At 63.2% G+C, this 110,512-nt stretch carries 118 protein-coding genes and 3 pseudogenes (1 of these 121 running past the window's edge); 83 read left to right on the plus strand and 38 right to left on the minus strand.

The window, feature by feature from the left end; translation table 11 throughout:
- The first annotated feature begins 106 nt into the window (after window positions 1–106).
- From HH800_RS26035 to HH800_RS26055, 5 genes are all read left to right on the plus strand, one after another.
- Complete coding sequence (locus tag HH800_RS26035; protein ID WP_169863474.1) at window positions 107–640, plus strand: hypothetical protein; 534 nt, start codon at window positions 107–109, stop codon at window positions 638–640.
- Complete coding sequence (locus tag HH800_RS26040) at window positions 637–1,002, plus strand: hypothetical protein (protein WP_169861967.1); 366 nt, start codon at window positions 637–639, stop codon at window positions 1,000–1,002. The genes HH800_RS26035 and HH800_RS26040 overlap by 4 nt, the downstream gene beginning before the upstream one ends.
- Window positions 1,003–1,209: 207 nt before the next feature.
- Complete coding sequence (locus HH800_RS26045) at window positions 1,210–1,653, plus strand: hypothetical protein (RefSeq protein ID WP_235682154.1); 444 nt, start codon at window positions 1,210–1,212, stop codon at window positions 1,651–1,653.
- Complete coding sequence (locus HH800_RS26050; protein WP_169863476.1) at window positions 1,650–2,246, plus strand: hypothetical protein; 597 nt, start codon at window positions 1,650–1,652, stop codon at window positions 2,244–2,246. Before HH800_RS26045 ends, HH800_RS26050 begins: the two co-directional genes overlap by 4 nt.
- A complete protein-coding gene (locus HH800_RS26055) occupies window positions 2,234–2,794 on the plus strand; it encodes a hypothetical protein (protein WP_169863477.1) in 561 nt (186 codons plus the stop codon). The genes HH800_RS26050 and HH800_RS26055 overlap by 13 nt, the downstream gene beginning before the upstream one ends.
- A gap of 353 nt (window positions 2,795–3,147) precedes the next feature.
- Here the strand turns inward: HH800_RS26055 and HH800_RS26060 are convergent, their stop codons facing one another.
- Window positions 3,148–4,314 carry an ATP-binding protein gene (locus HH800_RS26060; RefSeq protein WP_029547353.1) on the minus strand — a complete coding sequence of 389 codons (1,167 nt, stop codon included), beginning with the start codon at window positions 4,312–4,314 and terminating at the stop codon, window positions 3,148–3,150.
- A gap of 884 nt (window positions 4,315–5,198) precedes the next feature.
- The gene (locus HH800_RS26065; protein ID WP_020818605.1) at window positions 5,199–6,230 is read right to left on the minus strand and encodes an IS110 family transposase; all 1,032 of its coding nucleotides are present in this window, start codon (window positions 6,228–6,230) and stop codon (window positions 5,199–5,201) included.
- Between the two features lie 77 nt (window positions 6,231–6,307).
- On the opposite strand from HH800_RS26065, the gene HH800_RS26070 reads away from it, so the two are divergent.
- Window positions 6,308–6,850 (plus strand): hypothetical protein, encoded by a 543-nt coding sequence (locus tag HH800_RS26070; RefSeq protein WP_169863478.1) that lies wholly within the window; start codon window positions 6,308–6,310, stop codon window positions 6,848–6,850.
- 42 nt (window positions 6,851–6,892) lie between these two features.
- On the opposite strand, the gene HH800_RS26075 is transcribed toward HH800_RS26070, so the two are convergent.
- Together HH800_RS26075 and HH800_RS26080 are read right to left on the minus strand one after the other, a co-directional pair.
- Window positions 6,893–8,251: a hypothetical protein gene (locus HH800_RS26075; protein ID WP_007015766.1), complete on the minus strand. Its 1,359-nt coding sequence runs from the start codon at window positions 8,249–8,251 to the stop codon at window positions 6,893–6,895.
- Window positions 8,248–8,853: a recombinase family protein gene (locus HH800_RS26080; protein ID WP_026109404.1), complete on the minus strand. Its 606-nt coding sequence runs from the start codon at window positions 8,851–8,853 to the stop codon at window positions 8,248–8,250. The genes HH800_RS26075 and HH800_RS26080 overlap by 4 nt, the downstream gene beginning before the upstream one ends.
- A gap of 147 nt (window positions 8,854–9,000) precedes the next feature.
- Between HH800_RS26080 and HH800_RS26085 the strand changes: the two genes are divergently transcribed.
- Window positions 9,001–11,934, plus strand: a complete 2,934-nt coding sequence (locus tag HH800_RS26085; RefSeq protein WP_007015768.1) for a Tn3 family transposase — start codon at window positions 9,001–9,003, stop codon at window positions 11,932–11,934.
- Window positions 11,935–12,076: 142 nt separating this feature from the next.
- Window positions 12,077–12,415, plus strand: a complete 339-nt coding sequence (locus tag HH800_RS26090; RefSeq protein WP_125988681.1) for a hypothetical protein — start codon at window positions 12,077–12,079, stop codon at window positions 12,413–12,415.
- Between the two features lie 313 nt (window positions 12,416–12,728).
- Here HH800_RS26090 and HH800_RS26095 read toward each other — a convergent pair whose 3' ends face one another.
- The 3 genes from HH800_RS26095 to HH800_RS26105 form a co-directional block, all read right to left on the minus strand.
- Window positions 12,729–13,115 (minus strand): MerR family transcriptional regulator, encoded by a 387-nt coding sequence (locus HH800_RS26095; protein ID WP_026109405.1) that lies wholly within the window; start codon window positions 13,113–13,115, stop codon window positions 12,729–12,731.
- The gene (locus HH800_RS26100) at window positions 13,112–15,481 is read right to left on the minus strand and encodes a heavy metal translocating P-type ATPase (protein WP_026109406.1); all 2,370 of its coding nucleotides are present in this window, start codon (window positions 15,479–15,481) and stop codon (window positions 13,112–13,114) included. Before HH800_RS26100 ends, HH800_RS26095 begins: the two co-directional genes overlap by 4 nt.
- A 104-nt stretch (window positions 15,482–15,585) precedes the next feature.
- Complete coding sequence (locus HH800_RS26105; protein WP_026109407.1) at window positions 15,586–16,473, minus strand: NAD(P)/FAD-dependent oxidoreductase; 888 nt, start codon at window positions 16,471–16,473, stop codon at window positions 15,586–15,588.
- A gap of 241 nt (window positions 16,474–16,714) precedes the next feature.
- Between HH800_RS26105 and HH800_RS26110 the strand changes: the two genes are divergently transcribed.
- Entirely contained in the window at window positions 16,715–17,059 is a 345-nt protein-coding gene (locus HH800_RS26110) for a flagellar biosynthetic protein FliQ (RefSeq protein WP_017502270.1), read from the plus strand.
- A gap of 85 nt (window positions 17,060–17,144) precedes the next feature.
- Window positions 17,145–18,443 (plus strand): hypothetical protein, encoded by a 1,299-nt coding sequence (locus tag HH800_RS26115; RefSeq protein WP_037522285.1) that lies wholly within the window; start codon window positions 17,145–17,147, stop codon window positions 18,441–18,443.
- 7 nt (window positions 18,444–18,450) lie between these two features.
- Here the strand turns inward: HH800_RS26115 and copD (HH800_RS26120) are convergent, their stop codons facing one another.
- Both copD (HH800_RS26120) and copC (HH800_RS26125) read right to left on the minus strand, forming a co-directional pair.
- Window positions 18,451–19,386 carry a copper homeostasis membrane protein CopD gene (gene copD, locus HH800_RS26120; protein ID WP_017502271.1) on the minus strand — a complete coding sequence of 312 codons (936 nt, stop codon included), beginning with the start codon at window positions 19,384–19,386 and terminating at the stop codon, window positions 18,451–18,453.
- A gap of 4 nt (window positions 19,387–19,390) precedes the next feature.
- Window positions 19,391–19,783: a copper homeostasis periplasmic binding protein CopC gene (gene copC / locus HH800_RS26125; RefSeq protein ID WP_051035789.1), complete on the minus strand. Its 393-nt coding sequence runs from the start codon at window positions 19,781–19,783 to the stop codon at window positions 19,391–19,393.
- A gap of 211 nt (window positions 19,784–19,994) precedes the next feature.
- Between copC (HH800_RS26125) and HH800_RS26130 the strand changes: the two genes are divergently transcribed.
- The 26 genes from HH800_RS26130 (at window position 19,995) to HH800_RS26260 (ending at window position 41,962) form a co-directional block, all read left to right on the plus strand.
- Window positions 19,995–20,591, plus strand: a complete 597-nt coding sequence (locus tag HH800_RS26130) for a c-type cytochrome (protein WP_017502273.1) — start codon at window positions 19,995–19,997, stop codon at window positions 20,589–20,591.
- A 135-nt stretch (window positions 20,592–20,726) separates the two neighbouring features.
- Entirely contained in the window at window positions 20,727–21,008 is a 282-nt protein-coding gene (locus tag HH800_RS26135) for a hypothetical protein (protein WP_017502274.1), read from the plus strand.
- Window positions 21,005–21,442 carry a periplasmic heavy metal sensor gene (locus HH800_RS26140; protein WP_017502275.1) on the plus strand — a complete coding sequence of 146 codons (438 nt, stop codon included), beginning with the start codon at window positions 21,005–21,007 and terminating at the stop codon, window positions 21,440–21,442. The genes HH800_RS26135 and HH800_RS26140 overlap by 4 nt, the downstream gene beginning before the upstream one ends.
- Window positions 21,439–22,011: an RNA polymerase sigma factor gene (locus tag HH800_RS26145; RefSeq protein WP_021243451.1), complete on the plus strand. Its 573-nt coding sequence runs from the start codon at window positions 21,439–21,441 to the stop codon at window positions 22,009–22,011. The genes HH800_RS26140 and HH800_RS26145 overlap by 4 nt, the downstream gene beginning before the upstream one ends.
- A gap of 93 nt (window positions 22,012–22,104) precedes the next feature.
- Window positions 22,105–24,000 (plus strand): copper resistance system multicopper oxidase, encoded by a 1,896-nt coding sequence (locus tag HH800_RS26150; protein WP_021243450.1) that lies wholly within the window; start codon window positions 22,105–22,107, stop codon window positions 23,998–24,000.
- Window positions 23,997–25,262 carry a copper resistance protein B gene (locus HH800_RS26155; protein WP_017502279.1) on the plus strand — a complete coding sequence of 422 codons (1,266 nt, stop codon included), beginning with the start codon at window positions 23,997–23,999 and terminating at the stop codon, window positions 25,260–25,262. Before HH800_RS26150 ends, HH800_RS26155 begins: the two co-directional genes overlap by 4 nt.
- Before the next feature lie 77 nt (window positions 25,263–25,339).
- Window positions 25,340–25,978 carry a hypothetical protein gene (locus tag HH800_RS26160; RefSeq protein WP_231635648.1) on the plus strand — a complete coding sequence of 213 codons (639 nt, stop codon included), beginning with the start codon at window positions 25,340–25,342 and terminating at the stop codon, window positions 25,976–25,978.
- Between the two features lie 42 nt (window positions 25,979–26,020).
- Window positions 26,021–26,467, plus strand: coding sequence for a DUF305 domain-containing protein (locus HH800_RS26165; protein WP_017502281.1), 447 nt, complete (start codon window positions 26,021–26,023; stop codon window positions 26,465–26,467).
- A 71-nt stretch (window positions 26,468–26,538) separates the two neighbouring features.
- The gene (locus HH800_RS26170; RefSeq protein ID WP_017502282.1) at window positions 26,539–26,934 is read left to right on the plus strand and encodes a DUF305 domain-containing protein; all 396 of its coding nucleotides are present in this window, start codon (window positions 26,539–26,541) and stop codon (window positions 26,932–26,934) included.
- Window positions 26,935–26,979: 45 nt separating this feature from the next.
- Window positions 26,980–27,423 (plus strand): DUF411 domain-containing protein, encoded by a 444-nt coding sequence (locus tag HH800_RS26175; protein WP_017502283.1) that lies wholly within the window; start codon window positions 26,980–26,982, stop codon window positions 27,421–27,423.
- Window positions 27,424–27,616: 193 nt separating this feature from the next.
- Window positions 27,617–27,844, plus strand: a complete 228-nt coding sequence (locus tag HH800_RS29215; protein WP_234781450.1) for a hypothetical protein — start codon at window positions 27,617–27,619, stop codon at window positions 27,842–27,844.
- Window positions 27,845–28,367: 523 nt separating this feature from the next.
- A complete protein-coding gene (locus HH800_RS26190) occupies window positions 28,368–29,597 on the plus strand; it encodes a TolC family protein (RefSeq protein ID WP_017502287.1) in 1,230 nt (409 codons plus the stop codon).
- A complete protein-coding gene (locus tag HH800_RS26195; protein WP_017502288.1) occupies window positions 29,594–31,087 on the plus strand; it encodes an efflux RND transporter periplasmic adaptor subunit in 1,494 nt (497 codons plus the stop codon). The genes HH800_RS26190 and HH800_RS26195 overlap by 4 nt, the downstream gene beginning before the upstream one ends.
- Window positions 31,084–34,224, plus strand: a complete 3,141-nt coding sequence (locus HH800_RS26200) for an efflux RND transporter permease subunit (RefSeq protein ID WP_017502289.1) — start codon at window positions 31,084–31,086, stop codon at window positions 34,222–34,224. Before HH800_RS26195 ends, HH800_RS26200 begins: the two co-directional genes overlap by 4 nt.
- Before the next feature lie 11 nt (window positions 34,225–34,235).
- Entirely contained in the window at window positions 34,236–34,628 is a 393-nt protein-coding gene (locus tag HH800_RS26205; RefSeq protein WP_169863479.1) for a copper-binding protein, read from the plus strand.
- A gap of 113 nt (window positions 34,629–34,741) precedes the next feature.
- Window positions 34,742–34,969: a YgjV family protein gene (locus HH800_RS29410; protein WP_063976084.1), complete on the plus strand. Its 228-nt coding sequence runs from the start codon at window positions 34,742–34,744 to the stop codon at window positions 34,967–34,969.
- Window positions 34,921–35,328 (plus strand): YgjV family protein, encoded by a 408-nt coding sequence (locus HH800_RS29650; protein WP_009824019.1) that lies wholly within the window; start codon window positions 34,921–34,923, stop codon window positions 35,326–35,328. The genes HH800_RS29410 and HH800_RS29650 overlap by 49 nt, the downstream gene beginning before the upstream one ends.
- Window positions 35,329–36,122: 794 nt before the next feature.
- Entirely contained in the window at window positions 36,123–36,479 is a 357-nt protein-coding gene (locus HH800_RS26220) for a hypothetical protein (RefSeq protein ID WP_004213015.1), read from the plus strand.
- A 138-nt stretch (window positions 36,480–36,617) separates the two neighbouring features.
- Window positions 36,618–37,097 (plus strand): heavy metal-responsive transcriptional regulator, encoded by a 480-nt coding sequence (locus tag HH800_RS26225; protein ID WP_004213016.1) that lies wholly within the window; start codon window positions 36,618–36,620, stop codon window positions 37,095–37,097.
- On the plus strand, window positions 37,094–37,315 hold the full coding sequence (locus tag HH800_RS26230) for a hypothetical protein (RefSeq protein ID WP_004212658.1): 222 nt from the start codon (window positions 37,094–37,096) through the stop codon (window positions 37,313–37,315). The genes HH800_RS26225 and HH800_RS26230 overlap by 4 nt, the downstream gene beginning before the upstream one ends.
- A 60-nt stretch (window positions 37,316–37,375) precedes the next feature.
- Window positions 37,376–37,696, plus strand: coding sequence for a hypothetical protein (locus HH800_RS26235; protein WP_009824017.1), 321 nt, complete (start codon window positions 37,376–37,378; stop codon window positions 37,694–37,696).
- Between the two features lie 23 nt (window positions 37,697–37,719).
- Window positions 37,720–39,630 carry a 2Fe-2S iron-sulfur cluster-binding protein gene (locus HH800_RS26240; RefSeq protein ID WP_004213019.1) on the plus strand — a complete coding sequence of 637 codons (1,911 nt, stop codon included), beginning with the start codon at window positions 37,720–37,722 and terminating at the stop codon, window positions 39,628–39,630.
- Entirely contained in the window at window positions 39,630–40,358 is a 729-nt protein-coding gene (locus HH800_RS26245; RefSeq protein ID WP_017503491.1) for a hypothetical protein, read from the plus strand. Before HH800_RS26240 ends, HH800_RS26245 begins: the two co-directional genes overlap by 1 nt.
- Window positions 40,355–41,077, plus strand: a complete 723-nt coding sequence (locus tag HH800_RS26250; RefSeq protein ID WP_169863480.1) for a cytochrome c3 family protein — start codon at window positions 40,355–40,357, stop codon at window positions 41,075–41,077. The genes HH800_RS26245 and HH800_RS26250 overlap by 4 nt, the downstream gene beginning before the upstream one ends.
- On the plus strand, window positions 41,064–41,507 hold the full coding sequence (locus HH800_RS26255; RefSeq protein WP_004212663.1) for a DUF1622 domain-containing protein: 444 nt from the start codon (window positions 41,064–41,066) through the stop codon (window positions 41,505–41,507). Before HH800_RS26250 ends, HH800_RS26255 begins: the two co-directional genes overlap by 14 nt.
- A 14-nt stretch (window positions 41,508–41,521) precedes the next feature.
- Window positions 41,522–41,962: a four-helix bundle copper-binding protein gene (locus HH800_RS26260; protein ID WP_026109687.1), complete on the plus strand. Its 441-nt coding sequence runs from the start codon at window positions 41,522–41,524 to the stop codon at window positions 41,960–41,962.
- 146 nt (window positions 41,963–42,108) lie between these two features.
- Here the strand turns inward: HH800_RS26260 and HH800_RS26265 are convergent, their stop codons facing one another.
- The 4 genes from HH800_RS26265 to HH800_RS26280 form a co-directional block, all read right to left on the minus strand.
- Window positions 42,109–42,855 (minus strand): HAD-IIB family hydrolase, encoded by a 747-nt coding sequence (locus tag HH800_RS26265; RefSeq protein WP_004213020.1) that lies wholly within the window; start codon window positions 42,853–42,855, stop codon window positions 42,109–42,111.
- The gene (locus tag HH800_RS26270) at window positions 42,852–42,998 is read right to left on the minus strand and encodes an HAD hydrolase family protein (RefSeq protein ID WP_231729621.1); all 147 of its coding nucleotides are present in this window, start codon (window positions 42,996–42,998) and stop codon (window positions 42,852–42,854) included. Before HH800_RS26270 ends, HH800_RS26265 begins: the two co-directional genes overlap by 4 nt.
- 940 nt (window positions 42,999–43,938) lie before the next feature.
- Window positions 43,939–45,405 carry a multicopper oxidase family protein gene (locus HH800_RS26275; protein WP_037522288.1) on the minus strand — a complete coding sequence of 489 codons (1,467 nt, stop codon included), beginning with the start codon at window positions 45,403–45,405 and terminating at the stop codon, window positions 43,939–43,941.
- Window positions 45,406–46,027: 622 nt separating this feature from the next.
- The gene (locus HH800_RS26280) at window positions 46,028–46,249 is read right to left on the minus strand and encodes a hypothetical protein (RefSeq protein ID WP_169863481.1); all 222 of its coding nucleotides are present in this window, start codon (window positions 46,247–46,249) and stop codon (window positions 46,028–46,030) included.
- A gap of 398 nt (window positions 46,250–46,647) precedes the next feature.
- Here HH800_RS26280 and HH800_RS26285 point away from each other — a divergent pair, with 398 nt between their 5' ends.
- The 9 genes from HH800_RS26285 (at window position 46,648) to hutC (ending at window position 55,688) form a co-directional block, all read left to right on the plus strand.
- On the plus strand, window positions 46,648–47,049 hold the full coding sequence (locus HH800_RS26285; RefSeq protein WP_017501289.1) for a hypothetical protein: 402 nt from the start codon (window positions 46,648–46,650) through the stop codon (window positions 47,047–47,049).
- A 148-nt stretch (window positions 47,050–47,197) separates the two neighbouring features.
- Complete coding sequence (locus tag HH800_RS26290; RefSeq protein ID WP_017501290.1) at window positions 47,198–47,527, plus strand: hypothetical protein; 330 nt, start codon at window positions 47,198–47,200, stop codon at window positions 47,525–47,527.
- A 251-nt stretch (window positions 47,528–47,778) separates the two neighbouring features.
- On the plus strand, window positions 47,779–49,299 hold the full coding sequence (locus HH800_RS26295) for an aldehyde dehydrogenase family protein (protein WP_017501291.1): 1,521 nt from the start codon (window positions 47,779–47,781) through the stop codon (window positions 49,297–49,299).
- Between the two features lie 26 nt (window positions 49,300–49,325).
- Window positions 49,326–50,351: an alcohol dehydrogenase AdhP gene (gene adhP / locus HH800_RS26300; protein WP_017501292.1), complete on the plus strand. Its 1,026-nt coding sequence runs from the start codon at window positions 49,326–49,328 to the stop codon at window positions 50,349–50,351.
- Between the two features lie 25 nt (window positions 50,352–50,376).
- Window positions 50,377–52,083: a copper resistance system multicopper oxidase gene (locus HH800_RS26305; protein ID WP_017501293.1), complete on the plus strand. Its 1,707-nt coding sequence runs from the start codon at window positions 50,377–50,379 to the stop codon at window positions 52,081–52,083.
- Window positions 52,080–53,066: a copper resistance protein B gene (locus tag HH800_RS26310; RefSeq protein ID WP_026109204.1), complete on the plus strand. Its 987-nt coding sequence runs from the start codon at window positions 52,080–52,082 to the stop codon at window positions 53,064–53,066. Before HH800_RS26305 ends, HH800_RS26310 begins: the two co-directional genes overlap by 4 nt.
- Window positions 53,060–54,301 (plus strand): MFS transporter, encoded by a 1,242-nt coding sequence (locus HH800_RS26315; RefSeq protein WP_017501295.1) that lies wholly within the window; start codon window positions 53,060–53,062, stop codon window positions 54,299–54,301. The genes HH800_RS26310 and HH800_RS26315 overlap by 7 nt, the downstream gene beginning before the upstream one ends.
- 68 nt (window positions 54,302–54,369) lie before the next feature.
- Window positions 54,370–54,807, plus strand: a complete 438-nt coding sequence (locus HH800_RS26320) for a DUF411 domain-containing protein (RefSeq protein ID WP_017501296.1) — start codon at window positions 54,370–54,372, stop codon at window positions 54,805–54,807.
- A gap of 191 nt (window positions 54,808–54,998) precedes the next feature.
- Complete coding sequence (gene hutC, locus HH800_RS26325) at window positions 54,999–55,688, plus strand: histidine utilization repressor (RefSeq protein ID WP_230588639.1); 690 nt, start codon at window positions 54,999–55,001, stop codon at window positions 55,686–55,688.
- Window positions 55,689–55,691: 3 nt separating this feature from the next.
- Here the strand turns inward: hutC and HH800_RS26330 are convergent, their stop codons facing one another.
- The 4 genes from HH800_RS26330 to HH800_RS26345 all read right to left on the minus strand — a co-directional run bounded on the left by HH800_RS26330 (window position 55,692) and on the right by HH800_RS26345 (window position 61,145).
- Window positions 55,692–56,426, minus strand: coding sequence for a PepSY domain-containing protein (locus HH800_RS26330; protein WP_004213137.1), 735 nt, complete (start codon window positions 56,424–56,426; stop codon window positions 55,692–55,694).
- Window positions 56,423–57,127: a PepSY domain-containing protein gene (locus HH800_RS26335; RefSeq protein ID WP_004213138.1), complete on the minus strand. Its 705-nt coding sequence runs from the start codon at window positions 57,125–57,127 to the stop codon at window positions 56,423–56,425. The genes HH800_RS26330 and HH800_RS26335 overlap by 4 nt, the downstream gene beginning before the upstream one ends.
- Before the next feature lie 10 nt (window positions 57,128–57,137).
- Complete coding sequence (locus HH800_RS26340) at window positions 57,138–59,840, minus strand: TonB-dependent receptor domain-containing protein (RefSeq protein WP_169863482.1); 2,703 nt, start codon at window positions 59,838–59,840, stop codon at window positions 57,138–57,140.
- A 738-nt stretch (window positions 59,841–60,578) separates the two neighbouring features.
- Window positions 60,579–61,145, minus strand: a complete 567-nt coding sequence (locus HH800_RS26345; protein ID WP_015449258.1) for a TetR family transcriptional regulator — start codon at window positions 61,143–61,145, stop codon at window positions 60,579–60,581.
- A gap of 69 nt (window positions 61,146–61,214) precedes the next feature.
- On the opposite strand from HH800_RS26345, the gene HH800_RS26350 reads away from it, so the two are divergent.
- The 3 genes from HH800_RS26350 to HH800_RS29225 all read left to right on the plus strand — a co-directional run bounded on the left by HH800_RS26350 (window position 61,215) and on the right by HH800_RS29225 (window position 62,959).
- A complete protein-coding gene (locus HH800_RS26350) occupies window positions 61,215–62,045 on the plus strand; it encodes an SDR family oxidoreductase (RefSeq protein WP_017501299.1) in 831 nt (276 codons plus the stop codon).
- A 251-nt stretch (window positions 62,046–62,296) separates the two neighbouring features.
- Window positions 62,297–62,782: a hypothetical protein gene (locus HH800_RS29220; protein ID WP_016743853.1), complete on the plus strand. Its 486-nt coding sequence runs from the start codon at window positions 62,297–62,299 to the stop codon at window positions 62,780–62,782.
- Between the two features lie 57 nt (window positions 62,783–62,839).
- Entirely contained in the window at window positions 62,840–62,959 is a 120-nt protein-coding gene (locus HH800_RS29225; RefSeq protein ID WP_016743852.1) for a CorA family divalent cation transporter, read from the plus strand.
- A 62-nt stretch (window positions 62,960–63,021) separates the two neighbouring features.
- Here the strand turns inward: HH800_RS29225 and HH800_RS26360 are convergent, their stop codons facing one another.
- From HH800_RS26360 to HH800_RS26400, 9 genes are all read right to left on the minus strand, one after another.
- Window positions 63,022–63,429: a response regulator gene (locus HH800_RS26360; protein WP_007683354.1), complete on the minus strand. Its 408-nt coding sequence runs from the start codon at window positions 63,427–63,429 to the stop codon at window positions 63,022–63,024.
- Between the two features lie 81 nt (window positions 63,430–63,510).
- The gene (locus tag HH800_RS26365; protein WP_017501300.1) at window positions 63,511–64,134 is read right to left on the minus strand and encodes a response regulator transcription factor; all 624 of its coding nucleotides are present in this window, start codon (window positions 64,132–64,134) and stop codon (window positions 63,511–63,513) included.
- On the minus strand, window positions 64,124–65,659 hold the full coding sequence (locus HH800_RS26370) for a PAS domain-containing sensor histidine kinase (RefSeq protein ID WP_026109205.1): 1,536 nt from the start codon (window positions 65,657–65,659) through the stop codon (window positions 64,124–64,126). The genes HH800_RS26365 and HH800_RS26370 overlap by 11 nt, the downstream gene beginning before the upstream one ends.
- A 59-nt stretch (window positions 65,660–65,718) precedes the next feature.
- Window positions 65,719–66,192 carry a DUF305 domain-containing protein gene (locus tag HH800_RS26375; RefSeq protein ID WP_026109206.1) on the minus strand — a complete coding sequence of 158 codons (474 nt, stop codon included), beginning with the start codon at window positions 66,190–66,192 and terminating at the stop codon, window positions 65,719–65,721.
- A 90-nt stretch (window positions 66,193–66,282) separates the two neighbouring features.
- Complete coding sequence (locus HH800_RS26380; RefSeq protein ID WP_017501303.1) at window positions 66,283–67,431, minus strand: copper resistance protein B; 1,149 nt, start codon at window positions 67,429–67,431, stop codon at window positions 66,283–66,285.
- Window positions 67,431–69,356, minus strand: a complete 1,926-nt coding sequence (locus HH800_RS26385) for a copper resistance system multicopper oxidase (protein ID WP_017501304.1) — start codon at window positions 69,354–69,356, stop codon at window positions 67,431–67,433. Before HH800_RS26385 ends, HH800_RS26380 begins: the two co-directional genes overlap by 1 nt.
- A gap of 67 nt (window positions 69,357–69,423) precedes the next feature.
- Window positions 69,424–69,990, minus strand: a complete 567-nt coding sequence (locus tag HH800_RS26390) for an RNA polymerase sigma factor (protein WP_017501305.1) — start codon at window positions 69,988–69,990, stop codon at window positions 69,424–69,426.
- A complete protein-coding gene (locus HH800_RS26395) occupies window positions 69,987–70,427 on the minus strand; it encodes a periplasmic heavy metal sensor (protein ID WP_026109207.1) in 441 nt (146 codons plus the stop codon). Before HH800_RS26395 ends, HH800_RS26390 begins: the two co-directional genes overlap by 4 nt.
- Window positions 70,427–70,696 carry a hypothetical protein gene (locus HH800_RS26400; protein WP_017501307.1) on the minus strand — a complete coding sequence of 90 codons (270 nt, stop codon included), beginning with the start codon at window positions 70,694–70,696 and terminating at the stop codon, window positions 70,427–70,429. The genes HH800_RS26395 and HH800_RS26400 overlap by 1 nt, the downstream gene beginning before the upstream one ends.
- 132 nt (window positions 70,697–70,828) lie before the next feature.
- Here HH800_RS26400 and copC (HH800_RS26405) point away from each other — a divergent pair, with 132 nt between their 5' ends.
- From copC (HH800_RS26405) to fabI, 9 genes and pseudogenes are all read left to right on the plus strand, one after another.
- Window positions 70,829–71,206 (plus strand): copper homeostasis periplasmic binding protein CopC, encoded by a 378-nt coding sequence (gene copC / locus HH800_RS26405; protein WP_169863483.1) that lies wholly within the window; start codon window positions 70,829–70,831, stop codon window positions 71,204–71,206.
- Window positions 71,207–71,210: 4 nt separating this feature from the next.
- Entirely contained in the window at window positions 71,211–72,155 is a 945-nt protein-coding gene (copD, locus tag HH800_RS26410) for a copper homeostasis membrane protein CopD (RefSeq protein WP_007406374.1), read from the plus strand.
- Between the two features lie 36 nt (window positions 72,156–72,191).
- Window positions 72,192–72,866, plus strand: a complete 675-nt coding sequence (locus tag HH800_RS26415; RefSeq protein WP_017501308.1) for a class I SAM-dependent methyltransferase — start codon at window positions 72,192–72,194, stop codon at window positions 72,864–72,866.
- A gap of 107 nt (window positions 72,867–72,973) precedes the next feature.
- The gene (locus tag HH800_RS26420) at window positions 72,974–75,331 is read left to right on the plus strand and encodes a heavy metal translocating P-type ATPase (RefSeq protein ID WP_004206948.1); all 2,358 of its coding nucleotides are present in this window, start codon (window positions 72,974–72,976) and stop codon (window positions 75,329–75,331) included.
- Complete coding sequence (gene cueR, locus HH800_RS26425; RefSeq protein ID WP_007406402.1) at window positions 75,328–75,726, plus strand: Cu(I)-responsive transcriptional regulator; 399 nt, start codon at window positions 75,328–75,330, stop codon at window positions 75,724–75,726. Before HH800_RS26420 ends, cueR begins: the two co-directional genes overlap by 4 nt.
- Window positions 75,727–76,129: 403 nt before the next feature.
- Window positions 76,130–77,851 (plus strand): annotated as a pseudogene (locus HH800_RS26430) (PHA/PHB synthase family protein).
- Between the two features lie 3 nt (window positions 77,852–77,854).
- The gene (locus HH800_RS26435) at window positions 77,855–79,282 is read left to right on the plus strand and encodes a bifunctional enoyl-CoA hydratase/phosphate acetyltransferase (protein WP_017501312.1); all 1,428 of its coding nucleotides are present in this window, start codon (window positions 77,855–77,857) and stop codon (window positions 79,280–79,282) included.
- The gene (locus HH800_RS26440) at window positions 79,275–80,465 is read left to right on the plus strand and encodes an acetate/propionate family kinase (protein ID WP_026109209.1); all 1,191 of its coding nucleotides are present in this window, start codon (window positions 79,275–79,277) and stop codon (window positions 80,463–80,465) included. The genes HH800_RS26435 and HH800_RS26440 overlap by 8 nt, the downstream gene beginning before the upstream one ends.
- Window positions 80,462–81,235 (plus strand): enoyl-ACP reductase FabI, encoded by a 774-nt coding sequence (fabI, locus tag HH800_RS26445; protein WP_021245226.1) that lies wholly within the window; start codon window positions 80,462–80,464, stop codon window positions 81,233–81,235. Before HH800_RS26440 ends, fabI begins: the two co-directional genes overlap by 4 nt.
- 27 nt (window positions 81,236–81,262) lie before the next feature.
- Here the strand turns inward: fabI and HH800_RS26450 are convergent, their stop codons facing one another.
- Entirely contained in the window at window positions 81,263–81,682 is a 420-nt protein-coding gene (locus HH800_RS26450; RefSeq protein ID WP_169863484.1) for a hypothetical protein, read from the minus strand.
- Window positions 81,683–81,957: 275 nt separating this feature from the next.
- Between HH800_RS26450 and atpD the strand changes: the two genes are divergently transcribed.
- The 10 genes from atpD (at window position 81,958) to HH800_RS26500 (ending at window position 90,195) form a co-directional block, all read left to right on the plus strand.
- Complete coding sequence (atpD, locus tag HH800_RS26455) at window positions 81,958–83,370, plus strand: F0F1 ATP synthase subunit beta (RefSeq protein WP_017501316.1); 1,413 nt, start codon at window positions 81,958–81,960, stop codon at window positions 83,368–83,370.
- Entirely contained in the window at window positions 83,367–83,777 is a 411-nt protein-coding gene (locus tag HH800_RS26460; RefSeq protein WP_017501317.1) for a F0F1 ATP synthase subunit epsilon, read from the plus strand. Before atpD ends, HH800_RS26460 begins: the two co-directional genes overlap by 4 nt.
- Window positions 83,774–84,049: an AtpZ/AtpI family protein gene (locus HH800_RS26465; protein WP_017501318.1), complete on the plus strand. Its 276-nt coding sequence runs from the start codon at window positions 83,774–83,776 to the stop codon at window positions 84,047–84,049. Before HH800_RS26460 ends, HH800_RS26465 begins: the two co-directional genes overlap by 4 nt.
- On the plus strand, window positions 84,046–84,312 hold the full coding sequence (locus HH800_RS26470) for an ATP synthase subunit I (RefSeq protein ID WP_017501319.1): 267 nt from the start codon (window positions 84,046–84,048) through the stop codon (window positions 84,310–84,312). Before HH800_RS26465 ends, HH800_RS26470 begins: the two co-directional genes overlap by 4 nt.
- Window positions 84,309–85,010 carry a F0F1 ATP synthase subunit A gene (locus tag HH800_RS26475; RefSeq protein WP_017501320.1) on the plus strand — a complete coding sequence of 234 codons (702 nt, stop codon included), beginning with the start codon at window positions 84,309–84,311 and terminating at the stop codon, window positions 85,008–85,010. The genes HH800_RS26470 and HH800_RS26475 overlap by 4 nt, the downstream gene beginning before the upstream one ends.
- The gene (locus HH800_RS26480) at window positions 85,007–85,249 is read left to right on the plus strand and encodes a F0F1 ATP synthase subunit C (RefSeq protein WP_017501321.1); all 243 of its coding nucleotides are present in this window, start codon (window positions 85,007–85,009) and stop codon (window positions 85,247–85,249) included. The genes HH800_RS26475 and HH800_RS26480 overlap by 4 nt, the downstream gene beginning before the upstream one ends.
- A gap of 1 nt (window position 85,250) precedes the next feature.
- Complete coding sequence (locus HH800_RS26485) at window positions 85,251–86,000, plus strand: hypothetical protein (RefSeq protein WP_017501322.1); 750 nt, start codon at window positions 85,251–85,253, stop codon at window positions 85,998–86,000.
- Complete coding sequence (locus HH800_RS26490; protein ID WP_017501323.1) at window positions 85,984–87,504, plus strand: F0F1 ATP synthase subunit alpha; 1,521 nt, start codon at window positions 85,984–85,986, stop codon at window positions 87,502–87,504. Before HH800_RS26485 ends, HH800_RS26490 begins: the two co-directional genes overlap by 17 nt.
- A complete protein-coding gene (locus HH800_RS26495; protein ID WP_017501324.1) occupies window positions 87,501–88,349 on the plus strand; it encodes a F0F1 ATP synthase subunit gamma in 849 nt (282 codons plus the stop codon). The genes HH800_RS26490 and HH800_RS26495 overlap by 4 nt, the downstream gene beginning before the upstream one ends.
- Before the next feature lie 79 nt (window positions 88,350–88,428).
- The gene (locus tag HH800_RS26500) at window positions 88,429–90,195 is read left to right on the plus strand and encodes an oleate hydratase (protein WP_169863485.1); all 1,767 of its coding nucleotides are present in this window, start codon (window positions 88,429–88,431) and stop codon (window positions 90,193–90,195) included.
- A 143-nt stretch (window positions 90,196–90,338) separates the two neighbouring features.
- Here the strand turns inward: HH800_RS26500 and HH800_RS26505 are convergent, their stop codons facing one another.
- The 6 genes and pseudogenes from HH800_RS26505 to HH800_RS26525 all read right to left on the minus strand — a co-directional run bounded on the left by HH800_RS26505 (window position 90,339) and on the right by HH800_RS26525 (window position 95,782).
- Window positions 90,339–90,959 (minus strand): response regulator transcription factor, encoded by a 621-nt coding sequence (locus tag HH800_RS26505; RefSeq protein ID WP_021245235.1) that lies wholly within the window; start codon window positions 90,957–90,959, stop codon window positions 90,339–90,341.
- 344 nt (window positions 90,960–91,303) lie between these two features.
- Window positions 91,304–91,579, minus strand: coding sequence for a hypothetical protein (locus HH800_RS26510; protein WP_140159542.1), 276 nt, complete (start codon window positions 91,577–91,579; stop codon window positions 91,304–91,306).
- A pseudogene (locus HH800_RS29655) lies at window positions 91,553–91,748 on the minus strand (hypothetical protein); the annotation flags it as partial. The pseudogene HH800_RS29655 and the gene HH800_RS26510, both read right to left, overlap by 27 nt.
- A gap of 169 nt (window positions 91,749–91,917) precedes the next feature.
- Window positions 91,918–92,802, minus strand: coding sequence for a ribose-phosphate pyrophosphokinase (locus HH800_RS26515; protein ID WP_017503370.1), 885 nt, complete (start codon window positions 92,800–92,802; stop codon window positions 91,918–91,920).
- Window positions 92,799–94,337 carry a thymidine phosphorylase family protein gene (locus tag HH800_RS26520; protein WP_004212749.1) on the minus strand — a complete coding sequence of 513 codons (1,539 nt, stop codon included), beginning with the start codon at window positions 94,335–94,337 and terminating at the stop codon, window positions 92,799–92,801. Before HH800_RS26520 ends, HH800_RS26515 begins: the two co-directional genes overlap by 4 nt.
- Window positions 94,334–95,782 carry an MBL fold metallo-hydrolase RNA specificity domain-containing protein gene (locus HH800_RS26525; RefSeq protein ID WP_169863486.1) on the minus strand — a complete coding sequence of 483 codons (1,449 nt, stop codon included), beginning with the start codon at window positions 95,780–95,782 and terminating at the stop codon, window positions 94,334–94,336. The genes HH800_RS26520 and HH800_RS26525 overlap by 4 nt, the downstream gene beginning before the upstream one ends.
- A 252-nt stretch (window positions 95,783–96,034) precedes the next feature.
- On the opposite strand from HH800_RS26525, the gene HH800_RS26530 reads away from it, so the two are divergent.
- Entirely contained in the window at window positions 96,035–96,298 is a 264-nt protein-coding gene (locus HH800_RS26530; protein WP_004212752.1) for a DUF2933 domain-containing protein, read from the plus strand.
- The gene (locus tag HH800_RS26535) at window positions 96,295–96,975 is read left to right on the plus strand and encodes a methyltransferase family protein (protein ID WP_004212753.1); all 681 of its coding nucleotides are present in this window, start codon (window positions 96,295–96,297) and stop codon (window positions 96,973–96,975) included. The genes HH800_RS26530 and HH800_RS26535 overlap by 4 nt, the downstream gene beginning before the upstream one ends.
- A gap of 109 nt (window positions 96,976–97,084) precedes the next feature.
- Here HH800_RS26535 and HH800_RS26540 read toward each other — a convergent pair whose 3' ends face one another.
- Window positions 97,085–97,654 carry a hypothetical protein gene (locus HH800_RS26540; protein WP_004212754.1) on the minus strand — a complete coding sequence of 190 codons (570 nt, stop codon included), beginning with the start codon at window positions 97,652–97,654 and terminating at the stop codon, window positions 97,085–97,087.
- A 498-nt stretch (window positions 97,655–98,152) separates the two neighbouring features.
- Window positions 98,153–99,516 (minus strand): IS3 family transposase gene (locus tag HH800_RS26545; protein WP_169863487.1). Its coding sequence is split into 2 segments (ribosomal slippage): window positions 98,153–99,168 and window positions 99,168–99,516, totalling 1,365 coding nucleotides; the frame shifts between segments, so codons are not numbered across the junction.
- 85 nt (window positions 99,517–99,601) lie between these two features.
- Here HH800_RS26545 and HH800_RS26550 point away from each other — a divergent pair.
- Window positions 99,602–100,174 (plus strand): annotated as a pseudogene (locus HH800_RS26550) (helix-turn-helix transcriptional regulator); the annotation flags it as partial.
- Window positions 100,175–100,187: 13 nt separating this feature from the next.
- Window positions 100,188–100,547, plus strand: coding sequence for an autoinducer binding domain-containing protein (locus tag HH800_RS26555; protein ID WP_037521889.1), 360 nt, complete (start codon window positions 100,188–100,190; stop codon window positions 100,545–100,547).
- A 35-nt stretch (window positions 100,548–100,582) separates the two neighbouring features.
- Here HH800_RS26555 and HH800_RS26560 read toward each other — a convergent pair whose 3' ends face one another.
- Entirely contained in the window at window positions 100,583–101,191 is a 609-nt protein-coding gene (locus tag HH800_RS26560; RefSeq protein WP_026109720.1) for a DUF4142 domain-containing protein, read from the minus strand.
- A gap of 35 nt (window positions 101,192–101,226) precedes the next feature.
- On the opposite strand from HH800_RS26560, the gene HH800_RS26565 reads away from it, so the two are divergent.
- The 4 genes from HH800_RS26565 to HH800_RS26580 all read left to right on the plus strand — a co-directional run bounded on the left by HH800_RS26565 (window position 101,227) and on the right by HH800_RS26580 (window position 102,864).
- Entirely contained in the window at window positions 101,227–101,373 is a 147-nt protein-coding gene (locus HH800_RS26565) for a hypothetical protein (protein ID WP_169863488.1), read from the plus strand.
- Window positions 101,374–101,621: 248 nt separating this feature from the next.
- A complete protein-coding gene (locus tag HH800_RS26570) occupies window positions 101,622–102,056 on the plus strand; it encodes a DUF488 family protein (RefSeq protein ID WP_017503659.1) in 435 nt (144 codons plus the stop codon).
- Window positions 102,057–102,296: 240 nt separating this feature from the next.
- Window positions 102,297–102,512 carry a hypothetical protein gene (locus HH800_RS26575; RefSeq protein ID WP_037521888.1) on the plus strand — a complete coding sequence of 72 codons (216 nt, stop codon included), beginning with the start codon at window positions 102,297–102,299 and terminating at the stop codon, window positions 102,510–102,512.
- Window positions 102,513–102,612: 100 nt separating this feature from the next.
- Window positions 102,613–102,864: an HU family DNA-binding protein gene (locus tag HH800_RS26580; protein WP_017503657.1), complete on the plus strand. Its 252-nt coding sequence runs from the start codon at window positions 102,613–102,615 to the stop codon at window positions 102,862–102,864.
- Window positions 102,865–103,197: 333 nt separating this feature from the next.
- Here the strand turns inward: HH800_RS26580 and HH800_RS26585 are convergent, their stop codons facing one another.
- Complete coding sequence (locus HH800_RS26585) at window positions 103,198–103,521, minus strand: hypothetical protein (RefSeq protein WP_162181980.1); 324 nt, start codon at window positions 103,519–103,521, stop codon at window positions 103,198–103,200.
- A 455-nt stretch (window positions 103,522–103,976) separates the two neighbouring features.
- Here HH800_RS26585 and HH800_RS26590 point away from each other — a divergent pair, with 455 nt between their 5' ends.
- The 7 genes from HH800_RS26590 to HH800_RS26620 all read left to right on the plus strand — a co-directional run bounded on the left by HH800_RS26590 (window position 103,977) and on the right by HH800_RS26620 (window position 109,338).
- Complete coding sequence (locus HH800_RS26590) at window positions 103,977–104,129, plus strand: hypothetical protein (protein ID WP_169863489.1); 153 nt, start codon at window positions 103,977–103,979, stop codon at window positions 104,127–104,129.
- A 722-nt stretch (window positions 104,130–104,851) separates the two neighbouring features.
- Window positions 104,852–105,364, plus strand: coding sequence for a hemerythrin domain-containing protein (locus tag HH800_RS26595; protein ID WP_037521887.1), 513 nt, complete (start codon window positions 104,852–104,854; stop codon window positions 105,362–105,364).
- A gap of 106 nt (window positions 105,365–105,470) precedes the next feature.
- Entirely contained in the window at window positions 105,471–106,451 is a 981-nt protein-coding gene (locus tag HH800_RS26600; protein ID WP_017503799.1) for a TIGR03557 family F420-dependent LLM class oxidoreductase, read from the plus strand.
- Window positions 106,452–106,722: 271 nt separating this feature from the next.
- On the plus strand, window positions 106,723–107,841 hold the full coding sequence (locus tag HH800_RS26605) for a DUF3182 family protein (RefSeq protein WP_017503587.1): 1,119 nt from the start codon (window positions 106,723–106,725) through the stop codon (window positions 107,839–107,841).
- Window positions 107,838–108,635: an alpha/beta hydrolase family protein gene (locus tag HH800_RS26610; RefSeq protein WP_017503586.1), complete on the plus strand. Its 798-nt coding sequence runs from the start codon at window positions 107,838–107,840 to the stop codon at window positions 108,633–108,635. Before HH800_RS26605 ends, HH800_RS26610 begins: the two co-directional genes overlap by 4 nt.
- A gap of 62 nt (window positions 108,636–108,697) precedes the next feature.
- Entirely contained in the window at window positions 108,698–109,141 is a 444-nt protein-coding gene (locus tag HH800_RS26615) for a pyridoxamine 5'-phosphate oxidase family protein (RefSeq protein ID WP_026109711.1), read from the plus strand.
- Entirely contained in the window at window positions 109,141–109,338 is a 198-nt protein-coding gene (locus tag HH800_RS26620; protein WP_017503584.1) for a hypothetical protein, read from the plus strand. The genes HH800_RS26615 and HH800_RS26620 overlap by 1 nt, the downstream gene beginning before the upstream one ends.
- Window positions 109,339–109,372: 34 nt before the next feature.
- On the opposite strand, the gene HH800_RS26625 is transcribed toward HH800_RS26620, so the two are convergent.
- Window positions 109,373–110,014, minus strand: coding sequence for a class I SAM-dependent methyltransferase (locus HH800_RS26625; protein ID WP_026109710.1), 642 nt, complete (start codon window positions 110,012–110,014; stop codon window positions 109,373–109,375).
- 100 nt (window positions 110,015–110,114) lie between these two features.
- Between HH800_RS26625 and HH800_RS26630 the strand changes: the two genes are divergently transcribed.
- Window positions 110,115–110,512, plus strand: partial view of a hypothetical protein gene (locus HH800_RS26630; protein ID WP_235682141.1) — the beginning only. Its footprint extends 442 nt past the window's final position; only the first 398 of its 840 coding nucleotides appear in the window; the start codon lies at window positions 110,115–110,117; its stop codon lies beyond the right edge, outside the window.

Here is a 110,512-nt window from a genome sequence, read left to right on the forward strand (position 1 = left end):
AGCGCAGCTGAATGGGGCAGATTGGCTGCAATTATTGAAATGAAAATCTCATCCTCACCCTGACGGCCGCAGCCGCCGCAGGACGGAGAGAAAGAACCCACCTCAAATGATCTATGTCAGTGAAGAAGACCGCAAGCGCACCGCGCTTGCGAAGGAGGCCGCTCGCGCATTCGCCGGGATGGTCGGTTGGACGCCTGTGCCTTGCACATCGATCATGCCGTCCGTGCTGACGGACTTCGAATATACCGACCGCGCCAACATCGTGATGGCGCACTGGCAAAAGAAGCTCTCGCTCACCGCCCTCATCAAGGCCGTTGTAGAATTTCGGCGCGATCTTCTCTTGGTCGAACCGAGCCACGTCTCAGGGAAGCAGGCGGGCAACTATATCACTCTCTTGCTGTGCCGCGATGGTGAGGTCCAGATCGTCACGGGCCTCTGGCCGTGGCTTCAGGAACCTGGTGCACCGATCCACCTGGTCACAAATCCGGAGAGCCGCGACGAGATGCGGGCATTCATGGTCGATCGCGGCGGCATTTGTCCGCTGCCAACTCTGCCCTGGTCAACCGCAGAAGCAGAACGGCTCGGTTTCTCGACCGCCCGACGCCACTGGGAGCTGACCGTGGAAGGGCGTTGCGCATGAGCGGGAACGACAATCTCCGATGGCTGGACAACCTGCCGGTTGGCTGGGCGCAGCTCTACCGCGACCTCCTGTCTGATCTCGCGGCGAACGGCATCACGGCCTGCGTGGACGAGGCGAAGGAAAAATTCGGTTCGCTCCGGATTTATCTCGAGCCCAGGGTTCCCGAAGCACGACCCTACATCGCCGCAGCCGAAGAGCGGTCCAAGGTTACCTGCCAACGATGCGGCGATCCGGGAGAAATGCTCATGCGTAATCGCATCGTTGCCACTCTCTGTCCGGTCCACGGCGACGGCTTTTCCAAGCCAGCCAGGCCGCCGGTGGTCACGGTTTACATAAAGACGGTGGACATCTCGGACGAGTAGGCGCCGCCGCCGCGGCGAAGGCCAAGTTTGAAGTGGCTCAGGCAGCTGAGCAAAATGGAATGAAAAAAGGGGCAAGGCGCGGCACCGCTCGGCTGCCGCGCGCCCTCAACGCGAAAGTCTCTCAATATGCAGGATAATGTTACACCGTGTTCCTTCGGGAGCGCGAACGGCTTGCCGTGGATCAAAGCTGCAACCCATCGCGCCATCATGATGCTGGCGGCAGATATTGGCGGGCCGATCGACTTCAGCCCGGAGCGGCGCTTCCCGGGCGCGCGGCATGGCGTGCTACTGGAAGGCGCCAATCTCCTGATCGTCGGGACCCGGACCGGGCCGAACATCGGGCTAAATGACGTCAGCGCGGTCGCGAGGCCGTATGGTATGGACCTGCTGCTCGCGCGCTTCTCTGGTCCAGTCGTGAAATACGACATTTACCGCTGCAGGGACGACCAGTGGTTCACCGGCTATCAGCGCGCATGGTTTGAGGACCGCTACTGGTTCTGCCCGCCCGATGAAGTCGATCAGCCATTCATCCTGGCACACCGGCGCGGCCTGCAATTCTCCTCCCATGCGCCTTGCCCCGATGCCCGGCGCTTTGAAGCCGGTCTCTCGCTGGCGGCGCAGACCAGCACGCAGTGGCAGGAGGCGGCATGAGCAAAGCCAAATCGAAGCCTGCCACGGCCGATCAGCCAGAGATGCTGTCCTGCTTCACGCTGGATCCTGCCGATGACGGCAGCTTCAAATATATCCGCTATTTCTACAAGCAGGATGTCCATCGTGCCGGAATAGCCGACATGGTCCTGGCGAAGCTGACGCCTGCCGGGCACAAGGCATCGCGTCATGATTTGCTGCTGCCTGACGCAGCCAGCGGTGAATATATGGACCTCAGCTATCTGCTGCAGCGCTATGATGCGATGCTGCCCGCGGCTGAGCGGACCGGATACGCCCAATTCACCCTGGCACTGCCATCAGATCAGCCACCGAATGTGGGATGGGAGCAGGTGCGAGCGTGGGTTCGGAGCTATTTTGTGCGTCAGGAGCAGCTCGCCGCACTGATGGTTCTCCATCTGCCCTATCTGGCGGGGTCATCAAATGCCGCTCACATCCATATCCTGCTCCCGGCACGCCGGCTGTCGATGAATGGGTTTACCGGCCAGGCACGCGACGTCTGTTCGGATAGTGGCTGCCATGATGCATGGAACGCCTGGATCAGCTTTCAGAAGGAGGGCGGCTCATGCGTAAAGTGACGATGATCGATCCGCCCCATGGCTGGCGCTATGGCTTTCCCAAGCCCCTCACTCTTGGTGAGGGGCAGAGCCTGCAGGATTGGTTGATCGAAAATGGATACCCCCAGGCCGAGATCAACGTCTTCGGGATCGTCCATCTGCCTTGCCGGTACTGGACGCGGGAAATCGAGGAGCCGCCGCCCCATGAACTGAACGCGCATGACATAGGCGAGAGGAGGAAGCTCATCCTTGCCCGCCGTCTTATCGCCGCGCTTCGGGCCAATCTGGACCTCATCATTCAGGCGCAGGCGGAGAATGACCGGCAGCTGGCAAGCCATCGTGCGACCATTGGAAACAGGGCATGGCGCTTTCTACTGAGGCGATCCATCGATGAGATCATCGCCTATATGCTTCAGAAGTCCCCGACCGGGAGAACTCTACGTTCAACCAGTCCATTCTCCATGATCCTGCCGCCCGAGCCCGAAGCAGAACGGCGGAGGATGTGGCGGGCGGCCAAGGCGGAACTCATCTCAGAAATGATTGTGTTCCGGATTGAGTGCTTCCCCTGACCGCTAGCGGTCGAAAGGGCTCGCTTGTCAAAGACCGCCCTTGGAAAATTCGAGCCTGTTCGGTCTTCGGCATTCGATCGAGGAGGGCGGATACGAGCCCCTTTAACAGTCGAGGCTCTGCTTCATTCCGTCCGCCTCCTTTGCGTCGGACTCTATTCAAAATCGGTCACATTTCAGGTGAGCACGCCCCCCTCGGTCCTGATCTGTCTCAGGAGCGAGGAGAGGATTGGCACGATCTCGCCCGCGGACGCCAAAGATCGCTACCGGACAAATCGCCTTGCATATTTGCCCTCCCGGTAAACAATCAGCAGTGCAGCGCGAGATTGCTCAAGGCCGGAAGAATTTAACTCTCCTCATCGCAACTGCCGCAACATTCGGGCGGCTTCGATGAGAGGGATGACCTCAATGTCATGGCCGATCGGATATCTCTCATGGCCGGGATAGATGAGGATGCGCCGGGCTGGTTTCAGATCGTTGCATGCGAGATGAAAACCCTTTTCCACCTTGGGGGCGGAACTTCGCTTCACTTCAATGGCCCATAGACCTTGCCCAGGAATGGTGAGCAGAAGATCGATTTCGGCACCCGCAGCAGTTCGGTAGAAGTTGGCCTGCGTGCTATAGGGAGCCGAAGCAATCAAGGTTTCGATCGCAAAGCCTTCCCAGCTTGCTCCTGCCACAGGATGCCCCAGCACGTCGTCCAGGCTGGTCAGGCCCAGCAGCCCATGCACTAGCCCGCTATCGCGCACATAGATACGCGGCGATTTAACAAGACGCTTGCCCTCATTGCTGTGCCAAGGCTCCAGACGGCGCACCAACAACAGGTCGACCATCAGATCGAGATAGCTGGCCACCGTCTTGGAATCGACGCCAAGGCTGCGAGCGAAGTCGGATGCGTTCAACAGGGCGGACTGATGATGCGTCAGCATCGTCCAGAAGCGCCGGAGCGTTTCGGCCGGAATGCGAGGACCCAGCATCGGCACATCCCGCTCGAGATAGGTCCGAATGAAATCCTGCCGCCAGCGTCGGCTCGCTTCGTCATTGCGCGCAAGAAAACTGTCAGGAAAGCCGCCGCGAACCCACAAGCGCGGGATATCCTCCGACTCGACCTCAGAGCCATTGATGGGCCCCATTTCAAGATAGCTGATCCGTCCTGCCAAACTTTCGCCTGACTGCTTCAGCAGGTCGATGGACGCCGATCCCAGAAGCAGGAAGCGGCCTGCCTTGAGCCCCTTGCGGCGGCCTCGGTCTATAAGACCCCGCAGGATTTGGAAAAGCCCCGGCATTCTATGGACTTCATCAAGGATGATAAGTTCGGTTTCATGGGCTTCAAGATAGGCCTCGGGATCCATCAACCTTGCCTGATCGCGATCAGACTCCAGATCGAGATAAAGTGAAGGGCGCTTCGCGGCGAGATCCTGGGCAAGGGTGGTTTTTCCAACCTGCCTTGGCCCGAGCAAGGCTACAGCCGGTGTTTCAGCGAGGCGATCGATCAGGATCGGTGCTATTTGACGCTCAATCATCCTTGCATATTCGGATAATTACTCCAAATATGCAAGGATGAAACTGAAATGGTGGAACCACCAAGTTGCGCGAAGGGCCTCAACGCGTTGAGTGCCAGACGGGGAGGCTCCCGCATCAGGATCAAATATGTTCCAATATCCGACCGGCGAAGAGCCCACGCACTCCACACGGAAATCGGAAATCCCTGAATATGTAAGTCACTATAAACCTTACATAAACAATCTCACTTTAGCCGGATGCCCCACTGGGGGGTAATCTTGACTGACACAGCGCAACTGACAGGGCGTAAGCGGCCTCACGTTTCTGGTTTTCGGCATCGGCGCATCCGCGACTTTCAGGCTCTGCCTTATGGCTGGGGCGAACTGACCGGTGTGGACGTCTCACATCTCAAACAGGCCGTACGCGCCATCCTGGACGAAAATCCTTGCTTGCCCGAACTGGAAGCCTGCCTGCTGCTTTGGTCCTCGCTCACAACAGGGCGGAGCTATGAGGATTTGCTGCCTTTACGTCTGCATGTGACGCGTAGCCTACCCGACTGGGCTGCGGTTCCGCCTGCCTTGGTCAGGGATGGAGGGCAATGGGCATGGTGGCTGGATGCAAAAGACCGAGCTGTTCAGAAACCGGCAAAAAACGTATGGCCCGCCCCGTTTGCAAGTAGGATTTTACGGTGTTCTGATCAGTCTGCGTCAACGTATGCGGTCTCACGGGAGCATCCCGTGGCCAAGATGGACATCCGCACGTCTGGAGCCACAATAAGGGAACCGGCAACAGGTGCCATTTTTTTGCCCGGGCTTTCCAGACGCCGATCGACTGTCAGGCCATCTTCACGATCCTTCCTGCAAACATCGTTGGGCTACGCGCGCAGAAGCACGCAGCCGATCCGTTATGCCGCTGCTGGATAGCCGCGTTCGAAGCTCACTTCTTTGCGAAGGGCTGCCCAAGCGATCCGCGCCAGTTTATTAGCCAATGCGACGACGATTGCGTTGCGATGAACTCCTCGCTCGATCATTCCTGTCAACCAACGTCCCAGCGGGGTTTCGCTGCGCGCCAGTGACGGTAATGCTGCCCGGGCGCCATGGATGAGCAAAGTGCGCAAATAGGTGTTGCCACGCTTGGAGATGCCGAGCAGCCGGGGCTTGCCGCCGGTAGTATGTTGCCTGGGTACCAAGCCGAGCCAAGCACCCAAGTCTCGCGCTTTGGCAAAGCTGCTGGCATCGCCCACGGCTGCAATCAAAGCGGTTGCGTTCAACGTGCCGATGCCGGGGATGGACGTGAGCCGCCGGGCAGCTGCATCATTGCGAGCCAGTTCGACAAACTCGCCGTTCAGTGCCTCGACCTTGGTATCAAGTTCGTGCCATTCGGCGCGCAGTTCACCCACCAGTTGCTTCAAGCGTGGTGATAGGGCCGTATCTTCGGCGGCCAGCATGGCATCAATGCCCAACTCCAGCTTGCGCCGGCCGGCCGGAAAAATGGTCCCCCGCTCCAGGAGGATCGCCCGCAGTTGGTTGATAAGGTTTGTGCGCTCGGCTACCAGGCGGGACCTGACGCGGTGGAGGGTCTGGATGTCCAACTGCTCCTGAGTCTTGAGTTCGACGAAGCGCATAGTCGGGCGCGAGGCGGCCTCGGCAATCCCCTCCGCATCACGATCATCATTCTTCTGCGCTTTGACATACGGGCGTACGTACTCCGGCGACATCAATCTGATTTCGTGCCCCTGCGCGGCGAAAAGGCGACCAAGGTTGTGGGCACCACAGCACGCCTCCATTGCAATCACGCAAGCCGGAAGCTTGGTCACGTAATCGATAAGTGTCTGTCGGCGCATCGACTTACGCACGATGACAGCGCCTGCTGCATCAACGCCTACGACACTGCAGGCATTCTTGCCCAAATCAACGCCAAGGATAACAATAGACATCGGTCCGCTCCTTTCCTTTTCAAGCACCGGCATCATACCTGATGCCGGGGAAAAGGGGCGGGCCATCCCATAAGGGAATGCGTCCGGTATCCGGACGAATCTATCTTCCGGCAACCAACCTGACGGCGGATATCATCGAACGTTGCCTGACGAAGAGGAATGTCACTCCGCAGAAACTGAGCCGTAGTTTGTTTACGATTGGGGGCAGTGCCCCAGTGGACAAGAGCCATCCACTGGTCGTGCGCATGGGAGAGTTACTCGAACGCCGAGATCAATCAGCTGTACGCCCGTCCCGCAAGGCGGCTGCGACCGTGGAATCTATCACTCGGTGGCTGCCTGCCACCTTGAATGAAGCGGCAGGAGGAGACATGGCGCTGACGGCGGCGATTACCGGTGAAATTCCCAGCATTGCGCGTACATCTAGCGCTTACGGCGCCGCGTCGCAGGATAATCTGGCCCGGCATTATCGCGCCGCTATCGCTCAGGCTGACACTGTTACTCCGGTTGCCCTGCCACGAGAGCTGGCCGACACGCATATTGGCGGGCGGTTCACGCCTTCGGATGAAACAGTGCGCGCTCTGACGTCCGCGCTGGCACAGGACGGCCTCTGTGCATTGTAGGGACACGGATTCACGGTAGGCATCGACGTCAGGGGTAGCGAACTATTTGCGCAGGTTCTCGATGCCAAGTTCGCGCCATATCCAAGTGAAGTCGTAGGTGGCCATCGGGTCGTTCGCGTCGAGTTGGCTGCTGCTGCGGTTTTCGAGATGCTTGAGCCACCCGGCTACTCGGTGCCGGCCTGCGGCAGTTTGAACGGCTGCGCGCGGGGTGATGTCGCCGAGCATGCCGACGGGTTCATCGAGCGTCGCGCGGTACTGACGGTCGAGCATGGCATGGATGAGCGGGGTTGCAACCTCTGGCGCAATGGCGGGTGCCGGTTCGGATGATGTCAGCCCCTCGGCCCGCGCCGCCATGGCCTGTTCGACCGTCTCAATCGTGGTCAGCGGCGAGCCGACCAACCCGGCGAGCGCATCGTTGATAAGCGCGGTGCCGCGTTTCGCTCGCTCGGCCGAGGTGACGGCGAGCATCAGGGCGCGGCCTTTCAATTCGACATTGCCGAGCACCGGGGTGCCGTCCGCCATCGTCACACCCCACGCCATGCGCCCGGTGCTTTTCGCTTTTCCGTTCGGTTTCTCGCCCAGCCAGTTCCAAAAGTGCGTGGTTTCCCGCTGAAGCGCAGGGACAGTATCAAGCCGCTCGCCGACCAGCGCCTGGGTCACGCCGCGTGCGAAGGGAAAGCGCACGCGGTGGAACATCACCTCCTCGCCATCAATGTTGTGCAGCGTGGGGATGGGCGCCGGTCCCATGGTCTTGGGAACGACATCGAACAGCCATGCCGTGCTGATGAGGGCCGGAAGTGCAGCCAGATCGTCGGCGTCTAGGTTCAACGCGGTGCGCGGGCTGCGCTTGCCCTTCGAGCGCCGTAGATCGGCGACGAGCGCCTCGGCCGCCTCCATCGTGAACGACAGCACGCCGCCCGACAGGAGGTGCTTGCCTCCGACCTGCACGACGCGGGCACCGATCCTGTCCCATTGCTTCAGCGTCTGCGAGGCGCTGCGCTCGGATACTCGAAGCGGCTCGCCGCCCCGGATCAGGTCGCGCACGAGGAAGCCGCTGCCGGGCTCGACCTCGCTGACCTCGTGGAGGCTCATCACTGACGATCGAAGGGCACGCAGGTAGATTTTGGTCGGGCCGCTCTCATTCCAGCCCCGGCGCCGAATATAGTCATCGACGATGTTCCGGTCGGGTTGGATGGTGCGCGTCAGCAGATCCTCGAACGCGCATCCCCACAACACGCCGGCCCAATGATCGCCGACGATGTCCGCCAGCTCGTCCGCTTCGAAGTCGAACTCCTCCATCGCCAGCCCGAGATGATCGCCGAGCGCCTCGCCCAGATGCTCGCCCCAGGCCGGCGAGGTGGCGAACTTCATGACGCCGGACAGATCGTGACCACGCTTCATGCCTGTTCCCTCTGCTGCTGACTGAATTGCTGGCGGTGCGCGGCGACGATGCGCGAGACGGTGGGTTCACTGACACCGTAGAGCCGCGCCATCTCGGCACCGGACTTGCGGCCGGACGTGACGGACTCGGCGATTTCGCGGCGCTGCTTGTCGCCGAGCTTGGGCCGACGCCCGCCGATCCGTCCTTCTGCGCGAGCCTGGGCAAGGCCGGCGCTGGTACGCTCGCGGATCATGGCCCGCTCGAACTCGGCGAAGCTTCCCACCATCTGCATCATCATCCGCCCTGCCGCGGTGGTGGTGTCGATCGCCTCGGTCAGTGAGCGGAAGCCCGCGCCTGCCAGCTCGATCCGCTCCATGATGTGCAGCATATCCTTTAGGCTGCGCGACAGCCGGTCAAGCTTCCAGACGACGACGACGTCTCCGTCGCGCAACTGGCCGATCATCTCCAGAAGCTTGGGTCGGTCCCACCGCCCACCGCTGGCGGTCTCCTCGAACACCCGCTTGCAGCCGGCCGCATCGAGCGCGCGCCGCTGCGCGGCGTTCGACTGGTCGTCGCCCTTCGACACGCGGGCATAACCGATCAGATAGGGTTCGCGCGTCATCTGCGTCTCTTTCACAAACGGCCGTATCTGGAGGCGGAAACAGCATGCACCAATTTCCGCAGCCTTGGGTCTTTCACAATCCTCTTTCACTAAGCCAACAAAAGGCAAGAGGTTTTTGGAGGATGAAACATGCCCGCACGTATTCCGATGACCCAGCGGCAGCGCGCCGCGTTGCTTGCTTTGCCCGACAGCGAGGCGGCGGTGGTGCGACATCATGGCCTCGATGCCGAGGACCTTGCTGCGATCGGCTTCGCACGCACTCCGGCGACCCGCTTGAGCTATGCCCTGCAACTCTGCTGCCTGCGCTATCCGGGGCGACATCTGCGCACAGGCGAGCTGTTGCCTGCAATCATGCTCGACCACATCGCCGAACAGGTCGGAGTGGATGCAGGCGTCGTCGCCGACTTCGCGCGGCGAGCGCCGACCCGCTACGATCAGCTTGCCGCCATCAAGGCGCGCTTCGGATTCACCGATCTGAGCCGGCCAGCGCGCGGCATCATGATGACTTGGCTGGAAACCGAAGCCATGGCTATCGTGGACGGGCGCATTTTGCTTGATCGATTGCTGGACGAGCTGCGCACGCGACGCATCGTCATCCCTGGCATCAGCGTCGTTGAGCGGATGGCGGCCGAGGCGATGCTTCGGACGGAAACCGATCTGGTCGCCGCGGTCGATGCTAAACTCGATGCGGATATGCGTCAGCGTCTCGATATGCTGATCGATGAGAAGGTACATGACCGGCAGAGCCGCTTGTCCTGGCTGCGCGAACCAGAGCCCCGCGTCGCGTCAGCCTCGCTTGCCGAAATCCTCGAGAAGGTCGCGATAATCCATAGGACCGGTATTTCCAGCATTCCGGTCGATCCCCTGCACGAGCCCCGCCTGACGCAGTTCGCCCGCGAAGGCGTGCGATATACAGCCCAGGCTTTCCAACAGATGCGCGTCTCCCGCAGGCGGGTCATCCTGCTTGCAACGCTGCGCGAGATGGAGGCCACGCTTACCGACGCGGCGATCGCCATGTTCAGCGCCTTGATGGGACGCGCTCACCTTCGTGCTCGCAAACGCCTGGAGCAGAGGGTCGCGATTTCGGGACGCGAAGGCCGCGATCGGCTGATGCGGATCGCCACTGTGCTGGAAACAGTTAGCCAGGCAGCACGCGCCGGCGGAGATATCGGTGCGGCCCTCAGGGATATCGTGCCTCTCGACATGCTCGATGCTGATGCCGCAATCATCCGTCGTACCGCGGCACCTCACAGGGACGATGTGCTGAGCGAGATCGCAGCCGAATACCGGACCTTCAAGCGAACAGGGCCTCTATTCCTGCAAGCGCTCGATTTCCACGGTCGGGCCGGCACCGCGGCATTGCGCGACGCGATGGCGATCCTGTCGAATCTTGATGGCGACTGGCGCAAGCCCCTCCCTGCCGACGTTCCGCTCGGTCATGTCGAGCGGCGCTGGCACCGCCATGTCGTGGTCGCCGGCAAGATCGACCGGACGCACTGGGAGATGGCGACTTACGGCGCGCTCACCAATGCACTGGCCTCGGGTGATATCTGGGTGCCGAGGTCAAGGCTGCACAGGTCGCTGGACGTGCTGCTCGCGCCGTTATCCGGCGCAGCGCTGCAACCGCCGTTCTCGCTCGGTAATCCACACGCATGGCTCGATCAGCGCGCCGCGCAGCTCGACAGCGCCTTGCGCGACGTCGCCCACAATCTGGCCGGACGCGATGCTGCCCTGTTCGCTGGCGAGCGATTGCGATTTCCCAAGGAACTGAAGGACGATGATGCCAGGCACGACGAAGGACGGCGCCTGACGCTTGCCTGCTACGACATGCTGCCTGCCACGCGTATCACCGACGTGTTGTCGCAAGTCGAACGCTGGACCGGCTTCACCCGGCACTTCGGGCACGTCTCGACCGGGTTGCCGCCTGGCGATGAGCAGGCCTTCCTCGCCACTCTGATTGCCGAAGCGACCAATCTTGGGCTGTCGCGCATGGCCGAGGTATGCGGCGCAGGGTCACGCCGCGCGCTGCTGCGCATGCAGACATGGCACATGCGCGAGGAAACCTTTCGGGCGGCGCTCGCCTGTCTGACCGACGCCATCCACGCCGAGCCGATCGCCGCCTGGTTTGGGCAAGGACACCGGGCTTCCGCGGATGGCCAGGCCTTCTACCTGGGCGGGCCGGGCGAAGCCGGCGGAGCGGTCAACGCCCATTATGGTCGCGACCCAGTGGTCAAGATCTACACCACCATCACCGACCGCTACGCGCCGCTGCACCAGACGGTGATCGCCGGCACGGCAGGAGAAGCCATCCATGCGCTCGATGGGCTCCTCGGCCATGACAGCAACGCCGATCTGACCGCGCTGCACGTCGATGGAGGCGGCGTTTCCGACATCGTATTCGCGACGATGCATCTCCTCGGGCTCGATTTCGAGCCGCGCATTCCTCGCCTGTCCGACCGGCGCCTCTACGCTTTCGAACCCTCGAAGCGCTATGGCAGGCTTGCGCCACTGTTCGGTCACAGGCTCAACCGGGACCTGATCGTCAGCCACTGGCCCGATATTGAACGTGTCATTGGCGCGATCCGTCACCGCACCGTCACGCCATCGTTGATCCTGAAGAAGCTGTCCGCCTACCGCCAGCAGAACAGCCTCGCTGCGGCGCTGCGGGAGATCGGGCGGATCGAGCGCACGCTGTTCACGCTCCGCTGGTTCGAGGATCCGGCTCTGCGCCGTACCGTCACTGCCGAGTTGAACAAGGGCGAGGCCCGCAACAGCCTTGCCCGGGCGGTCGCCTTCCATCGGCTCGGCCGTTTTCGCGACCGTGGCCTGGAGAACCAGCAGACCCGAGCGGCCGCGCTCAACCTCGTCACCGCAGCGATTATCCTGTTCAACTGTCGCTATCTGGGGCGCGCCGTCGACGAAATGCGTCGTCGAGGAAGCCCCATCGATCCAGCTATGCTGTCCCGGCTCTCGCCGTTGGGTTGGGATCGCATCAATCTCACCGGCGATTATGTCTGGTCCGATCACCTCGATCTCGACGCCAACGGCCTCATGCCGCTGCTCATCAAACCGCTACCGTGAATCCGTGTCCTGATAATGCACAGGGGCCACCTTGGCCTGACAACTCGCCAGGCGAACCCTCCCAAGCGCTGGACGGCGCCGTGCGCTGCCCGCCCCTCCGGGGCCGTTTGCCCAGAGCACTTTCAGTCCAAGGAGAGGAATCATGAAGACCTTGATATTCAGCGCTACGGTGGCCGCATTCACGATGCTCGCCGCCGCCCCAGTTCCGGCATTGGCACAGGCAGATGTCGAGAAACCGGCTACCATCAAGTGTGAGTGGCAACCCCAGGCTCCTGGTCCGCGTGCACCGCTAAGTGCACGGGTCTGCAGGAAGGTCGCCGACCAACGCGAGCAGTGGACAGGCAAAGGTGGACCGGAATGCGATCCGGCCTATACCGGCAAAACCGGCCGTTATGTGTGGCGGCAGCGGCCGCAATATGGTCCGCGTGCGCCGTTGCAGGGACCGGTCCGCGTTTGGGTCGATGGGAGCGATGTCTGCTGATAGCGTGAAGTGACGGCGAGGCGCTAACTTCCCCTCGCCGTCGATCATGGATTGGCGAACATTGCCTGTTCCAAACTTGTCGGAGCTCTTCGGGAGGCTCTTTCATGGCTCCTCCCGAAGAGCTCAGCGACTGTCTATAGTATCCGGGTGGCCGTCACGTCGAACGCGACCTTGCCGCGACGGCAATGCCATCGAGCAGTGAAGGCTTGCCGTCGAACGCCATGTTCATCGCCGCCGACCGTCCGCGCCGGCTCGTGAAGCTGACGGGACGCGAATTGCAAAACTGAGAGTGCAGGCGTGTCGTTGAACATGTTCAAGATGCCAGGTGCGTCAGGATCGGACATTCCGGTCGGTTGTTGCCGTCACAGCTCTTCGCCAACCCCATCAGCGCTTCTCGCATCGCATTTAGCGCATCCGCCTTGCGGCCAAGGTCGGCCGCTCGGGCCTCTGCCAGCGCCTTGACCTCTGAACTGGCGCGTGCACGATCGGACCATAGATCAAGCAGCTTTTGGATTTCTTCGATCGGAAAGCCGAGATCGTGGGCATTGGCTATGAAGCGCAGGCGATGGACGTCGGCGTCGCTGTAATCGCGATAGCCACTATCCCGCCGCACAGCCGATGGGACCAGGCCGATCTTTTCGTAGTGGCGGATCATCCGCTGTGAGACCCCGCTCGCGCCCGACGCACCGCCTATGTTCATAGCGCCGCCCGATTAAGGCGCAGCGCGTTGGTGACCACGCTGACTGAGGACAATGCCATCGCTGCTGCAGCGATGATCGGCGAAAGCAGGATGCCGAAGATCGGATAGAGCAGCCCTGCCGCGATCGGGATCCCGGCGGCGTTGTAGATGAAGGCGAAGAACAGGTTCTGGCGGATGTTGGACATCGTCGCCTCGCTAAGCCGGCGCGCACGCACGATGCCGTTAAGGTCGCCCTTCAGCAGGGTCACGCCAGCGCTTTCGATCGCGACATCGGTGCCCGAACCCATCGCGATGCCGACATCGGCGGCGGCGAGCGCGGGCGCGTCGTTGACCCCGTCGCCAGCCATGGCGACGATGCGCCCTTCACTCTTCAATCGCGCGACCACCGCGCTTTTCCGATCCGGTAGCACTTCGGCTTCGACGTCGTCGATCCCGAGCTTTCGCCCGACCGCTTCGGCCGTGGTGCGATTGTCGCCGGTCAGCATCACGACCCGTATGCCCTCCTTGCGAAGCGCCGCGATGGCCTCGGCCGTCGTCGCCTTGATTGCATCGGCGATGGCCAGAATGCCGGCCGCCTGCTTGTCGATGCCGATGAAGATGGCGGTCGCGCCATCCTGGCGCAGTTCGTCCGCCTGGGGCTCGAGTGCGCTGACGTCGATCCCGTTTTCTGACAGGAAACGGGCGTTGCCCAGGGTGATGCGCTTGCCATCCACCGTGCCGATCGCGCCCTTGCCGGTCGGTGAATCAAAGTCCGCGACCTCGGGAAGCACGATTCCCCTGTCCTTGGCGGCGGCGATCACGGCGAGCGCCAGCGGATGTTCGGACGCCCGCTCCACGCCGGCGGCGAGCCGCAGCAGTTCGGTCTCTTCATAGCCTGTCGCCGGAATGATGCGGGTGACCGATGGTCGCCCCTCGGTCAGCGTACCTGTCTTGTCGACGACGAGCGTGTCGATCTTCTCCATCCGCTCCAGCGCTTCGGCATTCTTGATGAGCACGCCGAGCCCCGCGCCCCGGCCGATGCCGACCATGATCGACATTGGCGTCGCAAGCCCCAAGGCGCAGGGGCACGCGATGATAAGCACGGCGACGGCGGCGATCAGGCCATGGGCCAGACGGGGTTCTGGCCCCCAGATACCCCATACACCAAAGGCAATGAGCGCGATCAACAGGACGGCGGGCACGAACCATCCCGCGACCTGGTCGGCCAGGCGTTGGATAGGTGCTCGCGAACGCTGCGCGTCAGCGACCATCTGGACAATGCGCGCCAGCATCGTGTCGCGGCCCACCTTCTCGGCGCGCATGACGAGGGCACCGCTCTGATTGATCGTTCCGCCGATGACAGTGTCGCCGAGCGCCTTCGTGACGGGCATCGACTCACCCGTCACCATCGACTCGTCGAGCGAGGATCGGCCGTCTTCGACCTTGCCATCGACCGGTACTTTTTCGCCCGGCCTGACACGGAGGAGATCGCCGACGGCTACCTGGTCGAGCGATACCTCCTCGTCATTCCCGTCGGCGCCAATGCGGCGCGCGGTCTTGGGGGCGAGGTTGAGCAGCGCCTTGATGGCGCCTGAGGTCCGCTCGCGGGCGCGCAGTTCGAGCACCTGTCCCAGCAGCACCAGCACGGTGATGACGGCGGCGGCCTCGAAATAGATAGCGACTGTGCCGTCCATCATTCGAAACGCTGCGGGGAACACCCTCGGGGCGATGGTCGCGACCACGCTATAGGCCCAGGCCACGCCCGTCCCCATCGCGATCAGCGTGAACATGTTGAGGTTGCGCGTCCGGATGGACACCCATCCCCGTTCGAAAAATGGCCAGCCCGCCCAGAGTACGACCGGGGTTGCCAGTGCAAGCTGCAACCATCCGGACATGCGGGCCGGTACAAGATTGTGCAGTGCTGGGAACAGGTGGCTGCCCATTTCCAGGACAAAGACCGGGATGGTGAGCAGCACCGCGATCCAGAAACGCCGCGACATATCCAGGAGTTCGCCGCTTGGTCCGGTGTCTGCCGTCACAAGTTCCGGCTCGAGCGCCATGCCACAGATCGGGCATGGCCCGGGATGGTCTTGACGGACCTCCGGGTGCATGGGGCAGGTCCAGATCGCGCCTGGTTGAGCGACCATCGCCTCTTTGTCACCCGCGGACAAGTAGCGCACCGGCTCGGCGACAAACTTCGTGCGGCATCCGGCGCTGCAGAAATGATATTGCTCGCCATGATGCGAGGCATGATGAGGCGTTGCGGCCGGATCGACCATCATCCCGCAAACCGGATCCTTGGCCGTCTTCGCGTCCGTGCCGCCGCCGTGCTTGGCCGCGCAGCAGCTGTGCGCACCCGAATTGCTTGCAGGAACAGGGTCAGTCACAGGCTCGTCTCCTTATCGACGAAAAGCAATCTGGGGCCTGACATCGTGTCAGGGTCAAGCCCGACGAAAATATATTTTCGCGTGGCTGACTCTGCGCTGCCGCGTCAGCCGGACAACAGATTGTGGATGGCCGTCGCGGCCTTAGCCGCCTGACCTGCCGCAACGGCAATTTGATCCAGTCCTTCAACCATGTCGCCGGCCGCGAACAGGCCGCCGACTGTCGTTTGCTGGTGCGCATCGACGACGATGCCACCTCCCCGGCTCAGGCCAGCGCCAGCCATTCGCGCCAATTCCGAGCGAGGGGCGGTTCCGAGGGCAACATAAAGGGTGTCGAATTGGAGCAATTGGCCATCGGCCAAATGGGCGTGCAGGAATTCTCCATCGATCGACAAATCTCGAACCGGCGCGCGTTCGACGGCAATACCGCCTCGAGCCAGATCTGCCGTCTCGGCTACCGACAATTGCGAACTGTCTTGCGCGAGCAAGGTCACGGTGTCGCTATAGTGGCGAACGAACAAAGCCTCGGCCGCGCCATGGTCGGAGCAGCCCAGCACGGCCACTCGCTTGCCGCGGACCTCATAGCCGTCGCAGATCGGGCAATAACGTATCAATCCCTGGGCGACGCCTCGATCATGCGTTTCCTGCCTCATTCGGGGTCGATGATTTGTGACGCCTTGGGCAAGCAATATTGACCGGGCACTGAAAGTCTTGGCATCTGTATCGACGACGAAACCTGTCCTGACCCGGTCGATGCGATCGACGAGCCCAGGGACCAATTCGGCACCGTATTGGGCGGCATGTCGATGCATACGGACAAGCAGATTTTCGCCAGAGATACCGTCTGGAAAACCGAGGAGGTTATGTGTCGTCGGGATGCGGGTCGCGCGGCCATCGCCAGCATCGATGACCAGCGTAGAACGCAGAAACCGGGCTAGATAGGTGGCTGCTGTCAGCCCTGCGGGGCCGCCGCCGATGATGACGCAGTCGTACATGCGTGCCTTTCACTGAGCGCGGTCTTCACTGGTATTACGCGGAATGAGGCTTCTTCCCTCAAACGAGTGCGCGTTCTTCGAAAAAAAGGTCGGGTCGTGAGGGGTAAACCCCGTCGCTGCGTAAAATCAGATGAAGCCCATCGCCTAGCAGGATGGACAGCCGAGGTGCCCACGGGTCGCAGCGTGGCGCGGGGGCGAGCGGATGTGGGGAAGACGGATTGGAATAAACCGATCGCGCTCCATGTCGCTCGCCCCGCAACAACCACAGGCCGCAACGTCAGGGGGCGACGAAACCATCATCGTCGGGGGAGAGATGGAGACCTACAGCCCTTTTTCGGTTTCGATGGGCCAGGCGCTTTGGGTGATAATGGTTGTCGCTGGACCCCCGCTGATAATCATGCTGGTGGTCGGGCTCATTATCTCCATGATCCAGGCTGCGACTTCGATCAACGAACAGACTGTGAGCTTCGTCCCCAAGCTCCTGGCGTTCATTTTGTTCCTCGCGCTTTACGGGGCAACCGTTGGCGATCTCCTGATCGGCTACACCCGTGACCTGCTGACGCATATTCCGGACGATATCAGATGACGCGGGTCGCTTTTCGTCCTGGGCGGCCGCGCAAAAACTGTTCGTATACGGGGCGGAGTGTTAGCGTTGGAGAAGATCGACGCGAATGGGGGAACGGGGTTTGGCGGAATTTGAATTGCTGGCGCGGCAACTGATCCAACGATGGAGGGAAGATCCGAACGCGACGTATCAGAGCTGGTTTCTATGGGACGAGCGCATCAAGAATTTTCGTTCGATACGGCGTGGTCTCGCCCAGGTGGTCGCTGAAATCGAAGCCGGAAGGTTCGGCGTCGCCTATCGCGGATCTTCGCTGGAAACGGTCGTTCATTCAGTCGCAGAACAGAGGCAGATCTTCAAAGGCGCGGACCATGCGTTTCTCTGGAAGCCCAAATTGCGGATCCCCGACATCTATGAAAACCCGGCGAACCAGCGCGCCTTTGGCCGATTGCTCGATCACTGCGCCTGTTGCGACACCGCGGAAGAGATTATCGCAGGTATCCACACGATTGATCGCCTGAACATCAAGGGGCTGGGGCCTGCGGTCGCCAATCTCCTCTATTTCCTGCATCCGACCCTCGTGCCGCCGTTCAACACCGCGATCGTCAACGGCTATAACAAGCTGACCGGCGGCAAGGTGAAGCTCGGAAGCTGGCACCATTTTCTCGCCATGCGCTCGGGTGTGCTCGACCTGAACGAGCGGTTTCGCGATCTTCTGTCAAACGATCTGGGCGCTATTGGCGGCCTCCTGTTCGATATCGGCTCTGGCCGTTATCCGGCGCCGCCCCGCGACGAGGAAGACCAGACCCTGGGATCCTGGACCGCACGCCTCGAACAAGCTCGGGCGGAAGCACAAACGCTCAACAAAGCGCTGCAGAAGCAGGGCGAGAGTGATCGAACCCATTCGGAAATCCAGGCATGGCTGCGCGATATCGGTCTGGCCCTGGGGTATGACGTCTGGATCGCATCCAATGATCGGGGGCGACTGCATGACGGTGTGCGTTTGGGGGAGGGGTGCCTCGAGAGCTTGCCGGCTTCAATTTCGACGTCGACCGGAGCGGATGCTATCCGCCTCATTGATGTTTTGTGGCTGGAGCGGGGTGGTGACCGGGTCGCGGCAGCCTTCGAAGTCGAACATTCGACTTCCATCTATTCGGGGATCGTCCGGATGCTCGATCTTGCCCTGAGCGGCAGCGACCTGCATGCCACAGCCGGATTGTTCCTTGTCGCTCCAGATGCTCGCGAAAGCGAAGTGCGCGCGCAAATCGCAAGGCCGGCGTTCAGCCGGATCGCGGACCTGGAGATCGCCTATCTCCCTTATGGTGAGCTAGAACGGAACAAGGACGCGATTTCCCGGTTTGGCTCGGGCCTTAAAGCGATCAAAGCTATTTCGCGCGCGCTTCCATGAAGGCGGATTACATCCCCGATGCAGGTGGGGCCAGCAGTCCTAACCATGCAACGAGGGCTAGAATGACAAGAGCGCATCCGGTTTCAATGGCGAGGCTGCGACGAAGTGTTCCTATCGCCGAGGATGTATTGCCCGTTTCAATGGCTGCAGCGAGGGAGGGGGTCAGGAAGAAGCGATTGGCGGCGGCCAGCGTCAGCATGACGCCGAACAGTATCAGCTTTGCCCCCAGCAGAAGGCCGTAGAGACTGGCAAAAAGGGAACCGAGCCGGGATGGTCCGATCAGGATCCAACTGTTGATGAATCCCGACAGGATAAGCAGCCCTACGACTACCGATCCGACCTTTGCAAAGCCATCCAGCGCGCGGTGAGAAAGGTGGATATGATCGATCGCCATGCGAGCTGCAGGGCGGAAAATGAGAAGGCAAAGGGCGAATAATGCGCCTACCCAAATCCCCGCCGCCCAAAGATGGGTGATGTCGGCCCCAAGATGGACCCATCCCCGCAAGCCTTCGTCGGCAGCGCCATGCCCCGTCCAGGCCAAGGTCGCCAGAGCGACAGCGGCGGTCGCTGACAGCGACCACAGGGCGAAAGCGGGACGCCGCCAACCGACGATGGAAAAATAGAGCACGAGCAGGAGGGCCGCGACCCGTACCTGCCAGACCGTCCCGATCGCAGTGCCCGATATGAGAAGATTGACCGTGGCGCGGTCTACCTGATCGAGTGGCACGCCCCCCATCGAGGCCGCCAGGACCATCATGCCCAGGATAGATAATACGATACCGGCCAGCGCGATTGTCGCCAACACCGACCGGAAACGCAGGACCGAGCCGGATGCCCGCTCAGTCCCGCGCAACGTGTAGAGGCCGAACATCGGCAACCCGAAGAGGAGCATGAGATCGAGGAAAAGTCCCAGCCTCACTGCGATCGCTATGATGTCCGGCACGGTCTTACTGGACCTTGAAGGTGTAGCTGCCCTGGATGCGATGGGTGTCAGCAGAGACGACGTGATAGTCGACCTTGTAGGTTCCAACCGGCAACGGCTTGGCAAGCGTCGCGACGAGCGTCTTGCCATCGGCGCCCACGGTGGCCTTGACGCCGTTCATCTTCATCGGCGCCATCTTCATGCCTGGCATTTCGGTCATCGTCAGGTCGAGCCCGGAAAATTGTGCGACGAGCGCTTCAGAAAAGACGAGCTGAATTCTGGTCGGGGCGGCGACCACGGCATTTGCGGCAGGGGTGGCGGCATTGAGCTTAGGGTGAGCCTGCGCAGCGGTAGCGGTGAGGACAGACGCCGCCATGGCGACGGCAAAGATTGTTTTACGAAACATCGATTTCTCCATGGGCGGCGAGACTGCCGACACATCGAATTACCCACCACGCGGCGCCACCCCTCATCAGGCGCGCAAGAATTCTGCAAATCAGAACCCCGGCGGGATTTGCGAATGAGATCTGCGCGACAGATGAGGGATCGAAGCTTGCAGTGCGTATGGACAATTGGATGGGTGTGAGAACCACCCGGATCCAAGGGACGCTGCCGCTCGGGAGGAAGCTATGGAGAATGCTAGGACGACTTGGCTGCGCAGGCACTTTCCAAGTGTAGGTTTTATCGCTGCGACAGCGCTGGTCGGCGGCGCGCTAGCGGGGATCGTCGTCTATGTGGGTGCCTATGACATCGGGGCGGATTCGCCGCACACCAAACCGGTCTATTGGCTGATCGAGCAGCTCCGAGATCGTTCCATCGCCGTGCGATCTCGTGATGTGAATGTCCCGGCCAACCTTGGGGACGTGAAGCGGCTGCAGAGCGGGGCGGGGCTCTACACCGAGATGTGCAGCGGCTGCCATCTCGGGCCAGGACTGGAAAAGTCCGAAATCAGCCAGGGACTCTATCCGAGGGCGCCGGAGCTTTCCCGCGAGGAGCAAAGATCGCCAAAGGAGCAATTCTGGATCATCAAGCATGGGGTCAAGCTGACCGCGATGCCAGCTTGGGGTAAGACCCATAGCGACGAACTGATCTGGGATATGGTGGCTTTCGTAAGGCAACTTCCGCGTATGTCACCCGCCCAATATCAGGCGGCAATAGCCAGTGCGCCCGAAGACCATGACGCGATGATGAAGGATATGCCCGGCATGACGAAGACGGCGCCATAGCGTTGCGGCTGCTCCGTCGCTGTTGCTCAGATCTGCCCGCTATGTGCGATGCTTTGACGGACAGGCTGATAGAGGGGAAAGTAAAGAACACGTCCTGGGCCGTTGCCCCGGATTGATTGAGGATTGGACTTTTCGATGGATACCGACCTGGACCGGCTGCTGAGCCGCTTACGCAACGAACCGACGCATCCGGGGCTGATTGGTCTGGAGGATGCTGTGTTCCGACGCATAGCGGCATTGCCGCAGGTTTCGACCGCGTCTCAATTCCGCCTCGGTGCGGTCGCGGCTTTCGGAGCGGTACTGCTGGGTATCGCCAGCAATGGCTTTACGCCGCGTGCCGAGGCGTCGGTCACGCTATCGCCTTTCGGGCCATCAAATCCGCTTGCCCCTTCGACGCTGCTGGTAGGTTCTCAATGAAGCCCAAATTGCTCCTCCTCGTCGCCATCGTCGCCTTTGCATCGGCGGTTGCGGGCGTGTTCCTGGGCCGCTACTTTTTCCCGCGGCCCAAGGCAGCCGGCGTCGAGCTCCACGATGTCTTGCACAGCAAGCTCGATCTGGATGATCGTCAGAAGGCCAAGATCGAGCTGCTAGAGCAGGGTTTCGCCGTGCGTCGGCGCGCGCTGGAGCTTGAACTGCGATCGGACAATGCGCGTCTCGCAGCCGCGATCGAGGTCGAACATGGCGAAGGGCCGCGTGTGACCGCGGCCGTCGATCAGTCGCATCAGGCAATGGGCGAACTGCAAAAGGAAACGCTCGGGCACATCTTCGCCATGCGGCAAATCCTTCGCCCCGATCAGGCCAAGACCTTCGATCAGGCGGTGGTTCATGCGCTCACCGACGATGCACGGTGAGTCTGGATCTCCAGGCGTGTTCGGACGGTGAACTAGCGGCACTGACGCTTGCCGGTCGGCAGTCGGCTTTCGCCGAGATTATGCGTCGGCACCAGACAGCGATATTTCGACTGGTGCGCGGCCTGGTCGGGAATGCCGAGGAAGCACTTGATCTCACGCAGGACTGCTTTGTATCCGCGTTCAGCCATCTGCGGAAATATGATGGTGCGCGTCCGTTGCGCGCCTGGCTATCCCGGATCGCGATTAACAAATGTCGCGATTGGCGCCGCCGCCAGAGGGTGCGGCAGCTCTTCACATTTGGCTCCGCGCCGTCGGATGATGAGATTGAGCAAGTGCCGGATGACGCACCCTCCGCACATGCCAGTGCTGAATCGAAAATAGAGGTGGAGCGACTGTCGGCGGCGATCAGCGCATTGCCTGCCACGTTGCGTGAAGTCCTGATGCTCAGGACCGTCGAAGGGCTCAGTCAATCAGAGGCCGCCAAAGCGCTTTCCGTCAGTAGCAAGGCTGTGGAGACGCGCCTGTATCGCGCGCGCGCGCGCCTCGCAGAAATACTCGCTGAGGAATGAGGGGTGCGCGCTGCTCGCGCGTAAGGATAAAGAGATACCGCGCTTAAGCGTCTTTTCAGACCCAAAGTGCTGCACGTTGAACAAGGAGATATTATGTCCCCCGGATTGAACCGCCGCGACCTTTTCCGCGGCGCTGCGCTGGCCGGCGGTGGCCTCGCATTGTCGGCATGGCTGCCGGCATGGGCTCAACCCATTTCGTCCGGGATTGCCAAGCCACTGCCAACGGTCAGCGGGAACGATATCACGCTCAAGATCGCGCATCAGATGATGATGATCGACGGCCGACAAAGCCATGCCATCGGCATCAATGGCACTGTGCCTGCGCCCCTCATCCGTCTGCGTCAGGGCCAAAACGTCCGCCTGTCGGTGATCAACGATCTCGAGGAAGACAGCTCGATCCACTGGCACGGCCTGCTTTTGCCGTTCCAGTTCGACGGCGTGCCCGGCATCAGCTTCCCCGGCATCAAGCCCAAGTCGACCTTTGTCTATGAGTTCCCCATCGTCCAGGCTGGCACCTATTGGTATCATAGCCATTCGGGGCTGCAGGAGCAGTTAGGTCATTACGGACCGATTGTCATCGACCCGGAAGGCGAGGATCCGATTCAGTCGGATCGAGAGCATGTCATCGTGCTCTCCGACCATAGCCAGATGCATCCGCACGCAATTTTCCGGAAGCTCAAGCAGGTCGGCGGTGGCTATTTCAATTATCAGCGGCAAACGCTGGCCGGTTTGCTGGCCAAGGAAGACCAACCCCTCAAGGACCGACTTGACTGGGGCAATATGCGGATGGATCCGACCGACGTGTCCGATGTCACGGGCTCGACCTATACCTATCTCGTGAATGGGCATGGCCCACGGGACAACTGGACCGCGCTTTTCAAGCCAGGTGAGCGCGTTCGCCTGCGTTTCGTCAATGCCTCCGCGATGACGACGTTCAATGTCCGGATTCCCGGTCTCAAACTTACGGTTGTTCAGGCCGACGGGCTCAATGTCAGGCCGGTCGAGGTCGACGAGTTTCAGATCGCGGTTGCCGAGACCTATGATGTCATCGTTACTCCGACCGATGATCGCGCCTACACGCTGGTCGGTGAATCCGTTGATCGTTCGGGCATGGCACGCGCCACACTGGCTCCGCGTGAAGGCATGACGGCCGAAGTTCCGCCGCTCCGCAAGCGGCCCCTTGCCGATATGAAGGACATGGGCATGGGGGACATGGATATGAGCGGCATGTCCGGCATGGACCACGCAGCAATGGGGCATGACATGTCTGCCGGCGGAGCTGCCGCGGGCGGGATGGCAGGCATGGATATGGGGGCCGGCGCGTCGATGCCAAGCATGCAAAAACCGGCGGATAGTTCCATGGCCAACATGCCCGGAATGGGCAGCGGGTCCGGTGATACAATGGGCGGCATGGCGATGGGCGGAATGGGCGGCATGAACATGCGCGACGCCAGCAAAGCGCCGCAGGTTAAGATGGGACCGGGTGTCCAGACGATCTCGCCCATGCCGATGGATCGCACGGGAGAACCGGGACAGGGTCTCGAAGACGTTGGCCACCGGGTTCTTGTCTATCGCGATCTCATGGCGGTGGAGCGCAACCCCGATGTTCGCGCGCCAGACCGCGCGATGGAAATCCACCTGACCGGGAATATGGAACGCTATATGTGGTCGTTCGATGGGGTGAAGCTCAGTGACAAGCGCGAGCCCATTCCCTTTATCGAAAACGAAAGGGTCCGCGTCACGCTCGTCAATGACACGATGATGTCGCACCCGATCCATCTTCATGGGCATTTCTTCGAGCTGGTGACCGGGCATGGCGAGTATTCGCCGCGCAAACACACCGTCAATGTCGCACCAGGAGGCAAGGTAAGTTTCGACGTCACCGCAGACGCAGTCGGCGACTGGGCGTTTCACTGCCATATGCTCTATCACATGCATGCCGGGATGATGCGCGTCGTCTCCGTCCGTCCCCGGGGAGATGCCGCATGAAGTCGCTTCTCCTTCTGATCGGCGCGGCCCCGCTCGCCTTGGCGACCCCAGTCAGCGCGCAGTCGATGCAGAATATGCCGGGCATGAACATGCCTGCTGCTCAGCCAGCGGCGAAGAAAAAGCCGGTGGCCAAGCCAGCAAGCCAGCCCAGGCGCGCCGCTGCGCCCACGGCTAAGGGCAAGCCTGCCACCCCGAAGCGCCGGGCACCGGCAGCAAAACCCAAGTCGGCGCCGCACGACATGTCGGGCATGGGGGCTATGTCCGGCATGGAGATGCCCGGTGACAAGACGCCTCCAACGGCTGACCCGCATGCCGGCCACGACATGTCCGGCATGCCTGGCATGACCATGCCCGATGGGGCGGGCGGTACGATGAAACACGACATGCCCGGCATGGACATGCAGGCGGCACCCGGCGGTCAGCCGATGCAGCACGATATGTCGTCGATGCCCGGCATGGCGATGGATGGGCCGATGGCAGCCCATGGCGCTGGTGGCACCAGTCTCATGCCCGGCAACGCCCCTGCACCCCAACCTCCTACCGACAACTATGCCGACCGCGTCTACAAAAACGGCGAGATGGCGGCTTCGCGTACCATGCTGCATAAGGAACATGGCGGCTCATCCAGCTCGATGATCCTGTTCAATCTGGCGGAATATCAGGTCCGTAACGGCCGCGACGGCTATCGGTGGGACGGGGAGGCGTGGTTCGGCAAGGATCTCGATCGGCTGGTGGTCAAGACAGAGGGTGAGGGCGTTCTTGCTGGCAGAAGCGGCACCTACATGGAGACCGCAGAAGTTCAGGCGCTCTACAGTCGTGCACTCGACCCTTATTGGAACCTCCAGGCGGGTGTCCGTTACGATTTCAAACCCAACCCATCCCGTACTTATGCGACGATCGGTATTGAGGGGGTGGCGCCTTACTGGTTTGAGACCGAGGCTGCCCTGTTTCTGTCGAACAAAGGCGAGGTGTTGGGGCGGATCGAGGGCTATTATGATCAGCGTATCACGCAACGCCTCATTCTCCAGCCGCGCCTGGAAGTGAACCTTTCAGCACAAAATGTCCCGGAGACGCGGATTGGAGCGGGCATCACGAACGCCGAATTGGGACTGCGTTTGCGTTACGAACTGCGCCGCGAATTTGCCCCCTACATCGGCGTTTCTTACGACCGAAAGTTCGGGCGGACGGCGGACTATGCACGCTCAGACGGAGGGGACGTGAAGGCGGCCAGCTTTGTAATCGGTGTTCGGACCTGGTTCTGAGAAGCGCCAAACTCCGCTTCCACATCGGGGCTAGCCGCGTTCATCGCTGGTTAGCCCTGGTTATCGGCGTCCAGCTGCTGCTTTGGTTTGCGAGCGGTCTTGTCATGAGCCTGTTGCCGATCGAGCGAGTCCGCGGTGAACATCTCGTCGAGCGATCGTCGCCGGCGATATTGGAACAGTCGAGATCGCGCGCGCCGTTGGACCTAGTGTTGCGCGCGGCGACCAGACCCGTGCGTGAAGTCCGATATCGCGCGCTGCTCGGCCGCGAGATTGCGGAGGTCGAGTCTATCGATGGGACGATCTCACTCCACGATGCAGAAACAGGTCGTCGACTTGGTCCCGTGAACGCTGCGATGGCTCGCGCGGTGGCGATACAGGCCTACCGTGGTACGTCGGAGCCGCCGAGCGTGCGCCTGGTTGTGGCGTCGACCCCAGAATTCAAGGGCGTCCTGCCGGCCTGGCGGGTGGACTTCCCTGACCGCGAAGCGACCCGCGTCTATGTTGCCCAGAATAGTGGTCGGATCGTCGCTGTGAGAAATGGAACGTGGCGCCTGTACGATTTCTTCTGGGCGCTCCACATCATGGATTGGAAAAACCACGAAAATTTCAACACGCCGTGGTTGATGGCGTTTGCCGCAGGTGGTCTCGCATTGGCGATCGCGGGTTCGGCACTTTTGTATCTTCGGTGGCCGCGAAAGCGACGCCGCACGGGTTGAATAGTCAAGCAGGATCGGGGCGGGGGCCAAAGGAGACGACCAATGATGAAAAATGCCTATGCGAGCCTCGCCCTGCAGACCTTGGTTGGCGGCGTCATCATGTATCTGGTGATGTTCGTCATGATCGACAGCTTGGGGAGCTTCTACAACAACCTGAATATGCTCTACATGACGCTAATGATGGTGGCGCCCATGGTGGTGCTGATGGTCCTCGCGATGGGCCATATGTTCCCGTCGAAAAAGGCAAACGCGGCCCTTATATTAGGGTCAGTTGCGATATTCGCCGGATCATTTGCCCTCATCCGCACGCAAACAACGATCGGCGATACAGCATTCCTCCGATCGATGATCCCGCATCATTCGGGCGCGATCCTGATGTGCCGCGAGGCCTCCTTGAAGGATCCGGAAATCGTTCGTCTGTGCAGCGGCATCGAGGAATCTCAGCGCCGCGAAATCGATGAAATGAAGGCTATTCTAGCCCGCAAGTAGGCTTCGCGCTCCCGTTCCCGTAAATTTTGTGCCGCCTCACGAGGGAAATGGCGCGCCCATGCGTATTATCAATGCGGGGCGCTGAGGAGAGAATTGTGAAGAAAATAGTCCCCATCATCATCGCTGGACTGGTGGCCGCGCCGGCGATCGCCCAAATGCAGGGCATGGACCATAGCAAGATGGACATGCGCCAGACCATGAACCCCACGCCAGCCAATCCTTACCCGCCTGCAGAAATGGAGATGCATCAGAAGATGATGTCCGCCACGGGCAGCGATGCAACGGAGACCTGGGTGCGCAAGATGATCGAGCATCATCGCGGTGCGATTGCGATGTCACGCATCGTTTTGCGCGACACCAAGGACGCGCAGGTCCGAATGATGGCGAACAAGTCAATCACCGAGCAAACGCGAGAAGTGGGCGAGCTTCAAGGCTGGCTGAGAGCCCACAACAAGCGCGCCCAATAGACCTTTCCTCCCCGCCCAGGGGCGGGGGAACCAATAAGGGATCGTATGACACTCAAATTTGCCCTCGCTGCGTTCATAGCAGCCTTCTCCGTCGCCAGCGCCGAAGCTGCCCCGATCATCATGCATCGTGACCCTGGTTGCGGTTGCTGCGAACAGTGGGCGGCCCAGGTGCGCAGACAATTTGGACAAAGCGTCAATATCGTCGACGACCAGCAACGCGGCCGCTTTCAACGCGCTCAAGGCGTGCCCGCTGCGCTGGCATCATGCCATACTGCAATTGTCGATGGCATGGTTTTCGAGGGCCACGTTCCCATTGCCGACATGAAGCGCGCGATCGCGAAGCGCCCGAAGGGCGTAAAGGGATTGGCCGTAGCGGGCATGCCGCTGGGTTCTCCGGGGATGGAAGTCCCCGGCCAAAAACCACAACCCTACTCTGTCATCGCCTTCGGATCGGCGGGTCAGACGGTATTTGCCCGACACGGCGGGTGACCATCTCGTTGATCTTTGATGCTACGAGGCGTAATAAATAACGGCTGTGAAACGCGTTTTGCAACTTCTTCTCCTTCTGGGAGCCATGGTTGGCTTGATTGGCCAAGCGGCGGCCTTTGCGTCCGCTCCGCCTGCGATGTCCGCCCCAATGGCCACGTCTGTGCAGGCCGTGGCTGGGATGTCGGAAGACTGCATGAAGATAATGGCACAGCAGCAACAACCTGCTCAGAAGCCTTGCAAGGGCATGACCCTGGAATGCATCGCGGCCATGGGCTGCGTCGTTCCGCTGGCCGTTCGTAATGACGCGCCTATGCTGGAAGCACGCGAAGCCAGTCCAGCTCTGCCCTTCTGGGCAACCATCACTGTCCTGCACGGCAGTGACCTCACTCCCGAACCGGAACCACCGACTCTCCTTGGCTGATCGACACCGGCTGCCAGGCAGACAGGATTCTTGCGTCTATCGCGCATCTGAAAATCCTGTCTGACCCGCGGCTACCACGATATTTTGCCCAAGGATTACAGTCATGAAGAACCGTGTTTTCGATGCCCTGCTGGGCATTGCGCTTGCCGCTCCCGTTGCCGCTTTCGCCGGCGAACCCAACACAAACTCGCAGTCTGGCCATTATGAATGGCGTTAATCGCCAAACTATGGCCCGCGTGCGCCATCTATGAGCCCCCGTCGCGTCTGGGTGCCCGATGCTCCGCAGATGGCGAACTGCAACTGCGACATGATGAAGATGAGCGCGGCGGACTGCATGAAGGAGATGCATAGCATGGCATCGCCTTCGTCGGCTCCCTCGGCCGGCTAGGCACAGCCTCTGGCCGTGTAAGGTCGCATAGACGGCCAGGCCAGCAGTGGCGGCGGGATTGCCCCCATCCCGCCGCCACTGACATGCCTGCCAGAGTGCGCGACGCCGGCCTGATCCTCCGATCAGGAGTTTTCCATGCGATTGTTTGTTTGTCTGCCGCTGCTCGCGGCGATCCCCGGCGTTGCATTCGCTGGTCCCCTCACTTTCGACGCTGCGCTCCAGCGCGCGCGGCAGGAAGCGCCGTCGATCAAGGCCAAGGCGCTCGCCGCCGAGGCCGCTCGTTCCGCTCGTGGCGGCGCCGGATCGCTACCTGATCCGACTCTGGCCGTTGGGCTCGACAGTTTCCCGATCTCGGGGCCATTGGCGTTTGCTCCCGGGCAGGACAATTTCACGATGGCGCGGGTGGGCGTGTCCCAGGATATTCCCAACCTCGCCAAGCGCCGTGCGCAACGCGCCCGCGCTGACAGCGATATCAAGGCTGCAGATGCCGACACCGCATTTGAGGCGCGTTCGGTTGAGGTCGGCACTGCGCTTGCCTGGATCAACCTTGCCTATGCCGAGCGCCGGCTGACCGCGCTTGATGATCTTCTAGCCCGTCTGGAGCGCGTGGTGCGGACAACGCCCAGTGCCGTCGCGTCGGGCAATGCCCGGCCTGCGCAGACTCTTGCCGGCCGACAGGCTATCGCCTCATTAGAAGATCGTCGCAGCGAACTGGTCTCAAACATAGCGCGGGCACGGGCTGCTCTGACGCGATGGACGGGTGACCCGGCGCCTGAAATTGCCGGATCTATTCCCGACTTCCCTGTCGATGGGGCCGAACTGCGCGCTGGCCTGGATCGCCTTCCCACCATGGCAATGATCGACGCCCAGTCCGGTCAGGCAATGGCCGATGTGCGTATGGCCGATGCCAACCGCCGTTCCGACTTCGGGGTGAACCTTGCCTATCAACGCCGCGACCCTCGTTTTGGAGATTATGTGTCAGCCGGTGTGACGGTCAGTCTGCCCTTCTTTACCCGCAGTCGACAGAATGCGGGCATTGCGGCGGCCCAGGAGAATGCCGGACGCATCCTGGCCGAACGCGACGCGGCCCTGCGGGCGCTGGCCGCTGATCTCGAAACCGATCTTGCGGACCATATCATGCATCATGAACAGTGGCTGCGCGCGCGGGACACATTGCTGCCACTCGCCGAGCAGCGGGTGACGTTGGAGACGGCAAGCTACGGGGCAGGTCGCGCCAATCTTGTCGATATCGCGGATGCCTATGCGGCCCTTGCCGACGTCACCCTCAACACTCTCGACCGTGAAGCCCTTGTCGCTGCTGACGGTGTTCGACTGAACCTTACGTATCGGAGCGAATCGCAATGAGCCATTTCACAATCCCTCGGGGCGGCCTTTTCGGTGCCGCGGCGCTGCTCGCGGTCGCCGCTGGCGGGGTCGGTTTCACCATCTCTGAATGGAGAGGAGGATCACCCGACGCTACGGCCGCCAAACCGCCGGCACGCAAGATCCTCTATTGGTATGACCCGATGATCCCCGCTGAGCATCATGACGGTCCAGGCCTGTCGTCGATGGGAATGCAAACAATCCCGCGCTATGCGGATGAGGTGGGGGCAAGCGCGGCACAGCCGGGAATATCGATCGACCCGTCCGCCTCCCAGGCGCTCGGGATGCGAACGGTGGCTGTGCGGCGCGGCGAATTGGCGAGCAGTCTCACCGCCACCGGCACGATCGACTTCAACCAGCGCGACGTTGCGATCGTTCAGGCGCGTGCAGGCGGCTTCGTTTCCCGTGTCTATGGCCGCGCACCTGGTGATGTGATCGGTGCAGGCGCGCCGCTTGCCGATGTTCTGGTGCCGGAATGGGGCGGCGCACAGACCGAGTTTCTGGCGGTCCGCCGCACCGGCAACGCCGCTCTGATCCAGGCCGCGCGTCAACGGCTCATGCTGCTCGGCATGCCCTCCGGCACGATCGCATCGGTCGAGCAAACCGGACGACCGCATAATGTGATCACCATCTCCACGCCCACGGGCGGCGTGATCAAGACGTTGAACGTGCGGGGCGGCATGACCTTGATGGCAGGCCAGACGCTTGCCGAGGTCAACGGGCTCGGCACGGTCTGGTTGAATGCCGCCGTGCCGGAAGCGGTCGCCGGTCCCTTGAAGCCTGGACAAGCGGTGCGAGCCGCGCTTGCAGCCTTCCCCGGCGAAACCATCTCCGGGCGCGTTTCGGCGATCCTCCCCGAGACACAGGCCGACAGCCGCACACTCACCGTTCGGATCGAGCTGCCCAATCGCGGCGGGCGACTGCGTCCCGGCATGTTTGCGACCGTCTCGTTTGGCGGGAGCGCGCAGCCGGCGTTGCTGGTGCCGTCCGAAGCCCTGATCCGCACTGGCAAGCGCACGTTGGTCATGCTCGCGCTCGACAAGGGGCGCTACCGCCCTGCCGAGGTGCAAACTGGGAGGGAAGCTGGCGATGATACGGAGATTCTGGCGGGCCTGAGCGAAGGCGAAAAGATCGTCGCTTCGGGTCAGTTCCTGATCGATTCCGAAGCAAGCCTCTCGGGCGTGGAAGCACGGCCGATCGGTGCTGACATGCCAAAGAGTCCTGCCAAACCTATGCCGACCGGCGCAGTCTATGAGACCGTCGGTACGATCGAAAAGATCACCGCCCAGTCGGTGACGCTGAGCCATCAAGCCGTGCCAGCCATTGGCTGGCCAGCGATGACGATGACGTTTCAGCTCACAGACCCGAAAGTCGCGCGCGGCTTAAAGACGGGCGACCGGGTCCGGTTCGGGTTCGATCAACCACCGAGTGGACCAACCGTGCGACGCATGGCGAAGGTAATGGGCCAGTGATCGCCCATCTCATCCGCTGGTCAGTCAGAAACCGCTTCTTCGTCATGATCGGGGTGCTGACGCTGATCGGCGTGGGCGTCTGGGCGGTGCGATCGACCGCGATCGATGCGTTGCCCGATCTCTCGGACACGCAGGTGATCATCCGCACCTCCTATCCCGGGCAGGCGCCGCAGATCGTCGAGAACCAAGTCACTTATCCGCTCACCACCACAATGCTCTCTGTGCCCGGCGCAAAGACCGTCCGCGGCTATTCCTTCTTCGGCGACAGCTTTGTCTATGTGATCTTCGAGGACGGCACCGATCTCTATTGGGCGCGCAGCCGCGTGCTCGAATATCTCAACCAGGTACAAGGCCGGCTGCCGGCCAGCGCCCGCAGCGCGCTGGGGCCGGATGCGACCGGGGTGGGCTGGGTCTATGAATATGCGCTGGTCGATCGCACTGGCCGCCACGATCTCTCGCAGCTTCGCGGGCTTCAGGACTGGTTCCTGCGCTACGAGCTGAAAACGGTAACGGGGGTCGCAGAGGTCGCCAGCATTGGCGGCATGGTGAAGCAATATCAGGTGCTGCTCGATCCGGTGAAGCTCGCCGCCTACGGCGTGACCCACGCCCAGACGGTCGATGCCATTCAGAAGGCCAATCAGGAGAGCGGCGGCTCGGTACTGGAGATGGCCGAGGCCGAATATATGGTCCGTGTCTCCGGCTATCTGAAGACGCTCGACGATTTCCGCGCCATTCCCTTAAGGACCGCAGCCGGCGGTGTGCCGGTGCGACTGGGCGACGTTGCCACGATCCAGGCCGGCCCCGAGATGCGGCGCGGGATTGCCGAACTGAACGGTGAGGGCGAGGTCGCGGGCGGCGTTGTGATCCTGCGCTCGGGCAAGAATGCGCGCGAGACAATCGCGGCGGTCAAGGACAAGCTCGCAGAGCTCAAGAAGGGCCTGCCACCCGGCGTCGATGTGGTTACGGTCTATGATCGCTCGCAGCTCATCGACCGCGCCGTTGAGAATCTGACCCACAAGCTGGTCGAGGAATTCATAGTCGTTGCGATCGTCTGCGGGCTCTTCCTTTGGCATGTCCGTTCGGCGCTCGTTGCAATTCTCACGCTTCCGCTTGGTGTGCTGGCAGCCTTCGTCGTCATGCGTTTCCAGGGGGTCAATGCCAACATCATGTCGTTGGGCGGCATCGCGATCGCCATCGGCGCGATGGTCGATGCCGCGGTCGTCATGATCGAGAATGCCCATAAGAAAATCGAGCGATGGGAGGAGGATCACCCGGACGAACATCTCGAGGGGGATACCCGATGGACCGTCATCACCGAAGCGGCAGCCGAAGTTGGGCCAGCGCTGTTCTTCAGCCTTCTGATCATCACCCTGTCGTTCATTCCGGTGTTCACGCTGGAAGGACAGGAAGGACGGCTGTTCGCACCGCTCGCTTTCACCAAGACCTATGCGATGGCGTCGGCGGCGATCCTGTCGGTGACCCTGGTGCCGGTGCTCATGGGTTTGCTGATCCGGGGCAAGATTCCGCCCGAGCAGTCCAACCCGGTCAATCGCTGGCTGACGAACATCTACCGGCCCGCGCTCGACTGGACGATGCGGCGGCCAAGGACCGTACTGCTGATCGCGGCGCTCGCTTTTGCAACAACCGCCTGGCCGCTCACCCAGCTTGGCGGCGAGTTCATGCCGAAGATGGAGGAGGGTGATCTGCTCTACATGCCCTCGGCGCTGCCGGGTCTCTCGGCGGCGAAGGCGTCGGACCTGCTCCAGCAGACCGACCGCCTGATCAAGACCGTGCCCGAGGTCGAGAGCGTGTTCGGCAAGGCCGGCCGCGCCGAGACTGCCACCGATCCTGCGCCGCTTGAGATGTTCGAGACGACGATCCAGTTCAAACCTCGCGACCAATGGCGACCGGGCATGACTCCGGACAAGCTGGTCGAGGAGCTTGATCGAACGGTAAAACTGCCCGGCCTCGCCAATGTGTGGGTGCCGCCCATTCGCAACCGGATCGACATGCTGGCGACCGGCATCAAGAGCCCGATCGGGGTCAAGGTGTCGGGTGCTGACCTCGCTGAGCTCGACCGCATCGCGCACGATGTCGAGACAGTTGCGAAAACCGTGCCTGGGGTCAGTTCGGCGCTCGCAGAGCGCTTGACGGGCGGGCGCTATGTCGATGTCGATGTCGATCGGGCCGCTGCCGCCCGATTTGGGCTCAATATTACGGACGTGCAGCGGATCGTCTCTGGCGCGATCGGCGGCGAGACGATCGGCGAGACGGTCGAGGGGCTGGCACGGTATCCGATCAGCGTCCGCTATCCGCGGGAGCTACGCGACAGTCTTGACGGAATACGGATGCTGCCGGTCCTGACCCCGTCCGGACAGCAGATCACGCTCGGCACCATTGCGCGCGTCTCGATCGCTGAGGGGCCCCCGATGCTCAAGACCGAAAACGCCCGCCCATCGACCTGGGTCTATGTCGACGTGCGCGGACGCGACCTTGCGTCGGTCGTGAGTGACCTGCAGCATGCGATCGCAAGACAGGTGACGCTCTCGCCAGGGGTTAGCGTCGCCTATTCGGGACAGTTCGAATATCTCCAGCGTGCCGTTGCCAAATTGAAGCTCGTCGTGCCGGCGACGCTGCTGATCATCTTCGTGCTGCTCTACATGATCTTCGGGCGGTTCGATGAAGCAGCTTTGATCATGGGGACGTTGCCGTTCGCGCTCACCGGCGGCATCTGGATCCTCTATCTGCTCGGCTTCAACCAGTCGGTCGCCACCGGGGTAGGTTTCATCGCGCTCGCTGGCGTCTCCGCCGAATTCGGCGTCGTGATGCTGATCTACCTGAAGAACGCCTTGGAAGAGCGCACCGATCCGGATGTCGCCGAGGTCGAGACGGCAGTGCGCGAAGGCGCACTGCTCCGCGTTCGGCCCAAGGCGATGACGGTCGCCGTGATCCTCGCTGCCCTCTTGCCGATCCTGCTGGGATCGGGCGCCGGATCCGAAGTCATGAGCCGGATCGCCGCGCCGATGATAGGCGGCATGCTGACCGCGCCGCTGTTGTCGATGTTCGTCCTGCCTGCCGCCTATCTGCTGCTTCGGCGGCCGAAGATGAAGCCCAATGACCAACACGTTTCATTATAAAGGAGAAGACCATGAACTACGGACGACTGACCTTTGCCCTCGGCCTCGCGGCACTGACCGTCGCTTGCGGGAAAAAAGCCGAACCGCCCGTTGCGGTCGAGACCAACAAGACAGAACCCGCCGCCGCTATGAGCGGCAACATGGCAAATATGGCGATGGAGCCGTCGGCTGCCACTGCAATCAAGGTGAAGGGACACGGCACGGTCACCGCGATCGACAAGTCTGCGGGCACGATCACACTCGATCATGGCGCCATCCCCGAAGCCAAATGGCCGGCAATGACAATGGCGTTCAAGGCTGCCCCGGCGATCACAGATGCAGTGAAGGTTGGCGATAAGGTCGATTTTGACCTTATGTTGACGGGCAACGCCGGCGAGGTAACGGCGATCCAAAAGCAGCCGTAAATCCGCGCTACTACGGGCGTTCTTAAATCGTAATTAACCTTGTTCGTTCACGCTTGCACTATGAAGAAAGATAGAGCTGGGCGCGAAACGCAGGTCTTGAGCGAAACAACCGGGTGGCGGCAATCATGATTGCCACCGCGTTCGGCTGCGTCGCGCTTTTGTGCGTCATTAGCTGGCCGTTTTTCGACGACTATCGAACCGCGGTGAAAATCCAGAGCGCGGGTGCTGCCGCCTTCGCGCTCTATTTTTTGATGCTCGGCTCACCCACTGCGGCGATAGCGTGCCTCATTTCATGTTCGCAGCTCGCATTTCCGCGTCAGTGCGTGATCGCTATGTGGTGACGAGGCTTTACGGCGCTAGTCTGATTTTGATGGCTTTTCTGTCGGTTGTGACCTGGCACGGTCTCCCCTCAGCTCTGGCGTTCACGGGCAGTTCGTTGGGCAGCTTCGCACGGCTCCAAACCTCGACTACGCGGATGAAAGGCCTTTTTCTCGTAGGGGCCCCATTCTGGCTCGTCCACAATATGATGGTCGGAGCTTTGTTCGCCTTGGGCACTGATTTGGTATCCTTGGTCTCGAACCTCGCGAACCTGATGAAGTTCGTTGTCCGGAATCGAAATCCTTTGTTGTCGATCTCTGTTTGGAATACGCTGATCAGCACATTCATCCCGGCACCAACGCGTTTGAAGCGGACCGGATGACAGAGTTTCGCGCGACGATGGAATGAGGGTGGCTCCTTCCGGAAGTGAGCAAAACAGCGGATGGCGCCGCGCCGCAATTCGCGATTTCAACGAGGACGCCGAAGGCGTTCCGGATGTTGTTGATCGGGATCGATCCCGGGACCGGTCGCGCTACGCGTAGCCCCTGGCCGCCGCCTGACTTGGCTGGGGCCATGCCTAGATGCCATCAGTTCCGGTCGAGGTCGAAATGAAATTGTCAGCAGAGTGGGGCCTTTGCCAGGTCTGGTGGATTCCGGAAAGGCCGCCACAGTCTTTCGCTCCCGTTGATGATGGCGGGGCTTAGGGGTGCGGCAGGGAGCACTGGAGTAGGCTGGAAAGGCGCTTTCTCCGGAGCTGCAGGCACCGCCTGCTCCGCCTGCCCGGGTGGCATCTGTTGCGACCGAAATGGCAGCCCGCAAGGAATTGCTCGTGAGATACGAGGGAGATAGCGAAGCGTAAATTCGTCGGACGAACCTTCGACGACCTTCTTCTATCGCCAACGTAGCCGTTTTGCGCGGCCAGCTGGACGTAAAGCGCTTGTCCTCAGGGGTTAAGGCCTGGTTCCAGACTACGTTTCATAAACACGAAAGTCGTGCCCTGGATCGTTACGTACGAGTAAGCCCGGCCTTCAGACACCTTGCCCGAAAAACTTCGGCTGCGAACACTACGTATACCGAGCTTGGGCCCGGGACCATAGTCCTGTGGGCGAAGAAACAAAATCTTCCCCTCGAGAAATCGAGCAGCAGTTCTCAACGCTCACTCAAGGAGTCAAGATGATGATGAAGAAGTCCATCATGGTGGCGCTGGCCGGAATCTCGATGCTCGGCGCCTCTCCGCTATTCGCGCAAGGTATCGGCCACACCTGGTTCATGCGCGGTTCGATCGTCGACACGGGCAGCAACGGCACGGTCGTCTGCATCGGAAAGGCCGATGGCGCCGAGGTCGGCCAGAAGCTCGAGGTCTATCGCGTCGTGACCCATCCGGGTCCGTCCAAAGGCGTGGCGCCGACTTATCACCGCCAGCTCATCGGCCATGTGACGATCGATCATATCTTCGATGATCACTTCGCGCACGTGTCCGTCGCCGACGGTACGCCTGCCAAGCACGACATCGTCGAGCTTCGCAAGAACTGACGAGCCGGTGGCCCGCCGGCACAAGCTGCCCGGATGCGAGACGTCGGGGCAGCGGGCTGCCGGCGGCAACGGACCGTTCGGGGTCAAAGCGAACCGCTTGACCCTGGACACAACCGGCATGATGATCGAGCGGATGACATGGGCAATTTCAAGATCGGCGAACTGGCCGCCGCTGCGGGCGTGGGCCGCGACACGATCCGCTATTATGAGCGGATGGGTTTGCTGCGCGAACCCGCGCGCACGGCAGCGGGCTACAGGCTCTACGACGCGACCGACCTCGAGCGCGTCAATTTCATCCGCTCGGCGCAGGAGCTTGGTTTCACACTCGAACAGGCCCGGCAGCTGCTGGCGCTCAGGGCGTCGGACACCGCGCATGCCCAGGCCGTGCTCGATATCACGCTTGCCAAGATCGCGGACGCCGAAGCCCGGCTCGAGCGCCTGTCGGATATCCGCGACATGCTGCGGATGCTCGCCGACGAATGCCCGGGCGAAGTGCCCGTCTCCGATTGCCCGATCCTCGCCTTCCTGACGGCGCGGCGGAAAGACCAACAGCATAACAAGAAACATCAGGCAGCGCAGGACGAACGATCATCACTAGCGAAAGGGCTTTTGTCATGAAGAAAATGCGTTTGATCGCCGTCCTCACGCCGGCGCTGCTTCTAGGCGCCTGTGTAACCACGCGGCCGACCTCGGCGCAGGTCGAGAGTTGCCGGGCGATGGAGGGCAATATGGGTCTCCAGACGCCGCATGATCATGGCGAGATGAAGGGGCAGGGGCGCAACCCGATGAACCTCTCGCACGACCGGTGCCTTCAGATCCTGCGCAGCGCGCAATGAGCCGGTCCGGGCGCCATCCCCGGCGCCCGGGACCACAGTTTTCAAGCCAAGGAGCAAGCTATGATCGACCATGCGAAAAAAGCCCTTCCGCTTGTCGGCGGAAGCCTGTTGCTGGCGCTCGCGCTTTCGGGCTGCGACCGCCAGGCCGACCAGACGGTGCCGCCCGCGGCGAACAGCGTCGCCGCCACCCCGGTCCTGACCGACAGCGGCAACGCTGCAGACGCGGCGTCGATGGACGCGATGAGCAACCAGGCCGAGATGGAGCGGCATCACCGTCAGGCGATGGACCATGACGCGATGCGCGCCGGGGCCGGCAACCAGACCGCGCCGGCACCCGATCCCGCGCCGGGCAATTCGGCGATGCCGATGAAGGATATGTAAGCGCGCTGAAAAAGGGGATGAGGATGTCCAGGCGGATCAGCCTTCGACGCTTGAGCCTCGGCTGCGCAATCGCTCTCAGCCTGTCCGCGGGCGCGGGCGCGCAGGAGGGCGAGGATCATGCCGCGCATCATGGCGCAGGCATGCCGGCCGGCGGGGGCATGTCCGCACCGGCATCGTCGGGGTCGTCGGACATGGCGAAGATGATGAACCCCATGATGGATCGCATGATCAATGGGGAAGGGGAGAATGAGCACGGCCACGAATCGCGCCGGACCGGCTTCATCTCGCAACTGCTCGCCTTTCCCGCGCTCGACGAAGCGGCAAGGCAGCGGGTCGCTGCGCAGGCTGGCGAACGGGTAAGCACGGGCCTAGCGATGATCAACGCCGCCTCGGCCGACGGCGCGCGTGCAACCACGGTCTCGGCCCGGCTCGATGCGGCGCGCCGCCTGCGCGAGGGAACCGACCTGTTCCGGTCCGGCACCGCCGCGCAGGGCGCGATCGGCGGCTTGCAGCCGCCCCGGGAGGTCGGGCTTGCCTGGCTGCGCGATCAGCTCGACATCGACCAGGCCGCGCCCGGCCATGCCGACCACTGGTTCGGCATCTCGCCCTCACACCTCCTTCTCATGCTCTTCCTGGGGCTGGTGAGCGCCACGCTGATCGCGCTGCAGATCTTCCGCCTCCGGCGGATCGGGGCGATCGCCGGCGGTGTCGCCACCGCCAAGACCTCGGAAAAGCCGGAGCCGAAGGCTGTCCCGCCCGCTGCGAAGTTCGCGCCCGCACCTGCCCCCGTTGCCGGCAGCGCCGGGCTCGCCTCGAGCAATGCGGCCGCGCCCGCGGGAGCTTCGCTGCGCAAGCCCAAAAGCTGGGCGGGGCAGCTGCGCGTGGTCCAGATCGTGCGAGAGACGCCGAGCGTGCTGACCTTCCGGCTCGCGGACCCGGCCGCCGACCGGCTGCCGTTCGACTTCCTGCCGGGCCAGTTCCTGCAGGTCGAGGTAGAGCCCGAAGCGGGCAAGACCGCGCGCCGTTCCTACACGATCGCCTCTTCGCCGACCCAGCGGGCCTATGTCGAACTGACGGTCAAGCGCGAGGAGCAGGGCGTGGTCTCGCGATACCTGCACGACAAGGTCGTCGCCGACGATCTGCTGAAGGTCAGCGGACCGTTCGGCGCCTTCACCTTCACGGGAACGGATGCCCAGAGCATCGTGCTGATCGCGGGCGGGGTCGGCATCACCCCGATGATGTCGGTGCTGCGCTATCTCACCGACACCGCGTGGAAGGGTGATATCTTCTTCTTCTACGGCGCACGGTCGACCGAGGAATTCGTGTTCCGCGACGAGCTCGAACGGCTCGAACGCCGTTTTCCCAACCTCCATGTCGTCGCCGCGATGCAGCGCGCGCCCGGCACCGTCTGGATGGGCCCCGAAGGGCCGATCACCCGCGAGATGATCCTGGCCGCGGTGCCGGAGATCGCGAGCCGGCGGATCCATATGTGCGGCCCGCCGGCGATGATGGGCGCGATGCGCGGCGTGCTGGCGGAACTCGGCGTCCCCGAAGCGCAGCTGCACACCGAGGCGTTCGGTCCGGCCTCGCTGCCGGCCGACCACGAGGATCTCGAGGTCAAGCCCGCGCCCGCGCCAGCAGCTAAGCCGGCCCCGAGCGCCGAGGTGGCACCGAGCACGGTGACCTTCTCCGTGTCGGGGGTGTCGGCGGCTTTGCCCGCGGACGAGACCGTGCTCGAGGCGGCCGAGGGCGCGGGCGTCGAGATCCCCTATGCCTGCCGTGCGGGCACATGCGGCGCCTGCGTCGTCAAGCTGCTGCAAGGCGAGGTGACGATGGAGGTCGAGTCCGGCCTCGCGCCCGCCGACAAGGCGCAGGGCTATGTGCTCGCGTGCCAGGCGAAGGGCACGGGCACGCCGCTCGTGGTCGAAGCCTGATGCGCGAACGCAGCGACATCGCCGTCGGCCTGCTGGTCGCGTTCCTGCTGCTGTTCCCGTTCGGCTACCTCGTGCATGTGTCACCGCGCTTTCCGGGCAGCCTGGCCGGCGGGATCATCGGGATCGCAGCGCTCGTGCTGATGCTGCTGACGCTTCCCTATGTCGCGGCCAAGCATATCGCCTGGGTCGACAAGGCGCTCTCCCGGCTCGTCAGCAAGCCGACCCTGCTCGCCATCCACATCTATGCCGGCGTGCTGGCGCCGATCCTGGGTCTGGTCCACGCCGCGCACAAGCTCGAAAGCCCGGTCGGACTGCTTCTGACCATCCTTCTGCTGATGACGGTCATCACCGGCTTCATCGGCCGCTACCTGCTTGCCCAGCTTGGTCGGGCGCTGCGCGGACGCAGGTCGGAACTGGCTTCGCTTCGCGCCGCCTTCCTCGAGGAGCCGGCCGCGCCGACGCAGGCCGATACCGCAGCCGCGCCGCTGTCGGGCTGGAGGCGCTATCTGTTCGTCGCCGGGGATGCGCCCGCGGGCCAGCACCCCCAGGACAAGGCGGGGATCGCCGCGGCGCTGGCCGATACCGAATTCGCGATCCGCGCCGAAGAGGCGACCAACACCCTGTTCGCGCGATGGCGGTTCCTGCACATCCTGCTGGGCTGTCTCATCTTCGCGCTGCTCGCGCTCCACGTCGGCGCGGCGATCTATTACGGGCTGCGCTGGCTATGAGCTGGCAGCGTCTTTCCTACGCCGTCTTCATCGCGGCCCTGCTGGTGATGGTCGCCGCGGTCGCGATCCGGATGCGATCGGACGCGCCGAGGGATGCCGGCCTGGTGGCGCAGCTCGTAGCGCCCGGCCCGCTCTCGAGCGCCCACCAGTCCTTCGCCGGCCAATGCACGGCCTGCCACACGCCGGGCAAGGGCGTCGAAACCCGGACCTGTCTCACCTGCCATGCGGGCACGGATTTCGGGACGAAGCAGTCGACGCAGTTCCACGCGAAAGCGACGCAGTGCACCTCCTGCCACGTCGAACATGAGGGAGAGCGCGGCATCATCCGCATGGATCACGCCGCCTTGCTCGACATGGCAAAGTGGCGGCAGCCTTTGGCGGGCATGTCGACAAACACTCGAAGCCTGACCCCCGAGACCGCGCTCAATTGCGCGAGCTGCCATGCGTTCCGCGATCCGCACCAGGGCCTGTTCGGCACCGACTGCGCGAGCTGTCACAAGACCGACAGCTGGAAGATCGCCAATTACCGCCATCCATCGGTCAATTCGACGCAGTGCGCCGAGTGCCACAAGGCGCCGCCCAGTCACTTCATGGAGCATTTCAGCATGGTCTCGCAGCGCGCAGCCCGGTCGAAGGCGCGCGTCGACCAATGCTATGCCTGTCACGCTACCGACAGCTTCAACAATATCCGCAAGCGAGGCTGGTATGATCACCATTGAGGCCGACTGGCTGAGCGCCTTCTTCCGGCTCGCGGTGATCGGCCTGGAACTGGCGGGCACGCTGACCATCCTGGTCGGCGCGGGGCTCGCAACCTTTCTGTTTGCGCGGCGGGCGAGGGCGGGCGACCGAACCGAGGCCTATAGCGCGTTCCGATCGGCGCTCGGCCGCAGCATCCTGCTCGGCCTGGAATTTCTGGTCGCCGGCGACATCGTCAAGTCGCTGGTGATCAACCCGACGCTCGACGATCTCATCGTGCTGGCCGGGCTTGTGCTGGTGCGGACCTTCCTGAGCATCTCGCTCGGGGTCGAGATCAACGGCCACTGGCCCTGGGAGGAAACGCGGATGGCGCGGGAGAAGGCGCGTGCGGCGTCGGATGGGTCGCCGGCTACGGCTGAGGCCGCCGGATGCGGCACAGCGCTCAAGCGATAGCAGATGGAAGGCGCATCATGATCGAGAGACGCGAATTGCTGATGGCGGGCGCCGGCCTTGCCGCCGCCGGAACGCTGGCTGCGCCGGCGGCGGCGCAGCAGCATCGAATGGAAGGGATGGCGATGTCGATGACGGACTGCATCGACGATTGCGTGGCGTCTCACCGCATGTGCCTGGAAACCGCCGCCTGGCTGACGAAGCAAGGCGGCGCGTCAGCCACGGCGTCGCTGATCGCCATGCTGAACGACTGTGCGGAACTGTGCCAGGCGACCGCCAACTCGATGCTGCGCGAATCCCCGCTCCATACCATCCTGTGTCGCGCCTGCGCTGACGCCTGCGAACGATGTGCGCGGGAATGCCTGAGCCACGTCGTGGACGAGCGGATGAAGCGTTGCTCGGCTACCTGCAAGGACTGCGCCGCCAGCTGTCGGATGATGGCGGACATGGCGAGCTGAGTTTCCTCGAACGCGCCCAGGCGTAGTGAGGTCAAGCAGCTCCAGCACCATTGAAGCGATCCGTCGGCTCTACAATGTGGGACCGCTGCGAAGCTGGGTCGTATGGGTGCGAAAGCGGGACTGGTTAAGGATCGGCGGTAGCGCTTCTAGACCAGCCAGGCAGCGATCGCGCCAACCACCGACTTGGTTTCGGCAACGTCGCGGACTCGCACGGTATCCAGCCCGAGATGCTTGGCCGGATAATCATTTCCGCCCGGGAAGATCGCGTCACCGAAGAAGATCATCTCGTCGAGTGCGACGCCGGTCTGCTCGGAAAGGCGCTTAAGGCCATAGGCCTTGTCTATCCCTTCGCGGGTGATGTCGATCGATGTCGCCCCGCCGATATTGATGGCAAAGCCTGGCAGCAACGGCTGGAGCAGGGCCTGCAATTTCTTGCGCTTGGCGTGATCGGGATCCCACGTGTCCTTGGCCTCGAGCGGCGCCTGCTGACCGAGCGCGGAGAATGTGATCTGGCTGCCGCGATCCTCGATCTGCTCGCCCCAGATGTTCTCGTTTGCATAGCCCGCCTGCTCGACCGCCTTGGTCAGTGCTTCGCGGATGCGCTGGCTTTCGTCGCCGGTGAACAGATCGGCATAGATACGCGTCCATTGGCCGTCGGCGTGACGATATAGCTTGGTGCCCGTGGTCGGCTGGATGATAAAATTGTCGAGCCGCGCACGGGCGGGCATGCGCGACACCACCTGTTTCTCGAATTGCGGCCAGTCGCCTCCGGAGATGATCGCTACCATCGTCACGTCGAGCAGGCGGGTAAGCAGATCCGCCATTTCATCGTCGAGCGGCTGCTTGTTGAGCGCGAGCGTTCCATCGAGGTCGAAAGCGGCCAGTCGCTTCATGATGATCCTCCCACAAGCGGCAGCAGAAATGCGTCGATGGCATCGGCGATGCCATCTTTGTCGTCGCTGGTTGAAATGTAGTGCGCTGCGCTACGGATCTCCTCAGGCGCCTTGCCCATGGCGATCGATAGGCCGGTGCGCACGAGCAAAGGGCAGGTCATTGGGCATGTGGCCGAGCGCCCGCGCCAGGGCATCGACGCCAGCTCGCTTGTTGGCATAGGGCCACCTTTTCCTCGTCCGGAAGCGAACTCGTCGCCCCCGTTACCGCTCATGTGGTTGCTCGCTTGCACTGCGCATGAGCCGATCACCGTCATCCCAAGTTCTGCGCCGGCTGCCTTGTCCTGGGCGATCTGCGATCAGATGCCATCGCAGGCGTCCCTTCTGTCTAGCGACAAATACGCATTACCACCGGCAGATGGTCTGCATAGTCTGCCAAGGGCAACCAACGAAGCTCTCAGCGGAGTGAGTGTGGATCGGAAGGGAATAGTATGACGATCGCGCTTAACGGGTTATATCGATGCCGGCTGCTCACTTTCACACGGTGGTCGTGTTCCATCTGGGCGATTTTCGCCGCGCTCACTGTGCCAACGCTACCTTCGCCGGCCAGGGTCGTTCCCGCAGGGGAAGATACCTCGACCACCAAGCTCGCGGGTGTCTGGTCATTTGATGGCCGATCCGGCTGTAAGTCGGGGATGGCCTGGGTTCTTAATCGCAACGGATCTTACAGCGAAATCCGATTGCCTGACCAGACGCCGCTTGGCGGAGGAAAGTGGTATGAACGCGGCGATACCATCTTTTACTCATTGCCGCGAGTACTGACAGCGGCCGCGGGACGGCCCGACAAGCGTATGGTCATTATAGAGCGCGGCCCGCGGCGCCTGGTGGCCGTGACTAACCGCAGGGTTCGTCATGTGATGCACAAGTGTCCGGGATGATCGAATGCCTTCGATCGAGATGTGCGAAACGTTCTGGCCCAAGCCCGAAAAGGGAACAAAAACGAGAGTGGAGTTCGAAGTCACACGTCGAGCATTGCCCCCTTATTGGCAGATGCAGGATCGGATTTCGCTTCTTGAGTTGTTCCCACTACGTCACGGAAAACTGACCCATCATGCCTTCGTCCTCGTGCTCCAGGATATGGCAATGGAACAGGAAGGGCGCTTTTGAAGCAGGCTGGTCGAAGCGGATTAATAATTCGACCGGTTCGTCCACGACGATGGTGTCACGTGGCCCCTGATCAAGAAGATCTGGCTCCTCGCCATCGCGACTTAGCACGTCGAAGTGCACTCCATGAATGTGGAAGGGATGGGCCATTTTCTGCCCGGAGACTTTCCATATCTCGACGGCGCCAAGCTCGACCTCCTCATCGATTCGATCCATATCGAATCGCCTGTGGTTGATCGTTAGCGGCTCTTCGTCGCTATCCATCATGCCTCCCAGCCTCATGTTGAGCACCAGACGTCGCCGTGCGACGACCGTAGCCGGATCTGGCACCGCGCGGGACGCCAGGAGGAGGGGAAGCGTGGTGCTACCTCGCTTACTCGATGCCAAGCGCGGTGAGAATGTGAGGACAGTTTCATTGCCTGCGTTGTTTTCGCTAGCCTCGTGCCGATGCATCATGCTCATGCCATGCATCCTCAGGGTGCTTTGGTCTGGAGCCGAGACCAACGAGACCGGTCTGCCATCGCTGAAGTCCACCAAAATCTCAGCCCGCTGACCGGAGGCCAGAGGGAGGGACTGCAATTCAACGGACTTTTCCAAAAGGCCGCCCTCGGTGCCGATCCAATAAAAGGCTCGTCCGTCGCTGAACGAAAGATCGTAAGTCCGGGCATTCGAACCATTTACAAGCCGCAGCCGCACTAAGCTTCTGGGAACGTCTGCTCGCGGGTTGTACGCGCCGTTTACGAGAATAACGTTGCCCCGCCTCCCGTCCAGCGCCACCATCATGCCCGCCGGTAACACCAGACGGCCATCCACGAACTGCCGATCCTGGATCAAGATTGGTAGATCGTCGACGCCATAATCCGAAGGCAAACCGAGACCTTGCTCTTCCTCGTCGGTGACGAAGAGCAATCCCGCTAGGCCTGCATAGACCTGCTCCGCCGTTTGGCCATGTGCATGCGAATGATAAAAGAGAGTGGCCGCCGGCTGACGGATCGGCAGCGTCGGACGCCAAGTCTCGCCTGGACTAATGGTCTGGTGGGGGCTGCCGTCCAGCTCTCCCGGTACGAGCAGCCCGTGCCAGTGAACCGTGGTATCAGCAGACAGATTGTTGCTGACTGTCACCGTCACGTCGTCCCCGCGATGTACCCGCAGAGTCGGGCCGAGATAGCTGCCGTTGTATCCCATGGTGGCGCTCCGCCGCCCTGGGAAGAAAGTGGTTTCCCCTTCCTGCGCCCTCAGTCCAATTCTCTGCCCATGGTCGCGTGCATCTAACAGGCGAGGAATGGGCAGCGTGCCTGCTTGGTCCGGCGTCGCAAATCTGCGCGTGCATGCCGCCCCCAGCAGGAGGCCTCCGCCCGCCAAGAGAGTTCGCCGATTCAGAAAAGTCATTTCGAAGCCCCTCCTGAGCAATCGTGAAACTGACGCAAGCGCGCTTTTCTCGATCCCGATGAGATCCACCGAGGCGAAGCGCCGCTCTTCCCTTAAAGGGCGCGCGGGAGGGCAATATCCGTAATACCCGAACCGATCGCTTTTGTGCCCGCCCCCTCTGGGAAGACAAAATTGCCCTTCTAAGCTGGTCGCGGCCCTCGCCAGTTGATCAATCATCAGCCAGGCGAGCGTTCAATCACTGCGGCACCGATCCGAGCGAGCGTCTATTCCGACAATTTAGCCTGGGCCAGTCCGAGTGGCTGGTTCGGCGGTGGGCCTTGCCACGATCGCGCCGAAGCAAAAGCGGCGTGCGATTTACGTTTCGCTGTTCGCCACTGCAGCAGGCGGCGTCGCTTTCCAGTGCTCGGGCTAGGCGGAGGCTTTGATGGCCGCCGTCTTCGGTCATCCGCGCCCAGCTTTTGCTAGCAGCCGAACTAAAGCGGACATTGCAGGCTGACCGCCAGCTTCGCAAATTACGTATACTGCCGCCTCCAGGCCGACACCATCTCAACGGCAAGCTCCCTGGGGAGCGAGAATCGACCGGGCATGTGTCCGGTCGAACTGAAACTCAGACTTGAAGGAATCATATTTGCGCAAGAAAGCAGCGATTATCGCGTCGCTCGCAGCCTTTGGCGTCCTTGCCGTCGGCGCCGGGCCAGTTCTCGCCGATGGGATGCCGCCGGGCATGCCGGACCTTGAGCAGACGCTCAAGGCGAAGCCGGCGCCGGCTCGGTCCGAGACGGCCCAGATGCAAGGAATGCGACACCGCGAAGTGCGGATGCACGGTGAGATGATGCAGGACCATCGGATCGCTATGCGGGAGATGGGAACCCAGGACGGAGCCTCCCGCATGTTGCGTAGGTCGCGGGGCGGTTGCTGACCCTGCACTTAAGCCAGCTCCGATCACGAGGCGGGGTGGCCAACGACCGTGGCCTGGTTCAACTGCAGCTTTGGCCCGCCGTTCTCCCACGGCGGGCCAATTGGTTTTTGCACTTCGCTGTCGGCCGCCATCAAGCGGGATCATGAATTCGCTTGACCTTGGACCATGGTCCACCCCGCACGATCCCGCGCATGCTAGTCGCGATCCAAAGCGGATTCGTAAGTTACGTATACAGACTGCGTCTCGCTAGCAGCATTGAAGCTTCGGAATTGCCGGGATCGGAACGTCGATCGGGCAACAGGACGAACACTCGGAGACCCTCAATGCGACAGACGACACTTCTAGCGGCGACCGTCAGCCTCTTCGCGACGCTAACCTTCGCCGCCGGCACCGCTCTCGCCCAGTCGACGCCCGCGCCCGCACAGACTGCGCCGGCCCATGCCCACCAGCAGGGCATGGATCATGGCGGGCAGCAGATGCACGATCAGATGATGAAGGATCATCAGGCCGGCGCGCAGAAGCAGCAGGGGCAACCGGCCCAGCAGGATCAACAGGGCATGTCGGGGATGGCCGGCATGTCCGGCGGGTCGCCTGCATCGAACGGCTCGGGCATGGCCGGTAAGGCGAAGAGTGGCTGCTGCAAGATGCCGATGAAGAAGGCCAAGCCGGCCGCGAAGAAGAAGACCGCCAAGCCCATGGCCGACAAGCCGATGAGCGACATGTGAAGTTTCCAGCCCCGATAAAACACCCCCCGGGGCTGAGGGCCCGCCGCCGCCCCCGCGGCGGGCCAGTTCTTTGACGATGCCCAGCGTCGCCCGTGCTCCCGGCCTTCAAAACCGGGTCCGAGCGTCTGACGTGACAGAGGAAACAGCGATGCGAAATCATCTTGGCGTCGGTGCTGCTATTGGCTTTCTGTTCTTTGGCAGCACGCCGCTCCTCGCACAGGGTATCGGCCATAGCTTGTTCATGCGCGGCAAGATCGTCCGTATGGATGCGGGCGGCACAGTGGCCTGCCTGGGCAAGGCCGATGGCGCGCACATCGGGCAGATACTCGAAGTCTATCACGCAACGCCGCGACACCGCCGCCTTGTCGGTCATGTCGAAGTCGACCAGATTTTCGACGACCATTACGCTCATTTTCGCGTGAGGGACGGGACGCTTCAGAAAGGCGATTGGGTGAGCCTAAAGCGCGTCCGGGCGTAACGCCAGAATTGGAATGCCAAGCGCCGCCCTCCCCAAAAGAAGAATCAGCCGAGTAGCGTGTCTCGGCATAATTCCGATCATGCGTGCGCGAATAGGTTCGGGAGTCGATGAATACTCATCGGCTCCGTTGGCGTGTCTGACCCTCAAAGACCGCGACACCGATACCAAACTACCTTCTGCGGAACTTACTTATAGGCCGCCCGGGCAAAGAGATTACTCCGTCAGGCCATCGATAGAGATGGAGTCAGGTTATGTTCGAGAAGGCGATCGGGACCATCAATGCGGCGGCCTCCTTCCGACACCGCTATGATAATTTCATCGGTGGTCGATGGAACGCTCCTGCGAGCGGCGAGTATTTCGCCGACAAGAGCCCGATCAATGGTGCCCAGATCGCAGAGTTCGCGCTGTCGACGCCGGAAGATGTCGAGCGCGCGCTCGATGCGGCGCACGCCGCCAAGGATCAATGGGCAAGAATCGCCCCCGCCGAGCGCGCCAGGATTCTCAATCGCGTCGCCGACCGGCTCGAGGATAATCTGGAGCTGCTGGCGCTTGCCGAGACGATCGACAATGGCAAGCCGATCCGCGAGACGCGTGCTGCCGACGTTCCGCTTGCGATCGACCATTTCCGCTACTTCGCCGGCTGCATCCGGGCGGAGGAAGGCGGCATCTCGACGATCGATGCGGACACCATCGCCTATCATTTCCGCGAGCCGCTCGGCGTCGTCGGCCAGATCATCCCGTGGAACTTCCCGCTGCTGATGGCGGCGTGGAAGATCGCGCCGGCGCTGGCGGCCGGCAACTGCACCGTCATCAAACCCGCATCCCAGACGCCGCTCACCTTGCTGATGTTCGCCGAGCTCACCGCCGACATCCTGCCGCCCGGCGTGCTCAATGTCGTCACCGGCCCGGGACGGACCGTTGGCCAGGCGATCGCCGCCAATCCGCGCATCGCCAAGGTCTCGTTCACCGGCGAGACCGTCACCGGCAAGCAGATCATGCACGCCGCGGCGGACCATCTGATCCCCCAGACGATGGAGCTTGGCGGCAAGTCGCCCAACATCTTCATGGCGGACGTGCTCGACGAGGACGATGCCTTCTTCGACAAGGCGCTCGAAGGCTTTACTTTGTTCGCCTTCAACAAGGGCGAGGTCTGTACCTGCCCGTCGCGCGCCCTGATCCATGAGTCGATCTTCGACCGCTTCATCGAGCGCGCCGTGGCGCGCGTCGCCGCGATCCGCCAGGGCGATCCGCTCGACCCGTCGGTCCAGGTCGGCGCGCAGGCGTCGGAGGACCAGCTCCACAAGATCCTGGGCTATATCGATATCGGCAAGGCCGAGGGCGCGCAGTGTCTGGTCGGTGGCGCCAGGGCGCTGCCGGGCGGTGCGCTCGACCAGGGCTATTTCGTGCAGCCGACCGTGTTCGTGGGTCAGAACCACATGCGCATCTTCCAGGAGGAGATCTTCGGTCCCGTCCTGTCGGTCACCACGTTCAAGACGGTCGAGGAGGCGATCGCACTTGCCAATGACACCGCCTACGGTCTTGGCGCGGGCGTCTGGACCCGGAGCGGCAACACCGCCTACCGGCTCGGCCGCGCGATCGAGGCCGGGCGGGTCTGGACCAACTGCTATCATCAGTACCCCGCCCATGCCGCCTTCGGCGGATACAAGGCATCGGGCTTCGGGCGTGAAAACCACCGGATGATGCTCGATCATTATCAGCAGACCAAGAATCTGCTCGTCTCCTATGACGAGCACGCGCTCGGCCTATTCTGACCCCCCGCTTAAAAGGAGAAACGGACATGGCGAAAACCATGAAGGCGGCGGTCGTCCGCGAATTTGGCAAGCCCCTGGTCATCGAGGACGCGCCGATCCCGACGGTCGGCCCCGGGCAGGTCCTGGTCAAGATTGCGGCAACCGGCGTGTGCCATACCGACCTGCACGCGGCAGAAGGGGACTGGCCGGTCAAGCCCAACCCGCCCTTCATTCCCGGCCATGAGGGCGTCGGGCATGTCGCCGCCGTTGGTGCCGGCGTCACCCATGTGAAGGAAGGCGACCGGGTCGGTGTGCCCTGGCTCTACACCGCCTGCGGGCACTGCGTGCATTGCCTGGGTGGCTGGGAGACGCTTTGCCACGAACAGCAGAACACCGGCTATTCGGTCAATGGCAGCTTTGCCGAATATGTCCTCGCCGATCCCAACTATGTTGGTCACCTTCCCGACAATGTCGACTTCCTCGACATTGCGCCGATCCTCTGCGCGGGCGTCACCGTCTACAAGGGACTGAAGGCCACCGAGGCCCGGCCCGGCGAGTGGGTGGTCGTCTCCGGGATTGGCGGGCTCGGCCACATGGCGGTGCAATATGCCCGAGCCATGGGTCTCAATGTGGCCGCGGTCGACATCGACGATAGCAAGCTCGACCTCGCTACACGCCTTGGCGCCACACTGACGGTCAACGCGCGCAGCGAGGACCCTTCGGCAGCGCTCAAGAAAGCCATTGGCGGCGCGCACGGGGCGCTGGTGACCGCTGTTTCGCCCAAGGCGTTCCAGCAGGCGCTCGGCATGGTCCGGCGCGGCGGCACGGTCGCGCTCAATGGCCTGCCCCCGGGCGACTTCCCGTTGTCGATCTTCGACACCGTGCTGAACGGCATTACCGTGCGCGGCTCGATCGTCGGCACGCGGCTCGATCTGCTCGAGGCACTCGCTTTTGCCGGCGAGGGCAAGGTCAAGGCCACGGTCCATGCGGACAGGCTCGAGAACATCAACGACGTCTTCTCCCGCATGCATCATGGCGACATCGAGGGCCGGATCGTCCTCGACCTCGCCTGAACCCGACTTCGCGAAAGTACAGTTCATGTCTCCCTTACATATCCGCCCGATCGCGCGGCGCCGTTTCGTCCAGGGGCTGGCGATCGGCGGCGCGGTCGCCGGTTTCGCCCCGGCGCTTCTCGCGCGATCCGCCCCAGTCTCGCCCGCTGAGCTGAGCGGGACCGAGTTCGACCTCGAGATCGCCGAGCTGCCGGTCAACTTCACCGGCAAGCGCCGTATTGCGACCGCCGTGAACGGCAGCGTGCCCGCGCCGGTCCTGCGTCTGCGCGAAGGCGACACGGTCACGCTGCGCGTGCGCAACGGCCTCAAGGAGATGTCGAGCATCCATTGGCACGGCATCATCGTGCCGGCGGAGATGGACGGCGTGCCCGGCATCAGCTTTGCCGGCATCGCGCCGGGCGAGACCTTCACCTATCGCTTCGAGGTCCGCCAGAGCGGAACCTACTGGTATCACGCTCACACGCTCGCCGAGCAGACGGGACTCTATGGAGCGATCATCGTGGAGCCGAAACAGGCGCCGACGGCGCGGGCGCCCGATCGCGACTATTGCATCGTGCTCAGCGATTGGTCGGACGAGCCGCCGCTGCAGATCTTCCTCAATCTCAAGAAGCAGAGCAGCTACTATAATTTTGCGCAGCCGACCGCCGGCGATTTCCTCAAGGATGCCGGCGCCATGGGCCTTGGCAGGGCGCTCGAGCGCCGGCGGATGTGGAACAGCTCGCGGATGAACCCGACCGACTACAGCGATGTCTCTGCCGCGACCTATACCTATCTGATGAACGGCGCGCCGCCCGCCGGCAACTGGACCGGTATCGCCGCGCCCGGCGAGCGCGTGCGCCTGCGCTTCGTCGGGGCGGGGACGGCGACGTTCTTCGACGTGCGGATCCCGGGGGTCGAGCTGACGGTCGTATCGACCGACGGGCAGCCGGTCGAACCGGTCACGGTCGAGGAATTTCGGATCGGCCCGGGCGAGACCTACGACGTCGAGTTCACCATGCCCGAGGGCGGCGCCCGCACCATCTTCGCGCAGGCTATCGATCGGAGCGGCTATGCCCGTGGTACGATCGCACCAGCCCCGGGCATGGCGGCAGCCGTGCCGCCGCTCGATGCCCGGACCTGGCTCGAGCCGGTCGACATGATGGGCGCGATGGCGACGATGGGCGCAATGGGAGGCGACGCGCATGCCGGGCACGGCATGATCGAGATGCCGGCCAGGGCACAGCACGCCCGCACCGAATATGGCGCCAATACCGACATGCGCGTCGACTATCCGCGCACCAATCTCGACGATCCGGGCGCGGGCCTGCGCGGGCGCGACTGGCGCGTGCTGACGCTGGCCGACCTGCGCACGCCGGGCGGCGATCCCGACCCGCGCGAGCCCGAGCGCGATATCGAGCTGCATCTGACGGGCAATATGGAACGGTTCATCTGGTCGCTCGACGGCCTCAAGCTCAACGATTCCCGGCCGCTCCATTTCAGGCCGAACGAGCGGCTGCGCGTCACCTTCGTCAACGACACGATGATGGCGCATCCGATGCATCTGCACGGCATGTGGAGCGATGTCGAAGGCCCGGACGGCGCCTTCCAGGTCCGCAAGCATACAGTCGTGGTCCAGCCCGCCCAACGGGTGAGCTTCCGCGTCACCGCCGACGCCTTGGGTCGATGGGCCTTTCACTGCCATCTGCTCTATCACATGGCGGCCGGCATGTTCCGGGAGGTGGTGGTCGCATGATCCGGATTTTCCCCTCGCGCGGCATCGCTCTTGGCGCTGCCCTCTTCCTGGCGCCGGCGATCACGGCTCCCGCTCTCGCGCAGGATGCCTCGCCCCCGTCGCCCGCCACCACCCCTGCCCAAACGGCCACTCCCGCTCCGCACGCCCCTTCCGCGCAAGGCTCTCAGGACCATGCGGGCATGGGCATGCCGGGCATGGATATGACCGACACGAAGGCGTCCGGTAACGGCGCCACGATGGACATGGGCTCGATGCAGGGTGGCAAGGCCCCGCCGGACGCGCGCAACTCGGACGATTATGCCGACGGCTACCGCAACTCGACGCTGCCGGGCTATGAGATGGCCGACAAGCTCTCGATCCCCAAGATACTTGTCGATGAGCTCGAGTTCACCAGCGGCAACGAGGGGCAGGGCGTGGGCTGGACCGTGCTCGTCACCAAGGGTCAGGACAATGACAAGCTCTGGCTGCGCAGCCAGGGGCTCAAGAACTCCCGCGACCAACGTCTCGATCCGGAAAGCAGCGTCGAGGCGCTGTGGTGGCACAGCAAGAACCCGTTCTGGGGCACGCTGCTCGGGGTCAGGCAGGATCTCGGCAAGGGCGCGACGACGTGGCTGGCCGCCGGCGTCGAGGGACTGGCGCCTTATTGGTTCGACGTCCAGTTCACCGGCTATGTAGGAACCGATGGGCGTCTCGCGGCGCGCGCCAAAGCCTCCTATGAGGTCCTGTTCACCAATCGGTTGATCCTTACGCCGCAGGTGGAGACCAATATCTATTCGAAGCGGTCGGGCGATCGGCAGCTCGGCAGCGGCTTCAGCAATGTTGAGCTGAGCGGACGGTTGCGCTACGAGGTGTCGCGCAAGTTCGCGCCCTATATCGGCTTCGTCTGGGAGCGCGCATTTGACGGCACGGCCGATTTCCGTCGCCTGCGCGGGGAAGGGCCTTCCGAACACAGGCTGGTGATCGGCTTGCGCGCCTGGTGGTGATCCGGGGATGGCGACTTGAGGGATCGACCGCGAACGCGCCGCGTTACAAGGCTGGATCGCAAGCCAACGGTCGCTGGCCGGCCTCTTTTTTCGTCTTGCTGCTCGCGGCGGCTGCGGCGTCGGCGGGACAGACGGCCATTCTCGCCTTCCTTCCGACACTGGTCGACCCGGCTCGTGGCGCGCTATCGTCAAGCGCTCATGATTTTCATGTCGCGAGCCTGACCGCGGTCCACCCCCTGGCTGCCTTGCTGGCGGCGCCGCTCTGGGGCTGGATCGCGGACCGGGTCGACTATCGGGCGATGTTGCGCGCAGCGCTGGTCATCCTCGCGCTGGTGACCGCGCCGATCGGCCTCGTCGGGCTGCCTGAGCTTTATGCATTGCGCCTGGTGGCGGGGATGGCGGCGGCCGCCATCATACCGCTGGGATTGCTCTGCGCGAGCTTTGCCGCAAACGGGCGCGCGGACCAGGCGCGGCGCTTCACCTGGCTGACCGCCTTCGTGTTTCTGGGCGATCTCGCCGGTCCGCTGGTGGCGGAGGTCTCGGCCGCGATCCTGCCCCGCGCTCCCCTCATGATCCTCGCTCTCGGCATCGGTGCCGTCGGGGCGGCGCTTTGCGCCGTTCGTCTGCCGCGCTGGTGTGCACCTTGCATCGATGGCGGAGACCTGCCCGCGCCGACGCTCGGCGCGACGCTGATCCTGCTTTTCGTCACGATCGTCGCGGGCGGCGGGCTGGCGGCGATGCATGTCAATCTCCTGGTGACGCGGAGCGTCATTTCGCTGAGCCGCGAAGAGATCGCCTGGATGCTCAGTCTCTGCGGATTGGGCATGCTGGCAGCACAGATCTTCCATGCGAGGCTCGATTGGCTGGTGACCATGCCGAGGCGGCTTGCGGGGCTGACGCTCGGCCTGCTGGCTGCGGCGCTCTTCCTGTTCCCTGTCGCCGCGAGCATGGCCGAACTCAGTGGGATCATCGTTGCTGCCGGCTGGAGCTCGGCAACCCTTCGATTGGTCACCAGCTTCTGGATCAGCGGTGCGGCAGCCCCTTCGGGTCTGAAGCTCGGTCTCCAGCATTCCGCCGCCAGCATCGGGCAGGCGCTCGCGCCGCTGGCGATCGCCGTCGTCGCTCCCGGGGCGCAGCACTTAGTCTTGTGGGGGATTGGTGGTCTGTCGCTGGCGCTGCTTGTGTCCTTGCCGCTCGCCTGGAGGCCGCGCGCCATCGTGAAATCTTCAGCGTGATGAGGGGTAGGGGGCATCAATGCGTATAGATCATTAGGAACCCTATCGCATGCTTCCGGGAGCCGTTCATGAAGACCCGTCTTTCTGCCGCCTTGCTGTTCCTCGCCCTGCCCGGCGCAGCGCTTGCGGCGAATGATGTCGTCGTCCACCGGGACCCGGGTTGTGGATGCTGTGAGAAGTGGGCCCAGGCGCTTCGCGCGAAGCTGGGCCGCACGGTCGTCATGCGCGACGATGCGTCGCGCGGGGCGCTTCAGCGGAGGGCCGGCATGCCGGGCACGCTGGCATCCTGCCACAGCGCGATGGTTGATGGCTATCTGATCGAGGGCCATGTCCCGCTCGCCGATATCAAGCGCCTGCTGGCAACCCGTCCCGTAGGCGTCAGAGGCATTGCGGTGGCGGGGATGCCGATCGGCTCGGAGGGCATGGAAGTGGCAGGCGCCGCCCGCCAACCCTATGCGGTGGTGTCGTTCGGCAGTTCGGGCCAGAAGGTCTTCGCGCGGCATTGATCACGCACGCCTCGGCTCTCGCTGGTGATTTCCTGTTTGAATGACTGGGACTTGCTCGCCCCCACCTGTATAGTCATTTGATGCATGCTCCCGCTCGCCCCCATAGCCGCGCATCCGCTCCCCGGACGAAAGCTGCTTCTGTGGGCGAACCCGCGGTCGACGCTGCCGGTGCGGAGAAGCAACCTCGCTATGTGGCGATCAAAGACAGCATTTTCGAGGACATCCGGGAAGGTCGCCTGAAGCCCGGCGACCAGACGCCGTCAGAGGCCGAGCTCGTCGAGACGTTCAAAGTCTCGCGCATGACCGCAAACCGGGCGTTGCGGGAACTGCAATCGGCCGGTGTCGTGGTACGGCGGGCGGGGCGGGGCAGCTTTGTCGCCGAGCCCCGGCCGATCGGGCAGCTGATCGAGATCCGCAACATCGCGGAGGAGGTGCGCGGCAGGGGCCACGCCTATCGCGCGCGCGTCATTTATAATATCGAGATACGGGCTGATGCGGAAAGGGCAGCTCTGCTGGAAGTCGGCTTGGGCACGCGCCTCTTCCATTCGCTTATCGTCCATCACGAGACCGAATTCCCAATTCAGGTCGAGGAGCGCTTTGTGCTGGCATCTGCTGCGCCACGCTACGGAGAGAGGGATTTCAGCGCCTCGACGCCGAATGAATATCTGACACGTGTTGCCCCGCTCGAGCGAGTAGAGCACCGGGTGTGCGCGGCGATGCCGGATACAGCCATGCGAACAATGCTGGGCCTCGCTGAAGGAGAACCAGTGCTAATGATGACGCGCAGAACCTGGAGTCGCGGACGTCTCGTATCGCACGCTTGGCTCACGCACCCGGGCAATCGGTTCGAGCTATCGGCGGCTTTTTCTGTTGGGACCTAGCGATCAGCCCGCGCCCAACTTGACGGCCGATTTGCGCCTGCGCCGCAACCATCGCACGTCGGCGCGACTGAAGCTCTTAAACAGCAGGTAGAAGCCCGTCCCCGACAGCCACAAAGTACCGAACGCAACGAAGACGATCAGCGGGTGATTGAAGCTGGTGCGGTTCACATAGTCCATATTGTGGAGCATCCAGAAGAAATCCCAGGTGCGCCATGTGTCGCCGCGCATGACCAGGAATCGGCCGGTGTCGGCGGAGATGTAGGCGCTGCTGTTCTCTGCGTCCGCGAAATCCAGTCGCCACATGGTGCCTTCGTGCTCGCGCGCTTCCACATTCGGTTCGGCGAGCAACGTTGCCTTGCGGATCGGTGCTTCATTCACCATCGTCGCGACGTCGCGCGCGACCTGCTCGTCGACCCGAACCGGGGCGCCGCTCGTCGCGTCGATTAGCCGCGTGCCCGTGGTGGATCGAAGCTCGTAGACGGGGCGTGTGGCAAGGGACCGCAAGGCGATGCCGAGCACGGGACCATCAAGAGCGAGCTTTGCCGGCGCAATATAGTCACCGGCAGGTAGGGCGTGCTGATGGCTGGCCTGCGCACTGTGTCCGCCGACCTTCTCCTGATCGAGCAAGGCCATCATCGAGCCGCTCAGAGCCCAAAGGAGAAACTGCACGCCCAGGATCAGGCCGACCCATTTGTGGATGCGCCGAAAAAAGAGCGGGGTGAACCGGATTTTCTTCATGCCTTCTTCTTCCTGCGCCGCGGGAACGACCAAAGCAGCAGCCAAGCCCCGGCCAGCGCCATGGCAAGGGCACTCCAGGTCGCCACGCGCAGCAGCGGATTGTTGACGTCGGAGCGATCGTCATAGTCCATGATGTGCAGCATCCACGCGAAATCGAACACGCGCCACAGCGCATGGCGGCGCGAGATCAGCTCACCGGTCTGCGGAGAGAGATACAGGGTTGGCCGGTTCCAGGCATCGAATTCGACCTGCCAATAGGGAGGCTTGCGCGCCTGCATTTCCAGTGGCGCCGTCGTCAGCAGCCGGGCTGCGACGATGTCCCCGGTGCCGCTGTAGATGCGCCGAGCGGCGGCGCGGATTTGTGCCTCGCTCAAATCGGGGATGGGCTGTCCCGAACCTGCATCGAAGAGTCTTGGACCACCCGGGGTTTGCGCGCGCCAGACGGGCTGATCCATGAACCGTTGCAGGCGGATCTCGGACGCGTCGGGAGCCGATTGAACAATCCGCGCCGGCGGGACGAAGCTCGCAAGGTCGATGGGGGCGACGACCGGTGGGCGGACCAGATCGTCGCCATGGATGATGTCGATATGGACGGCCACCATATAGAAGCCGGTCAGCGTCCAGAGCAGAACCTGGACGCCGACGATCAGGGCCAGCCACTTGTGCGTCCGGCGGATGACCAAAGGCCAGCGAATTGCCATGTGCTGCCCTTCAGAACGCGGTTCGGAAGCCGGCGTAGAAGCGCCGTCCGAGCAGATCATAGGTCATCGTGTCGGTGTTGGCATCGGTGAAGCTCTGGATATAGGGCGCCTTGCGGTCGAACAGATTATCGGCCCCGATCTGGAAACGTGTCTTCTCGTCGATCGCGAAGGCAAGCTGAAGATTGTGGTAGAAGACGTTCGGCGTGCGGTAGCCGATGTCGCCGGCCGATGCGTTGAAGTCGGTCGCCTTGCCGATCCATTGTGTCGACCAGGTCGCGCTGATGCCGTCCTTTTCCGCCGTCAGCACGCCATAACCACGCCATTTCGGATAGCCGCCATTGCCGCCCCCGATAAACCCGTCGAAATAGATCGGCGCGCCGCCGGAGAAGGGGTTTACGACATATTTGTTGAGATAGGTCATGTTGAGATCCAAGGAGATCTTCACCTCGCCCACCGCACCACTGTACACCAGACCCAGATCGAGACCATTCATCTCCTCGCGGCCGGTGTTGATGGGCTGGGCGGAGAGGTAAGTGACCTCGCCGGTCAGCGCGCTGCGCGTAAAGTCGCTGCAGAACGGGTGCGACAGGTTCTGGCTCGCATAGCAGACTGCGAGCTTGGTCGAGCCGGGAATGGCCCGGATCGCGTCCTTGATCTTGATGTCGAACCAGTCTGCCGTCAGCGACAACCCTGGGATGATGCCGCGCGGCGATATCACCGTACCAACGGTCCAGGTCGTGGAGCTTTCGGGCCGAAGGCTCTGGTTACCGCCCACTGTGGTGAGGATCGTGGTGCCGAGCTGCGTATAGTTGGCCGGCACACCGGACGCCTGACAATTGGCGATCAAGGTCACGTTGCCGCTGGAGGTGTAGCGCGAGCAGGGATCGGTCGTGGTCAGATTGCCTTCCGAGACGCCGCCGAAAAGCTCCGGCACGTTGGGAATGCGAAAGCCCGTCCCATAAGTGCCGCGCAGACGGATGCTGTCATTGACTACCCAGTCGGCACTGAGCTTGTAATTCCAGTCGCTCCCGAAGAGATTATAGTCTGAGTAGCGGACTGCGCCATCGAGCGTGAGCGCCTTGGCGAAAGCTGTGTTGGCAAGCACCGGCACCGATAGCTCGAGATAGGCTTCCTTGGCGGTGCTCGAGCCCGAAATAGGATCCTGCTGATTGACGTTCGCCACGCCGAGCACCGTCAACGGGTCGGGATCGCGCCAGCCTTTTTCGCGCCGATAGACCACGCCGGTGGCGAAGGACACCGCGCCGGCTGGAAGGGAGAAGAGATCGCCGTTGAGGTCAGCCGTGACCGTGCCGAGTTCGTTGCCTCCGCGATCGCGCGAGGTGAACAGAATATAATCCAGAACCTGAGGTGTCAGGTCTCCGAACCCAAGATAGTCACCGCAGGGGATGGCCGCGCCCGCCGTGCTGGAGCATTTGCTCCTGTCGAGCGTGTTCGCGACGCGCTCGAGATTGGCGATGTTGGTCGAGCCGTCGACGGCCGTGTTACGCCCGAAGCTGCCCGCGACTTCCCAGGCCCAGTCGTTCGCCAGCTTGCCGCGCAGCCCGAAGGTGCCTTGCCAGGTATCGGTCTCCTGGAAGAAGTGGCGCGCGCCGGGTTCGGCGAGGCGGCGCTGGGCCAGGACCAGGTTCTGGCCGGTCGGATTGGTCGGATTGCTGGCTGGTATCGAGAGATTGCGCAGCGTGCCGGGTGTCGCGATCTGATTCGACTTGCGGAACGTATAGAGGAACTCGCCGAACGCCTGGATACCGTCGGTCAGCGCATAGTCCGCGAAGAAGGCCGTGCTGACGCGCTCGACTGGGCTGACCGCATTGAGAAACGGGTTCGAGTTGAAGTTGTGCTTGGCGGGACTGTAAGGCTCGTAGAAGTTCCCGTTCCCTCCGGGTACCTGGTTGAAGTTGATCTGTTGGCCGTTGGGCAGCACCGCGCGTCCGCCGATCGTCGAGGCGCTGTTGACGCAGCTCAGCGAGCCCGGCGTCGTTTCAGCGAGCGAGCAGGGCGCACGCGAGGCCATGTTGACGGCGCTGGTCTTCTGGTAGGTGACTGCTGCCATGAACCCGCCACGATCGTTGCGAATGCCCCAAAGTAGGTCCGCGGTGAGATCGGAGCCGTCGCCGCGCTCGGTAATGCCTTGTCGGACGCTGAGACCCAGGCCTTCATAATCGGTGCGCGTGACAAGGTTGACCACGCCGGCCATGGCATCGGCCCCGTAGATAGCGGACGCGCCATCCTTGAGGACATCGGTGCGTGCCAGCGCCACGACCGGGATCATGTTGAGATCGGGTGAGGAATTGGCGCCGGTGCCGCCCGCGACGAGGCGTCGGCCGTTGAGGAGCACGAGTGTGCGCTTGATGCCGAGGCCGCGCAGATTGACCTGAGCAGTGCCATAACCGTTGTTGGTCCAGTAGGCCGATGTCTGGTTGCCCGCGAAGCCGGCATTGGCCGGCAAACGCTGCAAGGCGGTTTCGATATTGACGATGCCGGTATTTTGGATCTGCTCGGCGGTGACCACGGTGGCCGGTCCAACCCCGGCCAGATCCTGCCGACGGATTCGTGAGCCGGTAACGACGATGTCGCTGTCATCCCCCAGGACTTGTGCTTTTGGCTGCGGTGTCGGATCGGCCTGAGCGAGAGCCGGCGCGGCGTAGCCCGCGACGATGGCGGCGCTGCCGAGCAGGGCCATCCTGATGGTCATGTGCAATCCCCCTGACGTTTTAGAACAGCCACAGACAACATCAGTTGTATATACAGGTCAACAGTATTTTTCCTGTTTTTCCAATACCTTATTCTCGTGAAATTTAGATATAGATATAGCTATAATACGCACGCCAGACGTCGAACCCTCATGACTGAAGAGATATTTTTGCGAGCGCTCATTTGCAAAGCTGCTGAGATAGGAGATCGAATATCATATCGTAATACAGCCTCGCACGCTTCGATTTGATGATCGGGACATTTGGCCGGCAAGAATGCGAAGCGGCATGATAACATGTTATTGGTGTCGGCGTGATATACCTAGGTATAGCGCTAGAGATGCTCCGGGAACATTAGTCCTTTGCTGAGCTTGCACGCGCCAGCGAAAGTAATACCGATGCGGACCGCATTTGATCCTCGTTTCCTGGATGTGTCGCGCCTTCTTCCGGATTGAGCCGCAGGTTCGCCTTTTGAGGCAGATGAAACGACTCCTGACGAAACGTCGTGCGACGAGTCCGGCGACCTGAGATCGTCGCGCAGCCACTGGGTCACTTGGCGATGATCCAATCCGGTTCGGCAGTGGCGGCGCAGTCCTCGAACGTCGATCGCATCCGCGGAGCCGACGGGCCGGCTTGTGCATGAGCCGCCCTGATTTTGCCGCTGGGCAGTACGGCAGGTTGCGAAAAATGCTTGCTGTGTCCCGGTCGGCGCGCGGGCGTGCAGCTCGCGCCTCGCACGATCACACGCGCAGCAGTCGCCCCACCGCCCGCATGATCGTCGCCCGGCGCGCCGCGTGCTCGGCAGCGTCGCGTGCAGCTCCGGTCATGCACCAGAGCTGGGTGAGGGCGGCGACAAGCCGGACGACATCCAGGGGCGTGAAGTCGGCGACGATCCGCCCCTCGGCCTGCGCCGCTGCGATCCCGTCCAGCTTCTCCCCGAGAAGGACCTCGCCGGCCGGGAGCATCAGAACATCCTGGCCACGCTCCAAATGATGCCAGGTCAGCAGCCTCCACAGGCGCGGGCGTTCGACCAGCAAGTCATAGGTGCGCCCCGCATAACCCTCAAGATCATTGGGATCGAAGCGATCGGCCTGCGCCGCGTCCATCACTTCCTGCGTCAGCGCGGCATCGAAGAGCGCCTCCTTGTCCCCGAAATAGGTGTAGAGCATCGGCTTGCTGATACCCGCCGCCTGCGCAATCCGGTCGATCCGCGCGCCCGCCAGCCCATGGGACGCGAACTCCTCGGTCGCTGCAGCCAGGAGCGTCTCGCGGCTCTGTGCGGCATTCCGCCGGGTTCGTTGCTTCATCACACCTCCAAGCATTGACGCATTCCAGGTTTCAAGTTACCTACCAGTTGGTAATATATGGAGTAACATATGTCCAATCACTGGTTTCTCACGGGCGCGTCCAGCGGCATCGGCCGCCATCTGGCTGAACTGATCCTGGCCGCTGGCGACGACCTTACCGCGACGGCCCGCAAGCCCGAAAGCCTCGATGATCTCGCGGCGAAATATCCGAGCCAGCTGCGCGTCGAAGCGCTCGACGTCACGGTCAAGGACGATATTGCTGCGGTCGTGGCCCGGGCGCAGGCGCGTCGACCCGTCGATATTCTGGTCAACAACGCCGGCGGCGGCGTGATCGGCGCCACCGAAGAGATGTCGAACGCCGAGGTCGAAGGCCAGATCGCGCTCAATCTCATGGCGCCCATCCACATCACCCGCGCCTTTGTCCCCGCCATGCGGCTGCGCGGGAGCGGCCGGATCATCCAGATCTCCAGCGCTAGTGGTCAGGGCTCGCTTCCGACGAGCAGTCTCTATCATGTGGCCAAATGGGGCCTGGAGGGCTTCAGCGAATGCCTCCGCCAGGAGCTTGAACCCTTCAACCTGTTCGTGACACTGATCGAGCCGGGCGGGGCGCGCACCAGCTTCAGCCACAATCTGCAATTCGCCAGCGAGATCGCCGCGTATCGCGATACGCCCGCCGGCCATATCCGCAAGATGTTCGAGACCGCCGGAAACGAGCTCTACACGCTCGACCCGCAAAAGATCGCGCAAGCAATCGTTGATGTCGCAACCAGCGACCATCCGCCGCTGCGCGTGACTCTGGGGGGTGACGCTTTCGGCGTTGTCCAGGCGGCGCTGCAATCGCGGCTCGCCTTTCTGCAGTCCCAGGAAGCGCTCGCGCGCTCGGTCGCTTTCGACAGTTGAGCTTTTCCGTCTTCCAGCTTTCGTCTCCGCGCGGTGCGACGCGCCTCACCGGGGCCCGGCAACCCTGTCGTCAGCGCCGTTATCCGATACTTAGGTATAGTCATCCGACACGATTGCAGAGGCGCCACACGGGCAATCGCTTGGTACCATCGCAAGAGAGGAAAACCCTCGCGGTCGCCAATCAAGGGTGCGCAGACCTTCGCAGTCTGCGTGCCCTTGATGTGGCAGCGCGCCGCCCCGCCACGCGCGTCATGAACGGGAGCGGCCTTCTGCGAAACCCAACGCTCCGCCGCATTTTCTATAAGCTCTCGCTCGAATTGCTGCGCGCCGCCTTCTTCTTCCTGCGATTGGGCTTGAAGAATGACGAGTGTTTGTGCGCGCGTCTCAATAGGCGAGGCACACGGCTTCCGGTCGCCGCCGCCGTTCTTTGTCACAATGGCAAACGGCTACGGCCGGCGACCCTGATCGATCCGGCGTGCGAGCACGTCGGCAAGGATGACTTCGTGTGGATCAAAATGTCCCAGCCCAGCGAAACAGAACTTGCCGACATCGCCGGGAATTACGGCCTTCACCCGCTTGCCATGGAAGGTGCCGACAACGGCCACCAGATTTCGAAGCTCGACGATCACATGCTCAGGGTTGAGAGCGCCATCACCGGCATCCGCGACATCCTGATCTCGGTGTTCGAGGCGAGTCACCTGCTCGAACAGCAGCGCCAAGGTGCGATCACCCGTTAGCTTGCCGCCCGGGCTGCGATCCTCGCGGTGCCTACCGCGATTGCCGGAATCTACGGCATGAATTTCGAGAATATGCCCGAACTGAAGACGCAATGGGGATATTTCGTCATCCTCGGCGTCATCGCTGCGGTCTGCATTGGGCTCTACATCCGGTTCAAACGTAGCCACTGGCTTTGACGGCGCAGATCGGCTTTCCACATCGCGCCGGGCTGAGGCTGCCGGGGGCCGGCCGCCATAACTCAATGCTTTCGCAGAACCTCGGCGCGGTGCCGGTCCAACGCATCGAGCAAAGCCCTGCCGATCAAAGGCTTTGCGAGAACGTGATCGAAGCCCGCCTCGGCGGCCCGCCAGGCCAGCAGCGTGTCGTGAAAGCCTGAGATCATGATGGCGCGTCCCGACCATCCGATCTCGCGAAGGTGACGCAGCATCGCGAATCCGTCGATGTCGGGCATGCGATAGTCGAGGATGACGCAGTCTGCCTCCTTCGCGCGGGGGTCGGCCAACAGCGCGTGGCCGGTCGTATATCCCCACACGGCATAGCCGCGCGATCTCAGCAGCAGCTGGAGGCCACGCCGCACGCCGGGATCGTCGTCGGAGACGAGGATGGTGTATCTGCCATCATGCTGAGTGGAACGGACCGATGGCATTGCGAGAAGCGGACACCCGTGTGACGATTGCACCATCGATCGCATATCGCGCCTCGTCCCGTCGCTACGTAGAGGTCGCAGTCACTTCGGCTTGCGGCCCATGCCCGCGGCAAAGGCGATCCGCAGGGCTTCGGACAAATTGCGGACCTCGAGCTTGGCCATCAGGCTCGCGCGATGGACCTCGACCGTTCGCGATGAACAGCCCAGGTCATAGGCGATCGTCTTATTGGGCAGGCCGTTCGCCAGCCCTTCCAGCACTTCACGCTCCCGGGGCGTCAGTGCAGCGACCCGCACGCCGGCTTCAGAGGTTTCCAGAGTGCGAAGGTCGACATCGTCGAGACGCGCGAACGCGCGGCTGACGGCGCCGAGCAGGGCGGCTTTCTCGAAGGGCTTCTCGAGAAAGTCGACCGCGCCGCCTTTCATGGCCTGCACCGCAACCGACACGTCGCCATGGCCGGTCAGGACGATGACCGGCATATTGACCCCGCGTGCTGCCATGCCGGCCTGAACCTCGAGACCGTCCATCTCGGGCATGCGCACGTCGAGGATGACGCAGCCGACGGCCGCCGACTTCGCCTCCTTGAGAAACTCCACGCCCGAGGCATAGGTCACGACGTCGTAGCCCGCGGTCTTGAGCGCAAAGCTCGCCGCCTTGCGGATGCTCTCCTCGTCGTCGACCAGATGGATGACGCGTCTATCCCCCATGTTCCTCCTCCGCCCGCGCATGGATCAAGGTAAAATGAAAGCGCGCGCCGCCGCGGTCGGGGCGCTCCATCCAGATACGGCCCCCATGCGCTTCGATGATGGTCCGGCAGATCGAAAGGCCGAGGCCCATGCCGTCGGCCTTTGTCGACTTGAACGCCGTGAAGAGCTGCTCCCGGACCTCGTCGGCGATGCCGGGGCCGGTATCCGCCACGGTCACCTCGATCAGCCCGTCAGGGCGCAACCTGGTCGCCACCTTGAGGTCGCGAACCGGACACTCCGCCATCGCCTCGATGGCATTGCGCATCAGGTTGACCAGCACCTGCTGGATCTGCACCCTGTCGACGAGGACCGGCGTCGCGGCGGGATCGACTGCAAAGAAGCTGCGGATGCCGCGCTCGCGGGCGTCGACCAGCGCGAGCTGGCTCGCCTCGGCGATGACCCGCGGCAGCTCGTGGAGGCTCTTGTCGACCTCGCCGCGGGCGACGAAATCGCGCAGGCGCCGGACGATATGGCCGGCCCGCAGCGTTTCCTGTGCCGCATCATCCATCACCGACCGTAGCGACACGAAGGGTTCGTCGTCCCGCTCGTCGAGCATGTCGCGGATCGTCTCGAGATAGAGCGCGACCGCGGCAAGCGGCTGGTTGAGCTCATGCGCGAGGGTCGAGGCCATCGTGCCCATCGCGCTCAGCCGGGAGACATGGACCAGCTCTGCCTGCAGTTCCTTGAGCCTGAGCTCATCCTGCTCCTTGGCGGTGAGATCCCGGATGAAGCCGGTGAACAACCGCTGCCCGTCTTCACCGGCCTCGCCAACCGACAGCTGCATCGGGAAGGTCGAGCCGTCGCGGCGCTGGCCGACCACGACGCGGCCGAGGCCGATGATCCGGCGCTCGCCGGTCTGGAGATAATGCGCGATATATTCGTCGTGCCGGTCGCGATCGGGCTGGGGCATCAGGCAGGAGACGTTGCGGCCGACGAGCTCGGTTTCCGAATAGCCGAACAGGCGTTGGGCGGCCGCGCTGAACGACGTGATGGCGCCGGTCTCGTCGATGATGATCATCGCATCGGGGACGGTCGCCAGGATCGACTGGAGATGCTGCTCGCGGGTCTCGATTGACGCCCGGACCGCCGCCTCGTCGGTGACATCGCGACTGATGCAGGCAAAGCCTCGATGTGCGTCGCCTTCGAACAGGGCGCTGATCGTCAGGCGCGCGAGATACTCCGCTCCGTTCTCGCAGACCCGCCACGCTTCGCGCTCCAGCGTGCCCTCGTGAAGGGCGGCCGCCAGGTCTGCGCGTGGACGACCCGCCGCAATCTCGTCGGGCGGGTAGAACAGGTCATGGGGCTGTCCCAGGACGCGATCGAGGGGCCAGCATTCGGCACGCTCGCCTTCTTCATTATAGCTCAGCACGATCCCGGCAGGATCGAGCAGCGTCAGGACATGGCCGCCAGCCTGTCGCAGGAACAACGGCGCAAGCCGCACCACCTCCCTGGCAATCTCGTCCGGCCCGCGCCTCGTGTCGACCATCGTCCCGGCTCACATGCCTGGCCGGGCGCACGTATCCGGGCGTAGCCCGACCGTGCCACTCAGCGCCGCGCGAGTATGGCCTTCATCTCGTCGATTTCCTGCCGCTGCGAGCGCTTGATCGCTTCGCAAAGCCGGATGACTTCCGGATCGCTGAGCTTTGCTTCCTGGCACATCAGGATCGCCCCGGAATGATGCGGGATCATCGAGCGCAGAAAGGCCGTGTCGCCGATCGTGGTCTGGGTGCGGATGAGTGCAAAGCTGCCGAAGAAGGCGACCAGCGACGCGGCGATCAGCGCGATGTTGGCGGCTTTCGACGCGAACATGTGTCGCATGGCGAGGATCATCAGCACCACCATCGGTGCGACCATCATCAGCGTCATGTAGAGCATGTTGAGGTTGTTGTAGAAGCTGTCGAGCCCGTCGATCATGACGAACATCACCAGATACATGATGACGCCGCTGATGACGGTCTGAACGGCAAGGCTCCAATAGGCACCCATCTTCCGGGTGTTCATGTGGGACGAATGGTCCATGGCGTATCTCCTTCGCTCGGCGCCGGCCGACCTGGGTATGAGTGTAACGCCCCGCTCTCCTGTTCGCCCCCGCCATCAGCTGTCCCGATCCTAGAACCAGAAGCGGATGCCGGCGACGAAGCTGGTGGCATGGACGTCCTCGCCCGCAAGCCTCGACAGCCGCGCCGTGTCTCCGGCTTTGCGCAGATAGGAAACGCCGATGTAAGGTGCGAACTGGCGGCTGAATTCGTAGCGCAGGCGCGCGCCGAGCTCTATGTTGACCAGCCCCGAACCGATGTCGTTCTCCGGAATATCCTGCGCGGCGAAATTGACCTCGGCGCGCGGCTGCAAGATCAGGCGCTGGGTGATGCGCTGGTCGTAATAGCCCTCGACCCGGCCCAGAAGGTCGCCCTTGGTCGAGAGGAACAGCGCGCCTTCGACCTCGAACATGCCAGGAGCCAGGCCCTCGACGCCGATCGTCGCGTAGGTGCGGTCGGGCCCGCGGCCGAAGTCCTGGCGGATACCGCCCTGAAGATTGAAATAGGGGTCGATGGCCCGGCTGTAGAGCACCTGCACCTCGGCGCTGTCGATGCCGCGGCCGAACTCGCCTTCGCCCTCGCTCTTGAGCCAGAGCCGGTTGATATCGCCGCCGTAAAAGCCTTCGCCATCCCAGCGATAGCCATCGCGACCGCTATGCGCTTGATACTCGAACAGGTTGAGCAGCACCTGCCCGAAATTGTTGCCGCCGCTGTCCTTCATCATGATGTCGCGTGAGCGCGCCATCTCGGCGCCGGGAAAATCACGATCGGCGAAGTGGTCGCTGGGGGGAGGCGGCGGGGGCGCATTGCCGGCCGGAAGCGCCGTGCCGGTCATTTGCATGCCGGGCATGGCGGTCTGGCCATGCTGCGAATGGTCCATCCCGGGCATGTCCGGCATCGCGCCGTCCTGATGCTGGGAGTGGTCCATGCCCGGCATGTCCGGCATCGCGGGAGACGCGGGTTGCGGCTGACCGGCCGCATCTCCCTGCGGCGCAGGACTGGCCTGGTGCTGCGAATGGTCCATCGCCGAGGTGGCGTCTGGCGCTGGTGTCTGAGCGCGCGGCCTGGCGGCGGCCTTGTCCTTCTTCTTCTCCTGCGCCGGCGGCACCTCGCCCGGCGGCGCCATGCCGGGCATGCCGTGCATTGAATGATCCTGGGCAAAGGCGGGCGCGGCAGCGAAAAGGGCGATCGCGCTCACCAGCGGCGTGAGGATGCGGGTCATTACGCGTCTCCCTTCGGACGGACGCTCACGACCCGCATCATCCCGGCATGCATGTGGTAGAGGAGATGACAGTGGAAGGCCCAGTCGCCGACCGCGTCGGCGGTGAAGTCCCAGGTCACCTTGCCGCCGGGCTGGACGATTACCGTATGCTTGCGTGGCGCATGATCGCCATGCCCCGTCACCAGCTCGAAAAAATGCCCGTGAATATGGATCGGATGCCCCATCATCGTGTCGTTGATGAGATTGACGCGCACCCGCTCGCCTTCGATGAAGGAGATCGGCTCGTGATGGTCCGACATTTTTTCGCCGTCGAACGACCACATGAACCGCTCCATGTTGCCGGTGAGGTGAATGTCGATGCTGCGGCTCGGCGCGCGCACGTCCGGATTGCGATCGAGCGCCATCAGGTCCCTGTAGACAAGCACCTTGTGGCCGACGTCGGCGAGGCCCTGGCCGGGCTCGCCGGTGCGGTCGACGGGCATCGGCGAGATGGTCTGGACGCTCGGGTCGCGCTTCACCTGCGGCGCGTTCGAGAAGTCGCGCATCTTCATCGACCCCATCGCGTGCCCGCCATGGTCCATGCCCGCCATCTGGCCATCGGCGCCCATCGCGCCGTGGTCCATCCCGCTCATCGCGGAATGATCCATCCCCGAATGATCCATGCCTGCCATGGCGCTATTGTCCATGGTCGCCATCGCTGCCGCCGCGCCGGTCGCGAGGCGCGCGGACGCGTTCTTCTCGGCCGTCGGATCGACGCCCCGCATAGCGCCGCCCGACATGTCCATGCCTTCCATGCCCGGCATCGAGGACATGTCCATGCCCATGTCCTTCATGTCGGCGAGCGGCCGTTTGCGTAAGGGGGGAACCTCGCCGGCCATGCCGGCGCGCGGCGCGAGCGTGGCACGCGCCATGCCCGAGCGGTCGATCGCCTCGCCGACAAGGGTGTAGGCCTTGTCATCGCCTGGGCTGACAACGACGTCGTAGGTCTCGGCAACACCAATCTGGAACTCGTCGACGGTGACCGGCACCACATTCTGCCCGTCGGCCTGGACGATGGTCAGCGGCAGGCCGGGGATGCGGACGTTGAAGGTGGTCATCGCCGACGCATTGATGACCCGCAGCCGCACCCGTTCGCCCGGGGTGAAGAGCGCGGTCCAGTTGTCCATCGGACCATGGCCGTTGACGAGATAGGTGTAGGTGGATCCGGTCACATCGGAGATGTCGGCCGGGTCCATCCGCATCTGGCCCCAGTCGAGCCGGTCCTTGAGCGGCTGATCCTTGCCCGACAGGAGCCCGGCCAGGGTCTGGCGCTGGAAATTGAAATGGCCGGGGTTGACCTTGAGGCGCCGGAAGATCGCCTGCGGCGAGAGCGCGCTGTGATCGGCGAGCACGATGACATGCTCGCGGTCATAGGCGACCGGATCGGCACCGGCGGGATCGATGATGATCGGGCCGTAATGGCCTTCCTGTTCCTGCAGGCCTGAATGGCTGTGATACCAGTAGGTGCCGCTTTGCACGACGGGGAACTGGTAGAGGTAGTTCGATCCCGGCTTGATGCCCGGAAAAGACACGCCCGGCACGCCGTCCATATTGGCCGGCAGGATCAGCCCGTGCCAGTGGATCGAGCTGTCCTCCTCGAGTTGATTGACGACGTTGAGCCGCACGCGCTGGCCTTCGCGCAGCCGGATCAGCGGGGCGGGGACCGTGCCGTTGAGACCGATTGCGCGGAACTGGCGCCCGTCGATGCTCATCGACTGCCGGGCGATGGTCAGCGTGATGTCTTCGCCCGACACGGTCGGTAGCGTCGGTCGCATCCCCGGCGAGATGGTCTGCGCCCAGGCAGGCAGCCAGGCTGATAATGCGGCGCCACCACCGGCGAGGGCCGCGCCGCGAAGGAACTGGCGGCGGTCGAGGGCAGAAATCATTCGGTTTGTCTCAGCTTGCGGAAAGAGGGCGGACCTATTGGAAATACGCAACCCACCCGCCTGCCCCTCAAACTTTCTTCAAACTTTCCGCGAGGCGCGCCCGGGCGCGGTAGAGGCGGGTCTCGACGGCCTTCTGGGAGATGCCGAGGATCTCGGCGGTTTCGGCTTCCGATTTCTCGTCGATCGTCCGCAGGATGAGCGTGTCCTTGAGCGAGGCGGGCAGGGCGGCGATCGCCGTCATCGCCTCGGCGAGTTGCTGTTCGGCATCCAGGGCGCGGTCGGCCGAGGGGGCGTCGTCGACGATATGTTCGGCTTCGCCCAGAGGAAGGGCGAAGGAAAAGAAATTGCGGACCGCACGGCGACGGCGCCAGTCGTGGCATTTGTTGATGACGATCCGCGACATCCAGACCGGGAAGGGCCGCGTCCCATCATAGCGGCTGAGCGCGGAAAAGGCGGCCACGAAGCTCGCCTGAGTGACGTCGAGCGCCTCGTCGGGGCTACCGACATGGCTGCGCACGAGACGGTGTACCCAGCCCTGATGCCGGCGGACCAGCTCGCCATAGGCCGCTTGCCGGCCCCCCAGCGCCAGAGCCGCAAGCTCCCCGTCCGAGCAGTCGGGGAGGTGGAGCGTCATTTTTTCTCGGCCGTCAGCGCTTTCACGACGGCGTCGTCGAACTTCACCGTCTGGTCGGGGCGGAGCACCGCACGCATCGCGAAGATATGCTCGAGCGTTTCCTTCTGCAGCGCGCCCATCGCCTGGTGTGACCGGTCGACGGCGGCGGAGACCTGAGGCCCATAGCCATGTTCCGACCTGATGGCCTGCGCGAGCCATGCATTGTCGGCGCGCAGTTCCGCTTCCAGGGCCTGTCGGCGGATGGCGTAGCGGGCTTCGATAGCCTCGAGCCGTGCATGTTGCGCGCTATCCAGCTTGAGATCGCGATGGAGCAAGTCGTGCAGCTCATTCTCGACAGGGGGCGCCGGCACGACATAGAGCCGGCCGATCACGACCCCCGCTACTGCCGCAACAAACGTCAGCAGCACGAGAAGGAGAAGGCCGCGGCGATCGCGCATCATTGCGCGCGCAGCAGCGTCGAAGGAGCGAGCGCGAGCCGCGCGTCGAAGGGCGATGCCGCAGCATCTGCCGAACGCACTGGCACCGCGGAACCGGCGATGCCGATGAAGAGCGCGACCGCGGCTGCGACACCGAAGGTCGTGGCGCTCAGGCGCGGCATGGCCTGGAGCCGGGCGATCTCGGCCATGACGCGGCTGTCCAGCCCGGCAAGCCGGGGATCGAGGGGGGCTTCCCGCAACCGGCTGAGCATGTCGTCGAGGTGGTCCATGATGTTTCTCCGTCTTCTCTTCTCAATACGCAGGGTGGTCTTCTCACCCTTGTCCGGGAACAAAAAGAAAATTGCGAGGGGTGCAGGTCGCGGCTGCGTATTCTCTCATGTCACTGACAGGAGAATGTCCAAATGCGCTTCTTTTCGCCGCTCGCAGCCATCGCCGCCGTCGGCCTGAGTGTTTCTGCTCCGGCCTACGCCCATCCCAAGCTCGTGTCCTCGACGCCCGCCGCCAACGCCCGCGTCCCGGCGCCGTCGCGTATCACGCTCACCTTCAGTGAAGGTCTGATGCCGAAGCTGTCGGGCGCCGAGATCGTGATGACCGGCATGCCCGGCATGCCCAACCACCGCATGGCGGTAACCGGCTTCAAGACGTCCGTCGAAGGCGACAAGACGCTCGTGCTGACGCTCGCCAAGCCGCTCATGGCGGGCAGCTATCAGGTCGCCTGGCACGTCGTCTCGACCGACACGCACCGCATCCAGGGCAATCTCGCCTTTACCGTCAAGTGACGCCATGAACGACGTGGCACTCGTCGCCGTCCGCTGGGCGCTCTACGTCGATCTCGGCCTGTTGTTCGGCCTGCCGCTGTTCGCGCTCTATGCGCCCGGCGGCGGCCGGATGGTACAGCGGCATCTGCCGATGGTAGCAATGGTGGCCGGTCTCGCCTGTCTCGCCCTCCTGCTGTCGGCGCTGGGGTTCGCGTTGCAGGCAGCGGCCATGACCGGGCTGCCGCTCACCCAGCCTGATCTTTCCATGGTCGCAGAGCTGTTCAACGGCACGTCCATGGGAACGGCGCTGAAGGCGCGCCTCGTCGCGCTCCTCGTTCTTCTGCTCTCCATCCCCTTCTATCGCCGGCAATCCCGTCCTGCCTTCATCGCCTCCACTCTGGCAGGCGCGGTCGCACTCGCGACCCTCGCCTGGAGCGGGCATGGCGCGGCTGGCGAAGGCGAGGCGGGCTGGCTGCAACTGGGGGCCGATCTCATCCATCTGCTCGCCGCCGGCGCCTGGGTCGGCGCGCTTGCCGCATTCCTCGCGCTGGTACTTCCCAGGCTCGCAACCGACGATCTCGCCGCTCAAGACATGGACCGGGTCACGCTCGCCGAGGAAGCGTTGCGGGGCTTCTCCCTCGTCGGCACGATCATCGTCGCCCTGCTGATCCTGACCGGGACGGTGAACGGCTGGTTCCTCGTCGGTCCGGGCAACATCGCCTCGCTCGGGCAGTCGACCTACGGCCTGCTGCTCATCGCCAAGCTGCTGCTGTTCGCCGGCATGCTGGGCCTGGCCGCGCTCAACCGTTATCGCCTGACCCCGGCACTTGCGCAGGCGATCGAGGAAGAGGACGCGCCACGGGCGCAGGCGCTGCTGCGCGCGAGCCTCGTCGTCGAAGGCGGTCTTGCGATCGTCATTCTCGGGCTCGTCGCCTGGCTGGGGACACTATCGCCGCCCATGTCGATGTAGCTTATCGTTTCGGACGCCTCGCGTTGGGAGAAGCCTATGCAATCCTACACCCCGCCGCTCGGGACCGGATCGACGAAAGACTATGATCGCGCGATCCGCCTGTGGACGCGGGAGAAGCGGTGGCGTGCCGCCATGCTCGCCGCCCTGGCGCCCAAAGCCGGTGAGACGGTCGTCGACGTCGGCTGTGGCACCGGCAGCTTCGCGCTGATGCTTAAGCAAGCCGAGCCCAGGACGCAGGTGATCGGTCTCGATCCCGATGCCGAGGCGCTCGACATCGCGCGGCACAAGGCCGCTGTGCGGCGGGCCGATATCGACTGGCGTCAGGGATTTGCCAGGGACGTGGCCCCGGGTACCGCCGACGCTGTCGTGTCGAGTCTCGTGCTGCATCAGATGCCGGTCAGGGAGAAGGCGGCAACCCTGCGCGCCATGTTCGCCATGCTGCGCCCGGGTGGGCGCCTGGTGATCGCCGATTATGGCCGCCAGCAGGGTTTCATGCGGCTTGCCTTCCGCCTGACCGTGCAGCGGCTCGATGGCATCGATGATACCCGGCCCAATGCCGACGGCGTGCTCCCCGGCCTGATCGCGGCGGCCGGCTTCAGACATGTGGCCGAGACGTTTCGGCTTTTGACCATCACCGGCGCGATCGACTTGTTTACGGCGCATCGACCGGCGCAGGACCACGGCCTTACGGTTGCCAATGACCTTGGCTGATGGCGGCCAGGCGAACGGGCCCGCCGATTTGTCCGCTTAGGTGATTACGTATTGACCCTGACACGGTGTCAGACCCTAGATCGTCAGGCGTCGAAAGGAGCAAGGCGATGAACGAGACACATGGAGCGGCGCATGGCGGCGGTTGCTGCGGCGGCCACAGCGCCGCGAAAGCGGCGACCGGCGTCAAGGACCCGGTCTGCGGCATGACCGTCGACCCGGCGACCACGGCGCATCAAGCCGAGCATGGCGGTGAACGCTATCATTTCTGTAGCGCGGGCTGCCGGACCAAATTCATCGCCGATCCCGAGCGCTATCTCGGCCCGCCAGCGCCGCCGGTCGCGGCGCCCGAAGGCACGATCTGGACCTGCCCGATGCATCCAGAGATCCGGCAGGACCATCCCGGATCCTGTCCGATCTGCGGCATGGCGCTCGAGCCCGCGACCGTGACTGCCGACAGCGGCCCCAGCCATGAGCTGGTCGATTTCACACGGCGCTTCCGGGTCGGCCTGATGCTGGCCCTCCCGGTGCTGATCCTCGAGATGGGCGCGCATCTCTTTCCCGCGATCCATCGCCTCGTGCCGATGTCGATCTCGGTATGGATCCAGTTCGTGCTGGCGACACCCGTCGTGCTCTGGGCGGGCTGGCCCTTCTTCGAGCGTGGCTGGGCCTCGCTCAAGACCCGCAACCTCAACATGTTCACCCTGATCGCGATGGGGACCGGGGTCGCCTGGATCTACAGCGTCGTCGCGACGCTCGCGCCCCAGCTGTTCCCGCCCGCCTTCCGCGGAGAGGACGGCATGGTTGCCGTCTATTTCGAGGCGGCCGCGGTGATCACTGTCCTCGTGCTGCTCGGCCAGATGCTCGAACTGCGCGCGCGCGAGCGGACCTCGGGCGCGATCAAGGCGCTGCTTAACCTTGCGCCAAAGACCGCGCGCCGGATCGGTTCCGATGGCAGTGAAGAGGAAATCAGCCTCGATCTCGTTGCGGTCGGCGACCGCCTGCGTGTGCGTCCCGGCGAGAAGGTGCCGGTCGATGGCGTGGTCGAGGACGGCCGTTCCTCGCTCGACGAGTCGATGGTCACCGGTGAGTCCATGCCCGTCACCAAGGCCAAGGCCGACACGGTGATCGGCGGCACGCTCAACCAGACCGGCGCGCTCGTTATCGTCGCCGACAAGGTTGGCCGGGACACCATGCTGGCGCGCATCGTCCAGATGGTCGCCGAGGCGCAGCGCTCGCGCGCGCCGATCCAGCGCATGGCCGATCAGGTGTCGGGCTGGTTCGTGCCCGTGGTCATCGCGGTCGCGGTGGTCGCGTTCATCGCCTGGGGCATCTGGGGCCCCGAGCCGCGCTTCGCCTACGGGCTGGTTGCGGCGGTCGCCGTGCTGATCATCGCCTGTCCCTGCGCACTGGGTCTCGCCACGCCGATGTCGATCATGGTCGGGGTTGGCCGCGGCGCCGGGCTCGGCGTCCTCATCAAGAATGCCGAAGCGCTCGAGCATATGGAAAAAGTCGACACGCTCGTCGTCGACAAGACCGGCACGCTGACCGAAGGCCGGCCTGCCGTCACCCAGATCGTGCCGGCGCCCGGCTTCGACGAAGCCGAACTGCTGCGGCTTGCCGCCTCGGTCGAGCGGGCCTCCGAGCATCCGCTCGCGCTGGCGATCGTCGAGGCCGCCAAGGATCGCGGCATCCCCACGAGCGACGTCACCGACTTCGATTCCCCCACCGGACGCGGCGCGCTCGGCACCGTCGACGGCCGCCGGATCGTGCTCGGTAATGCGCGGTTCCTCTCGGAAGAGGGCATAGCAACCGACGCGCTGGCGGAGCAGGCCGACGCCCTGCGCCGGGATGGCGCCACCGCGATCTTCATCGGCGTCGACGGCACCGTCGGCGGCGCCTTTGCAATCGCCGATCCCGTGAAGCAGACGACGCCGGAGGCCCTGGCCGCACTCAAGGCCGAAGGCATTCGCGTGGTGATGTTGACCGGCGACAACCGCACCACAGCAGAGGCGGTGGCAAGGCGGCTCGGCATTGACGATGTCGAAGCCGAGGTACTGCCCGACCAGAAGAGTGCCGTCGTCGCGCGGTTGAAGAGCGAGGGGCGCGTGGTGGCGATGGCCGGCGACGGGGTCAACGACGCCCCCGCACTGGCTGCCGCCGATGTCGGTATTGCCATGGGCTCGGGCACCGACGTCGCGATCGAGAGCGCGGGCGTGACGCTGCTCAAGGGCGATCTCATGGGCATCGTGCGGGCACGGCGGCTGAGCCAGGCGACCATGTCCAACATCCGGCAGAACCTGGTCTTCGCCTTCATCTACAATGTCGCCGGGGTGCCGGTGGCGGCGGGCGCGCTCTATCCGCTGTTCGGCATCCTGCTCTCGCCGATCATCGCGGCCGCCGCCATGGCGCTCTCCTCGGTCAGCGTGGTCACCAACGCGCTGCGCCTCAACCGGAAAGCGCTGTGAACATCGGGGAGGCGTCGAAGCAAAGCGGGGTCTCGGAGCGGATGATCCGCCATTATGAGAAGATCGGCCTCATCCCGGCGCCGCCGCGCCGGGGAGCGGGTTATCGCGACTATGGCGAGAGTGACCTCCATCGCCTGCGGTTCATCGCCAATGCCCGCGATCTCGGTTTTCCGATCGAGGAGATCCGGACCCTGCTCGGCCTGTGGGCCGACACGGGCCGCAGCAGCGCCGATGTAAAGCGGGTCGCGTTGGCGCGGGCGGAGGAATTGCAGCGCAAGGCCGAAGCGCTGACGACCCTGCGCGAGACCCTCGTCGATCTCGCCGAGCGCTGTCATGGCGACGAGCGGCCAGATTGTCCCATCATCGCCGAACTGAGTCTCGACAGAAAATGTTAGCGCCGGCCGCCTCTCGGACCAGACCCGCTCTGGCGGCCGGGGTGCTGATCGCACTTGGCATTCTCACGACGGGCCTCGCGATATATTTCCTCGCAGTCCGCCCGCCACTGCTGGCGGAGGATCTTCGCCATATCGGCGGCAACCCGCAGACCCTTTCGCCGGTATTGCGGGACTGGTTCGGCGGGATAGCTGGCTCGCCCGTGCGACCGCACTGAGCCTCCTGATCGTATTTGGCCGCTTTTCATACAGCAATGTCGTGCTGAGCTCTGACTTCTGGGGCTGGCATATGCGAGGCAATCCCTCCGTAGGACTACGGAGTGCGCAGAGGCTTCCTGCGCTTCAGGGCTTGTTGCACCGCAGCAGGAGCGAAAATGTGCAGAGTCGAAGCAATATCCCTGACCCGTTGGACGGTCTGGCCACGACGCTGGATCGGTCGAGCTTCGCCGCCATCGCGCAGCTGACTTCAGGCCAGTCGCCCGCCACTTTGGCGCAGTCTTTTTCCGACTGGTGGACGCACATTCTCTGCTCGCCAGGCAGGCAGCTGCAGCTCGCCGCCAAGGGCGGGCGCAAGCTGATGCGGCTCGCCGACTATGCCATGCGCAGCGCATCCGGCAGCGATCCCGAGCCGGCGATCGATCCGCTGCCCCAGGATCGGCGCTTCGCCGACGCAGCCTGGAAGCGCCATCCGTTCGACCTGATCGAGCAGGCCTTCCTGCTCCAGCAGCAATGGTGGCATGCCGCGACGACCGGCGTGAGCGGCGTCACCGGGCACCACGAAGCGATCGTCGAGTTCGCGACCCGCCAGATGCTCGACATGGTGTCCCCGACCAATTTCATCCCGACCAACCCCGTGCTCCAGCAGCGCATCCTCGAAACCGGAGGACAATGCCTTGTCGAGGGTGCGCGATTTTTTTGCGACGACCTGGAACGCCTGGTACGCGGGGAGCCCGCAGCGGGCACGGAGGCCTATCGGGTCGGCGAGAAGGTCGCAGCCACGGCTGGCAAGGTCGTGTTTCGCAACAGGGTCATGGAACTGATCCAATATGCGCCCGCAACCGAGACGGTGCGTCCGGAGCCGATACTGATCGTGCCGGCATGGATCATGAAATATTACATCCTCGACCTCTCCCCGGAAAATTCGCTCATCCGCTGGCTGGTAGGGCAGGGCTACACCGTGTTCTGCATCTCCTGGCACAATCCCGACAGCGCCGACCGCGATCTCGACATGGAGGATTATCGCCTGCTTGGGCCGATGGCCGCCGTGGATGTCATCCAGGCGATTACCGGCACCGAGAAGATCCACGCGGCCGGCTATTGTATCGGCGGCATGCTGCTCGCCATCACCGCGGCCGCGATGGCGCGCGATGAAGATAAGCGTCTGGCGAGCGTCACGCTGTTCGCCGCCCAGACCGAGTTTAGCGAGCCGGGCGAACTTGGCCTGTTCATCGACGAGGCGGAAATCAACCTGATCGATGCGATGATGTAGGCGCGCGGCTTTCTCGACAGCAGTCAGATGGGCGGCGCCTTCCAGATGCTGCGATCCAACGATCTGGTCTGGTCGCGCATCCTCTCGACTTATCTCATGGGCGAGCGCGAGCCGATGACCGACCTCATTGCATGGAATGCCGACGGCACCCGCATGCCCTATGCCATGCACGCGCAATATCTGCGGCGCTTGTTCCTCGACAATGACTTGGCCGAAGGGCGCTACGAGGCCGGCGGCCACCCGGTCTCGCTCTCGGGGCTGCGCATGCCGATCTTCATGGTGGGCACGGAAACCGACCACGTCGCGCCGTGGCGCTCGACCCACAAGCTCCACATGCTGACGGGCGCGGAGATCCGCTTCGTGCTGACGAGCGGTGGCCACAATGCCGGGATCGTCTCCGAGCCCGGGCATCCTCATCGCCACTTTCGCGTCGCGACACGGATGCAGGATGGCCCGGCGCCAGGTCCCGATACCTGGCTGGAGCGGGCCGAGCTGCGCGAAGGGTCGTGGTGGCCGGAATGGAGTTCATGGCTTGGATCGCACTCGGGCAAGGCGGCCGCCCCACCGTCGATGGGCGCGCCCGAACGGAACTATCCGCCGCTCGGTGATGCCCCCGGGCGCTACGTGCTGGAGCGCTGAGCCATGGCCACCGCCAACCTCATCGAGAACCGCACGTTCGACGAGATCGCCGTCGGCGACACGGCCAGCCTCACCCGCACGCTGACCGCCGACGACATCCAGCTCTTCGCGGCGGTGTCAGGCGACGTGAATCCGGCGCATCTCGACCCTGTCTATGCCGAAACGGACATGTTCCACAGGGTCATCGCTCATGGCATGTGGGGCGCGGGGCTCATCTCGGCGATCCTGGGAACCGAGCTGCCAGGGCCCGGTGCGATCTATCTCGGCCAATCGCTTCGCTTCACCCGCCCGGTGGGCGTCGGCGACACCATCACGGCCTGCGTCACCGTCGCGCAGAAGCGCGCCGAGCATCATGTCATCGTTCTCGACTGCACCTGCGTGAACCAGAAGGGCGAGACCGTCATCAGCGGCCAGGCCGAGGTCAAGGCGCCCACCGAGAAAGTCAGCCGGCCCCGCATGCCGCTTCCCGACGTGCGGATCGCCAGCCACGACCGCTTCCGCCAGTTGATGGCGCGCGCCAAGGACGGATCTGCGTGCGTCACGGCCGTGGTCCATCCGTGCAGCGCCGACGCCATGCGCGCAGTGGCTGAGGCCGCCGACGCCGGCATCGTCGTTCCGATTCTCATCGGCCCTGCGGCGCGTATGACGAATGCGGCGAAGGACGCCGGTGTCGATATTGCGGCCTTCCGGGTGATCGACGTCCCGCACAGCCACGCCGCCGCCGCCGAAGCCGTCGCGCGCGTGCGGGCCGGCGAAGCCGCGCTGCTGATGAAGGGCTCGCTTCATACTGACGAGCTCATGGGCGCGGTCGTATCGTCCGACACGGGCCTTCGGACCGAACGCAGGATCAGCCACGCCTATGTGATGGACGTGCCCGGCTATCCGCGCCCGCTCATCATCACCGACGCCGCGATCAACATCGAGCCGACGCTTGAGGACAAGGCCGACATCGCGCGCAACGCGATCGACCTTGCCCATGTGATCAGGATCGAACAGCCCAGGGTCGCGATCCTCGCCGCCGTCGAAACGGTCAATCCGAAAATGCGCACCACATTGGATGCCGCGGCGCTCTGCAAGATGGCGGACCGGGGCCAGATCGAAGGCGCGCTGCTCGATGGCCCGCTCGCCCTCGATAATGCGATCAGCGAGGCGGCCGTGCGCGAGAAAAGTATCGTCTCGCCGGTCGCCGGCCAGGCGGACATCCTGCTGGTGCCCGATCTGGAGGCCGGCAACATGCTCGCAAAGCAGCTGACCTTCCTGGGCGGCGCCGATGCCGCAGGCGTGGTGCTCGGCGCGCGCGTTCCGATCATCCTCACCAGCCGGGCAGACAGCGTGCGCACGCGCCTCGCCTCCTGCGCGCTCGCGGTGCTGCTGGCGCGGGCTGCGACCAAGGCGGCTCCCGGCGTTGCGGGACAGCGCCGCGATGGCTGAAATCCTATGCCTCAACGCCGGTTCGTCGAGCCTTAAGTTCGCGCTCTACGCCGAGCCGGGCACTGATGAGCCCTCTTTGCTGGCGAGCGGCAAGATCGAGAATATCGGCCTTGAGCCGCACCTGATCGCGCGCGATGCGAAGGGGGATGTCCTTGCCGAGCGGCGCTGGACGAAAGACGGCACGATCACGCACGAGACGCTGCTCGAGGATTTGCTGCGGGAGATCGAAGCCTCGGTCGGCGACGATCTGATCGCGGTAGGACATCGGATCGTTCATGGCGGCACCGACTATTCAGCGCCGGCGCGGGTCGACGCGCCACTCCTCGCCGCGCTCGAGGCGCTTTGCCCACTGGCGCCATTGCATCAGCCCCATAATCTCGCCGCGGTCCGCGCCGTCTCCAGGCTGCGCCCCGCTGTGCTGCAAGTCGCCTGCTTCGACACCGGCTTCCATCATGGCCAGCCCCCGATCGCGACGCGCCTCGCGCTGCCGCGCGCGCTTGGCGAAGAGGGCATGCGGCGCTACGGTTTTCACGGCATCTCCTACGAATATATCGCGCGGCAGCTGCGTTTGATCGATCCCGATACAGGCGGTGGCCGCACGATCGCCGCGCATCTCGGCAACGGGGCCAGCCTTTGCGCGATGGCCGGGGGGCGCAGCATCGACACGACGATGGGGTTCACCGCGCTCGACGGGCTGGTGATGGGCACGCGCTGCGGCGCGCTCGACCCGGGCGCGGTGCTCTATCTTTTTCAGCAGAAGGGCATGACGGCGCGCGAAGTCGAGCATCTCCTCTACAGCGAGTCCGGCCTTTTGGGCGTGTCCGGCATCTCCAGCGACATGCGCGCGCTTCTCGGCAGCGAAACGCCCGCCGCTGGGGAAGCGATCGAGCTCTTCGTCTGGCAGATCGCGCGCCAGGCCGGCGCTCTCGCGTCCTCGCTCGGGGGTCTCGACACATTCGTGTTCACTGCCGGGATCGGCGAGAATGCGCCTGAAATCCGCGCCCGCGTCGCCGGTCGGCTCGGCTGGCTCGGCGTGGACCTCGACGCGGACGCGAACCTCCGAGGAGATGCAGTCATCAGCGCGCCGTCCAGCCGTGTCGCCGTCCGCGTCATCCCGACCGATGAGGAGAGGATGATCGCCATCCACACCGCCGATCTTCTGCGTGAGGAGCCGAAACCATGAAACCTCTCGTCGATCTTACTGGCAAGCGCGGCCTGGTGATCGGTATCGCCAACGCGCATAGCATCGCGGCGGGTTGCGCCCAGGCCTTTCACGACTGTGGCGCGAGACTGGCGGCGACCTATCTCAACGGAAAGGCCGAGCCGTTCGTGGCGCCCGTCGCGGAGACCCTGGGAGTCGAATGGCTCGCCGCGTGCGATGTCCGGGTGCCGGGCGAACTGGAGGCCCTGTTCGAGCGGGTGAAGTCCGAATGGGGCGGCCTCGATTTCCTGCTTCACTCGATCGCTTTCGCGCCGAAGGAGGATTTGCACGGCCGCGTCGTCGACAGCTCGGCCGAAGGCCTCGCGCTGGCGATGGACGTCTCGTGCCACAGCTTCCTGCGCATGGCGCGTCTCGCCGAGCCGCTGATGTCGGATGGCGGCTGCCTGCTGTGCGTCACCTTCTACGGGTCGGAGCGGGTGGTCGAGCACTACAACCTGATGGGGCCGGTCAAAGCGGCCCTCGAAAGCGCGACCCGCTATGTCGCGGCTGAGCTTGGCCCCAAGGGCATTCGCGCCCATGCGATCTCGCCAGGCCCGATCGCGACCCGCGCTGCCAGCGGCATCGACCGCTTCGACGAGCTGCTCGAACGGGCCGCGGCGACGGTCCCGCAGCACCAGCTCGTGACCATCGAGGATGTCGGAGGGCTCGCCGCCTTTCTGGTGAGCGATGCCGGCCGCCATATCACCGGCACGATCATTCCGGTCGATGGCGGTCAGCACCTGCTCGGCTAGGGCGGCTCGCCGCGATCGGGGGCTATCCTATTTGTCGCTGGTGGCCTGCTTCTCGCCGTCGCCCGGGCTTTTCTGCCCGAACCATGGTCCGACAATGGCAGCAAAGGCATCCAGCGCCCCGGGAGCCGTCGGAGCGCTCGCGACGGCCTGCCAGGCCTGCTGCCATTCCTCGAACGCCGATCTTGTGCCGGCAATCATATGCTCGCGGACCGTGGCCATGTCCTCGAACAGTGCCCGCGGTCCGGCCGGGCTGACCGCGCCGGCGTCCGACGTCTTGTCCGTCGCGCCCGCAATCGAGGCACGCGCCTCTTCGGCGAAGCGGCCGGCGGCGCGGTTGCCGACCTCGAGCGACTCTTCGCCACCTTTCCGGGCGACTTCGGCGAGCTTCAGCATCAGGCCGACATTCGCTTTGGCGAGCGCGGCGAATTGATCAACGGGATAGGGCATGAAACGGTGAACCTTTCTCTTCGCGTTTGAGCTCTGGCATATCGGGCATAGCGCCCTGGCCTGAGGCCCATCGCGTCGCGCCGCCGTTATTCGGCGAGGCTGAATCAGAGAGAATCGGTAACTCTACGTATGCCGAATCTGCGGCTTGCCTGCGACGCTCAGCCAATGCACTTTTGGCTTGTCGTCCATGTCGTGCCCGCGGGCAGCGACTTCTACCCGTCCCGTCATGATCGCGGCACGGTCGGGCATGATTATGGTCTGACCCGGCAACCGGCATGGGCGTGATACCGTCCATAGCCAGGCTCGGCCGGATTGCGGCGCTGCGCGGTCCCGTCCTCGACGTCGAGTTCGACGAAGGGCCGCTGCCCGCGGTCAATGAAGCGCTGCGCGTCGATGCGTCGTCAGGCCCGCTGGTCGCGGAAGTGCAGAGCCATATCGATGACCGCACCGTCCGCGCCGTCGCGCTTCAGCCGACCTCCGGTCTCGCTCGGAATGTCGGCGTGATGGCCTTGGGCGCCCCCATCGCGGTCCCGGTCGGAGACAAGGTTCTGGGGCGGCTCCTTACGCCGACCGGGCAGGTGGGTGACGGCGGCGCGCCGCTTGGGCCGGATGTCCCATTGAGGCCCATTCACCGCGCCCCCCCGCCGCTCGACGAGCAGAGCGCGGCGACGGCGATGTTCGAGACTGGCATCAAGGTCATCGATCTGCTCGCGCCGCTCGCCCAGGGTGGCAAGGCGGCAATGTTCGGGGGCGCGGGGGTGGGGAAGACCGTGCTGGTGATGGAACTCATCAACGCGATGGTCGCGCGCTATGAAGGTGTTTCCGTCTTTGCCGGCATCGGCGAGCGATCGCGCGAGGGCCATGAGCTGCTCACGGACATGCGCGGCTCGGGCGTGATCGACAAGACCGTGCTCGTTTTCGGGCAGATGAACGAGCCGCCGGGCGCGCGCTGGCGGGTAGGGCTGACCGCGCTCACCATCGCCGAACATTTCCGCGACGAGCAGAAGCGCAATGTCCTGCTGCTCATGGATAATGTGTTCCGCTTCGTCCAGGCCGGCAGCGAAGTCTCCGGCCTGCTCGGACGCATGCCTTCGCGCGTCGGCTACCAGCCGACGCTGGCCAGCGAAGTGGCCGCGCTGCAGGAGCGCATCGCCTCGGTGCATGGGGCGGCGGTGACCGCGATCGAGGCGGTCTATGTGCCCGCCGACGATTTCACCGACCCTGCGGTCACCGCCATCTCCGCCCATCTCGACAGTTCCATTCTGCTCTCGCGCGCCATGGCGGCCGAAGGCATCTATCCCGCGGTCGATCCGCTGGGATCGTCGTCGATCCTGCTCGATCCGCAGGTCGTGGGCGATCATCATTACGCGCTCGCCCAGCAGGTCCGGGAGACGATCGCGCATTATCGCGAGCTTCAGGACATCATCTCGCTGCTCGGTATCGAGGAACTGGGCCGCGAGGATCGGCTGATCGTCGGCAGGGCGCGGCGGCTGCAGCGCTTCCTGACCCAGCCCTTCATGGTGACCCAGGCCTTCACCGGGCAAGCCGGCCGTTCTGTGGCGCTGACCGATACGCTGCAGGGCGTCGCGGCCATCCTGGCCGGCGAGACCGACGACTGGCCCGAGAGCGCCTTCTACATGGTGGGCGATATTGAAGAGGCACGCTCTCGCGTGGGGGAGGGCGCATGAAGCTGCGGATCACCGATCCGACCGCGATCCTCGTCGACACGGACGTCAGGTCGGTTCGCGCCGAGGATGCCAGCGGCAGTTTCGGCATCCTGTCGGGCCACGCCGATTTCCTGACCGCGCTTGGCGTCTCGATCGTCTCCTGGCGGGGCCTCGATGGCGCTCCCGGCTATTGCGCGGTGCGCAACGGCATTCTGACCGTGAGCCACGGCACGGAGGTCGCGGTCGCGACGCGCGAAGGCCATGTCGGCGATGACCTCGGAACGCTCGAGCATGACGTGCTCGCGCGCTACCGCGAGCGCGACGAGGGCGAACGATCCGAACGGACCGCGTCGGCGAAGCTCAGGATGCAGGCGATCCGCCATATGGTCGAGGCCCTGCAGGGTGGTGGCCGGGAGCTTGGTCTGTGACCGCGGACAAGCCCGAGCAGCCGATCGTCGAAGCCATCCGGACCCGCGCGGAACGGCGGCGGCTTGCGCAGCGGCTTCCTTCCGTCGCCCACAATCTCGGCCAGATCGGCGTGCTCGGCTGGCAGATCGTCCTGCCCGCGCTGGTCGGTCTCGCGATCGGCCGCTGGCTCGACCACCGGCTGGATAGCGGCATCTTCTGGACCGCGCCGCTCCTGCTCGTCGGGCTCGCCCTCGGCTGCTGGTCGGGCTGGCGCTGGATGCACCGGCAATGAGCCAGCTCTCCCCCATCCTGTTCCTGGCCCTCGGATTTGCGGTCGGCCTCGCCCATTTCGCGGCCATCGCCAGAGAAGCCGACCTCGTCACCCATGGCGGCCCGGCATCGCGCGCGATCCTGCTCAGGCTCGGGCGTCTCGCCGTCACTATTCTGGTTCTCGTCATCGCCAGCCGGCAAGGGTGGCCGGCGCTTCTTGCCGCTACAACCGGCTTCATGGGCGGGCGCCAGATCATGCTCCACCGGCTCGGAGGCGCCCGATGAAATTCGCGTCACCACTTGAAAGCCATGTGCTGTTCGCGATCGGTCCGGTGCCGATCAGCCAGCCGGTCGCCACGACCTGGGGCATCATGGCCGTCCTTACAATCGGAAGCTGGTTGCTGACCCGCCGCCTTGCGTTCCGCCCAACCCGAGCCCAAGCGGCGCTCGAGCTGGTCGTCGAGACCATCGCCGGCCAGATCCGCGAGACGATGGAGGCGGAGCCGCGGCGTTATCTGCCGCTGATCGGCACGCTGTTCCTGTTCCTGCTGGTCGCCAACTGGTCGTCGCTGATCCCCGGCGTCGAGCCGCCGACCGCGACCCTCGAAACCGACGCGGCGCTTGCGCTGATCGTCTTCGGCGCAACGCTCTGGTTCGGCGTCCGCGCGCTCGGGCCCAGGGCCTATCTCGCGACCTTCGCACGCCCCTCGATCCTGCTCGCCCCGCTCAATATCGTCGAGCTCTTCACCCGCAGCTTCTCGCTGATGGTGCGCCTGTTCGGCAACGTCATGAGCGGCGTCTTCATGATCGGCGTCGTGCTGAGCCTCGCCGGGCTGCTCGTCCCGATCCCGCTCATGGCGCTCGAAATGCTGACCGGCGCGGTCCAGGCCTACATTTTCGGCGCGCTCGCCATGGTCTTTATCGGGAGCGCTATCAGCGAGAACGGCGCCCGCCCGCCATCCAAACAGGAGTCCCCCGCATGAACTGGATCCATCTCGCCAGCATCCTCGGCGCCGCTTTCGCGATCTCGATCGGCGCAATCGCCCCGGCGCTCGGGCAGGGCAGGGCCGTCGCCGCCGCGATGGACGCGATCGCGCGCCAGCCCGAAGCCGCCAACACCGTCTCGCGCACGCTGTTCGTGGGCCTCGCGATGATCGAGACGATGGCGATCTACTGCCTCGTGATCGCGCTGCTGCTGCTCTTCGCCAACCCGTTCGCCTGACATGCGGATCGACTGGTGGACGCTCGCGCTGCAGGCGGTCAATGTCCTCATCCTCGTGTGGCTGCTCGGACGCTTCCTGTTCCGTCCGGTGATGGATGCCATCGCTGCCCGCCAGGCATCGGCCCAGGCGCTGCTCGACGAAGCGCGGGAGGCAAAGGACCGGGCACAGGCCGAAGCGCAGGCGCTCAAGACGCAGAATGACGGCTTCGTCGCGGATGCGGCGGCTCGCCGCGCCGAGATCCGGACCGAGGCCGAAGCGGAGCGCCAGCGCCTCCTCGCGCAGGCCAGGCTCGAGGCGGACGCCGTCGTCGAGCAAGGCCATGCGGCGATCGATGCCGAACGCGGGCGGGTGGCGGCGCAGTGGCGGGAAAAGGCAGCGAGCCTCGCCGCCTCGATGGCAGGCACGTTGCTCGCTCGTCTCCCGCCCGAGCAGACGGTGCAGGCCATGGTCGACGCGCTCAAGGCGCGGCTCGGGGACCTTTCCGAGGCGGATCGCCGCAGCCTGGCGGCCGCCGGGCCCGTCACCGTCGCGACGCCCGCGCCGCTGACGGCCGATCTGCAGACGCAGGTAGCGCGCGCGCTTGGCGAAATCCTGCCGGATACCGCGACCCCGATCTTCGCGGTCGATCCAGATCTCATCGCCGGCGCGGAGCTTCGCACGCCCCACGCCGTCGTGCGCAACAGCTGGCGCGCCGATCTCGACGCCATGGTGGAGAGCCTCAATGAGGACAATCATGCCCGGATCGCCTGAAGACTGGCTGACGCAGGCCCAGAGCTGCATCGCGCGCGCCAATCTCGGGCCGCGTGTCGATGCAATTGGCCGGGTGGAATCGATCGGCGACGGCGTTGCCATGGTCTCGGGCCTTCCGGACTCGCGCCTCGACGAATTGCTCTATCTCGCCCGGGGCCAGATCGGATTCGTCCACACGCTCGACCGGGACCGGATTGGCTGCGTGCTGCTCGACGATGCCGCACAGGTGGAGGCAGGAGACACCGTAACCGGCTCGGGCGAGGTGGTGCGCGTGCCGGTTGGCGAGGCATTGCTTGGCCGAGTCGTCGATCCGCTCGGCCGTCCGCTCGATGGGGGCGCGCCGATCCGGGCCAGGCGCTTCGATCCTGTCGAACGGCCGGCGCCGGCGATCATCGAACGCGACCTCGTCGTCCAGCCGGTGCAGACCGGCACGCTCGCAATCGATGCGATGTTCGCCATCGGCCGGGGGCAGCGCGAACTCATTCTCGGTGACCGCGCCACAGGCAAGACGGCGCTCGCGGTCGACACGATCATCAACCAGCGCACCAGCGACATGATCTGCGTCTATGTCGCGATCGGCCAGAAAAGCTCGGCGGTCGCGCGCGTGGTCGATCAGGTGCGGCGGCATGGCGCGCCGGACCGCACCATCTTCGTCGTGGCGAGCCCCGCCGCGGCGCCGGGGCTGCAATGGATCGCGCCGTTTGCGGGCTTCACGATGGCCGAGTATTTTCGCGATGGTGGCGGCCATGCGGTGGTGGTGCTCGACGATCTCACCAAGCATGCCGCGACCCATCGCGAGATCGCCCTGCTGACCGGACAGCCGCCCGGGCGCGAGGCCTATCCCGGCGACGTCTTTTTCCTCCATTCCCGCCTGCTCGAACGTGCGGCGCGTCTCTCGACGGAGAAGGGGGGCGGTTCGCTCACGGCTCTGCCGATCGCGGAGACCGATGCCGGCAACGTCAGCGCCTATATCCCGACCAATCTGATCTCGATCACCGACGGTCAGATCATTCTCGACGCGAAGCTGTTCGCGCAGGGGCACAAGCCCGCCATCGATGTGGGCACGAGCGTGAGCCGGGTCGGCGGCAAGACGCAGCTTCGCGTCCTGCGCGACGCGAGCGGGACCATGCGCCTCGACTATGCGCAGTTCCTCGAGCTCGAGATGTTCACCCGCTTCGGCGAGCAGCCCGAGCCGCGTGTCCGCGCCCAGATCGAACGGGGCAAGCGCTTGCGCGCCTTGCTCGTGCAACCGCTGTCGAGTCCCCTACGGGTCGTCGACCAGGTGGCGCTGGCCGTGGCGCTCGGCGAAGGGTTGCTCGATGGCATTGCGGTCTCGGAGATACCGTCGCTCCGCGCGCGGCTGCCCGCCTGGATCGACGATCACGTCCCCGATCTATGCGCGCAGATCGAGCGGACTGGACAGATCGACACCGCGCAGCGGTCCGCTCTGATAACGACGGTGAAAGCGCTGATCGAAAGCCAGCCGGCCGGTTCTGCATCATGAGCGATCGCCTCGCCGAGATCGGCCAGCGGATCGAGACCGTCCGCCAGCTCGGTGCGGTGGTCAACGCCATGCAGGGCATCGCCGCGCAGCGGGCGCATCAGGCGCGCGCGCTGCTGCCTGCGGTGCGACGCTATGCGGAGACCGCCCGCACCGCCATTGGCCAGGCGCGCCGCCTTGACGAGCCACTGGCGCGTTTTCCGGCGCGGGCGGTCGGTGGTGCGAGAGGCGGCCTTATCCTGTTCGGTGCGGAGCAAGGCTTTGCCGGGGCCTTTCCGGAGCAGCTGCTCGACGGCGCCGCGGCCGACATGCAGGACAGGCATATCCTTCTGATTGGCGCGCGCACGGCCACGCTTGCGGCCGAGCGCGGTCTGCGCATCGCATGGAGCGCGAGCATGCCGAGCAAGGCCGATGCGCTGCCCGCACTCGCGACAAGCATCATCGACGCGCTGTACGACTATCTGGACGAGACCGGCGCGGTGCCCATCACCATGGCTTATCCGGTCTGGAGCAGCGGCAAGGGCGTCTCGATCGTGCGCGCGAGCCTCCTGCCGCTCGACCTCGACACTTTCCCCGCGTCCACGGCGGATTTGCCGCCGCTCGTCAATATCAACGCGGCGGACCTCATCGGCGACCTGACGGTAGAATATGTCTTCGCCCAGATCTGCGCGGCTGCGGTCGAGACGTTCGTCGCCGAGAACGAGGCACGGCTGCGCACCATGGCGACCGCCCGCAGCCACATCGATCGCAAGGGCGAGGCCCTGCGCCTCGAGGAGCGCCTCACGCGTCAGGATCAGATCACCAGTGAAGTCGTCGAACTGAGCGGCGGGCGACATCGGCGAGAATGAATGCAGGGCAGGCATTTCTGCTGTGCAGCAAGAAACCGCAGAACCGCCATTGTCGTCGGGATCGAAGAGGGAGTTCGTCATGCACTATAGTAGCGGGAATTACGAAGCTTTCGTGCGGCCCCGCAAACCTGAGGGCGCCGACAGGAAGACGGCCTGGTTCGTCGGCTCGGGTCTTGCGGGACTGGCAGGCGCGGCGTTCCTGATCCGCGACGGCGGCGTCGCCGGCGAGCATATTACCATCCTTGAGGAGTTGCATATTCCCGGCGGCGCGCTCGACGGCCTCGACGTCCCCGAAAAGGGGTTCGTCATCCGCGGAGGGCGCGAGATGGAGGAGCATTTCGAATGCCTCTGGGATCTCTATCGCTCGATCCCGTCGCTGGAGATCGAGGATGCGAGTGTGCTCGACGAATTCTACCGGCTCAACAAGGACGATCCGAATTTCTCGCTGCAGCGCGTCACGCAGAACCAGGGCCAGGATGTGCCCGACAAGGCTTTGCTGACACTCGGCGATCGCGCGCGAAGAGATCTGATCTCCGTCTTCCTCGCGACGCGGGAGGAGATGGAGAACAAGCGGATCAACGAAGTCTTCGGCGATGATTTCCTCAGGAGCAACTTCTGGCTCTACTGGCGCACCATGTTCGCCTTCGAGGAATGGCATTCCGCGCTCGAGATGAAGCTCTATCTGCATCGCTTCATCCACCATATCGGCAGTCTGGCGGATTTTTCCTCGCTCAAGTTCAACCGCTACAACCAATATGAATCGATGGTCCTGCCGTTGGTCAAATGGTTGCAGGATCGCGGTGTGAGATTTCGCTACGGCGTCGAGGTCACCGACGTCGATTTCGACATCCAGCCCGGCCGCAAGCAGGCGACCCGGATTGCCCGGATCGAAAACGGCGTCGAAGGCGGCGTCGATCTCGGCGCCGATGATCTCGTCTTCATCACTATCGGATCGCTGACCGAAAATTCCGACAATGGCGATCATCATACACCGGCCAGGCTGAATGAGGGGCCGGCGCCGGCCTGGGACCTGTGGCGCCGGATCGCGGCCAAGGACCCGGCCTTTGGTCGTCCCGACGTGTTTGGATCCCATATCCCGGAAACCAAATGGGCGTCGGCGACCATCACCACGCTCGACGCGCGCGTTCCGGCGTACATTCGCAAGATTGCCAAGCGCGATCCGTTCAGCGGCACGGTGGTGACCGGCGGCATCATCACGGTCAAGGACTCGAGCTGGCTGCTGAGCTGGACGGTGAGCCGGCAACCCCACTTCAGGAAACAGCCGAAGGACCAGATCGTCGCCTGGTTCTATGCCTTGTTCGTCGACCGACCCGGCGACTATGTGAAGAAGCCGATGCAGGACTGTACGGGCGAGGAGATCACGCAGGAATGGCTTTATCATCTCGGCGTGCCGGTCGAGGACATCCCCGGCCTCGCCGCGACGGGGGCGAAGACCGTGCCGATGATGATGCCCTACATCACCGCCTTCTTCATGCCGCGCCAGGCCGGCGACCGGCCGGACGTGGTGCCCGAGGGCGCGGTCAACTTCGCCTTTGTCGGCCAGTTTGCCGAGTCGAAGCAGCGTGATTGTATCTTCACGACGGAATATTCGGTGCGCACGCCGATGGAGGCCGTCTACACGCTGATGAAGGTCGAACGCGGCGTGCCCGAAGTGTTCAACTCAACCTATGATATCCGCACGCTTCTGGCCGCAATCGGGCCGCTCAGGGATGGCAAAGGGATCGACATTCCCGGCCCGTCCTTCCTGCGCAAGCTGTTGATGACGAAGCTTGAAGGCACAGAGATCGCCCAGCTGTTGGAAGAGTTTCATCTCCTTTCGCGATAGCAATCAAGCGCGACCCTTCGCCTGGGCTCACGAAAATTCCGCCAAAAGCTGATGAACAACGTCGATGCATCCCGGCAGGCACTATGTCCGCGCCATCAGGTGACACGCAGAGATTCAACCGCAGCAGCCCTGGCCGCCTTTACCTAAAGCGGCCTTCCCATTCCAGCCGCAAAGGCGATCCGCAAGGTTTCGGCAAGGGTACGGACTCCAAGCTTGGACATGATGCTCGCGCGATGGACTTCGACCGTCCGTGAAGAAATGCCCAGATCATAGGCGATGGTCTTGTTCGGAAGGCCTTGCGCAAGGCCTTCGAGAACATCCCGTTCGCGCGGTGTCAGTAGATCGACCTGTCGGCATGCCTCGGCTTCTTCGAGAGCGCGCCCCTCGGCCGTGTCGATGCGCGCGAACGCTCGGTCTATCGCATCGAGCAGCAGCGGCCGTTCGATAGGTTTGGCCAGGAAATCGACAGCACCCGCCTTCATCGCTTGGACAGCAAGCGCAATGTCTCCGTTGCCGGTCAGCATCACCACTGGCATGCTTATATCCATCTGCGTCAGCGCTGCCTGGACCTGTAGACCGTTCATGTCCGGCATGTGCATGTCGAGAACGATGCTACCTCTTTCAGCTTCATCTGCAATTTTCAGAAAGTCGACTCCCGAGCCATAGGTCTCGACGGCAAATCCCGCTGTTCTTAATGTGAATCCTACAGCTTTCCTGATTGTTTCTTCGTCATCAATGACATGAACGACGCGCTTGCTCTCCATGGCCCCCCGGACGTGTTGGCATTGCTGCGCACCCCAGCGGGCACAGCTTCAAAGGGGAGACCTTCTACGGGTAGGACCATGGTCCAAGGTCAAGGCCGAAATACCGCCGCATCACAACAGGCAAGGCAGGTGCTCGGCGAGAGGGGGGTAAGCGACCCGGCATCATGTGCCGAACTTTGCGAGATGACCGCTCTTGCGAACGGGGCGGCGCTCCCTCTGGTCTCCCGGCGGCAAGGCGCCGCAAGACGCTGCCGCCGGGAGTGGGCACGCCTCTTGGGGGATGAGCGCGCTGGTTGCTCCTAAGCTCGACGCGTCATGTTGTCATGGCAAGAAGCTGATAATCGCTATTCTGTGTCAGCAGCGCGCCGTAACGCCGATGTCCGGGGCGGATCGCAGCTCCGCTCGCGCGCCGCTACGGCACGGCGAATCCGATTCAGCACGAACCGGTGATCATAGGGTTTTGAGATCGAAGGCTGATCATCGCAGAGATCGCCCGCCTTCCGTGTCGCAGTTTCGATATTCCCGGCGAGGATGGCACCGATACCGGGTTGTTCCTGACGAACCAAGGATGCCAGGCCCGCGCCGCGCTCAGCGCGATCGAGCCAGCGCAGCGCTGCCATCACATCGTCGACCGGCACCGGGATGCTGGCGGGCGACGGAGGGCCGGTTGGCCCTCGACGGCGGAGCGATCGGACGCCCAGGATGCAAGGATGGCGGGCTTCACTTCGGGCTCAAGCTGCGGGTCCGAGCAACGATGAAGGGATCAAGGAAAGAGCGTGTGTGCGACATGACATATCCTCCTTTCCTGCCGCGACTTTCTCCGAAAGCGAAGTTCCCGGAAGATTGGTTCGGGCTCGTGTAGGGTCAATGGATGGGAATGCGCCCGGCGTTTGCCGGGCGTTCGTTTTCATCGTGCATTGAGCATTGAGTACTGAAGAACTGACGCGCAGCGCACCGTTCAAATTCCGTGACGAACGGCCTCCGCAATCGCCGGCATCACGTCGATATCATTAGAGGTATGCGCAACAGCGTTCGTGCTCACGATCCTCTCGACGAGCCCACCCAGGACTTGCGCTGCATCGCCGGCAAAAAGCGGATGCACGACCACGCAATCCGGTCGCGCGAACCCCATGCCGACCAGTTGGCGCGCCGCCTCGGTGAGGGTCCGACCGGATGAGGCGATATCGTCGACCAGCACCGGCTGGCGATCGAGAAACGCTGGGGCATTCGGAATCGAGATGGTGACGTGACGGTCGCCGGATCGGATTTTCTCGCACACGAGAAACGGAGCATCGGCATCGGCCGCCACCTGCGAGACCCACTGTTCGCTTTCCAGGTCCGGACCGATGATCAGCGGGCGAGCGACATTGCGCTTGATCCACGAGGCCAAAAACGGCGCGGCATGAACAACCTGGGTTGGGATGCGGTAGATTTCCGACAATTCATGGTAGCGATGGAGATGCGGATCGACCGTCACCAGCCAGTCGAGATGGCGAGACAGGATCGCAGCAAAGGTTCGCGACGTCACCGCCTCGCCGGCATGGAAGCGTATGTCCTGGCGCATGTAAGCGAGGTAAGGGGCGACGAGCCCGATCCTGCGAGCGCCAAGATCGCGCGCGGTGTCGGCTGCGAACAGCAGCGGCAACAGCTTGGCGTCCGGATGATCGAGACTGGACAGCAGGATGACCTCGCGGTCGCTGACGTCGTTTCCGACCCTGAGATAGGTTTCCCCGTCAGGAAACTGACGATGCTCGATCGTGCCGACCTCTGCATCGAGCGCGGCGGATAGCGGCTGTGCCAGGGCCTCGCTGCCAGGCAGCGCGAACAGGACGGGACGGTTCATAGCGCTTCAATCCCGAAGATCGGCCCGTCGCTCACGGCATAGGCCGCCGCATAGTCGAGCTCGCCCGGGCTCTCGGCATGAATGCTACACAAGGGAGCCCCGGCATCCACCATCTGGTTCAGCCGACACTGCAGTGCGACGCCAGCGGCCTTGGCCACCGGCGCGCCGGCGAGCTTCGCGACCGTCGCGAGCTTGCGATTGTCGATACTCACCAGGCGGCCGCTATAGGGAGCGATCATATCCTGCTGAAACCGGGCGACCGGTGGAGCCCGCATGCCGCCCTGCGCTTCGCAGATACGTTGGAACTTGGCCCAGGCCCCGCCGCTTTCGAGACACGCCCGCGCACGCGCATAGCCTTCGCCGGCCGGGGCCGCGTCAGCGAGCTCAAGCAGTCCTCCCGCCAGCTCGCAGGCCCGGTGGGCGAGATCCTCGGCGCCCGGCTGCCCCTGGAGGACGGCAAGGATATCCTGCGCCTCGAGCGCCGGGCCGATGCCCCGTCCGATCGGCTCCGCGCCGGGGCCGCGCATCACGCGCGTGCGAAGCCCGAAGGCTTGGGCGACCGAGCTCAGCGCGCGCTCGAGCGTATCGGCGGCATCGGTTCCGCGTACCTTGGCGGTCGGCCCGACCGGGATATCGATGACCAGATGGGTCGCACCGGCCGCGATTTTCTTGGACAGCACCGAGGCGACCATCTGCCCTACGGCATCGATATCGAGCACTCGTTCAACGCCGATGATCACATCGTCGGCCGGGCTGAGATTGACGGCGCCGCCCCAGGCGATGCAGCCGCCTTCGCGCTCGACCACCTTGCGGATGGCGGAAACGTCGAGGTCGACAGGTGCAAGCACCTCCATCGTGTCCGCCGTGCCGGCCGGCGAGGTGATCGCCCGCGACGATGTCTTGGGCATGATCAGGCCCTCCGCGGCCATGATCGAGACGATGATCGGCGTGGTGCGATTGCCCGGCAATCCACCGACGCTATGCTTGTCGACGATGACCGCTCCGGACCACTGCAATCGCTCGCCGACATCGACCATCGCCCTGGTCAGGCTGATCGTTTCGTCCGTATCGAGCGGGACCGCTGAGCATGCCGTGATGAACGCCGAGAGATGGACATCGCTATAGCGTCGCTCGGCGATGTCGGTCATGATCGCTGAAAAAGCCCCTTCACTGAGACGATTGCCATAGATGCGCCGACGCACTTCGGCGAGCGAGGCGAGAGGCTGGGCGTGCGCGATCTCGACCGGATCGCCCTCGCTGACGCCGAGCCGCCGCCATGCGGATTCGGACAGGCCGATCTCGCCGGGCGCTGGAGCCTCCGCGGAACTGTGCAGCAGCGAGACGACGATTTCCCGCCCGCCGGCGTGCAGCGCGACCTGCGCGCGCGACGCGAGACCTTCCGAGCGGCAGACGGGACAGTCTTGGCGCATGACCGCGATCAGATCACCTCCGGCAGCCGACAGGCCGAGGCGGTGTGCCCGCAGCGTCGTCGCGACAGGCTCTACTTCGGCGTCCTCGATGATCCCGGGCTTCACGCGAGCATGCCCCAGCTACCCAGCGCCGGTACGCTGCATGCCCAGCCCAGATCCTCCGAGACACGCTTCGCCAGGACCTGGGCGCCGGTCGGCTCGCCATGCGTGACATAGACATGGCGCGGGGGCTCTTGCAGCGACCCGAGCCAGCGCATGAGCTCGTCGCTGTCGGCATGCGCCGAAAGCATCGTCAGGTTGGCGACATCGGCTTCGACCGGGATATACTCGCCGTGGATCTTGATCGTCCGGGCGCCCCCGATCATGGCGGCGCCGCGGGTGCCCGCCGCCTGGAAGCCTGAGAAGAGGATGAGGTTCTTCCCATCCGGCGCGAAGCGCTTGAGATGGTGGAGCACGCGGCCGCCCGTTGCCATTCCACTGGCCGAGATGATGACCTTGGGAGCGGGGTTGGCGGTGAGTTCCTTGGATTCCTCCACTTCGCGCACATAGTGCGCGACGCTGCACGCCGCTTCGCACTCGGCGCGGGCCAGGCGATGCTCGTCCATGAAATCGCACATCAGCCCGCTCGCGTTGATCGCCATCGGGCTGTCGAGGAAGATCGGGATGTCGCGGAGGCGTCCCTGCGCGCGCAGACGCGAGAAATGATAGAGAAGCGACTGAACCCGTCCCACGGCGAAGGCCGGAATCACCACCGTCCCGCCTCTCTCGACGCATCGTTCGACATGATCTCCAAGCGTCTTTGTCGGATCGACCTGCTCGTGGCGCCGATCGCCATAGGTCGATTCCACTAGGACATAGTCGGCGCGCGCGGGCGGCTCGGGATTCTTCATCACCGCATCGCCGTAACGGCCGATGTCGCCTGAGAAGAGGATTGTCCGCCCCTTCCAGTCGATCTCGATCGACGCCGCGCCGAGGATGTGGCCGGCGCGATGGTAGCGCACCCTGATGCCGTCCGTGACTGCATGCCACGCTCCGAACTCGATCGGGCGGAAGAGCTGCAATGCCAGACGCGCGTCGGCCTGGGTGTAGAGGGGCAGCGCCGGCTGGTGCCTGGAGAAGCCGTGCTGGTTGGCGAACTCCGCATCCTTTTCCTGCAGATGGCCGCTGTCGGGAAGAAGGAGCTCGCACAGGGCCGCGGTCGCCCGCGTGGCAAGGACGGTCCCGTCCCAGCCCAGGCGCGCCATGCGCGGTAGTGCGCCCGAGTGATCGAGATGGGCGTGGTTCAGCAGCACCTGGCCGACATCCGCGACTTCGGGTGGGATCGATGCCCAATTAAGGCGGCGCAGATCCCTGGGTCCCTGAAACAGGCCGGAATCGACCACGATCTGAGTTTCACCATCGTCCACCAGATAACGCGACCCTGTGACCGTTCCCGATGCGCCGAGAAAGGCAACGCCGAGACCATCGGCCGGGCGCTTGGCCAGATCGATCCTTGCTTCACGCTCGAAGATGGTCACGCGGGAATGGTGCCGTTTCTTTCTCTTTTGCATGGACGCGGGCCTGCCTCTCACGATTATGTTCGTGAGCGCAGCATTGGTTCGCGGACGCCGCACGCCTATACGCAAAATCCGCAGCACGACTGCTGCTCCCCGACAGCTGCGTCGCCCGAACGCCGATGGCCGATCCCATCGATCGCCTTACCCATGCCTGCGCGATGCCCGGGGGACTTCGGTCTCTACTTATACCTTGCTCCTTGGACTCGAGCCTATGCTGCCCGGACGTTGACCAGAAGAGGACGGCATATGGGCGAACATGACCATCGCATGCGCAAGCGCGGCAAGATCGTTCTGATCGGCTTCCTGCTCGTCGCTAGCTTCTTCCTCCTCACCGAGTATACCGCGCACTTCCTGGGTGTGCTGCCCTATCTCATCCTGCTCGCCTGCCCGCTCATGCACCTGTTCATGCACCGCGGCCATGGTGGGCATCAGCATGGCCATGAGCCCGGTCAGGCACCCGCCGGCTTACCGGCCAATCCCAACGGCCGCATCGAAGGAGAGTCGCGATGACGCACGCCGACTATGGCTATGGTCTGTGGGGGCTCGCGCTGGTTAACGCCGCCGTTTTCATCCTCTTTGCGTTCAGCTTCTTCAAGCCGGCAACTAAACGAGACTGGCGCAGTTTGGGGGCGTTCAGCGCTTTCATCATAGCGCTCTTCGCGGAAATGTATGGCTTCCCGCTCACGATCTTCGTGCTTTCGGGGTGGCTCCAGTCGTATTTCCCCGCTGTCGACTGGTGGAGCCACGATGCTGGACATCTCCTGGAGATGATGTTCGGCTGGCGAGTTAATCCCCATTACGGTCCATTCCACATCGCCAGCTTTGTGCTGATCGGCGTGGGTTACTGGCTGATCTCGGTTGCATGGACGGCCCTTCACTTGAGTCAGCGCAAACACCAATTGGCCCTTACTGGGATTTATGCCCGGATCCGGCACCCGCAATATGTCGGCTTCATTCTCGTCATGCTCGGCTTTTTGCTACAATGGCCGACCCTTTTGACCCTTGCTATGTTTCCGGTGCTCGTCGTGATGTATATTCGGCTGGCTCGGCATGAGGAAAAGGAGGCGCTAGCCAGCTTCGGCGAGGTTTACCGCGATTATATGGCTCGCGTGCCCGGCTTCATTCCGAATCTGACAATCCATTCGCGTCGAAGAAGGCCATGGCGATCCTTTGACGGGAATGGCTGATGTAATTGCCGGCAAGGTCAATGCTGACGTTCTGACTGGCCTTATTATTCGGACATCGTTACCCGACCTCACAGCACACTACTGCAGCAACCCCGGTTCGACTGCGCAATCATCTTGGGAGGGCAAGTTCGCCTTGCACGGGCAGATTCGGTGTGGAGCTGATGCCCGGCACTAGACGCAGAGCATCGCCGATCAAGGTATAGACGGCGTGGCGCTGGCCGCCACGGTTCCGATGGTCGACGCGATAGCCCTGATAATGTCGGCGGAGCAGGCCTGCATTCACCAGTTCGGAAACGGCGCGACTGAGATTACTCTTGCCGGCTGTGCGAATGCGTGCCCGCATTTCCTCCGCGATCACGCCGCGCCTTTTCTCCAGATCGCCGGGGAGCAGTCCGTTTCTAGCGAGGTCGCTCTCGACCCGCTCGGCCAGCGTAATGCTGCGCGGACCACGCTGGGCCATCGGGGTCAATGCGTCGCATAGCCAATCGCGCAGGGAAACGAGCCCATCGTTCCGCCTGACCCAGGGACCGGCGCTTCCATCTGGCCCCGCCACCTGGGCGATCAGGTTGAGCAGCATGAAGGCATAACGGGGCCGGCTCGATACGGTCGCCAGCGTCTCGAGCACGGCCGCGACATCACAGCCAATGGAGGGTTCAAGAGGCTTGCCTGCATGAAACATAACATGATGGAATCAAGCACAAAGCAGGATCAATGTGAATCCCAAATCGGCGGCCGCAGACGGGTTGTCAGCTATGACACTTTGCCGGCGGATAAAGTGTCATAGGCGATCCATTCTAATCGTAGATTGTTGCGAATCGTTCTCAACTCATCCTGATAATCATGGCGCTCGCCGCTTAGGTCTGGACGAGCCGTCTCCTCGCGGACGAGCTTCCGTCGCCTATGGCGAACAGGATAAAAGACTGCGGCCGCCTTGATGATCTCACGCGCTTTGCGGCGGACTGTCAGCGTGCTGAAACCCTTGGCGATTTACATGGCACGATCGATGCCGCCGTGCGCGATCTTGGCTTCCGCTGGTTCACGCTGCTTCACAATATCGACCTTCGGCGCGGAGGCGAGCAAAGCCTGTTCCTCACAACCTATCCTGTCCGTCGTCGGAACATTTGGCACAACTCGCGGCGTAAATTAACGGAGTGCGGGCCTCGTCTTGGGGTTAATATTAGGCGGCGAGCTTGCGGTGCAGCAAGCGCCGATGTTCGATGGTCTGTCGCTTGATCCTTTCACGCTGTTTGATGATGGCTGGCGCCCTGCCGAAGTAGGCGTCGGCGGGCGTTACGTTGTTCAGGCTCTCGTGGTAACGCTGGTTGTTGTAGAGCTCGACGAAGGCCTTGATCTGGGCCTCAAGGTCGCCGAGTAGGAAGTAGTTTTCCAGCAGGATGCGATTCTTGAGGGTCTGATGCCAGCGTTCGATCTTGCCTTGGGTCTGGGGATGCATCGGAGCGCCGCGCACATGGCTCATCTTGTTGGCCTCGATGTATTCGGCCAACTCGCCGGCAATATAGCTCGGGCCATTATCCGACAGCAGCCGAGGCTTGTGCAGCACGGTGGCGCTGTCGCAGCCGGAAGCCTTAAGGGCGAGGTCCAGCGTGTCGGTGACATCCTCGGCCCGCATATTGGTGCACAGCTTCCAGGCGATGATGTAGCGCGAGAAGTCGTCGAGCACGGTCGACAGGTACATCCAGCCCCACCCGATGATCTTGAAGTAGGTGAAGTCGGTTTGCCACATCTCGTTCACCCGGGTGGTCTTGGTGTGGAACGCATCGGCCGCCTTGATCACGACATAGGCGGGACTGGTGATCAGATCATGGGCCTTCAACAGACGGTAAACCGTGGCTTCTGACACGAAGTACCGTTTCTCGTCGGTGAAGCGCACCGCCAGTTCGCGCGGCGACAACTCGCTGTAATCCAGCGCCATCTCGACGATCTGATGCTGGATATCGTCGCCGATGCGGTTCCACACCCGGCTCGGTGCCGATGGTCGATCTTCCAGCGCCTCTGGCCCGCCTTCGACGAAGCGATCATACCAGCGATAGAAGGTCCGACGGGCAATGCCGAGTTGGTCCAGCGTATGCTTGGCGGGCAGGTGCGACTGCTCGACGATCCGAATGATCTCGAGCTTCTCGGACGCGGGATACCTCATTCGTCGTCGCCCCCATCCGCGATCATGCTTTTTTTAAGCAGCCGGTTTTCCAGCGTCAGATCGGCCACGCATTCCTTCAGGTTCCGGGCTTCGCGACGCAGATCCTGCACTTCGCCGGTGGTTGCGGCCCGTGCCGTATCACCAGCCAGACGGCGCTTGCCCGCTTCCATGAACTCCTTCGACCAGGTGTAGTACAGGCTTTGAGCAATGCCTTCCTTGCGGCACAGCTCGGCGATGCTGTCCTCGCCGCGCAGGCCATCCAGCACGATCCGGATCTTGTCCTCAGCCGAGAAGTGCCGACGGGTCGCACGCCGGATATCCTTCACCACCCGCTCAGCAGGAGCCTTCGTCACCGATTTCTTCAAGGAGGGTTTGGGCTTCATCTTCGTTCCTTCGTCACTACGACGAAGCCCAAACCCTCCTTAATTTACAACCTCAAATCTGTGCCATTGGTGCTGACGCCGGACACTCACAACCTATCCATCGGCCTGGCTCGAGGAAGTTCTCGAAGAACGCCATTATCTCGAAGATCCGATCCATGCGGCCTGCGCTCGCACCCCGTCAGGGCTCGCCTGGGACCGGATCGGCGACGTGCTGGAGCTCACGCCGCGCCAGCGAAGCATCCTCGACCGCGCCAGGGACCATGACCTTGCGTCCGGCTACAGTTTGCCAATCCGGACCCCGGGGGAACCCGAGGCGATCTTTACCGCCGCCCGATCGCGCGACGAGCCGCTCAGCGCAGAGGAGGTTCTGACCGCCCGTCTGCTCGGCTCGGTCGCTTATGATCGGGCGCGCGAGCTGCTTGGCGAAAGGGCAGGGCCATTGGCCTGCGTCCCTCTCAGCCCTCGCCAGGTCGAATGCATCGCGCTCGTCGCGCAAGGCAAAAGCGACTGGGAGATCGGCCAGATCCTCGGCCTCAGCCGCGACACCGTGCACGAATATGTTGAATCGGCCCGCAGGCGTTATGGCGTGCGACGACGCACGCAGCTGGTGCTGCGCGCGGTTCGCGATGGTCATCTCAACATGGAAGCGCTGCTCTGATCTCGCCGGCCATATGATGATCGGGCTTGGGCAAGTTCAGGATTTCTGCGCTGTCGCTGGCGCGATCAAGGACGCTACGGCCTTGTCTGACCTGATGGCCGAAATCACGAAGGCCATGGGCTTTCGGCACTATGCCCTGGTCCATCATGTCGACCTGAAGCCTGCGGTTCGCTCGGTCCACATCGTCGACTATCCGCAAGACTGGGTGGAGCGCTTCCAGGCGAGACGCCTCTATGCGAGCGACCCGATCCACCGGCAAGCAGGAGCCAAGGCCGCTCCGGCCATGAAAAGGCCCCCGACAGACATGCTGGCGGGGGCCCCCGGAAGCCTACGCAATGAAGGCGATGTCGCTATGTCATCTCCTCGTTCGTAGACAGGATCAACGCGGCGGGCGAAGGCGGCGTTCCGTCAGTCCTTGTCGAGCGCCCTGGCGCTTGAAAGATGCTTCTCGACGACCGGCGCTATCTCGCCCGCTGCCTGCTTGAGCGAGACGACGTTCCCGTCCACGGCATATTTGCGCATCAGGTCGAGGGCATCCTCATGGGCATCGACCTGGCCGTCGATATATTCCTTGTCGAACTCAGCGCCCTTGAGCGTCTTCAGCTCCGCCAGATCTTCCGCCTGGTCCTTGGTCAGTGTCGCATTTGGCGTAATCGCGGGACTGGCCGCCTTGGCCGCGGCCTTGATCTTTGCGGTCGATTCCGTGTGGGCGGCGACCATCATCCCGGCAAATTCCTTCACCTGGGGAGACTGGGCATTTGTCGTCGCCAGCTTGGCGGCTTCTATCTCGAAGGCATCGCTTTTGGCGGCCGCGTCCGCAAATTCCTGGCCGGTTGGCGTCGTCGTGAGAGCCTGCTGCGCATTGTCGATTGCGTTGCCGGTGGAATTGAGAGCGTTCGAAACGGCAGCACCGGTATCGTTCAAGGCGTTATCGGCCTTTTGTTCGGCTTTCGGGCTGCAAGCGCCAAGCGCAAGGGCCGCTATCGGTGCGACACTCATCCACAGATGATTTCTCATGACATCCTCCTCTTTGGGTGTTGCCCGAACGCCCGATGACCGACCGCCGTTCCTCTGGGCGCGGCAATGAAAAAGCCGTGCTTGAAAATGCCGGAAAATTGATCCGGTCATCGCTCCAGCGAAGAGGACAGAAGCGGAAGTGGAAAGGCGACCATGCCACTCATCATGCCGCCATCAGATAAAAGCCCGCCCGGCATGGGCCGGGCGGGCAGTAGCAGGCTGGAAGCCTCGGGTCGCTGATCAACAGATACAGGCTTGCATGTGAGTCGCCTTGTATGGATCGGACAAGGTCTGGAGATTTCCGTTAGGGAATGCTGCTCTTTCATGCTCGCCTGCGGTGACGCCACTTTGGATCGGCGACCCACCAGGAACTCGCCTGTCCGGGATCGATTGATGCGCGGATAGAGGCAATGGCTGAGGCGTCCCACTCATGAAGATTTTCACCATCGGCTATGAGGGGGTAACCCAGGCACAGCTGATCGAGGCGCTCAGGGCAGCGGGCGTTGAAGTCCTGGCCGATGTGCGGGCCCTTCCACTCTCGCGCCGCCCGGGATTTTCGAAGAATATCCTTGCATCCGGACTGCGCGAGGCGGGGATCGACTATGTCGGCTTCAAGGCGCTTGGCACCCCGCCGGCAGGCCGCGAAGCGGCGCGCAGGGGGCAGCATGCACGCCTGACGGAAATCTATGCGGGTCAGCTCGACCTGCCCGAGGCGATTGTTCAGGCCGCGCAACTGGTCGAACTGGCTGCGGCGCGCCCCACCGCGCTGCTCTGCTTCGAGCGCGATCCTGCGGGCTGCCATCGATCCCTGCTGCTCGATGCCGTCCTGCCAGACGCTGATCGGGTTGATCTCTATCCAGGCTGATCGCGGCATTTGGCAAGCAATCGGTGCGGAAGCGGGATTCTCGGCGGTGGGAGAGTTCAGATCTGTCGGCGGCAAGGGAGGATGGCGGGCGGGACGCTGCTGTCGCGTTCATCATGATCTTGTCCGATGTGGGGAACCCACGCGGCCGGGCGGCCTTATAGCGGCATGCGCACCCCATCATCCCTGTCCCTGACATTCGATTGCTGGAGCCTCGGGCTCGAGGCTTGCTCCGTCATCGGCATGCGGCTTCCTCGGCTCATGGCCGGCAATGCGGCGGCCATGGCTGAAGCGCAACTGATGGTCAGGGAGAAGGTGGAGGCCGCAGCGCTGCTGCAATGGAAGTTCATGACCGGAAGCCTTGGCAGCTCGCCGCCTGCCATGATGACCGCGTCAGTCACCCATTATCGCAAGGCGGTCCGCAAGAATCGGCGGCGATTGGCGCGGCCCGCCAAATAAGGAGACAGGCGCAGGATTGTTTCGCAATCAGCATATTCCTCGCTCAACCGCCGCCGGCATGTTTGGCAAACAGCGTGCTTTCAAAGCAGATGAGTGTGCCATGACCGGAAATGAACTGATCGAAGCCGTCGCTACCCAGCAAGCGGCCACCAAGTCGGACGTGAAGAAGATCATCGACGCGGCAGCCTGGGGCGAAGAGGTCTCGATCGCAGGCTTCGGCAAGTTCAAGGTGAACCAGAGCGCGGCCCAGGTGGGCAGGATTCCCCGGACGGGCGACCCGATGACGATTCCGGCGTCGCGCAAGGTAGGGTTCCAGCCAGCCAAGGCGCTCAAGGACAAGGTCAACAGCTGATCGCGGCGCGCCGGCGTATCTGCAGAGGCTTGTGGCAATGGGCTGGCATTGACTGCGAGGCTGCGCCTGGCGCACGCCGTGGCAAGGGTGAACCTTGCGAGGAGCAGATCAAGGGTCCGCCCCCGGTTGGAAAAAATCAAGTCTTGCCCCGCCTGCCTTCAGGCGGGTCGCTTTCACTCTGAAAAGGCAGGCGGGGCATCCAGCAGATTGGCGCAGTCCATGCCGCCCCGCTGGATGAGTTTGGCTATTACCGGCGAAATGTGAATCCACTCGGCAATGGCTTGAGGCCATCGAGTCGACCTCGGCCGGCCACCCACTGCAGGCAGGCCGAGGTCAACCGAGAGGGTCGAAAAACCCTGCACCGGATGATGCAGGGCCAGTCGGGTCGCGCAAGCCATGGAGACTTGCCAGGGAATAACCGATTGATCGATCATTGTTTCCACGAAACGATAACGCAATCGAAATTTTTTGCGTTTTGCATTTTGCATGAAAATATTGGGAGGTGGGCACGATCACCATCTCCTGCCAGCTAGCGCCCGGATAGGCAGCCTTGCGGGCATCGACCTCGCTCTGCTGCTCGGCCCAGAAAAGATCGGGCGAGGCGAAATAGCTGTCCTCGCTGAACAGGTGGGACGACGGCACGTTCAAAACCGGCAAGGTCGAACAGCGGATGGTAGGCAGCGATAGACTGAATCGCCAAGGAGCCACGCCTTCAACTGGTGGCGGTTTGGCGCGCGGGCGTCGGAATCATCTTAGAGGGCCATCGCAGTCAATGCGATGTTCGTTGACGAACATCAGTTCAGCAGCGAAAATCAGTTATTTTGAAGTCGTACAGGATTGCTGGATGTGAGGTATTAGAAGCAGATCTTGATAGCTGCCCGCTATGATACCCCGTTCGGGTGATTTCGCCCGTTCATCGAACTGCTATCTCAATCGAGCGACCCGACGATTGTCTTCACGATCGAACGTTCACTGACCCTGCCAGAAACGGCAGGGTCTTTTCTTTGCGCGAACGGTGCCGTGTCGCGCCGGTGCCGTTCCCATGCCGCTACATTTGCACGCGACCGCCAACTCGATCAGTGCTAGGTCGCTTGCTGAAAGGAGTCACCATCATGGATGATCACCTCAAAGCCGCGGCTGCCGCCGCTGCAATGACCGACATGGAACTGATCACGGTCTGGAACAGAATCGAGGATCGGGACGAGTTGACGAGCCAGGAAATGGCAATCCAGGATGAGATGGAGTGCCGCGAGATCGATATCTGATGCGCAGTGGTCGCGACATGATACTGACCATCGAGGCCCTTGTGCTGACTGCGATGATGATCATCAGCGCCGCTGCCGGGATCGTCAGCCTGATCGACTGACCCGTGCAACTATCGACGAGAATGGTCGTTTCATTCCAAACGCCCATTGGAGAGACGAACGTTGCGCCGCCCAGAAACTGACCCTACCGCCCGCGCGACATCGTTTTTCGAGGTAGACGGTGTCCCGGCGCTGGGGATTCTGTGCGGGGCGCTGTTCGCCGCCCTCGTGGGCCTGATGCGATAAGAAACGGAACAAATGCGTGGGGGGCCTCGTTCTTCTGGTTCCTCTGATATTCAGGACGACACTACCTCGCCGGCCTTGACGGGGTATTTTTTAAGGCAGATATTTGAAACCCAACGACCAAAATAACCGTGATGGATCGACCCTGGTTCTCAAGATTGAAGCCGTGCTTCTGGCAGCCATGATGATCGGATCCTCGGCCGCTGGCCTTTACAGCCTTCTGTAACGCTGTTGTGCCGATCGGCGCACAAATCTGTCTTGGGGCACCAAGGCAATTGCGTGACGATCGACCCGTATTCATCGAGATTTTCCCAATGAACCGCAGGCCAAAGCGTTCATCCCTGATGCAGATTATTGAGATGGATCAGGTTACGCAGCTACCGGAACCGATCGTCTGTTTGCGGCTTCCTTAGCGGATAAAACCACTGAGGAGACCTGTCATGGCCAAGGCCGAATATAGTGATGCCATCGCCCTTCTGAAGTCCGATCATCGCACGGTCGAAGAGCTATTCGAACAATATGAGAAAGCCGCTTCAGCAAAGAAGAAGGGCGATATCGCTCACCAGATTTGCACCGAGCTCAAAATCCATACGCTGATCGAGGAAGAGATTTTCTATCCCGCGTTCGAAAGCAAGATCGAGGCAGACACGCTTGAAGAGGCCTATGTCGAACATGATGGTGCCAAGGTGCTGATCAATGACATCGAGGCTGGCTCGACGCAGGACAGATTCTTCGACGCCAAGGTCAAGGTTCTGTCCGAAGAGATCAAGCACCACGTCCATGAGGAAGAAATGCGCGGCGAAGGCATGTTTGCGCAGTGTCGCGATACCGATGTCGACCTGGTGGCGCTTCGGGATCTGATGCTTGCACGCAAAGAAGCGTTGACCGCGCAGGCGAAAGCGGGGGGCCTGCCCGCCGCCAAGCCAACCGCGGTCAACCTGATCCCCGCCTGAGCAGGGGCCAGAATGACGAAGAGCAGACGTTGGATAGCGGCGCCGACCGATACCGGGGCCCGCACAAGGTCGGCTGCAACATCTCGAGCGCCATGAGGAACAGCCCATGCCGAAGTTCGGATATAAGCTGATGACGGAGGAGCACGGGCCGAAGGTGCTCGTGGAAAATGCGATCCGCGCAGAGAAAGCGGGGTTCGATTTCGTCTCCATTTCGGACCATTTCCACCCCTGGCTCGAGTCACAGGGCCATGCGCCCTTTGCTTGGAGCGTCTTGGGCGCCATCGCCCATGCTACGGATCGCATTGGCATCGCGACCGGCCTTACCTGCCCGATCCTGCGCTATCATCCCGTCATCGTCGCGCAGGCGGCGGCCACTATCGCGGTCATGAGTGACGATCGTTTCACTCTGGCGGTCGGCGCGGGTGAACGCCTGAACGAACATGTCACCGGTGCCCGGTGGCCGTCGGTGCCCGAGCGGCACGAAATGCTGGGTGAGGCGATCGACATCTTTCGCCTTCTCTGGAAGGGCGGCGTTCATAGCTGGCATGGAACGCATTTTGTTGTCGACCACGCCCAGCTTTATGATCTTCCAACCGAGCCTATCCCGATCGTCCTGGGCGTGAGTGGTCCATCCTCCGTCACACTCGCCGCTGAAAAGGGCGATGGCATCATGACGACCGCACCAGATGGCGATCTCGTGAAGAGTTATGAAGCGAAGGCCGGCAACCCAGGCCCCCGATATGCCGAGGCAGTCATTGCCTATGCGTCGAGCGCCGAGCAGGGGTTGGACATCGCTCATGACAGGTTTCGCTTTTCTGCCTTCGACTGGTCGGTCAACAGCGAGGTTCCTTCCGTCCAGGGCTTCGAAGCCGCAAGCCAATATGTCCGGCCTGAGGACCTGGCCTCGAAGGTTTCGGCTGGCCCGGATGTCCAGGCCCACGTCCAGTTGATCTCGCAATATGTTGATGCTGGCTTCGACCATATTGTGTTGACATGTCCTGGCGACGATCAGGCAGGATTCATCGATTTCTTCGAACAGGAGTTGAAGCCGGCCCTGTCGCGTCCGGAGAAGGAACCGTCCAGATGAGGTCGCTCCAGGATCGGGAGATCGAAGGGGCGCTCGATGTTGGAAGGCAATGAGAAGGCGATGCCCTCCCGATAAAAAGTGGGCCCTCTATCCACCATCCCCTCCCGCCGTAGACACCGTCTGTCGCAAGCCAAGATGCCTTCGCCGGCGGTGGAGCGACACCAGGCCCCAGGCACGCATTCCGGGCGCAAGGCCCACGGATATAAACCTGCGACGCCGGGTTGTTGAAATATCTGCCTGACGGCAGTTGCTCCAGGATCTGAGAGGTTCAATGGCCAGTTCGCATCTGACCCGTCTTGTGAAGATCTATACCACCCGGTCCGGCGCCATGAACAACGAACATGACAGGGTCGCAAGAGCCGAGCTTGCGCGAAGGATAGCCCGGCTTGGTCAGGCGACATTCGTCGATAACGACCCTGCGCCAGTCTCCGAGCCGGATGGTGATGCGCGGGACACGCTCTTCATTCCGACCGGCACGATTGACCTGGAAATGGCGCGCCAACTGGGCATCCGCAACGAAAGCCAGATTTACGGGGGCGTTGTTCCACATGGCTTCGTCGGAAGCAAGGTCATCACGCATCCGGTTTTTCCAGGCAGCAACGAAGTTCCTGAAGGATGGCGGCCCGAACTGGGCGCCGCTCTTGCGCCTTATGTTCTTACTGGCTGGTCGGCATTCAGCGTAGATGCCGTGCGCGAAGCGAGTCTCGACATGCTTCGCTATGGTTCGATCCGTCTGAAGGAGGTCGAGGCGACAGCGGGGCTCGGACAATTTGTCGTCACTTCGCCAGGGGAGCTGGAAGAAGCGATTGCGCAGCTCGATGCGGATGCCATTGCGCGTCACGGCGTCGTGATCGAAGAGAATCTCGACAATGTCATCACTTACAGCGTGGGCGTGACATGTCTTTTTGGAGAGATCATCTCCTATTGGGGCACCCAGCGCCTTGCCGCCAACAACGAAGGCGCCACCGTCTATGGAGGCTCGACCCTGCATGTGGTGAGGGGTGGCTTTGAACAGCTGGCAGGCCTGAGCCTGGCCGACGATCTGCAGCAAGGGATCGAGAAGGCGATCGCATATGATGCGACCGTCTCGAAATTCTACCCGGATCTGATGGCCTCTCGTCGCAATTATGACGTCGCCGCAGGCATGAATTCTTCCGGTGAAATGCGCATCGGTGTTCTTGAGCAGAGCTGGCGGGCGGGCGGTGCAAGCGGCGCCGAGATAGCGGCCTTCGAAGCCTTTGCACGCGATCGCGCGTTGTCGGCGGTCACATGCGCCACGATGGAAATTTATGGTCATCTTGACGCCGCGCCGGAGGGTAGCATCCTCTATTATAGCGGTATCGATGCGGTCGCGGGACCGATCACAAAATATGCAATGGAGCTGGAATGACGGGCAGCCAGATATGTTTTGACGTCGAGGGGGAAAGTCTGGACGCGACCATCCTGTCACCGGACAAGCTCGTTCCTGGCATTCTCTTCATCCACGGATGGGGCGGTTCGCGCGATCAGGACATGGTTAGGGCCGAAGAGATCGCGCAGCTGGGCTGTATCTGCTTCACCTTTGATCTGCGGGGCCATGCCCGGCACGCCGAAGAGCGCAACCGGGTGACGCGCTCTCATGGTCTTGCCGACGTCGTGGCTGCCTATGATTATCTCGTCGGTCAGGACCAGGTCGATCCATCTGCCATTGCGGTCGTCGGAACAAGCTATGGCGGCTATCTCGCCGCGCTCCTCACTGCCGTCCGCCCGGTCAACTGGCTCGCCTTGCGCGTCCCTGCTCTCTATCCTGACGAACATTGGGATGTCCCCAAGGCGATGCTAGACCGCGATCTTATCAATGCCTATCGGGCTCGCTTCCGCACGGGTCGCGAGGACAAGGCTCTGGCGGCTTGCGAGCAATTTGCGGGCGACGTGCTGATCGTCGAGTCAGAGCAAGACGACTATGTGCCGCACGCGACAATCAGCTCCTACATGTCCGCGTTCCACAACAGTAATTCCTTGAGCTACCGCATCCTCAAAGGCGCTGATCACTCGTTGCGGGACGAAGGGTGTCGGCGCGCCTACAACCAGTTGCTGCTGACCTGGATCGAGGAAATGGTCCGTGGCGGCCGCCGGCCGTCGACAAGCAGTCATCAGGACGCCGGAGAGCTTCCTGCCCAGGCCTACAAGCTGGCGGACCGATAACATCTTCAGACAGCTTGGCCCGATATGCCTTGCCAAGCGTTGAGGATGCAAAGGAGAGAGCCATGTCATTGTCGCTTGAAGATCTGTCGCGAAAGATGAAGGAAATCGATTTCGCGATGCTTGCCACCCACGCCGCAGACGGCGCGATCGGATCGCGTCCGATGAGCAACAACCGCGAAGTCGATTATGATGGCACTGCGTGGTTCTTCACTGACGAAACTGCGCTGATGGTCTCGGAAATCGAGACCAATCCGTCAGTCAATCTGAGCTATCAGGGCAAGTCTGGCTTGCTCGGCCATCGGCCTTTCTTCGTTGCGGTCGAGGGGCGGGGCGTCTTGATCAGGGATCAGGCTCAATTCGACGCACATTGGACAAAGGGGCTGGAACGCTGGTGGCCGCAGGGCACCCAGACCCCCGGACTTGTTCTGATCCAAGTGATCGGCAAGCGCGCCCATTATTGGGATGGCGAGGAGGAAGGCGAAATCCTGCTTGAGGGCACCCGTTGATGGCCCCTGACGAAAAGCCGTCCGCGCGCCGGCTGGGAAAAGCCGGCGCCTTTATCGTCGGCATCATCATCGCCATTTTCATCGTCATATTTGTCGGCAGAAACCTGTGGCATGGCGACGAGCTGGAGCAGGATCAGGCGGTCGGCAATAATGTCGCTACCGAGCATACCGGTCCATCCTATAATCAGCGGCTCTGAGGCGAGCCGGGCAGCGGAAAGCCGCGCCGGCCGCTCACTGCGCCATGGCCTGATTGGGCTCCGATGCCCAGAACAGGTGGCAGGGTGGTATATTGCGCCATTCATATGCGGCCCGCACCGACCCATATCGGTCTTCGAGCAGCGGGCGCACGGCGGTCCGCATCTGATAAGCCATGAAGAGTCCATGTGGGCACAGGAGTTGAGCGCTGCGATCAATGATCTGCGTCGCGGCGTCTGGCTCGAGTGTCGAAAAGGGCAGCCCGGAAATGATGCAATCGGCCTGAGAAAGGCCGTGACTGGCCATGATATGCTGCACATCTGCCGCCGATCCGGTCACGACGTGCAATCGTTGGTCCGGGATTGCCGAGATCAGATGGTCGGTGAAAGACGCGCTGGTGTCGATGGCGATCAGCCTGGCATGGGACGGGAGGCGAGTGAGAATGGCAGCGGTGAACGCGCCAGTCCCCGGTCCATATTCCAGCATCGTCGTCACACGAGACCAGTCGATGCCGTGCAGCATCCGGTTTATCAGCCAATGCGAAGCGGGAAATGATGAGCCGACCATGGTCGGGCTTTTGAAGAATTCAGCGGCGGCGACAAGCCGGGCCTTCAGATCACTTGTTCGTGCATGAGATCGGGAAGCGGGGTAAAGGGCGGCTTCTTGCACATCGGCCATATCTGCTCCTCAACATTGTCTTTGCTCTTAAAGCCTCCCGAGACGTTTGTAGTTTCAGCGCCCGCGGCAAAAATCGCGCTTAACAGGATCAATCTCCAACATGATTTCTCATGTGTATCCGAGAATTGCTGATGACGCACGCGACAGAGGCGCGGTGAGAATGGCGATGTGCCTTGCCTTGGAGCGTCAGGCCTTCGTTCTTCCATGGAGTGGCGGCCCCCACCGGACAGCTGGTCATTCAAGCCGGGCAGGCGAATGCGAGTTCCTCGCGAGACGACCGAAAGTTGATGGGCGCCACGGACAGATTGCGCTGACGAGCAGCAGGGAAGGACGGGGGCAGGAACGGAGGCGTCCGGACCGTGGTTTTCCCATAATGGCGAATCTGAAAGTCTTCCGTACCCCCGCCGGCTTCCATGATGCCTATGTAGCGGCGCCCAGCCAGAAAGCCGCGCTGAAGGCGTGGGGATCGGAGGCAGATCTGTTTGCGCGCGGGATCGC

Origin of the sequence: Sphingobium yanoikuyae (assembly GCF_013001025.1) — a bacterium.
GTDB lineage: Bacteria > Pseudomonadota > Alphaproteobacteria > Sphingomonadales > Sphingomonadaceae > Sphingobium > Sphingobium yanoikuyae_A.

What these genes read in the sequence shown, in the direction of transcription:
- HH800_RS26035 (WP_169863474.1), top strand. Translation starts at nt 107, where the DNA reads ATGATCTATGTCAGTGAAGAAGACCGCAAGCGCACCGCGCTTGCGAAG.
- HH800_RS26040 (WP_169861967.1), top strand. Translation starts at nt 637, where the DNA reads ATGAGCGGGAACGACAATCTCCGATGGCTGGACAACCTGCCGGTTGGC.
- HH800_RS26045 (WP_235682154.1), top strand. Translation starts at nt 1,210, where the DNA reads ATGATGCTGGCGGCAGATATTGGCGGGCCGATCGACTTCAGCCCGGAG.
- HH800_RS26050 (WP_169863476.1), top strand. Translation starts at nt 1,650, where the DNA reads ATGAGCAAAGCCAAATCGAAGCCTGCCACGGCCGATCAGCCAGAGATG.
- HH800_RS26055 (WP_169863477.1), top strand. Translation starts at nt 2,234, where the DNA reads ATGCGTAAAGTGACGATGATCGATCCGCCCCATGGCTGGCGCTATGGC.
- HH800_RS26060 (WP_029547353.1), bottom strand. Translation starts at nt 4,314, where the DNA reads ATGATTGAGCGTCAAATAGCACCGATCCTGATCGATCGCCTCGCTGAA.
- HH800_RS26065 (WP_020818605.1), bottom strand. Translation starts at nt 6,230, where the DNA reads ATGTCTATTGTTATCCTTGGCGTTGATTTGGGCAAGAATGCCTGCAGT.
- HH800_RS26070 (WP_169863478.1), top strand. Translation starts at nt 6,308, where the DNA reads ATGCGTCCGGTATCCGGACGAATCTATCTTCCGGCAACCAACCTGACG.
- HH800_RS26075 (WP_007015766.1), bottom strand. Translation starts at nt 8,251, where the DNA reads ATGAAGCGTGGTCACGATCTGTCCGGCGTCATGAAGTTCGCCACCTCG.
- HH800_RS26080 (WP_026109404.1), bottom strand. Translation starts at nt 8,853, where the DNA reads ATGACGCGCGAACCCTATCTGATCGGTTATGCCCGCGTGTCGAAGGGC.
- HH800_RS26085 (WP_007015768.1), top strand. Translation starts at nt 9,001, where the DNA reads ATGACCCAGCGGCAGCGCGCCGCGTTGCTTGCTTTGCCCGACAGCGAG.
- HH800_RS26090 (WP_125988681.1), top strand. Translation starts at nt 12,077, where the DNA reads ATGAAGACCTTGATATTCAGCGCTACGGTGGCCGCATTCACGATGCTC.
- HH800_RS26095 (WP_026109405.1), bottom strand. Translation starts at nt 13,115, where the DNA reads ATGAACATAGGCGGTGCGTCGGGCGCGAGCGGGGTCTCACAGCGGATG.
- HH800_RS26105 (WP_026109407.1), bottom strand. Translation starts at nt 16,473, where the DNA reads ATGTACGACTGCGTCATCATCGGCGGCGGCCCCGCAGGGCTGACAGCA.
- HH800_RS26110 (WP_017502270.1), top strand. Translation starts at nt 16,715, where the DNA reads ATGTCGCTCGCCCCGCAACAACCACAGGCCGCAACGTCAGGGGGCGAC.
- HH800_RS26115 (WP_037522285.1), top strand. Translation starts at nt 17,145, where the DNA reads ATGGGGGAACGGGGTTTGGCGGAATTTGAATTGCTGGCGCGGCAACTG.
- copC (WP_051035789.1), bottom strand. Translation starts at nt 19,783, where the DNA reads ATGGAGAAATCGATGTTTCGTAAAACAATCTTTGCCGTCGCCATGGCG.
- HH800_RS26130 (WP_017502273.1), top strand. Translation starts at nt 19,995, where the DNA reads ATGGAGAATGCTAGGACGACTTGGCTGCGCAGGCACTTTCCAAGTGTA.
- HH800_RS26135 (WP_017502274.1), top strand. Translation starts at nt 20,727, where the DNA reads ATGGATACCGACCTGGACCGGCTGCTGAGCCGCTTACGCAACGAACCG.
- HH800_RS26140 (WP_017502275.1), top strand. Translation starts at nt 21,005, where the DNA reads ATGAAGCCCAAATTGCTCCTCCTCGTCGCCATCGTCGCCTTTGCATCG.
- HH800_RS26150 (WP_021243450.1), top strand. Translation starts at nt 22,105, where the DNA reads ATGTCCCCCGGATTGAACCGCCGCGACCTTTTCCGCGGCGCTGCGCTG.
- HH800_RS26155 (WP_017502279.1), top strand. Translation starts at nt 23,997, where the DNA reads ATGAAGTCGCTTCTCCTTCTGATCGGCGCGGCCCCGCTCGCCTTGGCG.
- HH800_RS26165 (WP_017502281.1), top strand. Translation starts at nt 26,021, where the DNA reads ATGATGAAAAATGCCTATGCGAGCCTCGCCCTGCAGACCTTGGTTGGC.
- HH800_RS26170 (WP_017502282.1), top strand. Translation starts at nt 26,539, where the DNA reads ATGCGGGGCGCTGAGGAGAGAATTGTGAAGAAAATAGTCCCCATCATC.
- HH800_RS26175 (WP_017502283.1), top strand. Translation starts at nt 26,980, where the DNA reads ATGACACTCAAATTTGCCCTCGCTGCGTTCATAGCAGCCTTCTCCGTC.
- HH800_RS29215 (WP_234781450.1), top strand. Translation starts at nt 27,617, where the DNA reads ATGAAGATAATGGCACAGCAGCAACAACCTGCTCAGAAGCCTTGCAAG.
- HH800_RS26190 (WP_017502287.1), top strand. Translation starts at nt 28,368, where the DNA reads ATGCGATTGTTTGTTTGTCTGCCGCTGCTCGCGGCGATCCCCGGCGTT.
- HH800_RS26195 (WP_017502288.1), top strand. Translation starts at nt 29,594, where the DNA reads ATGAGCCATTTCACAATCCCTCGGGGCGGCCTTTTCGGTGCCGCGGCG.
- HH800_RS26205 (WP_169863479.1), top strand. Translation starts at nt 34,236, where the DNA reads ATGAACTACGGACGACTGACCTTTGCCCTCGGCCTCGCGGCACTGACC.
- HH800_RS29650 (WP_009824019.1), top strand. Translation starts at nt 34,921, where the DNA reads ATGTTCGCAGCTCGCATTTCCGCGTCAGTGCGTGATCGCTATGTGGTG.
- HH800_RS26220 (WP_004213015.1), top strand. Translation starts at nt 36,123, where the DNA reads ATGATGAAGAAGTCCATCATGGTGGCGCTGGCCGGAATCTCGATGCTC.
- HH800_RS26225 (WP_004213016.1), top strand. Translation starts at nt 36,618, where the DNA reads ATGGGCAATTTCAAGATCGGCGAACTGGCCGCCGCTGCGGGCGTGGGC.
- HH800_RS26230 (WP_004212658.1), top strand. Translation starts at nt 37,094, where the DNA reads ATGAAGAAAATGCGTTTGATCGCCGTCCTCACGCCGGCGCTGCTTCTA.
- HH800_RS26235 (WP_009824017.1), top strand. Translation starts at nt 37,376, where the DNA reads ATGATCGACCATGCGAAAAAAGCCCTTCCGCTTGTCGGCGGAAGCCTG.
- HH800_RS26240 (WP_004213019.1), top strand. Translation starts at nt 37,720, where the DNA reads ATGTCCAGGCGGATCAGCCTTCGACGCTTGAGCCTCGGCTGCGCAATC.
- HH800_RS26245 (WP_017503491.1), top strand. Translation starts at nt 39,630, where the DNA reads ATGCGCGAACGCAGCGACATCGCCGTCGGCCTGCTGGTCGCGTTCCTG.
- HH800_RS26250 (WP_169863480.1), top strand. Translation starts at nt 40,355, where the DNA reads ATGAGCTGGCAGCGTCTTTCCTACGCCGTCTTCATCGCGGCCCTGCTG.
- HH800_RS26255 (WP_004212663.1), top strand. Translation starts at nt 41,064, where the DNA reads ATGATCACCATTGAGGCCGACTGGCTGAGCGCCTTCTTCCGGCTCGCG.
- HH800_RS26265 (WP_004213020.1), bottom strand. Translation starts at nt 42,855, where the DNA reads ATGAAGCGACTGGCCGCTTTCGACCTCGATGGAACGCTCGCGCTCAAC.
- HH800_RS26275 (WP_037522288.1), bottom strand. Translation starts at nt 45,405, where the DNA reads ATGACTTTTCTGAATCGGCGAACTCTCTTGGCGGGCGGAGGCCTCCTG.
- HH800_RS26280 (WP_169863481.1), bottom strand. Translation starts at nt 46,249, where the DNA reads ATGGTCCTGCATCATCTCACCGTGCATCCGCACTTCGCGGTGTCGCAT.
- HH800_RS26285 (WP_017501289.1), top strand. Translation starts at nt 46,648, where the DNA reads ATGCGACAGACGACACTTCTAGCGGCGACCGTCAGCCTCTTCGCGACG.
- HH800_RS26290 (WP_017501290.1), top strand. Translation starts at nt 47,198, where the DNA reads ATGCGAAATCATCTTGGCGTCGGTGCTGCTATTGGCTTTCTGTTCTTT.
- HH800_RS26295 (WP_017501291.1), top strand. Translation starts at nt 47,779, where the DNA reads ATGTTCGAGAAGGCGATCGGGACCATCAATGCGGCGGCCTCCTTCCGA.
- adhP (WP_017501292.1), top strand. Translation starts at nt 49,326, where the DNA reads ATGGCGAAAACCATGAAGGCGGCGGTCGTCCGCGAATTTGGCAAGCCC.
- HH800_RS26305 (WP_017501293.1), top strand. Translation starts at nt 50,377, where the DNA reads ATGTCTCCCTTACATATCCGCCCGATCGCGCGGCGCCGTTTCGTCCAG.
- HH800_RS26310 (WP_026109204.1), top strand. Translation starts at nt 52,080, where the DNA reads ATGATCCGGATTTTCCCCTCGCGCGGCATCGCTCTTGGCGCTGCCCTC.
- HH800_RS26320 (WP_017501296.1), top strand. Translation starts at nt 54,370, where the DNA reads ATGAAGACCCGTCTTTCTGCCGCCTTGCTGTTCCTCGCCCTGCCCGGC.
- HH800_RS26330 (WP_004213137.1), bottom strand. Translation starts at nt 56,426, where the DNA reads ATGAAGAAAATCCGGTTCACCCCGCTCTTTTTTCGGCGCATCCACAAA.
- HH800_RS26335 (WP_004213138.1), bottom strand. Translation starts at nt 57,127, where the DNA reads ATGGCAATTCGCTGGCCTTTGGTCATCCGCCGGACGCACAAGTGGCTG.
- HH800_RS26340 (WP_169863482.1), bottom strand. Translation starts at nt 59,840, where the DNA reads ATGACCATCAGGATGGCCCTGCTCGGCAGCGCCGCCATCGTCGCGGGC.
- HH800_RS26345 (WP_015449258.1), bottom strand. Translation starts at nt 61,145, where the DNA reads ATGAAGCAACGAACCCGGCGGAATGCCGCACAGAGCCGCGAGACGCTC.
- HH800_RS26350 (WP_017501299.1), top strand. Translation starts at nt 61,215, where the DNA reads ATGTCCAATCACTGGTTTCTCACGGGCGCGTCCAGCGGCATCGGCCGC.
- HH800_RS29220 (WP_016743853.1), top strand. Translation starts at nt 62,297, where the DNA reads ATGAACGGGAGCGGCCTTCTGCGAAACCCAACGCTCCGCCGCATTTTC.
- HH800_RS29225 (WP_016743852.1), top strand. Translation starts at nt 62,840, where the DNA reads ATGAATTTCGAGAATATGCCCGAACTGAAGACGCAATGGGGATATTTC.
- HH800_RS26360 (WP_007683354.1), bottom strand. Translation starts at nt 63,429, where the DNA reads ATGCCATCGGTCCGTTCCACTCAGCATGATGGCAGATACACCATCCTC.
- HH800_RS26365 (WP_017501300.1), bottom strand. Translation starts at nt 64,134, where the DNA reads ATGGGGGATAGACGCGTCATCCATCTGGTCGACGACGAGGAGAGCATC.
- HH800_RS26370 (WP_026109205.1), bottom strand. Translation starts at nt 65,659, where the DNA reads ATGGTCGACACGAGGCGCGGGCCGGACGAGATTGCCAGGGAGGTGGTG.
- HH800_RS26375 (WP_026109206.1), bottom strand. Translation starts at nt 66,192, where the DNA reads ATGGACCATTCGTCCCACATGAACACCCGGAAGATGGGTGCCTATTGG.
- HH800_RS26380 (WP_017501303.1), bottom strand. Translation starts at nt 67,431, where the DNA reads ATGACCCGCATCCTCACGCCGCTGGTGAGCGCGATCGCCCTTTTCGCT.
- HH800_RS26385 (WP_017501304.1), bottom strand. Translation starts at nt 69,356, where the DNA reads ATGATTTCTGCCCTCGACCGCCGCCAGTTCCTTCGCGGCGCGGCCCTC.
- HH800_RS26390 (WP_017501305.1), bottom strand. Translation starts at nt 69,990, where the DNA reads ATGACGCTCCACCTCCCCGACTGCTCGGACGGGGAGCTTGCGGCTCTG.
- HH800_RS26395 (WP_026109207.1), bottom strand. Translation starts at nt 70,427, where the DNA reads ATGCGCGATCGCCGCGGCCTTCTCCTTCTCGTGCTGCTGACGTTTGTT.
- HH800_RS26400 (WP_017501307.1), bottom strand. Translation starts at nt 70,696, where the DNA reads ATGGACCACCTCGACGACATGCTCAGCCGGTTGCGGGAAGCCCCCCTC.
- copC (WP_169863483.1), top strand. Translation starts at nt 70,829, where the DNA reads ATGCGCTTCTTTTCGCCGCTCGCAGCCATCGCCGCCGTCGGCCTGAGT.
- copD (WP_007406374.1), top strand. Translation starts at nt 71,211, where the DNA reads ATGAACGACGTGGCACTCGTCGCCGTCCGCTGGGCGCTCTACGTCGAT.
- HH800_RS26415 (WP_017501308.1), top strand. Translation starts at nt 72,192, where the DNA reads ATGCAATCCTACACCCCGCCGCTCGGGACCGGATCGACGAAAGACTAT.
- HH800_RS26420 (WP_004206948.1), top strand. Translation starts at nt 72,974, where the DNA reads ATGAACGAGACACATGGAGCGGCGCATGGCGGCGGTTGCTGCGGCGGC.
- HH800_RS26435 (WP_017501312.1), top strand. Translation starts at nt 77,855, where the DNA reads ATGGCCACCGCCAACCTCATCGAGAACCGCACGTTCGACGAGATCGCC.
- HH800_RS26440 (WP_026109209.1), top strand. Translation starts at nt 79,275, where the DNA reads ATGGCTGAAATCCTATGCCTCAACGCCGGTTCGTCGAGCCTTAAGTTC.
- fabI (WP_021245226.1), top strand. Translation starts at nt 80,462, where the DNA reads ATGAAACCTCTCGTCGATCTTACTGGCAAGCGCGGCCTGGTGATCGGT.
- HH800_RS26450 (WP_169863484.1), bottom strand. Translation starts at nt 81,682, where the DNA reads ATGCCCTATCCCGTTGATCAATTCGCCGCGCTCGCCAAAGCGAATGTC.
- atpD (WP_017501316.1), top strand. Translation starts at nt 81,958, where the DNA reads ATGGGCGTGATACCGTCCATAGCCAGGCTCGGCCGGATTGCGGCGCTG.
- HH800_RS26460 (WP_017501317.1), top strand. Translation starts at nt 83,367, where the DNA reads ATGAAGCTGCGGATCACCGATCCGACCGCGATCCTCGTCGACACGGAC.
- HH800_RS26470 (WP_017501319.1), top strand. Translation starts at nt 84,046, where the DNA reads ATGAGCCAGCTCTCCCCCATCCTGTTCCTGGCCCTCGGATTTGCGGTC.
- HH800_RS26475 (WP_017501320.1), top strand. Translation starts at nt 84,309, where the DNA reads ATGAAATTCGCGTCACCACTTGAAAGCCATGTGCTGTTCGCGATCGGT.
- HH800_RS26480 (WP_017501321.1), top strand. Translation starts at nt 85,007, where the DNA reads ATGAACTGGATCCATCTCGCCAGCATCCTCGGCGCCGCTTTCGCGATC.
- HH800_RS26485 (WP_017501322.1), top strand. Translation starts at nt 85,251, where the DNA reads ATGCGGATCGACTGGTGGACGCTCGCGCTGCAGGCGGTCAATGTCCTC.
- HH800_RS26490 (WP_017501323.1), top strand. Translation starts at nt 85,984, where the DNA reads ATGCCCGGATCGCCTGAAGACTGGCTGACGCAGGCCCAGAGCTGCATC.
- HH800_RS26495 (WP_017501324.1), top strand. Translation starts at nt 87,501, where the DNA reads ATGAGCGATCGCCTCGCCGAGATCGGCCAGCGGATCGAGACCGTCCGC.
- HH800_RS26500 (WP_169863485.1), top strand. Translation starts at nt 88,429, where the DNA reads ATGCACTATAGTAGCGGGAATTACGAAGCTTTCGTGCGGCCCCGCAAA.
- HH800_RS26505 (WP_021245235.1), bottom strand. Translation starts at nt 90,959, where the DNA reads ATGGAGAGCAAGCGCGTCGTTCATGTCATTGATGACGAAGAAACAATC.
- HH800_RS26510 (WP_140159542.1), bottom strand. Translation starts at nt 91,579, where the DNA reads ATGGCAGCGCTGCGCTGGCTCGATCGCGCTGAGCGCGGCGCGGGCCTG.
- HH800_RS26515 (WP_017503370.1), bottom strand. Translation starts at nt 92,802, where the DNA reads ATGAACCGTCCCGTCCTGTTCGCGCTGCCTGGCAGCGAGGCCCTGGCA.
- HH800_RS26525 (WP_169863486.1), bottom strand. Translation starts at nt 95,782, where the DNA reads ATGCAAAAGAGAAAGAAACGGCACCATTCCCGCGTGACCATCTTCGAG.
- HH800_RS26530 (WP_004212752.1), top strand. Translation starts at nt 96,035, where the DNA reads ATGGGCGAACATGACCATCGCATGCGCAAGCGCGGCAAGATCGTTCTG.
- HH800_RS26535 (WP_004212753.1), top strand. Translation starts at nt 96,295, where the DNA reads ATGACGCACGCCGACTATGGCTATGGTCTGTGGGGGCTCGCGCTGGTT.
- HH800_RS26540 (WP_004212754.1), bottom strand. Translation starts at nt 97,654, where the DNA reads ATGTTTCATGCAGGCAAGCCTCTTGAACCCTCCATTGGCTGTGATGTC.
- HH800_RS26555 (WP_037521889.1), top strand. Translation starts at nt 100,188, where the DNA reads ATGATGATCGGGCTTGGGCAAGTTCAGGATTTCTGCGCTGTCGCTGGC.
- HH800_RS26560 (WP_026109720.1), bottom strand. Translation starts at nt 101,191, where the DNA reads ATGAGAAATCATCTGTGGATGAGTGTCGCACCGATAGCGGCCCTTGCG.
- HH800_RS26565 (WP_169863488.1), top strand. Translation starts at nt 101,227, where the DNA reads ATGACCGACCGCCGTTCCTCTGGGCGCGGCAATGAAAAAGCCGTGCTT.
- HH800_RS26570 (WP_017503659.1), top strand. Translation starts at nt 101,622, where the DNA reads ATGAAGATTTTCACCATCGGCTATGAGGGGGTAACCCAGGCACAGCTG.
- HH800_RS26575 (WP_037521888.1), top strand. Translation starts at nt 102,297, where the DNA reads ATGCGGCTTCCTCGGCTCATGGCCGGCAATGCGGCGGCCATGGCTGAA.
- HH800_RS26580 (WP_017503657.1), top strand. Translation starts at nt 102,613, where the DNA reads ATGACCGGAAATGAACTGATCGAAGCCGTCGCTACCCAGCAAGCGGCC.
- HH800_RS26590 (WP_169863489.1), top strand. Translation starts at nt 103,977, where the DNA reads ATGGATGATCACCTCAAAGCCGCGGCTGCCGCCGCTGCAATGACCGAC.
- HH800_RS26595 (WP_037521887.1), top strand. Translation starts at nt 104,852, where the DNA reads ATGGCCAAGGCCGAATATAGTGATGCCATCGCCCTTCTGAAGTCCGAT.
- HH800_RS26600 (WP_017503799.1), top strand. Translation starts at nt 105,471, where the DNA reads ATGCCGAAGTTCGGATATAAGCTGATGACGGAGGAGCACGGGCCGAAG.
- HH800_RS26605 (WP_017503587.1), top strand. Translation starts at nt 106,723, where the DNA reads ATGGCCAGTTCGCATCTGACCCGTCTTGTGAAGATCTATACCACCCGG.
- HH800_RS26610 (WP_017503586.1), top strand. Translation starts at nt 107,838, where the DNA reads ATGACGGGCAGCCAGATATGTTTTGACGTCGAGGGGGAAAGTCTGGAC.
- HH800_RS26615 (WP_026109711.1), top strand. Translation starts at nt 108,698, where the DNA reads ATGTCATTGTCGCTTGAAGATCTGTCGCGAAAGATGAAGGAAATCGAT.
- HH800_RS26620 (WP_017503584.1), top strand. Translation starts at nt 109,141, where the DNA reads ATGGCCCCTGACGAAAAGCCGTCCGCGCGCCGGCTGGGAAAAGCCGGC.
- HH800_RS26625 (WP_026109710.1), bottom strand. Translation starts at nt 110,014, where the DNA reads ATGGCCGATGTGCAAGAAGCCGCCCTTTACCCCGCTTCCCGATCTCAT.